The sequence below is a fragment of the Pseudarthrobacter sp. MOO13 genome, from assembly GCF_058267655.1.
The window spans coordinates 2906893-3021199 of sequence record NZ_CM177848.1; the positions used below are offsets into that span (position 1 = coordinate 2906893).

101 protein-coding genes, 1 pseudogene and 1 riboswitch (2 of these 103 running past the window's edge) are annotated in these 114307 nt (G+C 66.1%); of the genes and pseudogenes, 52 read left to right on the top strand and 50 right to left on the bottom strand.

All coding sequences use genetic code 11. From position 1 onward, the window contains the following. The 9 genes from AC4EEO_RS13295 to AC4EEO_RS13335 all read right to left on the bottom strand — a co-directional run. On the bottom strand, positions 1 to 474 hold the start of the coding sequence (locus tag AC4EEO_RS13295; protein WP_109863480.1) for an ABC transporter permease. Its footprint begins 1035 nt before the window's first position; the window shows 474 of its 1509 coding nt (coding positions 1-474); it begins with the start codon at positions 472 to 474; its stop codon lies beyond the left edge, outside the window. Then, positions 471 to 1865 (bottom strand): ABC transporter permease, encoded by a 1395-nt coding sequence (locus AC4EEO_RS13300; RefSeq protein ID WP_491329562.1) that lies wholly within the window; start codon positions 1863 to 1865, stop codon positions 471 to 473. The genes AC4EEO_RS13295 and AC4EEO_RS13300 overlap by 4 nt, the downstream gene beginning before the upstream one ends. Beyond that, positions 1858 to 3453, bottom strand: coding sequence for an ABC transporter ATP-binding protein (locus tag AC4EEO_RS13305; RefSeq protein WP_491329561.1), 1596 nt, complete (start codon positions 3451 to 3453; stop codon positions 1858 to 1860). The genes AC4EEO_RS13300 and AC4EEO_RS13305 overlap by 8 nt, the downstream gene beginning before the upstream one ends. Positions 3454 to 3678: 225 nt before the next feature. Beyond that, positions 3679 to 4791 (bottom strand): BMP family lipoprotein, encoded by a 1113-nt coding sequence (locus AC4EEO_RS13310; protein WP_109863483.1) that lies wholly within the window; start codon positions 4789 to 4791, stop codon positions 3679 to 3681. A 264-nt stretch (positions 4792 to 5055) separates the two neighbouring features. Then, positions 5056 to 6072, bottom strand: coding sequence for an NADP-dependent oxidoreductase (locus tag AC4EEO_RS13315; RefSeq protein ID WP_491329560.1), 1017 nt, complete (start codon positions 6070 to 6072; stop codon positions 5056 to 5058). Next, positions 6069 to 6500, bottom strand: coding sequence for an organic hydroperoxide resistance protein (locus AC4EEO_RS13320; protein WP_109863485.1), 432 nt, complete (start codon positions 6498 to 6500; stop codon positions 6069 to 6071). The genes AC4EEO_RS13315 and AC4EEO_RS13320 overlap by 4 nt, the downstream gene beginning before the upstream one ends. A gap of 47 nt (positions 6501 to 6547) precedes the next feature. Continuing rightward, on the bottom strand, positions 6548 to 6982 hold the full coding sequence (locus AC4EEO_RS13325) for a MarR family winged helix-turn-helix transcriptional regulator (protein WP_018761923.1): 435 nt from the start codon (positions 6980 to 6982) through the stop codon (positions 6548 to 6550). A 152-nt stretch (positions 6983 to 7134) separates the two neighbouring features. Further along, positions 7135 to 8352: an amidohydrolase gene (locus AC4EEO_RS13330; RefSeq protein WP_109863486.1), complete on the bottom strand. Its 1218-nt coding sequence runs from the start codon at positions 8350 to 8352 to the stop codon at positions 7135 to 7137. A gap of 100 nt (positions 8353 to 8452) precedes the next feature. Next, positions 8453 to 9586, bottom strand: a complete 1134-nt coding sequence (locus AC4EEO_RS13335; protein ID WP_026264626.1) for a mannose-1-phosphate guanylyltransferase — start codon at positions 9584 to 9586, stop codon at positions 8453 to 8455. A gap of 282 nt (positions 9587 to 9868) precedes the next feature. Here AC4EEO_RS13335 and sdhC point away from each other — a divergent pair, with 282 nt between their 5' ends. The 5 genes from sdhC to AC4EEO_RS13360 all read left to right on the top strand — a co-directional run bounded on the left by sdhC (position 9869) and on the right by AC4EEO_RS13360 (position 14332). Continuing rightward, positions 9869 to 10249: a succinate dehydrogenase, cytochrome b556 subunit gene (gene sdhC, locus AC4EEO_RS13340; RefSeq protein ID WP_081624141.1), complete on the top strand. Its 381-nt coding sequence runs from the start codon at positions 9869 to 9871 to the stop codon at positions 10247 to 10249. Between the two features lie 3 nt (positions 10250 to 10252). Beyond that, positions 10253 to 10714, top strand: a complete 462-nt coding sequence (locus tag AC4EEO_RS13345; protein ID WP_018761927.1) for a succinate dehydrogenase hydrophobic membrane anchor subunit — start codon at positions 10253 to 10255, stop codon at positions 10712 to 10714. A 108-nt stretch (positions 10715 to 10822) separates the two neighbouring features. Next, the gene (gene sdhA, locus AC4EEO_RS13350; protein WP_018761928.1) at positions 10823 to 12622 is read left to right on the top strand and encodes a succinate dehydrogenase flavoprotein subunit; all 1800 of its coding nucleotides are present in this window, start codon (positions 10823 to 10825) and stop codon (positions 12620 to 12622) included. A 1-nt stretch (position 12623) separates the two neighbouring features. Next, the gene (locus AC4EEO_RS13355; RefSeq protein ID WP_018761929.1) at positions 12624 to 13406 is read left to right on the top strand and encodes a succinate dehydrogenase iron-sulfur subunit; all 783 of its coding nucleotides are present in this window, start codon (positions 12624 to 12626) and stop codon (positions 13404 to 13406) included. A 161-nt stretch (positions 13407 to 13567) separates the two neighbouring features. Further along, complete coding sequence (locus AC4EEO_RS13360) at positions 13568 to 14332, top strand: alpha/beta hydrolase family protein (RefSeq protein WP_018761930.1); 765 nt, start codon at positions 13568 to 13570, stop codon at positions 14330 to 14332. Between the two features lie 37 nt (positions 14333 to 14369). Here AC4EEO_RS13360 and AC4EEO_RS13365 read toward each other — a convergent pair whose 3' ends face one another. Next, positions 14370 to 15671 (bottom strand): ABC transporter substrate-binding protein, encoded by a 1302-nt coding sequence (locus AC4EEO_RS13365; protein WP_491329559.1) that lies wholly within the window; start codon positions 15669 to 15671, stop codon positions 14370 to 14372. A gap of 318 nt (positions 15672 to 15989) precedes the next feature. Here AC4EEO_RS13365 and AC4EEO_RS13370 point away from each other — a divergent pair, with 318 nt between their 5' ends. After that, a complete protein-coding gene (locus tag AC4EEO_RS13370; protein ID WP_491339012.1) occupies positions 15990 to 18257 on the top strand; it encodes a hypothetical protein in 2268 nt (755 codons plus the stop codon). Between the two features lie 17 nt (positions 18258 to 18274). On the opposite strand, the gene AC4EEO_RS13375 is transcribed toward AC4EEO_RS13370, so the two are convergent. From AC4EEO_RS13375 to glyA, 10 genes and pseudogenes are all read right to left on the bottom strand, one after another. Further along, complete coding sequence (locus AC4EEO_RS13375) at positions 18275 to 19198, bottom strand: YihY/virulence factor BrkB family protein (RefSeq protein ID WP_196803324.1); 924 nt, start codon at positions 19196 to 19198, stop codon at positions 18275 to 18277. Positions 19199 to 19304: 106 nt separating this feature from the next. Continuing rightward, positions 19305 to 20010, bottom strand: a pseudogene (locus AC4EEO_RS13380) (2'-5' RNA ligase family protein). 4 nt (positions 20011 to 20014) lie between these two features. Next, positions 20015 to 21058 (bottom strand): tryptophan--tRNA ligase, encoded by a 1044-nt coding sequence (gene trpS / locus AC4EEO_RS13385; protein WP_018761936.1) that lies wholly within the window; start codon positions 21056 to 21058, stop codon positions 20015 to 20017. Between the two features lie 16 nt (positions 21059 to 21074). After that, positions 21075 to 21908: an exodeoxyribonuclease III gene (locus tag AC4EEO_RS13390; protein ID WP_026264634.1), complete on the bottom strand. Its 834-nt coding sequence runs from the start codon at positions 21906 to 21908 to the stop codon at positions 21075 to 21077. Between the two features lie 10 nt (positions 21909 to 21918). Then, positions 21919 to 22482 carry a hypothetical protein gene (locus tag AC4EEO_RS13395; RefSeq protein WP_133832110.1) on the bottom strand — a complete coding sequence of 188 codons (564 nt, stop codon included), beginning with the start codon at positions 22480 to 22482 and terminating at the stop codon, positions 21919 to 21921. Positions 22483 to 22547: 65 nt separating this feature from the next. Next, positions 22548 to 23384, bottom strand: a complete 837-nt coding sequence (locus AC4EEO_RS13400; protein ID WP_109863490.1) for an ABC transporter permease — start codon at positions 23382 to 23384, stop codon at positions 22548 to 22550. Next, positions 23381 to 24229, bottom strand: coding sequence for an ABC transporter permease (locus AC4EEO_RS13405; protein WP_491339013.1), 849 nt, complete (start codon positions 24227 to 24229; stop codon positions 23381 to 23383). Before AC4EEO_RS13405 ends, AC4EEO_RS13400 begins: the two co-directional genes overlap by 4 nt. Continuing rightward, a complete protein-coding gene (locus tag AC4EEO_RS13410) occupies positions 24222 to 25163 on the bottom strand; it encodes an ABC transporter ATP-binding protein (RefSeq protein ID WP_208294415.1) in 942 nt (313 codons plus the stop codon). Before AC4EEO_RS13410 ends, AC4EEO_RS13405 begins: the two co-directional genes overlap by 8 nt. A gap of 160 nt (positions 25164 to 25323) precedes the next feature. Beyond that, entirely contained in the window at positions 25324 to 26226 is a 903-nt protein-coding gene (locus tag AC4EEO_RS13415) for a bifunctional methylenetetrahydrofolate dehydrogenase/methenyltetrahydrofolate cyclohydrolase (RefSeq protein ID WP_491339014.1), read from the bottom strand. 3 nt (positions 26227 to 26229) lie between these two features. Continuing rightward, the gene (gene glyA, locus AC4EEO_RS13420) at positions 26230 to 27528 is read right to left on the bottom strand and encodes a serine hydroxymethyltransferase (protein ID WP_491339015.1); all 1299 of its coding nucleotides are present in this window, start codon (positions 27526 to 27528) and stop codon (positions 26230 to 26232) included. A gap of 148 nt (positions 27529 to 27676) precedes the next feature. Continuing rightward, a riboswitch (ZMP/ZTP riboswitch) is annotated at positions 27677 to 27762 on the bottom strand. Between the two features lie 43 nt (positions 27763 to 27805). Here glyA and purU point away from each other — a divergent pair. After that, positions 27806 to 28666 (top strand): formyltetrahydrofolate deformylase, encoded by an 861-nt coding sequence (gene purU, locus AC4EEO_RS13425; protein ID WP_491339016.1) that lies wholly within the window; start codon positions 27806 to 27808, stop codon positions 28664 to 28666. Between the two features lie 108 nt (positions 28667 to 28774). After that, positions 28775 to 29293, top strand: a complete 519-nt coding sequence (locus AC4EEO_RS13430) for a gamma carbonic anhydrase family protein (protein WP_018761945.1) — start codon at positions 28775 to 28777, stop codon at positions 29291 to 29293. Between the two features lie 20 nt (positions 29294 to 29313). Here the strand turns inward: AC4EEO_RS13430 and AC4EEO_RS13435 are convergent, their stop codons facing one another. After that, positions 29314 to 31047, bottom strand: coding sequence for a flavin monoamine oxidase family protein (locus AC4EEO_RS13435; RefSeq protein ID WP_491339017.1), 1734 nt, complete (start codon positions 31045 to 31047; stop codon positions 29314 to 29316). Further along, positions 31044 to 32570, bottom strand: coding sequence for an amino acid permease (locus tag AC4EEO_RS13440; protein WP_491339018.1), 1527 nt, complete (start codon positions 32568 to 32570; stop codon positions 31044 to 31046). Before AC4EEO_RS13440 ends, AC4EEO_RS13435 begins: the two co-directional genes overlap by 4 nt. Positions 32571 to 32742: 172 nt before the next feature. Between AC4EEO_RS13440 and AC4EEO_RS13445 the strand changes: the two genes are divergently transcribed. Further along, entirely contained in the window at positions 32743 to 34356 is a 1614-nt protein-coding gene (locus AC4EEO_RS13445) for a PucR family transcriptional regulator (protein ID WP_109863496.1), read from the top strand. Here AC4EEO_RS13445 and AC4EEO_RS13450 read toward each other — a convergent pair. Beyond that, on the bottom strand, positions 34353 to 35261 hold the full coding sequence (locus AC4EEO_RS13450) for a nitrilase-related carbon-nitrogen hydrolase (protein ID WP_491339019.1): 909 nt from the start codon (positions 35259 to 35261) through the stop codon (positions 34353 to 34355). The two genes, AC4EEO_RS13445 and AC4EEO_RS13450, sit on opposite strands and share 4 nt — an antisense overlap. Before the next feature lie 237 nt (positions 35262 to 35498). On the opposite strand from AC4EEO_RS13450, the gene AC4EEO_RS13455 reads away from it, so the two are divergent. The 4 genes from AC4EEO_RS13455 (at position 35499) to AC4EEO_RS13470 (ending at position 40853) form a co-directional block, all read left to right on the top strand. Beyond that, positions 35499 to 36689, top strand: coding sequence for an ROK family transcriptional regulator (locus tag AC4EEO_RS13455; RefSeq protein ID WP_018761950.1), 1191 nt, complete (start codon positions 35499 to 35501; stop codon positions 36687 to 36689). 131 nt (positions 36690 to 36820) lie between these two features. Beyond that, complete coding sequence (mmsA, locus tag AC4EEO_RS13460) at positions 36821 to 38380, top strand: multiple monosaccharide ABC transporter ATP-binding protein (RefSeq protein WP_018761951.1); 1560 nt, start codon at positions 36821 to 36823, stop codon at positions 38378 to 38380. Between the two features lie 45 nt (positions 38381 to 38425). After that, positions 38426 to 39709 carry a multiple monosaccharide ABC transporter permease gene (gene mmsB, locus AC4EEO_RS13465; protein WP_018761952.1) on the top strand — a complete coding sequence of 428 codons (1284 nt, stop codon included), beginning with the start codon at positions 38426 to 38428 and terminating at the stop codon, positions 39707 to 39709. A gap of 49 nt (positions 39710 to 39758) precedes the next feature. Then, positions 39759 to 40853 carry a substrate-binding domain-containing protein gene (locus AC4EEO_RS13470; protein WP_043424015.1) on the top strand — a complete coding sequence of 365 codons (1095 nt, stop codon included), beginning with the start codon at positions 39759 to 39761 and terminating at the stop codon, positions 40851 to 40853. Positions 40854 to 40931: 78 nt separating this feature from the next. Here AC4EEO_RS13470 and AC4EEO_RS13475 read toward each other — a convergent pair whose 3' ends face one another. Further along, on the bottom strand, positions 40932 to 42317 hold the full coding sequence (locus tag AC4EEO_RS13475) for a pectate lyase family protein (RefSeq protein ID WP_018761954.1): 1386 nt from the start codon (positions 42315 to 42317) through the stop codon (positions 40932 to 40934). A gap of 352 nt (positions 42318 to 42669) precedes the next feature. Here AC4EEO_RS13475 and AC4EEO_RS13480 point away from each other — a divergent pair, with 352 nt between their 5' ends. From AC4EEO_RS13480 to AC4EEO_RS13510, 7 genes are all read left to right on the top strand, one after another. After that, a complete protein-coding gene (locus AC4EEO_RS13480) occupies positions 42670 to 44106 on the top strand; it encodes an ABC transporter permease (protein WP_491339020.1) in 1437 nt (478 codons plus the stop codon). A gap of 2 nt (positions 44107 to 44108) precedes the next feature. Continuing rightward, the gene (locus AC4EEO_RS13485) at positions 44109 to 44816 is read left to right on the top strand and encodes an ABC transporter ATP-binding protein (RefSeq protein WP_018761956.1); all 708 of its coding nucleotides are present in this window, start codon (positions 44109 to 44111) and stop codon (positions 44814 to 44816) included. 119 nt (positions 44817 to 44935) lie between these two features. Next, a complete protein-coding gene (locus tag AC4EEO_RS13490) occupies positions 44936 to 46006 on the top strand; it encodes a Gfo/Idh/MocA family protein (protein WP_018761957.1) in 1071 nt (356 codons plus the stop codon). 270 nt (positions 46007 to 46276) lie between these two features. After that, entirely contained in the window at positions 46277 to 47083 is an 807-nt protein-coding gene (locus AC4EEO_RS13495) for a hypothetical protein (protein ID WP_491339021.1), read from the top strand. Between the two features lie 91 nt (positions 47084 to 47174). Further along, positions 47175 to 47987, top strand: a complete 813-nt coding sequence (locus tag AC4EEO_RS13500) for a hypothetical protein (RefSeq protein WP_491339022.1) — start codon at positions 47175 to 47177, stop codon at positions 47985 to 47987. A 272-nt stretch (positions 47988 to 48259) separates the two neighbouring features. Beyond that, positions 48260 to 49456 (top strand): serine/threonine-protein kinase, encoded by a 1197-nt coding sequence (locus tag AC4EEO_RS13505; protein WP_285320127.1) that lies wholly within the window; start codon positions 48260 to 48262, stop codon positions 49454 to 49456. After that, positions 49453 to 49947 (top strand): hypothetical protein, encoded by a 495-nt coding sequence (locus AC4EEO_RS13510; protein WP_491339023.1) that lies wholly within the window; start codon positions 49453 to 49455, stop codon positions 49945 to 49947. The genes AC4EEO_RS13505 and AC4EEO_RS13510 overlap by 4 nt, the downstream gene beginning before the upstream one ends. An 88-nt stretch (positions 49948 to 50035) precedes the next feature. On the opposite strand, the gene AC4EEO_RS13515 is transcribed toward AC4EEO_RS13510, so the two are convergent. Further along, a complete protein-coding gene (locus tag AC4EEO_RS13515) occupies positions 50036 to 52255 on the bottom strand; it encodes an NADP-dependent isocitrate dehydrogenase (RefSeq protein WP_491339024.1) in 2220 nt (739 codons plus the stop codon). 325 nt (positions 52256 to 52580) lie between these two features. Between AC4EEO_RS13515 and AC4EEO_RS13520 the strand changes: the two genes are divergently transcribed. Both AC4EEO_RS13520 and AC4EEO_RS13525 read left to right on the top strand, forming a co-directional pair. Continuing rightward, the gene (locus AC4EEO_RS13520; protein WP_018761962.1) at positions 52581 to 53543 is read left to right on the top strand and encodes a trypsin-like serine peptidase; all 963 of its coding nucleotides are present in this window, start codon (positions 52581 to 52583) and stop codon (positions 53541 to 53543) included. Further along, a complete protein-coding gene (locus AC4EEO_RS13525; RefSeq protein ID WP_018761963.1) occupies positions 53527 to 53700 on the top strand; it encodes a hypothetical protein in 174 nt (57 codons plus the stop codon). The genes AC4EEO_RS13520 and AC4EEO_RS13525 overlap by 17 nt, the downstream gene beginning before the upstream one ends. Positions 53701 to 53809: 109 nt before the next feature. Here the strand turns inward: AC4EEO_RS13525 and purH are convergent, their stop codons facing one another. Then, the gene (gene purH / locus AC4EEO_RS13530) at positions 53810 to 55495 is read right to left on the bottom strand and encodes a bifunctional phosphoribosylaminoimidazolecarboxamide formyltransferase/IMP cyclohydrolase (protein ID WP_018761964.1); all 1686 of its coding nucleotides are present in this window, start codon (positions 55493 to 55495) and stop codon (positions 53810 to 53812) included. A gap of 143 nt (positions 55496 to 55638) precedes the next feature. Between purH and AC4EEO_RS13535 the strand changes: the two genes are divergently transcribed. Then, positions 55639 to 56991 (top strand): MFS transporter, encoded by a 1353-nt coding sequence (locus tag AC4EEO_RS13535; RefSeq protein WP_491339025.1) that lies wholly within the window; start codon positions 55639 to 55641, stop codon positions 56989 to 56991. A 9-nt stretch (positions 56992 to 57000) separates the two neighbouring features. On the opposite strand, the gene purN is transcribed toward AC4EEO_RS13535, so the two are convergent. Next, complete coding sequence (gene purN, locus AC4EEO_RS13540) at positions 57001 to 57576, bottom strand: phosphoribosylglycinamide formyltransferase (RefSeq protein WP_133832093.1); 576 nt, start codon at positions 57574 to 57576, stop codon at positions 57001 to 57003. Between the two features lie 39 nt (positions 57577 to 57615). On the opposite strand from purN, the gene AC4EEO_RS13545 reads away from it, so the two are divergent. Then, positions 57616 to 58047: a hypothetical protein gene (locus AC4EEO_RS13545; RefSeq protein WP_133832092.1), complete on the top strand. Its 432-nt coding sequence runs from the start codon at positions 57616 to 57618 to the stop codon at positions 58045 to 58047. 16 nt (positions 58048 to 58063) lie between these two features. Here AC4EEO_RS13545 and AC4EEO_RS13550 read toward each other — a convergent pair whose 3' ends face one another. Both AC4EEO_RS13550 and AC4EEO_RS13555 read right to left on the bottom strand, forming a co-directional pair. After that, entirely contained in the window at positions 58064 to 59380 is a 1317-nt protein-coding gene (locus tag AC4EEO_RS13550; protein ID WP_491340426.1) for a cell division protein PerM, read from the bottom strand. 380 nt (positions 59381 to 59760) lie between these two features. Further along, entirely contained in the window at positions 59761 to 60228 is a 468-nt protein-coding gene (locus tag AC4EEO_RS13555; RefSeq protein WP_018761969.1) for a PRC-barrel domain-containing protein, read from the bottom strand. 255 nt (positions 60229 to 60483) lie between these two features. Here AC4EEO_RS13555 and AC4EEO_RS13560 point away from each other — a divergent pair, with 255 nt between their 5' ends. Together AC4EEO_RS13560 and AC4EEO_RS13565 are read left to right on the top strand one after the other, a co-directional pair. Further along, on the top strand, positions 60484 to 61638 hold the full coding sequence (locus AC4EEO_RS13560; protein ID WP_285320131.1) for a glycosyltransferase family 4 protein: 1155 nt from the start codon (positions 60484 to 60486) through the stop codon (positions 61636 to 61638). Next, positions 61635 to 63002: a UDP-glucose dehydrogenase family protein gene (locus tag AC4EEO_RS13565; protein ID WP_491339026.1), complete on the top strand. Its 1368-nt coding sequence runs from the start codon at positions 61635 to 61637 to the stop codon at positions 63000 to 63002. Before AC4EEO_RS13560 ends, AC4EEO_RS13565 begins: the two co-directional genes overlap by 4 nt. Positions 63003 to 63005: 3 nt before the next feature. On the opposite strand, the gene AC4EEO_RS13570 is transcribed toward AC4EEO_RS13565, so the two are convergent. Continuing rightward, a complete protein-coding gene (locus tag AC4EEO_RS13570; protein WP_491339027.1) occupies positions 63006 to 63869 on the bottom strand; it encodes an HAD hydrolase family protein in 864 nt (287 codons plus the stop codon). 203 nt (positions 63870 to 64072) lie between these two features. Here AC4EEO_RS13570 and AC4EEO_RS13575 point away from each other — a divergent pair, with 203 nt between their 5' ends. Both AC4EEO_RS13575 and AC4EEO_RS13580 read left to right on the top strand, forming a co-directional pair. Continuing rightward, entirely contained in the window at positions 64073 to 64342 is a 270-nt protein-coding gene (locus AC4EEO_RS13575) for a GlsB/YeaQ/YmgE family stress response membrane protein (protein ID WP_133832087.1), read from the top strand. 228 nt (positions 64343 to 64570) lie between these two features. Next, positions 64571 to 66685 (top strand): putative bifunctional diguanylate cyclase/phosphodiesterase, encoded by a 2115-nt coding sequence (locus tag AC4EEO_RS13580; RefSeq protein ID WP_491339028.1) that lies wholly within the window; start codon positions 64571 to 64573, stop codon positions 66683 to 66685. 11 nt (positions 66686 to 66696) lie between these two features. On the opposite strand, the gene AC4EEO_RS13585 is transcribed toward AC4EEO_RS13580, so the two are convergent. Then, the gene (locus AC4EEO_RS13585; protein ID WP_491339029.1) at positions 66697 to 67137 is read right to left on the bottom strand and encodes a hypothetical protein; all 441 of its coding nucleotides are present in this window, start codon (positions 67135 to 67137) and stop codon (positions 66697 to 66699) included. Positions 67138 to 67357: 220 nt separating this feature from the next. Between AC4EEO_RS13585 and AC4EEO_RS13590 the strand changes: the two genes are divergently transcribed. Then, positions 67358 to 67909: a dihydrofolate reductase family protein gene (locus AC4EEO_RS13590; RefSeq protein ID WP_491339030.1), complete on the top strand. Its 552-nt coding sequence runs from the start codon at positions 67358 to 67360 to the stop codon at positions 67907 to 67909. A 1-nt stretch (position 67910) separates the two neighbouring features. Here AC4EEO_RS13590 and AC4EEO_RS13595 read toward each other — a convergent pair whose 3' ends face one another. Beyond that, positions 67911 to 68261, bottom strand: coding sequence for a DUF3846 domain-containing protein (locus AC4EEO_RS13595; protein ID WP_109863508.1), 351 nt, complete (start codon positions 68259 to 68261; stop codon positions 67911 to 67913). Positions 68262 to 68345: 84 nt separating this feature from the next. Next, on the bottom strand, positions 68346 to 69287 hold the full coding sequence (mmuM, locus tag AC4EEO_RS13600; RefSeq protein ID WP_491339031.1) for a homocysteine S-methyltransferase: 942 nt from the start codon (positions 69285 to 69287) through the stop codon (positions 68346 to 68348). 116 nt (positions 69288 to 69403) lie between these two features. Here mmuM and AC4EEO_RS13605 point away from each other — a divergent pair, with 116 nt between their 5' ends. Genes AC4EEO_RS13605 through AC4EEO_RS13615 form a run of 3 tightly spaced genes read left to right on the top strand, consistent with a single transcriptional unit; the run spans position 69404 to position 71403 of the window. Next, on the top strand, positions 69404 to 69850 hold the full coding sequence (locus AC4EEO_RS13605) for a hypothetical protein (protein ID WP_243835483.1): 447 nt from the start codon (positions 69404 to 69406) through the stop codon (positions 69848 to 69850). Further along, the gene (locus AC4EEO_RS13610) at positions 69847 to 70596 is read left to right on the top strand and encodes a cyclase family protein (protein WP_133832081.1); all 750 of its coding nucleotides are present in this window, start codon (positions 69847 to 69849) and stop codon (positions 70594 to 70596) included. The genes AC4EEO_RS13605 and AC4EEO_RS13610 overlap by 4 nt, the downstream gene beginning before the upstream one ends. A 30-nt stretch (positions 70597 to 70626) precedes the next feature. Then, positions 70627 to 71403 carry an IclR family transcriptional regulator gene (locus tag AC4EEO_RS13615; protein WP_491339032.1) on the top strand — a complete coding sequence of 259 codons (777 nt, stop codon included), beginning with the start codon at positions 70627 to 70629 and terminating at the stop codon, positions 71401 to 71403. 15 nt (positions 71404 to 71418) lie between these two features. On the opposite strand, the gene AC4EEO_RS13620 is transcribed toward AC4EEO_RS13615, so the two are convergent. Both AC4EEO_RS13620 and AC4EEO_RS13625 read right to left on the bottom strand, forming a co-directional pair. Then, entirely contained in the window at positions 71419 to 72192 is a 774-nt protein-coding gene (locus AC4EEO_RS13620; protein WP_491339033.1) for an IclR family transcriptional regulator, read from the bottom strand. Positions 72193 to 72339: 147 nt separating this feature from the next. After that, positions 72340 to 73779, bottom strand: coding sequence for an amino acid permease (locus tag AC4EEO_RS13625; RefSeq protein WP_133832080.1), 1440 nt, complete (start codon positions 73777 to 73779; stop codon positions 72340 to 72342). A gap of 293 nt (positions 73780 to 74072) precedes the next feature. Here AC4EEO_RS13625 and AC4EEO_RS13630 point away from each other — a divergent pair, with 293 nt between their 5' ends. From AC4EEO_RS13630 to AC4EEO_RS13640, 3 genes are read left to right on the top strand one after another with little or no spacing between them, the layout of a single operon-like run. Next, the gene (locus AC4EEO_RS13630; protein WP_491339034.1) at positions 74073 to 75125 is read left to right on the top strand and encodes a homoserine dehydrogenase; all 1053 of its coding nucleotides are present in this window, start codon (positions 74073 to 74075) and stop codon (positions 75123 to 75125) included. Continuing rightward, positions 75118 to 76533, top strand: coding sequence for an aldehyde dehydrogenase family protein (locus tag AC4EEO_RS13635; RefSeq protein WP_491329531.1), 1416 nt, complete (start codon positions 75118 to 75120; stop codon positions 76531 to 76533). The genes AC4EEO_RS13630 and AC4EEO_RS13635 overlap by 8 nt, the downstream gene beginning before the upstream one ends. A 55-nt stretch (positions 76534 to 76588) precedes the next feature. After that, positions 76589 to 78001 carry an aspartate ammonia-lyase gene (locus AC4EEO_RS13640; protein ID WP_491339035.1) on the top strand — a complete coding sequence of 471 codons (1413 nt, stop codon included), beginning with the start codon at positions 76589 to 76591 and terminating at the stop codon, positions 77999 to 78001. Here the strand turns inward: AC4EEO_RS13640 and AC4EEO_RS13645 are convergent. Further along, a complete protein-coding gene (locus AC4EEO_RS13645) occupies positions 77998 to 78459 on the bottom strand; it encodes an Lrp/AsnC family transcriptional regulator (RefSeq protein WP_018761987.1) in 462 nt (153 codons plus the stop codon). The genes AC4EEO_RS13640 and AC4EEO_RS13645 overlap by 4 nt on opposite strands. Positions 78460 to 78580: 121 nt before the next feature. Between AC4EEO_RS13645 and AC4EEO_RS13650 the strand changes: the two genes are divergently transcribed. Both AC4EEO_RS13650 and rlmC read left to right on the top strand, forming a co-directional pair. Next, a complete protein-coding gene (locus AC4EEO_RS13650; RefSeq protein ID WP_491339036.1) occupies positions 78581 to 79267 on the top strand; it encodes an HAD hydrolase-like protein in 687 nt (228 codons plus the stop codon). An 85-nt stretch (positions 79268 to 79352) separates the two neighbouring features. Further along, the gene (gene rlmC, locus AC4EEO_RS13655; RefSeq protein WP_491339037.1) at positions 79353 to 80480 is read left to right on the top strand and encodes a 23S rRNA (uracil(747)-C(5))-methyltransferase RlmC; all 1128 of its coding nucleotides are present in this window, start codon (positions 79353 to 79355) and stop codon (positions 80478 to 80480) included. Positions 80481 to 80492: 12 nt separating this feature from the next. Here rlmC and AC4EEO_RS13660 read toward each other — a convergent pair whose 3' ends face one another. Continuing rightward, positions 80493 to 81116, bottom strand: coding sequence for an FMN-binding negative transcriptional regulator (locus AC4EEO_RS13660; RefSeq protein ID WP_491339038.1), 624 nt, complete (start codon positions 81114 to 81116; stop codon positions 80493 to 80495). A 16-nt stretch (positions 81117 to 81132) separates the two neighbouring features. Next, complete coding sequence (locus AC4EEO_RS13665) at positions 81133 to 82062, bottom strand: DMT family transporter (RefSeq protein WP_491339039.1); 930 nt, start codon at positions 82060 to 82062, stop codon at positions 81133 to 81135. Between AC4EEO_RS13665 and AC4EEO_RS13670 the strand changes: the two genes are divergently transcribed. The 3 genes from AC4EEO_RS13670 (at position 82061) to AC4EEO_RS13680 (ending at position 86409) form a co-directional block, all read left to right on the top strand. Then, positions 82061 to 83473 carry an aminotransferase-like domain-containing protein gene (locus AC4EEO_RS13670; RefSeq protein ID WP_491339040.1) on the top strand — a complete coding sequence of 471 codons (1413 nt, stop codon included), beginning with the start codon at positions 82061 to 82063 and terminating at the stop codon, positions 83471 to 83473. The two genes, AC4EEO_RS13665 and AC4EEO_RS13670, sit on opposite strands and share 2 nt — an antisense overlap. Before the next feature lie 139 nt (positions 83474 to 83612). Beyond that, positions 83613 to 84629, top strand: a complete 1017-nt coding sequence (locus AC4EEO_RS13675; protein WP_491339041.1) for a DUF6454 family protein — start codon at positions 83613 to 83615, stop codon at positions 84627 to 84629. 61 nt (positions 84630 to 84690) lie between these two features. Continuing rightward, a complete protein-coding gene (locus AC4EEO_RS13680; RefSeq protein WP_491339042.1) occupies positions 84691 to 86409 on the top strand; it encodes a phospholipase C in 1719 nt (572 codons plus the stop codon). Between the two features lie 414 nt (positions 86410 to 86823). On the opposite strand, the gene AC4EEO_RS13685 is transcribed toward AC4EEO_RS13680, so the two are convergent. After that, entirely contained in the window at positions 86824 to 87648 is an 825-nt protein-coding gene (locus tag AC4EEO_RS13685; RefSeq protein ID WP_109863520.1) for an SDR family NAD(P)-dependent oxidoreductase, read from the bottom strand. A gap of 190 nt (positions 87649 to 87838) precedes the next feature. Beyond that, positions 87839 to 88792 carry a plastocyanin/azurin family copper-binding protein gene (locus AC4EEO_RS13690; RefSeq protein ID WP_491339043.1) on the bottom strand — a complete coding sequence of 318 codons (954 nt, stop codon included), beginning with the start codon at positions 88790 to 88792 and terminating at the stop codon, positions 87839 to 87841. 387 nt (positions 88793 to 89179) lie between these two features. On the opposite strand from AC4EEO_RS13690, the gene AC4EEO_RS13695 reads away from it, so the two are divergent. Then, positions 89180 to 90445, top strand: a complete 1266-nt coding sequence (locus tag AC4EEO_RS13695) for an MFS transporter (RefSeq protein WP_491340427.1) — start codon at positions 89180 to 89182, stop codon at positions 90443 to 90445. A 133-nt stretch (positions 90446 to 90578) separates the two neighbouring features. Next, positions 90579 to 91013: a YdeI/OmpD-associated family protein gene (locus tag AC4EEO_RS13700; protein WP_491339044.1), complete on the top strand. Its 435-nt coding sequence runs from the start codon at positions 90579 to 90581 to the stop codon at positions 91011 to 91013. A 141-nt stretch (positions 91014 to 91154) separates the two neighbouring features. On the opposite strand, the gene AC4EEO_RS13705 is transcribed toward AC4EEO_RS13700, so the two are convergent. Beyond that, positions 91155 to 91358 carry a cold-shock protein gene (locus AC4EEO_RS13705; protein ID WP_009372930.1) on the bottom strand — a complete coding sequence of 68 codons (204 nt, stop codon included), beginning with the start codon at positions 91356 to 91358 and terminating at the stop codon, positions 91155 to 91157. Positions 91359 to 91700: 342 nt separating this feature from the next. Between AC4EEO_RS13705 and AC4EEO_RS13710 the strand changes: the two genes are divergently transcribed. Genes AC4EEO_RS13710 through AC4EEO_RS13720 form a run of 3 tightly spaced genes read left to right on the top strand, consistent with a single transcriptional unit; the run spans position 91701 to position 94159 of the window. Next, positions 91701 to 92102, top strand: a complete 402-nt coding sequence (locus AC4EEO_RS13710; RefSeq protein WP_491339045.1) for a TfoX/Sxy family protein — start codon at positions 91701 to 91703, stop codon at positions 92100 to 92102. Positions 92103 to 92104: 2 nt separating this feature from the next. After that, positions 92105 to 93370, top strand: coding sequence for a flavin-containing monooxygenase (locus AC4EEO_RS13715; RefSeq protein ID WP_491339046.1), 1266 nt, complete (start codon positions 92105 to 92107; stop codon positions 93368 to 93370). 24 nt (positions 93371 to 93394) lie between these two features. Next, on the top strand, positions 93395 to 94159 hold the full coding sequence (locus AC4EEO_RS13720; protein WP_491339047.1) for an alpha/beta fold hydrolase: 765 nt from the start codon (positions 93395 to 93397) through the stop codon (positions 94157 to 94159). Between the two features lie 3 nt (positions 94160 to 94162). Here the strand turns inward: AC4EEO_RS13720 and AC4EEO_RS13725 are convergent, their stop codons facing one another. Then, positions 94163 to 94867, bottom strand: coding sequence for a hypothetical protein (locus tag AC4EEO_RS13725; RefSeq protein ID WP_491339048.1), 705 nt, complete (start codon positions 94865 to 94867; stop codon positions 94163 to 94165). 253 nt (positions 94868 to 95120) lie between these two features. On the opposite strand from AC4EEO_RS13725, the gene AC4EEO_RS13730 reads away from it, so the two are divergent. Further along, positions 95121 to 95804, top strand: coding sequence for a response regulator (locus tag AC4EEO_RS13730; protein WP_491339049.1), 684 nt, complete (start codon positions 95121 to 95123; stop codon positions 95802 to 95804). Positions 95805 to 95839: 35 nt separating this feature from the next. Here the strand turns inward: AC4EEO_RS13730 and AC4EEO_RS13735 are convergent, their stop codons facing one another. From AC4EEO_RS13735 to AC4EEO_RS13745, 3 genes are all read right to left on the bottom strand, one after another. Beyond that, a complete protein-coding gene (locus tag AC4EEO_RS13735; RefSeq protein ID WP_491339050.1) occupies positions 95840 to 97516 on the bottom strand; it encodes a GAF domain-containing sensor histidine kinase in 1677 nt (558 codons plus the stop codon). 95 nt (positions 97517 to 97611) lie between these two features. Next, positions 97612 to 100356 carry a magnesium-translocating P-type ATPase gene (mgtA, locus tag AC4EEO_RS13740; protein WP_491339051.1) on the bottom strand — a complete coding sequence of 915 codons (2745 nt, stop codon included), beginning with the start codon at positions 100354 to 100356 and terminating at the stop codon, positions 97612 to 97614. 109 nt (positions 100357 to 100465) lie between these two features. Next, entirely contained in the window at positions 100466 to 101173 is a 708-nt protein-coding gene (locus AC4EEO_RS13745; RefSeq protein ID WP_240617810.1) for a hypothetical protein, read from the bottom strand. A 202-nt stretch (positions 101174 to 101375) separates the two neighbouring features. Here AC4EEO_RS13745 and AC4EEO_RS13750 point away from each other — a divergent pair, with 202 nt between their 5' ends. Together AC4EEO_RS13750 and AC4EEO_RS13755 are read left to right on the top strand one after the other, a co-directional pair. Beyond that, entirely contained in the window at positions 101376 to 102965 is a 1590-nt protein-coding gene (locus AC4EEO_RS13750) for an alkaline phosphatase D family protein (protein WP_491339052.1), read from the top strand. A gap of 121 nt (positions 102966 to 103086) precedes the next feature. Continuing rightward, a complete protein-coding gene (locus AC4EEO_RS13755) occupies positions 103087 to 103818 on the top strand; it encodes a hemerythrin domain-containing protein (protein WP_491339053.1) in 732 nt (243 codons plus the stop codon). A 93-nt stretch (positions 103819 to 103911) separates the two neighbouring features. On the opposite strand, the gene AC4EEO_RS13760 is transcribed toward AC4EEO_RS13755, so the two are convergent. The 3 genes from AC4EEO_RS13760 to AC4EEO_RS13770 all read right to left on the bottom strand — a co-directional run bounded on the left by AC4EEO_RS13760 (position 103912) and on the right by AC4EEO_RS13770 (position 107320). Further along, positions 103912 to 104754 (bottom strand): esterase/lipase family protein, encoded by an 843-nt coding sequence (locus tag AC4EEO_RS13760; RefSeq protein WP_491339054.1) that lies wholly within the window; start codon positions 104752 to 104754, stop codon positions 103912 to 103914. 418 nt (positions 104755 to 105172) lie between these two features. Next, entirely contained in the window at positions 105173 to 106210 is a 1038-nt protein-coding gene (locus tag AC4EEO_RS13765; protein WP_285320155.1) for an AAA family ATPase, read from the bottom strand. A 96-nt stretch (positions 106211 to 106306) separates the two neighbouring features. Then, complete coding sequence (locus tag AC4EEO_RS13770) at positions 106307 to 107320, bottom strand: metallophosphoesterase family protein (protein ID WP_491339055.1); 1014 nt, start codon at positions 107318 to 107320, stop codon at positions 106307 to 106309. Between the two features lie 446 nt (positions 107321 to 107766). Here AC4EEO_RS13770 and AC4EEO_RS13775 point away from each other — a divergent pair, with 446 nt between their 5' ends. Beyond that, complete coding sequence (locus tag AC4EEO_RS13775) at positions 107767 to 108273, top strand: hypothetical protein (protein ID WP_133832058.1); 507 nt, start codon at positions 107767 to 107769, stop codon at positions 108271 to 108273. A gap of 78 nt (positions 108274 to 108351) precedes the next feature. Here the strand turns inward: AC4EEO_RS13775 and AC4EEO_RS13780 are convergent, their stop codons facing one another. Together AC4EEO_RS13780 and AC4EEO_RS13785 are read right to left on the bottom strand one after the other, a co-directional pair. Continuing rightward, complete coding sequence (locus AC4EEO_RS13780; RefSeq protein WP_133832057.1) at positions 108352 to 108663, bottom strand: putative quinol monooxygenase; 312 nt, start codon at positions 108661 to 108663, stop codon at positions 108352 to 108354. A 12-nt stretch (positions 108664 to 108675) separates the two neighbouring features. Continuing rightward, complete coding sequence (locus tag AC4EEO_RS13785) at positions 108676 to 109710, bottom strand: LacI family DNA-binding transcriptional regulator (protein WP_491339056.1); 1035 nt, start codon at positions 109708 to 109710, stop codon at positions 108676 to 108678. Positions 109711 to 109947: 237 nt separating this feature from the next. On the opposite strand from AC4EEO_RS13785, the gene AC4EEO_RS13790 reads away from it, so the two are divergent. The 3 genes from AC4EEO_RS13790 to AC4EEO_RS13800 form a co-directional block, all read left to right on the top strand. Then, positions 109948 to 111300: an NAD(P)H-dependent oxidoreductase gene (locus AC4EEO_RS13790; protein WP_491339057.1), complete on the top strand. Its 1353-nt coding sequence runs from the start codon at positions 109948 to 109950 to the stop codon at positions 111298 to 111300. A gap of 46 nt (positions 111301 to 111346) precedes the next feature. Continuing rightward, a complete protein-coding gene (locus AC4EEO_RS13795; RefSeq protein WP_133832054.1) occupies positions 111347 to 112381 on the top strand; it encodes a DctP family TRAP transporter solute-binding subunit in 1035 nt (344 codons plus the stop codon). Between the two features lie 78 nt (positions 112382 to 112459). After that, on the top strand, positions 112460 to 114307 hold the 5' portion of the coding sequence (locus AC4EEO_RS13800; RefSeq protein WP_491339058.1) for a TRAP transporter large permease. 72 nt of this gene lie beyond the right edge of the window; only the first 1848 of its 1920 coding nucleotides appear in the window; the start codon lies at positions 112460 to 112462; its stop codon lies beyond the right edge, outside the window.

Sequence of the window (114307 nt, forward strand, 5' to 3'; positions counted from 1 at the left end):
GATGGCGTACCCGGCCAGGCCGAGCAGCAAGAGGGCGCAAATCCAGCCGAAGACCATCGAGGGCACGGTGATCTTCTCCACCTGGGCAACGCCGAGGGCGGCGAGGCCCAGGACGACGACGGCAGCGATGGTGGTGGCGGGAATCCAGCGGTCCACTCCCCCGCCCTCGCGGCGCTGGCTGATCCAGCGGTAGCCGAGGTAACCGGCGGCAGCCAGCGCCACGACAAGGGTGATCCAGGCTGCGGTGGACGAGGCGTTTGGGTCGCGGGCTTCGGCGATCCGGAACCCGGCGGATTTTGTGTTGGCGAGGAATCCAAACAGCACGGTGCCCAGGATGGCGAGCAGGCCCAGGCCGACGCCGGCCTTCCAGCTCACCAGTTCCGTTGTCCCTGCCCGGCCTGCGGCACGGTTGGCTCCGGTGGTTTTCCCGGTTCCAGGTTGTTTGCTCGCGGGAGATTGTGTGGTGGCGCTCATGCTGCCGCTCCGCTCTTGACGCCGCCGGTATGCGAACCTGCGGTCCCACTTGTGGTGGTCTTCTTCTTACGGGGGTTGAGTCCGAATATCGCACGGACCAGCGGCGGTGCTGCGATGAACAACACGATCAGGGACTGGATGACGAGCACAATGTCGATGGGGGTTTGCGTCTGTGCCTGCATTGCCACGCCGCCGGCGCGGAAAGCGCCGAACAGCAGGCCCGCAAAGAAGGTTCCCCACGGCGTGGAGCGTCCCAGCAGAGCGACGGTGATGGCGTCAAAGCCGATGGAAGCGGCCACACCGCCGGAAAGGTACTTTTCCGTGCCGGACACCTGCGCCACCCCGGCCAGGCCGGCCAGCGCACCCGCGATCGCCATCACCAGGATGGTGCTGCGGGCAACGTTGATGCCGGCGGTACGGGCCGCGCTCGGGTTTGCCCCAACGGCGCGGAACTCAAAACCGATCGTGGAGCGGTTCAGCAGCCACCAGACGAAGGCGGTGGCCGCTATCGCAACCAGGAACCCGGCGTGCAGGCGGAACTGGGGTCCGAGCAGTTCGGGGAACAACGCGGTGGAGTCAAGGAACGGGGAGATCGGGTTGGTGGAACCCTTGCGCTGGAAAGCGGGGGTGGTGAGCAGGAAGAGCAGCAGGAAGTTGGCGATGTAGTTGAGCATGATGGTCACGATCACCTCGTGGGCGCCGGTCCGCGCCTTCAGCAGGCCCACGACGCCACCCCAGACCGCGCCGCCAACCAGGCCGGCGAGGATGACGACCAGCAGGTGCAGGCCGATGGGCAGGTGCCAGGCGAAGCCAACGTAGGCGCCGAAGAGCGCACCGAAGATGATCTGCCCCTGGGCGCCAATGTTGAACAGGCCGGCGCGGAACGCCAACGCGACGCCGAGCCCGGCACAAATAAGCGGAGTTGCGACCGTGAGGGTCTCGGTGATCGGGTACAGCTGGGCGGCCAGGTCGGCGCCGGCCCAGTTGAAGATGGACCCCTGCACCAGTGCGGTATAGGGACGGATGACCTCGGTCAGGAGGTCTCCGGGCTGGGCAAAAAAGTAACCGGCCGTGACGGCGACCTTGGGGTTGGTCACCGCCATCAGGATGCCGCCGAGCACGATGGCCAGCAGCACGGAGAGGAAGGAGACCATGGCGTTGCCGGTGAAGATCTGGTGCAGGACGGATCCGTCACCGTCCCGGTGGTCCCGGCCGCGCAGCTGGGTGGCCGCCGGAACGGCGGACGGCGGCATCTGGCCGCCGGCGGTGTCCAGCGCGACGTCGGAGGCGACGGCCTCGGAGGTGGTGCCGCCTGGCACCAGGGTCGGGGCGGGCTCCGGGGCGCTGTCATTGCCTGTGGCCAGCGGGTCCGGGGTTGTCTTCTCAGACATGGGTTTCTCCTTCGTGGCCGGCAGGCTCAGATACCGTCGGTGCGGCCGTTACGCCGGAAGCATGGGCGGAGGCGTTGGCTTCGGCTTCCGCGGCCGGGACACCGGCCATCATCAGGCCCAGGACGTCGCGGGACGTGGTGGCGGGGACGATTCCCACCAGCCGGCCGCGGTAGAGCACCGCGATCCGGTCTGCCAGCTGCAGTACTTCGTCAAGTTCCGTGGACACGATCATGACGGGCGTTCCGTGGTCGCGTTCGGCGATGACGCGCTTGTGGACGAATTCGATCGAGCCGACGTCAAGCCCACGCGTGGGCTGCGAGGCAATAAACAGGCGGAGCGGGCGGGAGAGCTCACGGGCCAGGACGACCTTCTGCTGGTTGCCGCCGGAGAGGGTGCCCACCGCGGCGGATACGGAGGGCGTGCGGACATCGAATTCCTCGACCTTCTTGGCAGCGTTCTCCGCGATGACGCCCGGTTTCATCCCCACGCCTCGGGCGAAGGGTGCCTTGTCGTAGAGGTCCAGGATCATGTTCTCGGCGATGGTGAACGTGCCTACCAGGCCGTCAAGGGTGCGGTCCTCGGGGACGAAGCCCACACCCGCACCGAGCACATGCTTTACGCTCTTGCCCAACAATTCCTCGCCGTCGAGCGTGATGGACCCGGCCACGTGCGGCTGCACGCCAAGGATCGCCTCGGTCAGCTCCGTCTGGCCGTTGCCTTGCACTCCGGCGATGGCGAGCACCTCGCCCTTGGCGATGTCGAATGACAGGTCATCGACCACATGCTGGCCATTGTGGTCGGTGACGGTCAGGTTGCGGACCTTGAAGGTCACCTCACCCGTCTTGGCCGGCGCCTTGTCAAGCGTCAGGCTCACGGTGCGGCCCACCATGGCGGACGCCAGTTCGGTGGGGGAAGCTGTGGGGTCCGCCTGCCCCACCACCTTGCCGCGCCGGATGACTGTGATGGTGTCCGAGATGGCTTTGACTTCGCGCAGTTTGTGGGAGATGAAGACGATCGATTTCCCGTCGCGCTTCAGCTGCCGGATGATGTCCAGGAGTTCGTCGGTCTCCTGCGGCGTCAACACGGCGGTGGGTTCGTCGAGGATGAGCACCTCGGCATCTCGGACCAGTGCCTTGATGATCTCGACCCGCTGCTGGACGCCAACGGGCAGGTCCTCCACCATGGCGTCGGGGTCGACGTCGAATCCGTACTGGTCCGAGATGCGGCGGATCTTCTCGCGCGTAGCTTCCAGGTTGAGCAGGCCGGCGGCCTTGGTGGTCTCATTGCCCAGCGCGACATTCTCGGCCACGCTGAAGACCGGGATGAGCATGAAGTGCTGGTGGACCATTCCGATGCCGGCCGCCATGGCCTCGCCGGGGTCTTTGAAGACGACAGGCTTGCCATCGACCAGGATTTCGCCTTCGGTCGGATCGTACAGGCCGTAGAGCACGTTCATCAGGGTGGATTTCCCTGCGCCGTTCTCGCCCAGGAGGCAGTGCACCTGCCCCGGTTCGACGACCAAATCGATGTGGTCATTGGCTACCAGGGACCCGAATCGCTTCGTGATCCCCTTCAGTTCGAGTTTCAAAACCCCAACCAATCTGTGTGTGTATGGATCTGCTCCGCCGCGCTGTCGGCGGCAAGGCAGCGGGTAGTCCCAGCCTAGTGTTACGGGTGGTTTCTGGGCAGGGCGGGCAGGCAGGAAAAGTAACGCCTGCGTGGCGCTGGCAAGCGTGCGTTGCCAGCAAAACAGAACGCGCTGCCCTCCGGCCGGGGTAACGGCGGAAGGGCAGCGCGCCCCGCTGTTCAGTGCTTACTTGGTGGGGCTGGACTTCGACTCGACCTTGACGGTGCCGGAGATGATGTCCTTCTTCAGCTGGTCCAGTTCGCCCTTGAGGTCCGCCGGCACGGCGGAATCGAGGTCGTGGAAGGGAGCCAGGGCAACACCGCCGTTTGCAAGGGTTCCGATGTACGGCGAGGCGTCGAATTTGCCGTCCTTGTCGTCCTTGATGACCGTCTCCACAGCGGTGGCCATGGTCTTCTGGACAGAAGAAAGGATCACGGACTTGTAGTCGGGGGCCGTCAGGTAGCCATCGGAGTCAACCCAGATGAGCTTGGCATCCTTGCCCTTGGACTTGGCGTCGAGGATCGCGCTGCCCGCGCCGCTGCCGACGGGTCCGGCCACGGGAAGGACGATATCTGCGCCCTGGTCGAGGAAGCCCTGGGTGAGGACCTTGCCCTTGTCCACCTGCTTGAAGTCGCCGACGAAGGTGCCGTCCTGCTTGTCCTTGTCCCAGCCGATGAGCTGGACGCTCTTGCCCTTCTTTTCGTTGTAGTACTTCACGCCGTCGGCAAAACCGTCCATGAAGATGGTGACGGTGGGGATGTTGATGCCGCCGAAGGTTGCCACCTTGCCGGTCTTGGACGTGCCTGCTGCCAGGTAGCCGGCCAGGAACGCGGCCTGGGCCGTGTCATAGACGATCGGCTTGACGTTCTTGGGGAAGGTGGGGTCGTTGTAGTCGATGATCGCGAAGTGGCTGTTCGGGTTGGCCGTCGCGATGGACTTGGTGGCATCGCCGAGCAGGAACCCGACGGTCACGGTGAGCTTGCAGCCCTGCTGGACCATGGAGCGGAGGTTGGGGTCGTAGTCGGTGTCAGCCTTGGACTGGACGTGCTTCTCCTTGATGCCAAGGTCCTTGACGGCGGCCTGCAGTCCCTCGTAGCCGGACTGGTTGAACGACTTGTCGTCGAATCCACCGGAGTCGGACACCATGCAGGCGGTGTAGTCCGAGGCGGTGGCTGAACCCGAGGGGCCGGACGCGGACGGGGCGGCCCCGCAGCCGGTCAGCAGCAAGGCGGACGCACCGAGGGTGGCCACACCGGCCATTGAACCGCGCTTGAAGCCGGCACGCAGTGATTTCTTCAATTTTCCTCCAGGGATGATGCGAGTGGCACTACGGGCTGAGATTCAATGAGTGTCCGTTTCGGCGCTGAAATTCTGTTTTCACTGAAGGCACGCAGCACTGCGCCGGAGCGCACTGATGGCACTTACTTTAGTGGCCTGCGCCACGTCCCCATAGCACGTCGGAAGCTGACCCCGAAGATTGTTTACAAGTTGTTACCAAGCAGTAGGGGCGCCTCCAAAGGAGGCGCCCCTACTGCTGATTGTTCTTTAGTTGTAAGCGCCGGGCTACAGCCGGACAAGCATCTTTCCGGTGTTCGCACCGTCCAGGAGATCCATGAACGCCTGCGGCGCGTTCTCCAGTCCGTCCACGATCGTCTCGTCGTAGCGCACGGTGCCGTCGGCCAGCCAGCCGGACATCTTCTCGGCAAACTCCGCCGCGTGCTGCCGCTGACCGCCTACCAGGAAGCCGCGGAGCGTCAGTTGCTTGCCGATGGCCTGCATCAGGTTGTGGGGCGCCGGAGTCGGTTCGGTGGAGTTGTACTGCGCGATGGCACCGCACATTGCCACCCGGCCGCCGACGTTGAGGACTGCCAGGGCCGCCTCGAGGTGTTCGCCGCCGACATTGTCGAAGTAGACGTCGATGCCGGCTGGGCCTGCGGCCTTCTGCAGCTGTTCCAGCACGGGGCCATCGTGGTAGTCGAAGGCCGCGTCGAAACCGAGCTCCAGCAGCCGGGCCACCTTGGCCGGCGAACCGGCGGAGCCGATCACGCGGGCGGCGCCCATGGCCTTGGCGATCTGGCCAACCAGGGAGCCCACCGCACCGGCGGCACCGGAGACGAACACGGCGTCCCCCGGCTTGAATTCGGCGACCTTCAAGAGGCCGGAGTAGGCGGTCAGCCCGGTCATGCCCAGGGCGCCGAGGAAGGCGGATGCCGGGGCCAGGTCAGTTCGGGCCGGGGTGGCTGCAGCGCCGTCAACCACGGCGTACTCCCGCCAGCCGAGGGAATGCACGACGACGTCGCCCTCCTTGTGTGCCGACGAACGGGACGCGACCACCTCGCCTACCGCGCCGCCGTCGAGCGCCTTGCCCACGGCAAACGGCGCGGAGTAGGACTTCACGTCATTCATCCGGCCCCGCATGTAGGGGTCGACCGACATGAAGAGGTTCCGGACCAGGATCTGGCCGTCCTCGAGGGCGGGCAGCGGGGACTCGGCGAGCTCGAAGTTATCGCTGGCAGGACGGCCCACAGGGCGCGAGGCCAGGCGGATTTCACGGGTGCTGGTGGCAAGTGCGGTGCTCATGCTGCGTACTCCAAAATCTTGATGTCGACGGTGATGTTGCCCCGGGTGGCGTTCGAGTAGGGGCACACTTCATGCGCCTTGGCCACCAGTTCCTCGGCGGTGGAAAGGTCCAGCGCCGGGAGGGCGATTTCCAGTTCGGCGGCAAGCCCGAAGCCCGTTCCGCCGTCCAGCTGTCCCAGGTGGACTTTCGCCGCAACGGCCGAATCGGTGAGGTCGGCGCCTGCCTTGCGGCCCACCAGGCGCAGTGCGGAGTGGAAGCAGGCGGCGTACCCGGCGGCGAAAAGCTGTTCAGGGTTGGTCCCGCGGCCGCTGCCGCCCAACTCCACGGGGCTGGCCAGGTCCACGGCCAGCTTGCCGTCATTGCTGCGTGCAGTGCCGTCACGGCCTTCGCCGGAGGCAAGCGCCTCGGCGGTGTAGAGAGTCTTCACGAAAAATGTCCGTCCTGTAGGTGGGATGGTGCAGGGTGGCGCGCCGCTTAGAGCGACTGGTGCAGTGCGGCCGTGAGCTTGCCCAGGGTGGCGCGCAGTTGTTCGAGCTCTCCGTGCGAGAGCCCTGCGGCGTCAGCCAGCCGCTGCGGGATGGCCCGGGCCGGGACGCTGAGTTCCCGGCCTGCCGTCGTGAGGTGAATGGCAACGCGCCGTTCGTCCTCGCCTGACCGGCGGCGTTCCACGAGCCCCAGTGCTTCCAGCCGCTTGAGAAGGGGCGACAGGGTCCCCGAGTCCAGCCCGAGCTCCCCGCCAAGTTCCTTGACCCCGCGGGGCTCGTCCTCCCACAGCACCAGCATCACCAAGTACTGCGGGTAAGTGAGCCCCAGTTCATCCAGCACTGGCCGGTACACGGCGGTGGCGGCCCGGGAAGCCGAATACAAGGCAAAACACACTTGGCGGTCCAGGCGGGGAGCTTCGGTCATGAGAAAACAATAGCCCACAATTAGATTGTGCACAACTCAACTGGACTCACGAGACCATCCCGTTGACCGTCGTCGTGATCCACCAGCGTTACCGGCGCCGGCGCAAACAAGCCGCCAAGGCACGGACGCGGCGTGGACGGTGTGCGGGGCGGCTACAGCGCGGGCGGCTGCTCGATGTCCCTGATGGTCCTCAACGCTGCCGCGGTGAGCACGCGGATCCCCAGGCCCAGCGATCGCTCGTCCAGGATGTAATCGCCGCGGTGGAGGTCGTAGTCCTCCCCGCCCGGCGTCTTGGTGCCCAGGCGCATCATGGCTCCCGGAAGTTCCGCAAGGAACCAGGCAAAGTCCTCGCCACCCATGGATTGCGGGGTCAGCACCACGGCGCTTTCGCCGATCTCTGCGCGCGCAGCCGCCTCGATAATTGCCGTTTCGTGTTCCGAGTTCACCACGGGCGGCACTCCCCTGGTGTGCTCCAGGTGGACGTCCACCCCATACGGCGCGGCCACCTGGTGGACCACCTCGTCGAGGAGTTCGCCGGCGGCGTGCCAGGCGTCACGGTCCAGGCAGCGCATGGTTCCGGCCATGTAGCCCGAGCCGGGAATGGCATTGGGCGCCGATCCGGCGGTGATCTGGCCCCACACCACGGACACGCCACTGCGGACGTCCACCCGGCGGGACAGGACGGCCGGAACGTTGACGGCGATCTGGGCAAGCGCGAAGACGAGGTCCTCGGTGAGGTGCGGTCGGGACGTGTGGCCGCCGCGGCCGGACAGTTCAATCCGGATGGTGTCCGAGGCCGAGGTGATGGCGCCAATCCGGGTTCCGACCTTGCCCACTTCGATGCGGGGGTCGCAGTGCAGCGCGAGGATCCTGGGAACTCCCTCCAGCACGCCCTGCTCAATGCACGCGTGCGCCCCGCCGGGCATGGTTTCCTCAGCGGGCTGGAAGATGATCCGCACCGTCGCGCCCAGGGGCGATTCCTGGTGCATGCGCTGCAACACCAGGGCAATACCCAGCATGGTGGTGGTGTGCACGTCGTGGCCGCAGGCGTGGGTGACGCCGTGGTTCTTGGACGCGAAAGCCAGGCCGGTTTCCTCGATGATGGGGAGGGCGTCGATGTCACCCCGCAGCGCGGTGGCGATGGGGCCTTCGCCGACGTCCACGGTCAGGCCGGTGCCTTCGAGCCGGCGGGGGCTCAGCCCAGCGGCCTCCAGCCGCTCCGCAAGCTTGTCGGTGGTGCGGAACTCCTTGAAGGAAAGCTCCGGGTGCGCATGGAGGTCCCGCCGGAATTCGATCAGTTCCGGCAGGAGCGGTTCAAGCCACGGCGCCACCAAGGCGGTGGGCTCGGCTTCAGTAGTGTAATTGCGCACTGTTTTACTCTAGCGATCACGGCCCCGATAAGGGCCATTCACTGACGCCCCGTTACAACGTGAACCTGCCGGCGCCGTGACGCGCCGGCAGGTAGGGCGATCAAAGGACGTCCGTGTCCCCGCTGGCCTTGAGGGCGTCGACCGCTGCCTTGACCCGCTGGGAGTTGGCCATGGTGGTGACCAGCAGCGCGTCCGGCGTGTCCACGATGACCACATCCTGGATACCGATCAGGGCGATGACGCGCTTGGTGTCCGTGACCACCACACCGCTTGAGTTCTCCGTGAATACCCGCGCTCCTTCGCCCAGGACGGTGACGTCGTCCACTTCCTTGGCGCTGTTGAGCCGCCCGACGGAGGCAAAGTCGCCAACGTCGTCCCAGCGGAAGGTCCCGGGCACGACGGCGACGTCCCCGGCTTCGGCGGCGGGCTCGGCCACTGCGTAGTCGATGGCGATCTTGGGCAGGGTGGGCCAGATCCGGGCAGTGACCTCGTCGCGTTCGGGGGTGTCCCAGGCCTGCGCGATTTCCTGCAGGCCCTTGAACAGCTCCGGCTGGTTGGCCTCGAGGTGCTTGAGCATCAGTGCCACGGGGGCTACGAACATGCCGGCGTTCCACACGTAGTCACCGCTGTCGACGTACTGCTGGGCCACCACTTCGTCGGGCTTTTCGACGAATTCCACCACATCGTGGGCGCTCGGAGCTCCGTCGATGTGCAATTCCTTGCCGGAGCGGATGTACCCGAACCCGGTGGACGGGTGCGTGGGCTTGATGCCGATGGTCACGATCTTGCCGGCCGCGGCGGTATGGATTGCCTCCCGGACGGCGTCCTGGAAGAGGTGGTCCGGGCTGATCACCTGGTCGGCGGCGAAGGACCCCATGATGGTGTCCGGGTCCCGCGCGTGCAGGATGGCTGCGGCGAGGCCGATCGCCGCTGCGGAGTCCTTGGGCTCCGATTCCAGGACAAGGTCCGCGTCCTGGACCTCGGGAAGCTGGCGGCACACGGCGTCGCGGTGCGCTTTTCCGGTGACCACCAGCACCCGGCTGCCCGCGAGCGGGTGGAGCCGGTCGTAGGTGGCACGCAGCAGGGTGCTGCCCGATCCTGTGAGATCGTGAAGGAACTTGGGAGCTGCTGCTCGTGACAGGGGCCAGAGGCGGGTCCCCACTCCGCCTGCCGGAATCACCGCAATGAAGCGGTCAAGGGGTGAGGCCGGGCTTGTCACTTTGTCTGTACTCATCACCGCTACTTTAGCTGACGGCCCACGGCCGGCGGCGGCGGCCCGCCACGGGCTGTCCACCGGCGCGCTCCGTCATCGCATGGCCCAAATCACCGCATCCGTGTGGCGTTCGTCTCATTCTCGCCGAAAAACCGCTCCAGCACTGGTCTCCAAGAATCTCCTAAATTGAATAAGCTGTAAGCGAAGCCTAGATTTAGGCCTGAGCTACGAGTGCTCTCGCAGCAGGCGTTCCCCCCGCATGGATCTCATGCCAGCGCCGCTGTGTTGCAGGGAGGTTTATCAGTGCCGACAAAACCAGCTGGCACCTTGTACCGCGGCCGTGAAGGCATGTGGTCCTGGGTAGGACACCGCATAACCGGTGTAGTGATCTTTTTCTTCTTGTTGGTCCACGTCCTGGACACCTCCTTGGTGCGTGTGTCGCCGGAGGCCTACACCGCTGTGATCGGCGCCTACAAGAACCCGCTGATGGCGCTGGGCGAGACCGGGCTTGTGGCCGCGATCGTGTTCCACGCCTTCAATGGCTTGCGGATCATCGCGGTCGACTTCTGGAAGAAGGGCGCCAAGTACCAGCGGCAGATGCTGTGGGCAGTCCTGGCCCTCTGGATCGTGACCATGCTTGCGTTCTCCATCCGCCACCTGTCCCTCGCCCTCGGAGGTCACTAAGCCATGACTGCAACCATCGAGAGCCCCCGCAGCGGCCGGGTAGCTCCCCAGTACCGCCGCAGCGGCGGTTCGCGCGGCAACTTCGAGATGATCGCCTGGCTGTTCATGCGCCTCTCCGGCGTGGTGCTGGTGGTCCTCATCTTCGGGCACCTGTTCGTGAACCTCATGGTCGGCGAAGGCATCCATGCCATTGACTTCGGTTTCGTCGCCGGCAAGTGGGCGGACCCGTTCTGGCAGTTCTGGGACCTGGCCATGCTGTGGCTGGCAATGCTGCACGGCACCAATGGCGTGCGGACCATCATTAACGACTACGCCGAAAAGACGGGGACGCGGCGCTGGTTGAAGACCGTCCTCTACGCAGCCGCCGTGGTCATCATCCTGCTGGGCACCCTGGTGATCTTCACCTTCAACCCCTGCCCCGTTGTGGACGGCGTGGCCCTTCCGGGCGGATTTTGCCCTGCCTAGTCCAGGCACAACCCCGGGCCCGCGGGCTTACCCGCGGGCCCTGTTTTGCGGAGCAGGCGAAGCCGCCCCGTTGTTTGATAGCGAATTTTGAGAGAAAGAGCGTCTGGTATGCAGGTCCATAAGTACGACGTCGTCATCGTCGGTGCCGGTGGCGCTGGCATGCGCGCCGCGATCGAGTCCGGTCAGCGCGCGCGCACAGCAGTACTGACCAAGCTCTACCCCACCCGCTCGCACACGGGTGCGGCGCAGGGTGGCATGTGTGCAGCCCTTGCCAATGTCGAGGAAGACAACTGGGAATGGCACACGTTCGACACCGTCAAGGGCGGCGACTACCTGGTTGACCAGGACGCTGCAGAGGTCATGGCGAAGGAAGCCATCGACGCCGTGCTGGACCTCGAGAAGATGGGCCTGCCGTTTAACCGCACGCCCGAGGGACGCATTGACCAGCGGCGCTTCGGCGGCCACACCCGCGACCACGGCAAGGCTCCCGTGCGCCGCGCCTGCTACGCCGCAGACCGCACCGGCCACATGATCCTGCAGACCCTGTACCAAAACTGTGTCAAGCACAACGTTGAGTTCTACAACGAGTACTACGTCCTGGACCTGCTGACGGTCGAAGAGGATGCTGTCCGCGAGGACGGCACGCCCTACAAGCAGAAGCGTGTGGCCGGCGTCGTGTCCTACGACCTCGCCTCCGGTGAACTGCACGTCTTCCAGGCCAAGTCCGTGGTCTTCGCCTCCGGCGGCGCCGGCAAGGTCTTCAAGACCACCTCGAACGCACACACCCTCACGGGTGACGGCATGGGCATCGCCTTCCGCCGCGGCATCCCGCTGGAGGACATGGAATTCTTCCAGTTCCACCCCACCGGCCTTGCCGGCCTCGGAATCCTGCTCTCCGAAGCAGCCCGTGGTGAAGGTGCCATCCTGCGCAACTCCGAGGGTGAGCGCTTCATGGAGCGCTACGCTCCCACCATCAAGGACCTGGCGCCCCGCGACATCGTGGCCCGCTCCATGGCCAACGAAGTCCGTGAAGGCCGTGGCTGCGGTCCGAACAAGGATTACGTGCTCCTGGACCTGACCCACCTGGAACCGGCGCACATTGACGCCAAGCTCCCGGACATCACCGAGTTCGCCCGGACCTACCTGGGCGTGGAACCGTACACCGAGCCCGTACCGGTGTTCCCCACGGCCCACTACGCCATGGGCGGTATTCCGACGAACATTCAAACCGAGGTACTGCAGGACAACGACACCGTGGTGCCGGGCCTCTACGCCGCCGGTGAAGTGGCATGCGTGTCCGTCCACGGTTCCAACCGCCTGGGCACCAACTCCCTGCTGGACATCAACGTTTTCGGCAAGCGGGCCGGCGTGGCCGCCGCCGAGTACGCGAAGACTGCCGACTTCGTGGAACTGCCGGAGAACCCGTTGGCTTACACCACCGAGCTTCTGGACATTGCCCGCAACGGCACCGGTGACGAAAAGGTTGCCCAGATCCGCAAGGAACTGCAGGACACCATGGACGCCAACATGCAGGTGTTCCGTACCGCCGATACCCTGAACCAGGTGCTGCGCGACATCGCCTCCTTCGAGGAGCGGTACAAGCGCATCAACGTCCAGGACAAGGGCAAGCGGTTCAACCTGGACCTGCTCGAGGCCGTTGAGCTCGGCTTCCTGCTGGAACTGGCCAAGGTGATGACCGTGGCTGCCCTGCACCGTGAGGAATCCCGCGGCGGCCACTTCCGCGAGGACTTCCCCGAGCGTGACGACGAGAAATTCATGAAGCACTCCATGGCGTACAAGGATGACCATGCGCCGGCCGACGGATCGGCGGAATCAATCGCCGGCATCCGCCTCGCCACCAAGCCGGTTGTCTTTACCCGCTACGAGCCGATGGTGAGGAAGTACTAAGATGACCGCTGAAATCGCTGAGCCAGCCTCAAAGGTTGAACTGCCTGCCGGCGTTGGCGGGGGCGGGGAAATCCCCACGTTCGATGTCCACCTGCGGGTCCGCCGGTACAACCCGGAGGTTTCCGAGGAAGCCACCTGGGACGACTTTCACCTCACCATGTACGGCACGGACCGTGTCCTGGACGCCCTGCACAAGGTGAAGTGGGAGACGGACGGTACCCTCTCCTTCCGGCGCTCCTGTGCCCACGGCGTGTGCGGTTCCGATGCCATGCGCATTAATGGCCGCAACCGCCTCGCGTGCAAGACCCTCCTGAAGGACCTGGATACGTCCAAGCCCATCACGGTGGAGCCCATCAAGGGCCTGCCGGTGGAGAAGGACTTGATCGTGGACATGGAGCCGTTCTTCCAGTCATACCGCGAAGTCATGCCCTTCCTGATCAACAAGGGCCACGAGCCCACCCGGGAGCGCCTGCAGTCCGCCGAGGACCGTGAACGCTTCGACGACACCACCAAGTGCATCCTGTGTGCTGCGTGCACGTCCTCCTGCCCGGTGTTCTGGACGGACGGGCAGTACTTCGGGCCCGCCGCGATCGTCAACGCCCACCGTTTCATCTTCGATTCCCGTGATGACGCCGGCGACATGCGCCTGGAGATCCTGAACGACAAGGAAGGCGTGTGGCGCTGCCGCACCACCTTCAACTGCTCAGAGGCTTGCCCCCGCGGCATCCAGGTGACCCAGGCCATCGCAGAGGTCAAGCAGGCCATCCTCGCCCGCAAGATCTAGCAGGTCCAACAACAGCAAGAACGGCCGACGGCGTCACTCACCACATGTGGTGGGGGCGCCGTCGTTGTTTCTCCCCACCCGTCCCCTGACCGTGCACGCCTGGCCCGGGAACCCGGCGGGCGTGGGCGCACAGCCATTCCTACCAAGCGAAAGGGAACAGCATGTCCCGCTCCGAAAAAGTATCCTTCGCAGGCTCAACCGGTGAGACGCTGTCCGGAATAATCGACGTCCCGGAAGGCGCGGTCAAGGGCTGGGGAGTCTTTTCGCATGGGTTCACGCTCGGCAAGGACAGCCCGTCCGCGTCCCGGATGTGCAAGGCACTGGCGGACAGCGGCATTGGCATGCTGCGGTTCGACAACCTTGGCCTGGGCGGCTCGGCCGGCGAATGGTCCGCCGGCTCGTTCAGCCACAAGGTGGCCGACACGGTGAAGGCCGCGGAGTTCATGCGTGCGGAGGGGAAGGAAATCTCCTTGTTGGTGGGCCATTCCTTTGGTGGTGCCGCCGTGCTGGCGGCCGCACGGGAGATCCCCGAGCTCGACGCCGTGGCGACGGTGGGCGCGCCCTTCTCCCCCAAGCATGTGGCACATGTCTTTGACGCCGCCCTGGACCGGATCCTCAGCGAGGGGAGCGCCGAGGTGGACCTGGGCGGGAAGCGGGTGGAGATCCGCCGGCACTTCGTGGAAGACCTGGAGAACGCCGACTTGACTGACTGCATCCGGCAGCTGCACAAACCGCTGATGGTGCTGCACTCCCCCACCGACAACACCGTGGGGATCGAGAACGCCAGCACGATTTTCCAGACCGCCCGGCACCCGCGCAATTTCGTCTCCCTCGAGGGTAGCGATCATCTGCTGACGGGCAAGGGCCAGGCCGCCCGCGCGGCCCGGATCATCGCGGCGTGGGCCGACCAGTACCTCGACGCATGAATCACGCCCCGTTCCAGGGAGCGCCCGGGCACCGGGACTATTTGCCGATGGCAGCCTTGCTCTCGCTGATCCACTGCTCGGCGGCCTTGTCCGGCGCCAGCCTCTTGAACAGGACATCGGTGTTGATCCGGGCCGTGATTTCGGAGACGGCCGTCGAGCCGGTGGGTCCGATGTACGTCGGGGCAAAGTCCATCTTGCCGATCTGGTTGATGTAGTCGGCCTCCACCTTCCCCTGCGGCGTGAGCATGTCCTTGATGGCGTTGCGCATGTCGGCGTTACTGGGAACGCCCCGGTCGCTCTGGATGATTTTGGCCGCCGACTGGTCGTTGACCAGGAAGCTCACGAGCTTTGCCGCCGCGTCAGCGTGCTTGCTGCGGGCCGAGATGGTGTAGAACTGCGAGGACTGGAGCCAGATGCCGGGCGTGGGTTTTTCACCCGGGAGCTTGAGCAGCTTGAGGTCGGCGCCGGATGCCTTGCTGAGGGCGGACAACGAGTTGCTCCAGGTCAGCATCATGGCCGCTTTGCCCATGCCCAGAAGGGTTTGCTCGGTGCTGACGTTGAGCTTCTCGACGGTCTCGGAGGCGCTTGGGGCCGCCCCGGTTTCGCTCAACTTCAGTGAGTAGTCGAAGTAGTCCTGGACCGTTTCCTTGCCGAGCCCCAACTGGCCGTCCTGGGTGTAGAGCGATTCACCCCGCTGGCGGGCGAAGGCGTCCAGGGAGTCGTGGGTGAGCACGGTGGCGGTTCCGTAGGTCCCCTTGGGGCTGTGGGCCGTGACATCCGCCGCGATCTTCGCGAAGTCGTCCCAGCTCCAGGAAGTATCGTCCGGCAGCGGGACTCCCGCCGCCGAGAACACCGCCGGATTGGCGACGATCGCCAGGGCATTGGCACCGGTGGACACCCCGTATTGCTTGCCCTTGACCTGACCGTTTTCCAGTGCGCCCTGGTCCATCTTTGACAGATCCAGCGGGCCCTTGACTGTGGCCAAATCCAGCAGGGCACCCCGGTTGGCATACTCCGCCGGATAGGCGCCACCCATGGTGATGACGTCGGGAGCATCATTGGCGGCCACCTGGGTGGCAAGCTTGTCGAAGTATCCGCCGATGTCGCCGTACTCCGGCTTGACCTTGATGTTCGGGTTGGCCTTCTCGAATTCGGCGATGGCCTTGTTGGTCAGGTCGGCGCGGCCTGCGTTGCCCCACCAGGAGAAACGGATTTCGACAGGGCCGTCCTCAGGCTTGTTGGATGGGGTACTGGAGCATGCCGCGGTGAGGCCAAGGAGTGCCGCGGCCGTGAGGATGGCAGTTGATTTACGAAGGGTTCGGATAACTTTTCGCGTCATTGGGCAAGCTTCTTCCGAGATGAGAAAGCGATTTCGTGAAACGTATCAAAGGCCTGCTTCCGACGTCAAGGGCTCATTCCCACCCGAATGTGCACCATGGCTTCGCCTGCCAATGCCGTGAGTTTCTGACGCGCATAACGCGTACCAAGGGTTGACAGTGGCCCCGGCGCGCCGCAAGGATAAAGGCGGGAAAACGTTTTCTAACTCTTCGCCTTTCCCGCACCACGCCTTTCCCGCAGGGTAAGTTACCCGGTCAGGCGGCTTGTCGTAACGGTGCTTTACCCCCGCATTCCCGCATTCCCCAGGAGGCCGTTCAGCGTGCACAGCCAAGGCACCACCGACCGCGCGGTGACGCCCAAAGCCTCGCCGGGCAGCGCCGCGCCCATCGACAGGAGGGCCTTGGTCACGAGGCACAACGTCAGCCAGCGAACAGTGGACCCGCGAAGTCCGGTGTCGGTGGGCAACGGCGAGTTTGCCTTCACAATGGACCTGACCGGCGTCCAGACCTTCCCGGCCGACTATCCGGTGGGTGCCCGCGACGACGCCCTCCCGCCCGGGACACTCCTCGGTACGCAGTCCCAGTGGGGCTGGCATTCCCGTCCCGCCGAGGAACCCTACGGACTGGCCGGCTCCACCGTTTCCTACGAGTCCCCCCGCGGGCCTGTGCCCTACGTGGACATGGTGGGCGACATCGTCAACGACCGCGAGACCGGCACCTCGGCCGCCGAAACATGGCTGCGGGCCAATCCGCACCGGCTGGACCTGGCACGCATCGGCTTCATGCTGGCGCCAGGCTCAACCGAACAGGCCATCAGCCGAACAGACCTGGCAGGCACCGTGCAGACCCTCGACCTGTGGACTGGCACCGTCCACAGCCGCTTCACCCTTGGTGGCCGGCCGGTCGACGTCCTCACCGCATGCCATCCGCGTCGCGATGAACTGGGCCTCCACGTGGAATCACCCGCCCTCCACGAGGGGCTGGTGCTCTGCATTGATTTCCCTTACGGATCCGAGGCCTGGCACAACGCCGCCGACTGGAGCCGGCCCGAGGCCCATACCACCACCCTCGGGAAGCCTGTCGCGTCAGAGGTCCATCCCGGCTCGACAACGTGGACCGTTCACCGTGAACTGGACAACGCCCGGTACCGGATGGTGGTCAGCGGCAGCGGACTCGTCGTGGAGCAAACGGGCAGGCACCGGATCCGGATCAGCACATTGCCCGGCGGCCCCGGCGTACTCGACGTCGCGCTGGCCTTTGCACCGGCCGGCGACGGCGACTGTATCCCGCGACCCGGGGATGACGCCCTCCTGCCGGCGGACCTGCCGCGCGGAGACGCAAGGGCCAGTGCCGCCGTCGGGCCCCTCCCCGGCAGCAACAGCCCCGGCAACGGCATTGCCGCTGCCTCCGCGGCCCATTGGGAGGGGTTTTGGACCACGGGCGCGGCCGTGGAACTGGGTGCGACCGGAGACGCCCGCGCCAAGGAACTTGAGCGCCGCATTGTCCTCTCCCAGTACCTGACGGCGGTCAACTGCGCCGGGTCCCTCCCGCCCCAGGAAACCGGGCTCGTCTGCAATTCGTGGCGCGGACGGTTCCATCTGGAGATGCATTGGTGGCACGCTGCGCACTTCGCCCTCTGGGGCCGTTCGGAACTCCTGCTGCCGTCCCTGCGGTGGTACGCCACGGTCCTCGAAACATCGCGGCAGACGGCGAGGGCCCAAGGGTTCGACGGCGTCCGCTGGCCCAAGCAAGTGGGCCCGGACGGGCGGGAGAGCCCCAGTCCGATCGGCACCTTCCTTCTCTGGCAGCAGCCGCACCCCATCTACCTGGCAGAACTTGTCTATCGCGCCAATCCCTGCAAGGAGATCCTGGATGAGTTCGCGGAGATCGTGTTCGAGTCGGCCTCGTTCATGGCCAGCTTCGCGCACCCCACGGCGCGCGGATTCGAATTGGGGCCGCCCATCGTACCGGCCCAGGAAAGCTACGGCCCGATCCGGGCCTCCGTCACGAATCCCACCTTTGAACTGGCGTACTGGCAGTGGGGCCTCCGGACCGCCGCCTCATGGCGGGAACGGATGGGCCTGGAACCTGTGGCGGCGTGGCAGGACGTTGCGGGAGGACTCGTTCCGCCGCGGGTCATCGACGGCGCCTACGCAGCGATAGACGTGGAGCCGTTCACCATCAGGACCGACCACCCGTCAATGCTGTGCGCTTTGGGGGTCCTGCCGCGGACGGACCTCATTGACGAAGACATCATGCGGGCCACGCTGGCCGATGTCCTGGCCGGCTGGGATTGGGAAAGTACCTGGGGTTGGGATTACCCGGTCATGGCCATGACCGCTGCCCGCCTGGGCGATCCGGAGACCGCTGTGGACGTCCTTTTGCAGGATGCGGGCAAGAATACGGTCCTGCCCAACGGGCACAACCGCCAAACCGATTCCTTGCCGTTGTACCTGCCCGGCAACGGCGGCCTCCTGGCCGCCACAGCATTGATGGCTGCCGGATGGGACAACGGCCCTGACCATCGCTCCCCCGGTTTCCCGCCGGGCTGGACGGTGCGGTGGGAAGGGCTGCTGCCCTTTCCCTAGGTGCCCGTTCGCCCGGGTCAGGTTTGGGGTGTCGCCCGGCGGGCACCAAGGATCGTCTTGCGGGGCTTGCCGCCGGACGCGAGGTCGGCCTCGCGCACCGCTGACCACCCTGCGGAGACGAGGTAGGCCTGGCTGACCAGGTTGAACCAGATGAGCAGGCCGATGATGATGGCAAACGGCGCCAGGATGGGGTTCCGGCTGGCTCCGCCCAGCAGTTCCGTGCTGAAGATCTGCAGCACGGTGGTGCCCACGGCAGCAAGGATGGTCCCCTCGAGCAGGGCCTGGCGGGAAAGCTTCAACCCGGCAGCCAGCCGGAACATGATCAGCGCGGTGACCCAGTTCAGGACCAGTGGCACCACAATCTTGACGGACGTGGTCAGCGGGCCGGCCAAGGCGTCACTGAGATGCAGGAAATCGGCAACCCAACCTGCGGCGGTGCCGAACACCAGCGATGCGCCAGCGCTGATCACCAGCGCCACGCCCAGCAGGAGCAGGGTCCCGGCGTCGCGCAGCTTGAGCAGGATGGGATTGACCACCAGCGGAGGCAACTCAACAATCCCGCGGAGTCCGTCCCGGAGGCCGTTGATCCAGCCGAGCGAAGTAACCACGGTGACCACGGCGCTGATCACGGCCGTCCAGCCCAGTCCGCTGGGATCCAGCAAGTCCTTGGGGTCCACCAGGCCATCGCCGCCATTGACCTTCAACAGACCCGGGGCGCTCCTGGCCACGCTGCTGATGATGGTGTCCAGCAAGGCCGGCTGGCCGCGGAGTACCAGGCCGGCCACGGAAAAGCCGGTGGCCAGCAGGCCCGTGATGGAGAAGAACATGTTGAAGCCGATGCCCGCGCTCATCAGCGGTCCGTAATGGAGTCCGTAATGCCTGAATGCCCGCATGGGCCGCACGACGTTCAGCCGGGCAGTGAACAACTGTATCCACGCCATCAGGGCAGGAACCTTGCCGCCGGAGCGGCGCGCCTTATGCCAGTCGCTGCGCTTCTGGATGACGTCCAGCTTCAGCCGGGCGATTTCAGTAGGCAGGGGCTGCTGGTCAGCCGGCGTCCGTTGCGGTGTTCGCGGCAGCGTCCGTGAAGGGGGTGCCGGCGTCGTTGTTAGTTTCGGTCCCAAAATCCAGCTCTTCCCTTAGCTGCCAGATGCCGTCGGCATCATGCTCATAGAGTCCCATGCTAACCACGGGGAAGGTTGCCTTATAGTTCTTTAGTGCCGTTTCGGCCTCGTCCAGGCTTTCCGGGGCGACGTCGTGGGCAATCGTGACGTGCGGATGGTAGGCGAACGGCAGCTCGCGGTGCAGGGGACCCTGCTGCAGCCTGCGGTGCAGATCCACGCAGTGTTCGAACCCGTCCTCCACTTTGATGAAGACAACAGGCGAGACGGGACGGAACGTTCCCGTCCCGGCGATGGTGACCGTGAAAGGCCTTTGGCAGCGGGCAACCTCGCGGACGTGCTGTCGGGTTGCCCTCCCAATCCTGCGTGGGCGTGGTGGTGATCAGGGTGATGTGCGCCGGTATCACTCCGGCCATCGGGTCACCAAATGACGCGCGCCAGCGCTGCAGCTCCGCGGCAATCTCGTCCGGGAAACCCAGGATGACGCCCACGCTGACGTCTTCGGTCCCGGCCGCGCCGCCTTCCGCCACGGCATCCTGGCCGGGCTGGTCCTCGTAACGGTTACGCCGGGTCCGCTCCGCCTCGCCGGCAGAGCACGCGCTTCCCCTGGCGGTAGCGTTTTTCGAAGACATGGCGCTAGCGGACTCCAGCGAGGGTGAGGGACGGCAGGAAGCCCATGCGCTCGTACACCCGTGCGAGGGTGACCGAAGCGATCTCCCGGGCCCGGTCGGCGCCCAGGGCCAGCAGCCGGTCGAGCTCGGCGGGATCAGCCATGAGCTCGTTCGTGCGGTTGCGGATCGGTGTGATGAAATCCACCACCACCTCGGCGAGGTCCACCTTGAGGTGGCCGTACATCTTCCCCTGGTACTCGGCTTCCAGCTCGGTGACCGTTTTGCCGGTGAGGGCGGAGTAGATGGTCAACAGATTGGACACACCGGGCTTTTCCTCGGCGTCAAAGCGGATCTCCGTTCCGGCGTCGGTGACAGCGGACTTGATGCGCTTGGCTGCGATCTTGGGATCTTCCAGCAGCTGGATGGCACCGTTGGGCGACTCACCCGTCTTGGACATCTTGGCGCTGGGGTTTTGGAGATCGTAGATCTTGGCGCTTTCCTTGACGATCGTTGCCTCGGGCACGGTGAAGGTCTGGCCGAACCGGGTGTTGAAACGCTGGGCCAGGTTGCGGGTCAGCTCAAGGTGCTGGCGCTGGTCCTCGCCAACGGGCACGAGGTCGCTCTGGTACAGCAGGATGTCGGCCGCCATCAGCGTGGGGTAGGCGAACAGGCCCAGCGTGGCGGAATCCGCTCCGGACTTCTGGGTCTTGTCCTTGAACTGGGTCATCCGCGACGCCTCGCCGAAGCCCGTGATGCAGTTCAGGGCCCAGGCAAGCTGCGCGTGCTCGGGCACATGTGACTGGACGAAGAAGATGCTCTTGTCCGGGTCGATACCGGCGGCGATGTACTGGGCCGCGACGATGCGGGTCCGTTTGGCAAGTTCCCCGGGCTCAAAGTCCACCGTAATGGCGTGCAGGTCCGGGACGAAGAATACGGCGTCGTACTCCGCCTGCATATCCACCCAGTTGCGCACGGCTCCGATGTAGTTGCCCAGGTGGAGGGAATCGGCGGTCGGCTTGGCGCCGGAGAGTATGCGCTTCTTGGCTGGCTGGGAAGTCTGGCTGGTCATGGAAGAACTTTCGGGCTCAGAGCTGGTAGTCCACTACCAGCGGGGCGTGGTCGGAGAAGCGGGTGTCCCACGAGGCGGCACGGTCGACGACGGCGGACAGGGCACCGGACGCCAGCCCTGCGGTGGCCAGGTGGTAGTCGATGCGCCAGCCGGTGTCATTGTCGAAGGCCTTTCCGCGCTGCGACCACCAGGTGTAGGGGCCGTCCATCTCGCCGGACAGGTTCCGGTGGACGTCGTGCCAGCCGATTTCCTCGCCCAGGAAGCGGTCGAAGTATGCGCGTTCCGCCGGCAGGAAACCGGCCTTCTTCACGTTGCCCTTGGCGTTCCGGATATCGAACGGTGTGTGGGCGACGTTCAGGTCTCCCACCACCAGCGCATGGTCGCTGTGCTTGGCCAGCTCCGGCAGCCGGGTGATCATGGCGTCCAGGAAACGGAATTTGTCGTCCTGCTTTGGCGTCCCCACCTCGCCCGAGTGCACGTAGGCGCTGGCTACGGTGAGCTGGACGGGGTTGCCGGCGGCATCCGGGTACCGGAAGTCGGCCTCCACCCAGCGCCCGGCCGTGGCAAAGTAGTCGTCGCCGATGCCGTTCCTGGTGGCGAGGGGTTCCTGCCGGGACGCGATGGCGACGCCGGCACGGCCTTTCGCTTCCGCTTCGGCGTGCAGGATATGCCAGTCATCCCCGAGCAGCTGCCGGACGATCGCGTCAGGGGCGCGTACCTCCTGCAGGCAGAGAATGTCCACGTCCCGCGGCTCAAGCCACGCCGCCATCCCGTTCTTGTAGGCAGCCCGAAGGCCGTTTACGTTGACGGATGCGATGCGAAGGTGGTCCTTGTTCAATGCCGAGCTCACCCGCTCCACTCTAGTCGATGATGGTTCCGGCGACCGGCTCTCCGCTGCCGCCGGAGGACTTGATCATGTCCCGGGCGTTGGTGGCTGTGATCTCGATGGTCTCCAGGGCACGGTTGATGGTGTCCTGGTTGGCGGACGCACCCTTGGCGCGCTCCTCTTCCACCACGCGGACCTGCACCTGGACGATCTTGAAGGAGTGGTCAAGCTTGAGGTCACGAACTTCCTCAGCTTCGGAGCGTTCGTAGATCACGCGGGTTCCGCCATGGTCGGCGGAAGCGGGCGCGGGAGCGCGGCCGGCGGCGGCGTTGAAGGCGCTCTGCGCCTCGGTGAGCTTTGCCCCCGCCTTCCTGGCGGCCCGTTGGATGCTGAAGACCACGAACGCAGCCAGGGCCAGCCAGAAGCCGGCAATGATGGCAACAACCCAACCCACGACGTCGTTCTGGTTTGCCGCAAAGAGGACGGCAACGATGAACGCCGTTACCAGGACCATCAGGCCCGGCCCGCTGATGCGGAACATCGAAAAGCCGCCCCTGGCGGGTTTGGAGGATGACGGTGAGCTGCCCAAAGTTCGCATGCAGCCATTGTCTCAAATGGCGGGCAGTGCTCCGGCCGTCTTCCACCCCGGGCGAACAGGGGCTGCTACCTGAGGAAGAGGCTCCGCAGGCGGAGGGTGGTCAGGAGCATTCCGACGGCGGTCATGGCCAGGTAGTAGCCCACGTGCAACGGTGTGGCGGCCGTGAAGCTTCCCACGCTGATCTGCCGCAGCAGTTCCACCCCGTGCCACAGCGGCATGGCCTGGATGAACCACTGGATGGGCTCGGGGTAGACGCTCAGCGGGTAGAACGTGGCGCTGAACAGGAACATGGGCAGCAGGATGAAGTTGATCCAGTCCATTTGTTGGAATGTCTTGAGGAAGCTGGTGATCCCCATGCCGAGGCTGGCGAAGCCGAAGGCAATCAGCACCGAAGCCGGAATCATGAGCAGCGCCCAGGCCGTGGTAATCAGCCCCATGGCTCCCATGACGGCGGTGAAGCCGGTGGCGTAGAGCATGCCCCGCAGCAGGGCCAGGAAGATCTCCCCCACCGCAACGTCCAGGGGCCCCAACGACGTGTAGAGCATGCCCTGGTAGAGCTTGGCGAAGTTCATTTTGAAGAAGACGTTCCAGGTGGAGTCGTACACGGCGCCGTTCATCGCCGACACGGCAAGCAGGGCAGGGGCGATGTACGCCGCGTAGCTGATGGAAGTCCCGTCGGGTCCGCGGACGTCTCCCACGATGGCACCCAGGCCCACCCCCATGGACACGAGGAACAGCACTGGTTCGAAGAATCCGGACACCATCACCAGCCAGTTGGTGCTGCGCGTCGCCATCAGTCCCCGGGAGATGACGGCCTTTGCATTGCGCGAGTACAGCGGCCCGAACGTCCGGTTGCGCGCCGCCTCGGTCACGCTGGCGGCGCGGCCTGAGACGGCGCTCATTGGCCCATCCTCAGGGCAAAGCGGCGCCGGGTCAGGAGCCAACCCAACGCGGCCAGTCCGCCGAGGACGGCGATGTGCAGGATGGTCAGCAGTGGCGCTTCGTGGTAGCCGAAGCTGAGTACCCGGCCAAGTTCGGTACCGTGCCAGATGGGCGAGATCCATCCGACCCAGCGCACTGCCGGCGGGAGGTTCTCGAGCGGGAAAAATGTCCCGGAGAAAAGGAACAGCGGCATTACGATGAACCGCATCACCAGCGCAAACTGGCCCTTGTCTTCCGTGATCGACGGGGAGTAGGCCATCAGCGGAAGCCCAAAGGCAAGGCCCGTCAGGGTGGCCACCAGGATCCCGGCCCAGCCCCAGCCGGACGGTGAGGCGCCGAACAGCGCCACGGCGGCGAAGTAGATGGCAGACTGCAGCAGCAGGCGCAGTGTTACGGCCATGATCTGTCCTGCCGCGATCTGCTGTGGAGTCAGCGGTGACGCGTGCGGCCCGAAGTAGATTCGGCGCCACTTGAAACCGTCCATGACGGGGAACGTGAACTCGTTCGCGGCCGTCATCACGGCAGCGGAGACCAGCAGCGCCGGGGCGATGAAGGCCAGGTAGGACACGCCGCCGAACGCCGCATTGCCGGAGTCCACCAGGGTGGCCAGGCCCACGCCCATGGCAAACAGGTACGCCACGGGCTGGCCCACGCTGTACATCACAATGGACCAGGAGTACCCCTTCATGACCCGGAGCACCTGCTCCGCATAGTAGAAGGCGCCCCAGCGCCGGGCCTTGGCAGCCGAGATGTCGGGCCGGTGCGCCCTAAGGGCGGACTGCGGAGCGGCCAGTGGTTCAGTCAACGAGGCTCCGCCCGGTGAGCCGGAGGAAGACGTCCTCCAGCGAGGACCTGCGCACCAGCGACGTCAGCGGCCTCAGGCCGCGGGCCGAGACCTGCTCAAGGGCAGACTCGCCGTCGTGCGCGTACATCAGCACCCGGTCCGGCAGGACTTCGAGGCGGTCACCGATGCCTTCAAGCCGGGACGCGATGGCTGCGTTGCGTTCCGAGCCAAAACGCAACTCCACCACTTCCTTGGTGGAGTGCTCACGGATCAACTGCGCCGGTGACCCTTCAGCCATGATCCGGCCTTTGTCCACGACGATCAGCCGGTCGCAGAGCTGTTCGGCCTCATCCATGTAGTGGGTGGTCAGGATCAGGGTGACGCCTTGTTCCTTGAGCCGGAAGAGCCGGTCCCAGAGGATGTGCCGCGCCTGCGGGTCCAGGCCTGTGGTGGGTTCGTCCAGCAGCAGGATCCTGGGCTCGTTGATGAGGGACCGGGCAATCGTCAGGCGCCGCTTCATGCCGCCGGAGAGCGCGTCCACCTTGGACTTGGCTTTGTCCGTCAGCTGCGCGAACTCCAGCAGTTCGTCGGCTTTTGGCTTCAGGTAGCTCATGGGCAGGCCAAAGTAGCGGCCGTAGACCAGGAGGTTGTCGCGGACGCGCAGTTCTTCGTCGAGGTTGTCCTGCTGCGGCACCACGCCCAGGTGCGCGCGCACTTCCGGCCCGTGCGTGTCCGGGTCCAGTCCCATGATGCTGAGGTTGCCCGAGGTGCGCCGGGTGACCCCGCCGATCATCTTCATGGTGGTGGACTTGCCTGCCCCGTTCGGACCCAGCAGCCCGAAGGACTCCCCCGCCGGAACGCTGAAGGTGATGCCGTCCACGGCCGCCACATCGCCGTACGTCTTGGTCAGGTTCTCTGCGGAGATGACCACTCCGGATGGCCGATGCGCGGTCATGGTGCCGGAGGGCAGGATGGCTTCGTTGTGCACCTGTGCAGACTAGTTGAGGTGCGGCGCATGTGGAAGTGCGCTTGCAGTTTCGTTATAACGGCCGACGGCGGCACGGCGCCTTTCCTGCGAAAGGTGCCGTGCCGCCGTCGTGCGCCCGGTGGCGGGACTACTGCGCGATGCCGGCTGCGCGTTCTGCCGCTTCCACCACGTTGGTCATCAGCAGCGCCACGGTCATGGGTCCGACGCCGCCAGGGTTCGGCGAGATCCAGCCGGCCACCTCCGCAGCGGCGGGATCGATGTCGCCGTAGACGCGGCTCTTGCCCGTCTCAGGATCGGTCTCGCGGGTAACTCCGACATCCAGCAACGCGGCGCCGGGCTTGACGTCCGCCGCCTTGACGATGTACTTGACGCCGGCAGCACCCACGATCACGTCCGCCTGCCGGAGCAGTTCGGAGAGGTTCGTGGTGCCGGTGTGGGTCAGGGTCACCGTGGCGTTGACGTCCCGGCGGGTCAGCAGCAGGCCGATGGACCGGCCGATCGTGACGCCGCGGCCCACCACCACAACATGCTTGCCTGCCAGGCTGTATCCGTTGCGCTCAAGGAGCTCGATGACGCCGCGGGGGGTGCAGGGCAGCGGTGTGGTGATCTTGTGGTTGACGTTCAGCACCAGCCGGCCAAGGTTGGTCGGGTGCAGCCCGTCGGCGTCCTTGGCGGGATCGATGCGTTCCAGGATCGCGTCGGTATCCAGGTGCTTGGGCAGCGGCAGCTGCACAATGTACCCGTGGCAGGCAGGGTCCGCATTGAGTTCGTCAATGAGGGCCTCCACCTGCTCCTGGGTGGCGTCCGCGGGAAGTTCGCGCTGGATGGAGTTCATCCCGATCTGCGCAGATTGCTTGTGCTTCATGGACACATACAACTGCGAGGCCGGATCCGCACCGACCAGTACGGTGGCGATCCCCGGAATGACGCCCTTGGCCTTGAGTGCGGCCACGCGGTCAGTCAGCTCGGCCTTGATGGCAGCGGCGGTGGCCTTGCCGTCAAGGATCTGCGCGGTGGTGGTTTCAGTCATTGGTCACCACTGCTCGTGCTGCGGATACAGCGGGAAATCGGCGGCCAGCTTGTCAACGCGGGACTGCAGGGCCTCGACGTCGGCGCCGTTGCCGGCCTTGAGCGCGGTGGCGATGATCTCGGCGACCTCGGTGAACTCGGCAGCGCCGAACCCGCGGGTGGCCAGGGCCGGGGTACCGATGCGCAGGCCGGAGGTGACCATCGGCGGGCGGGGGTCGAAGGGCACGGCGTTGCGGTTGACGGTGATGCCCACGGAGTGCAGGAGGTCCTCGGCCTGCTGGCCGTCCAGCTGGGAGTTGCGCAGGTCAACCAGTACCAGGTGGACGTCGGTGCCGCCGGTGAGGACGGAGACGCCTGCCTCGGCGACATCGGCCTGGTTCAGCCGGTCGGCGATGATCCTGGCGCCCTCGAGGACACGCTCCTGGCGCTCCTTGAATTCCTGGGTGCCGGCGATCTTGAAGGCAACGGCCTTGGCGGCGATGACATGCATGAGCGGGCCGCCCTGCTGGCCCGGGAAGACGTTGGAGTTCAGCTTCTTGGCCCACTGTTCCTTCGCCAGGATCACACCCGAGCGGGGACCGGCGAGGGTCTTGTGCACGGTGGAGGTGACGACGTCGGAGTGCGGCACCGGGCTGGGGTGCAGTCCGGCGGCAACCAGGCCCGCGAAGTGTGCCATGTCGGTCCAGAGCAGCGCGCCCACCTCATCGGCGATGGAGCGGAACGCGGCGAAGTCCAGGTGGCGGGGGTAGGCGGACCAGCCGGCGATGATGACCTGCGGCTTTTCGGCGATGGCCTGCTCACGCAGCTTGTCCATGTCGATGCGGAAGTTGTCTTCCTCGACCTGGTACGCGGCAACCTGGTACAGCTTGCCGGAGAAGTTCAGCTTCATGCCGTGGGTCAGGTGGCCGCCGTGCGCCAGGGACAGGCCGAGGATCTTGTCGCCCGGGGTGATCATGGCGGAGAGCGCAGCGGCGTTGGCCTGGGCACCGGAGTGCGGCTGGACGTTGGCGTACTCCGCACCGAACAAGGCCTTGACCCTGTCGATGGCCAGTTGCTCGGCGACGTCGACATACTCGCAGCCGCCGTAGTAGCGGCGGCCCGGGTAGCCTTCGGCGTACTTGTTGGTGAGGACGGAGCCCTGGGCTTCCATCACGGCGCGGGGCGCGAAGTTCTCGGAGGCAATCATTTCCAGGGTGCCGCGCTGGCGGCCAAGCTCCTGGTCCAGGACTGCGGCGATTTCGGGGTCGAGCTCTGCCAGCGGCTGGTTGCTGACGGCTGTGGTTGAGGTGGCTGTAGTAGTCACGAAGAACTCCTGGCTAGGGATACGGGCACTGCTTAGGTCAGGCTACCGGCTGGCGCGCCCCCGTACCGCGTTGATGACACCGCGTGGAAGCACGGGGCATGGTGCTGCTGCACTGACGCAGGAGCAGCCCCACAACCGGCAAAACATGACCCTCGGCCCAGGCGTACGATCCGTGGTCTTCGTGATTGCCGCTCCCTGGTGGTTAGCCACCCAACGCCAGTTGCGACCACTCCAGCCTATCAAAAGCACCGTCCGCAGCGCGGGTAGGCTATTACGCGTGAATGAACAGCTGCTGAACCAAGCGTATGTGGTAACCCTGTCCTGCCCGGACCGTCCCGGAATCGTCCACGCGGTGGCCGGCGCCCTTCTGGTGGCAGGATGCAACATTACGGATTCACAGCAGTACGGCAGCCCTTCGACCGGAAACTTCTTCATGCGCGTTGAGGTGACCACTGCAGCGCCCAAGTTCGAGCTGCGTGCCGCGCTGGAACCGGTGGCGGAGGCCTTTTCCATGCAGTGGAACCTCAATACTGTCGGCGACAAGGTGCGCACCCTGGTGATGGCCAGCACCTCGGCGCACTGCCTCAACGACCTGTTGTTCCAGCAGCGCTCGGGCACGCTGCCCATCGAGATTCCGGCCATCGTGTCCAACCACCAGGACCTGGCAGGGCTGGCCGAGTTCTACGGCATCCCGTTCCACTACATCCCGGTGACCAAGGACACCAAGGTGCAGGCGGAGGACAAGCTGCGCGCCATCATCGCGGAGCACGACATCGAACTGACGGTCCTGGCCCGCTATATGCAGATCCTCTCCGATGAACTCTGCACCGAACTGACCGGCAAGGCCATCAACATCCACCACTCGTTCCTGCCGTCCTTCAAGGGCGCCAAGCCATACCACCAGGCACATGCCCGCGGCGTGAAGCTGATCGGTGCCACGGCGCATTACGTGACGGCCGCCCTGGATGAGGGGCCCATCATCGAGCAGGAAGTTATCCGAGTGGACCACGCCCGCACCCCTGAGCAGTTCGTGCAAATGGGCCGCGACGTGGAGGGGCGCACGCTGGTCCAGGCCGTGCAGTGGCACGCCGAGCACCGGGTGCTCCTGGACGGCAACCGGACAGTGGTCTTCAACTGACGCGGTCTTCAACTGGCTTCAACCAGCTGGCAGAGGATGCCGTTTTGGGGCCGCAAAACGGCATCTGCCGCGAGTCAGTTGGGCGCAGGCGTGGCTTAGGGTGAAGCCATGGCTCCTCTGTACCCTTTCGCCGGCAACTCCCCGGCTGTCCATGAAACAGCGTTCGTAGCGCCCTCAGCCTCCATCATTGGCCGGGCGACCCTGGACCAGGATTCCAGTGCCTTCTACGGCGTCTCCGTGCGCGCAGACACCGCGGCCATCAGCGTGGGTGCCGGCAGCAACCTGCAGGACAACGTGGTGCTGCACGCCGACCCCGGCTTCCCCTGCACGGTGGGCCGGGGTGTCAGTGTGGGGCACGCCGCCGTCGTGCATGGCTGCACGGTGGAGGACGACTGCCTGATCGGCATGGGCGCCACCGTCCTCAACGGCGCCGTGATCGGTGCCGGCTCGCTGGTGGCGGCCGGCGCCGTCGTCCTGGAAGGAACCGTGGTTCCGCCGCGGTCCCTGGTTGCCGGGGTGCCCGCCAAGGTGCGCCGCGAACTCACGGAGGAAGAGTTCGACGGCGTCCGCGCCAATGCGGCGCACTACGTGGAGCTCGCAGCGAAACACCGCGAGCTCCACCAGTAGGTTTCGACGCCGAGCCGGCGCTAGTCCAGGCTGATTGGCCCCATTGCGTCCAGCAGGTCACCCGGGCCGGGGTTGCCGGGCGCGGATGTCCCGCCCAGGTGGTTCACCACGCCCCATACGGCGTTCAGCCCGGTGGTGACGGCGCCTTCGGCCCAGCCGGCTGTGAAAGAGACGTCGTCGCCGGCCAGGAAGATGCCGCGCTGGGATTCGGGCAGCGCGTCCTGCTTGAAGTGCGTGAACAGCCGCTGCTGGTATCGGTAGTGCCCCGGCAGGTTGGCTTTGAAGGCGCCCATGAAGTTGGGGTCGGCTTCCCAGGACACGGTAATGGGCTGCCCCACGATGTGCCCGGCGATATCCACGCCGGGGTAGATCTGTTCCAGTGAGTGCAGCATCAGCTCCACGCGTTCGTCCGCGTCCAGGGCAAGCCATTTCAGGGCGTCGTCGTTCCAGGTGTAGGACAGCAGGATGACGGCGGGCTGGTCCGGGCCGTTGTCCAGCAGGTACGTGGCGCGGTTCAGCCGGTCCGTCAAGGTCATGGACAGGACCTCGTGCCCGGTGTCCGGGTCGGTGTCCTTCCAGAACGGCCGGTCCACCATGACAAACGTCTTGGACGACTGCATGTAATGCGAGCGCTCCATGGCGGTCCACAGCTCAGCCGGGAACAATGCTTCCTCGGTGTGGATGCGGGTGGACAGCAACCACGACTGGCACGTGCTCACCACCGCCGGGTAGCTGGCCTCACGGCCCCAGCGTTCACGGATCCGCAGGTTTCCGTCCGGATCGCGGCTGATCTTCCCCACAGCGCCGCGGGGCGAGCCGGAGTGGAGCGAAGCAAGGGAGGTGCCGGCGGGCCAGTGGACCAGGTCCGACGGCGCGTGCTGCCAGAGTGCCTCGGGGAGCCGCTGCGCTCCTCCGCGGATGAACCGGTGCTGGTCGTCCGCGTCGGTGTAGACCACGCGGAGGATCTCCAGGATGGAGTTGGGGAAGTCGGTGTCCCAGCCGCCCGTGCCGAATCCCACTTGGCCGAAAGCCTCGCGGTGGGCGAACCCTGCCTCCTTGAACGAATCGCTCGCGGCGATGAACCCGTAGAAGGTCTGCTCATCCATGAGCGGGAGCAGTTCGTTCCACAGTTCCTTGATCCGGGCCGTGTCGCGGGAGCGGATGGCGTCCTGCATTTCGGTGAACTTGGCGCCGTCGTTGACGGCCGCTTTCCAGGCGTCCGCAACCTCACGGAAAAAGGGCGGGAGGTCTCCCGGCTTTTCCGCGTAGTGCTTCTTGCCTGCCAGCTCGATCACGGTGCTGGAGGTGGCCTCGGCCAGGGGGTTGGGAAACTCACTGGTTTCCAGGCCCAGCAGGTCAACGTAGTGGTAGAAAGCCTTGCCCGAGACCGGGAACCGCATACCGCCGAGGTCCGCCACCACGCCGGGAGCTGCCGGGAAGGCTGCCGTGCGGAGGCGGCCGCCGATCTGGTCTGCCTCGTAGACCACCGGGCGCAGGCCGAGTTTCATCAGCTCGTAGGCGGTCACCAGGCCGGAGAGCCCGGCTCCGATGACGGCCACTTCAGTGCCGTAGAGCTCCGGCGGGACGGAGCCCATGCCGTCCGGGTGGGCCAGGTAGTGGTCGTAGCTGAAGGGGAAATCGGGGTTCAGCATGGTGATGGGCGCCCGGCCGTCGGGGCCCTGCCCGGTTGCTGTGTCCGGCCCGGTGGAGGTGCTGGAGGGATCAGGGGCCGGCAGTTCGGTGGCGGTGGTCATGAGTGTTCTGCTTTCACAGGTTCCTGGCGCGGGGCCTTGGCGGTCAGTTCACGGTAGTCGAGCTCGCTCAGGGCCGCTACCTTCGAGTTTCGGCGTCCGTAGCCGAAGTAAATGGCAATCCCTACGAGCATCCAGGCGCCGAAGACCAGCCAGGTATCGGCACCAAGGTTCGCCATGAGGTAGGCGCACATGAGCGTTCCCAGCACGGGCGTGACCGGATACAGGGGCACCCGGAAACTGCGCTCCAGGTCCGGGCGGTTGCGCCGCAGGTAGATGACGGCGACGTTGACCAGGGCGAAGGCGAACAGCGTTCCGATGCTGGTGGCGTCCGCCAGCGCGCCGAGCGGCACGAGCCCTGCGGTCAGGGCGACGGCGGTTCCCACGATGAGCGTTCCGGCGGCAGGAGTGCCGGTCCGGGCGGAGACGCGACCGAAGACCCTGGGCACCAGGCCGTCCCGGGACATCGAGAGCAGGATGCGCGTCTGGCCGTACAGCACGGTGAGGACGATGCTGGCGATGGCCAGGACGGCGCCGATGGAGAAGACCAGCGCAATCCACGGCTGGTGGGTGGTCTCCTCCAGGATCTGGACGAGGGCGGCCTCGGTACCGTCGAACCAGCCCCAGGGCCGGGCCCCGATGGCGGCAACCGCCACGAGGACATAGACGCTGGTGACGATCACCATCGAGAGCAGGATGGCCCGGGGAAGGTCGCGCTTGGGGTTCCGGGCCTCTTCGCCGGCGGTGGAAGCCGCGTCAAAGCCGATGTAGGAGAAGAACACCCGCGAGGCAGCTGCGGAAACACCGGCGGCGCCCATGGGCAGGAGCGGTTCGAAATTGCCCGCATTGAACGCGGTAAAGGCAACGGCGCAGAAGAAGAGCAGGATGCCGATCTTGATGATCACCACTGCCGTATTGATCCAGGCGCTTTCCCGGGCGCCGCGGACCAGCAGGACCAGGGCCAGGACCACGATGGCCATCGCCGGGATGTTCACCAGTCCGCCGTCGCCGGGAGGCTGGGACATCGCATCCGGCAGCACCTGCCCAAACGCCGCCAGCGCTTCATTGACGTACTGGCCGGCACCTACGGCTACGGCGGCCACGGAAACGGCGTACTCAAGGACAAGGCACCACCCGCAGATCCACGCCATGCCCTCGCCCATGGTGGCGTAGGAGTAGGAATAGCTGGAGCCCGCTACCGGAACCAGGCCGGCCATTTCGGCATACGACACCGCCGAGAGGAGCGCGGCCAGGCCGGCAATGACGAACGAGATCCAGATGGCCGGCCCGGCCAGCGGCACCGACTCGCCAAGGATCACCAGGATCCCGGTCCCGAGCGTGGCGCCAACACTGATCATGGTGAGGTGGAGGACGCCGAAGCTGCGGACCAGTGCAGTGCCGCCCTCGCCGCTCCCGGCTTCGCTGACCATCTGGCCGATTGGTTTGCGGCGCAGGAGCTGGTCTGCCAGCCGCGGCCGGGAGGCACCCGGCGCAATGGGTTTTTCGGTGGTCACAGGCACAGTCACCGTTGACGTCCCTTCAGAGTAGTTTTCGGTTTCCCCTCCCCAAGGTTGGCATGTGAGCCAACTCTCAAGGCGGTGCAATATGACCTATAGTTGCCAACCATGAGACTATCTGCACACCGCCACCACGGGTCAACCGCGGCCCGGGCGGGCCGCTCCGCCGGGTCGGTCCGCCATGCCCACTGAGCCCGCACCAGCCGGCCGGCTGAGCTTCGTCACGCTCCAGCAGTTCCTCGACCAACTGCCGCCGGTGTTGAAGACGCTCCACGACGGCGGCAGCGGCGACCGGCTGCTGCGCTGGGTGGAACCCAGTGAGCTGGAGGATCCGACGCCCTACCTGCCCGAGGGTGAGTTCCTGCTGACCGCCGGCCTTCCCTTCCTGGGCAACGGCGGGGCGCCCGCCAGCGCGGACGCGTATGTCCGGCGGTTGGTAGACGCCAAGGTAGCGGCCTTGGGATTCGGAATCAGGCCCTACTTCGACGCCGTCCCGGACGTGGTCATCGATGCGTGCCGGCACCACAACCTCACCTTGTTCGAAGTACCGGAATCGCTCCCGTTCGCGGCCATCGGCCTCCAATTCTCCCAGCTGCTGGAGTCCGATACTGCGCGGGTCTTCCGGCAACTGGCGGAAACCAACCGGCAGTTGATGCGCGCAGTCCTCTCCCCCAGGCCGGAACACGAACTGCTGGCGGCGCTGGTGCAGCGCGTGCCCGTCTGGGCAGTGATGGTGGGAGCGGACGGCCGGGTCCGGGCCCGCGGCACCAGCGGCGGCGGCAGCCCCGCCGTCGAGCTTTCCCTGCTGGAACCCATGCTCAAACGCTTGTTCTCCGGCAGCGGCCCCCGGGTGGAGATGGACGGGTTTGACCTGCCGGGCTCGGCCTTGGTGGTTGGCCATCCGCTGCGCAGCACCAAGGACGCGAACCTGGGGGCACTGGTCCTGGGTTCAGACGCACCGTTGACGCCGGCACAGAACAACGTGGTCCAGTCCGCCGTCGGACTCCTCGAACTGTTGGTCCGGCAGCGAACCAGCGGTTCGCTGGCACCCAGCCAGCTGGCTACGGCTGTGCTTCTGCACCCCGAAAGCCTCACCAGCGGGAGCGCCAGGCACCTGAACGCACTCAGGGACCTGATGGCGCAGAGCCTGTCCTCCACCCGGTCCGCGGCCATGCGCGTGGTGCAGGGCATCAAGATGGACGCACCGGAGTGGCCCGCCGGGGACAGCCCGGTCCGGGAGCTCCTCCAGTGGCGGCGCCTGTTCGATACCAAGCTGGTGGAAATCACCGATTACGGATTCGCTGCAGTGACCCGGTTGAAGGTGGACGACTCCCTGCTCGCCGAGGTCGAAAAGCTCGGGTGGCGCCTGGTGGTCGGCGAACCCACCGAACTCACCGGCCTTGCCGCCGCATATCAGGATGCGGGTTCCCTGCGGAGCCGCGTGCAGAGGAGCGGGCAAAGCGTCCGCGCCGACGAGGTTCAATGGTCGGTGGCCGGGCTGCTGGGCCGCGAAGCAGGGACCATGCTGGCGGAACGGCTCCTTCATCCGGTGCTGTCCCTGGAACCGGACCGGCGCGATCCGCTGCTGGCGGTGCTTCGCGGCTGGCTTACCGAGAACGGCAGCTGGGACGGCTCCGCCAAGCTGCTGGGACTTCACCGCAATAGCGTGCGGCGCCAGGTCGGGGTCCTTGCAGACCTCCTCGGGATGGACTTGAACCAGGCGCAGGTGCGGGCAGAGCTGTGGATTGCACTGCAGTACGCGGACGCATTGACCGGCCCGACGGCGGGCAGCTAGGCCCGGTGATCCGCGGACTGGGCCGGGCCGGACGCAAGCCCGGCCTCCCACGCGCGGTACAGCTCCGGCCGGCGCTCCCTCAGGTAGGGCACGTCGTTCCTGGCGGCGCGGACAGCCTCCGTGCCCACGGTGGCGAACAGCAGTTCCGGAGCAGTGCCCGCCGCAGCCAGCACGCCGCCATCCGGCCCCGCCACCACGCTTCCCCCGCCGAACGTATAGGAATCCTCGGCGCCACAGTGGTTGGCATAGGCCACGTTGAGCTGGCTTTCCAGCGCACGTGCGCGGACAAGGACCTGGGGCACCGCCTCATAGCCCGCGGACAAGGCGGTGGGCACCAGCAGCAGTTCCGCGCCGCGCGCGGCTGCGGCCCTCGCGGCTTCCGGGAATTCGATGTCGTAACAGATCAGCAATGAGGTGCGGATGCCGAGGAAGTCGACGACGGCGGGCGGCTCGCTGGCCGCGACGAATGCCTTGCGTTCCTCGTCGCCGAAGAGGTGCACCTTGGCGTACCGAAGAAGTTCCGCGCCGGTGGCGTCCACCAGGGACGCGGAAATGTGCCAGCCGGGACCGCCCGCGCGGTCCATGTACCGGGAGCCGTTGCCCTTTTGGGCGGCGGCAGCGCCGTCACCTGCGCCACCGGCGGCTTCGGCCGGGAGGCTGTAAACGAGGCCAATCCCGTTGCGGCGGGCAATCCCCGCGAGGCTTTCGCGGAGTGCGGGAAGGGTTGCCGGGTCCAGTTCGCTGCGCAGCCGCAGTGGGGCGTAGCCCACCGGAAACAGCTCCGGCGTCAGGAGCAGGCCGGCGCCGGCGCGGGCGGCCCGGTTGGCAGCCTCGTCAATGGTCCGGAGATTCGCCTCAACGTCCAGGACCGCGGCGTTTGCCTGCAGGACGGACAGCAGCATCATTACCACCTTCTGTATGCCTGTCCGTGGTGACTGGACAGGCCGGACTGTTGACTGCCTCCAGCCTAGCCAGCGCTGCAGGGAAGGAGACGGGTCGTTTGGACCCGTCCGCCCCCTGCCGCGGGACGGAATGCCCACGGCCGGCTCGCAAAAGAGGTCAGACGCGTTTACCGGACACCCGTCCGACGTTATGCGTTAACTTCTTGACTACAAGAGGAACGATAGGGCAATCTTCTTAGCATGTCCGCAACCACGCGCTCAACGAGGAGCAAGCCCAAGAATCCCGGCTCGCAGTCAGCCCTGCGGCAGCTGAACCAGCAGCGGATCATTGAGGCCCTTATGGGGGGTCCGTCCACGCAGGCGGAGCTCGCCCGGCAGACGGGGCTTTCTACTGCCACCGTCTCGAACATCGTCAAAATCATGCTGGACTCCGGCTTGGCCTCCACCGAACCGATTACCAGTTCCGGCCGCCGGGCATTGAACGTGCGGCTCAACAGCAATGGCGCCGTTGCGGTCGGCATCGACTTCGGCCGCCGGCACCTGCGGGTGGTCTTGGCCTCCCTCAGCTACCACGTCATTGCAGAAGAGTCGGTGATGCTTCCGCTGGGCCACCAGGCGGACGACGGCATCCAGGCGGCGGTGGTGCTGCTGGAGAAACTGCTCCGGGAAAGCGGGGTGGAACGGAGCTACATGGTGGGCGCCGGCGTCGGAATTCCAGGCCCGATCGACCGGCGGACCGGCACCGTCGCGCAGGGGGCAATCCTTCCCGAATGGGTGGGCATCAACATCCTCCAGCATCTTGAGGAAACCTTGAGAATCCCCGTGTTTGTGGACAATGACGCGAATCTGGGCGCATGGTCAGAAGTGACCTGGGGGCAGCATTCGGGGGTCAGCAACCTGCTGTTCCTGAAGATCGGTTCCGGTATCGGCGCCGGCCTGATCCTCAACGGAGCGCCGTACTACGGCAACGTGGGAATCACCGGCGAAATCGGCCATGCCACCATCCACGAGCAAGGGCTGGTGTGCCGGTGCGGGAACCGCGGATGCCTGGAAACCATCGCGTCCACCACCACCATGATCGAGCTCCTGAGCCGCGGCGAGGACCGGCCGTTGACGCCCGCCGACATCGTCAGGAAAGCCTTAAACCGGGACTCGGCAACCCTCCGCGTGGTGGACGACGCAGGCCTGGCGGTGGGGCGTGCCCTGGGCAACGTGGCCAATCTGATCAACCCCGAAGTCATCGTGGTGGGCGGGCCGCTGGCAGGCCTGGGCGACATCCTGCTGGACCCTATCCGCAGGGGGCTGATCCGGCACGCCGTGCCGGTGATCGGCGAAACAACCACCTTGGCCATGTCCTCGCTGGGCGACCGCGCCGAGGCCCTGGGGGCGGCGGCTTTGGTGTTCCAGCATGCAGGTATCCGACGCTCGTAGACCATTTCGTTATCCGGCAATTGCGTTAAAGACTTGACGACAACAGCTGTGATCCAGTTTACTTTTGGTTCAGACGGCCCTGCGCTTTGCCGGCCGGACAAAGAAGTCATTGCATTGGAGGGTTAGGGCTCATGACGTCCCAGACCACGCATACGGATCCGATCATCCTTGAGATGCGGTCCATCACCAAGGAATTCCCCGGCGTTAAAGCCTTGTCGAACGTGAGCCTCCGGGTCAGGGCCGGCGAAATCCACGCCATCTGCGGCGAAAACGGCGCCGGCAAGTCCACCCTCATGAAGGTCCTCTCGGGCGTCTACCCCTACGGCAGCTACGACGGTGACATCGTGTACCAGGGCCAGGTCCAGCAGTTCAAGGACATCAGGGCCAGCGAGCATGCCGGAATCGTCATCATCCACCAGGAACTGGCGCTGATCCCCGAGCTGTCCATCATGGAGAACATCTTCCTGGGCAACGAACCCACCAAGCGGGGCGTCATCGACTGGGCCGAGGCCCGGCTGCGGTCGCTGGACCTGCTGGCGCGGGTAGGCCTCCGGGATGACCCGGACACCCCCATCAAGGAAATCGGCGTCGGCAAGCAGCAACTGGTGGAAATCGCCAAGGCGCTGAACAAGTCCGTGAAGATCCTGATCCTGGACGAGCCCACTGCAGCCCTTAATGAATCCGACTCCCAGCATCTGCTGGATTTGATGCTGGGCCTGAAGGCGAAGGGCATCACGTCGATCATCATTTCGCACAAGCTCAACGAGATTGAGCAGGTGGCCGATTCGATCACCATCATCCGCGACGGCAAGTCAATCGAGACGCTGGACGTCAAGAAGGACGGCGTGGACGAGGACCGGATCATCAAGGGCATGGTGGGCCGGACACTGGAATCCCGGTTCCCGGACCACACACCCAAGATCGGCGAGGTGTTCTTCGAGGTCAAGGACTGGACTGTTGGCCACCCGGCCATCCAGGACCGCCTGGTCTGCAAGGGCTCGAACTTCTTTGTCCGCCGTGGCGAAATCGTCGGCTTCGCCGGGCTCATGGGTGCCGGGCGCACCGAACTGGCCCGCTCGGTCTTCGGCCGGTCCTACGGCCGCTTCATCGACGGCCACATCTACAAGGATGGCAAGGAAGTCGTCCTCAAGAACGTCCGGCAGGCCATCGACGCCGGACTGGGCTACGTCACCGAGGACCGCAAGTCGCTGGGCCTGAACCTCCTGGATGACATCAAGACGACCACCGTGGCGGCTAACCTGCGCAAGATCAGCCACAACTTCGTGGTGGACGCCAACCAGGAATTCACGGTTGCGGAGCAGTACCGCAAGTCGCTGCGGACCAAGACGCCCTCCGTCGAGGAAGGTGTCGCCAAGCTCTCCGGCGGCAACCAGCAGAAGGTGGTCCTCGCCAAGTGGATGTTCACGGACCCCGACCTGCTGATCCTCGACGAGCCGACGCGCGGCATCGACGTCGGCGCCAAGTATGAGATCTACGGCATCATCCAGCAGCTCGCCAACCAGGGCAAGGGCGTCATTGTTATTTCCTCGGAGCTGCCCGAGCTCCTGGGCCTGTCCGACCGCATCTACACCATCTTCGAAGGCGCCATCACCGGTGTCCTGACCAAAGACGAGGCCAGCCAGGAAAGCCTGATGAAACTGATGACCTCCGCTACCCGAAAAGCCGCCTGACCTTCTGGCAATCCCCAGAACCTTCCGGACACAAGGACTGACACCATGAACGCCCTCAAAAAGCTGTTTGGCGGCAACACCCGCCAATTCGGCATGATCTTCGCCCTGGTTGCGCTGATCATTTTCTTCCAGATCTTCACCGACGGCCGCACCCTCACTCCCGGCAACGTCATCAACCTCTTCAACGGCAACTCCTACATCCTGATCCTGGCGATCGGCATGGTCCTGGTGATTATCGCCGGCCACATCGATCTTTCCGTCGGTTCGGTCGCGGCGTTTGTCGGGGTCAGCGTCGCCCTGGCCATCCGCGACTGGGGAATCCCCTGGTATGCGGGCGTGCTCCTGGGCTTGCTGCTCGGAGCCCTGATCGGAGCCTGGCAAGGCCTGTGGACAGCGTATGTGGGCATTCCGGCCTTCATCGTCACCCTGGCAGGCATGCTCCTGTTCCGCGGCTTCAACCAGTTCGTAGGCAAGTCCAACACCATTCCCGTCCCGGAAGACTTCCAGTACCTCGGCTCCGGCTACCTCCCCGAGGTAGGACCGGACACCGGGTTCAACAACCTGACACTCCTGATGGGCATCGCCGTTGCGGTCTTCGTCGTCGTAGGTGAACTCCGGGCCCGGGCACGGGCCAAGGCGCTGGGCGCCGGCGTCCCCGAAATGTGGGTGACCGTGGTGAAGCTGGTGCTGATCTGCGCCGCCATCCTCTACGCCACGTACCTGTTCGCCACGGGCCGGCCCGGCACGTCCTTCCCCATCCCCGGCCTGATCCTGGCCGTCCTGGTCCTGATCTACGGCTTCATCTCCTCGCGCACCGTCGTTGGCCGCCACGTCTACGCTGTCGGTGGCAACCGCCACGCAGCCGAACTGTCCGGCGTCCAGTCCAAGAAGGTCAACTTCCTGGTCATGATGAACATGTCCATCCTGGCCGGGCTGGCCGGCATGATCTTCGTGGGCCGCTCCACCGCGTCCGGCCCCTTTGACGGCGTCGGCTGGGAACTGGACGCCATCGCCGCTGTCTTCATCGGCGGCGCGGCAGTGACAGGCGGCGTGGGCACCGTGGTCGGCTCCATCATCGGTGGCCTGGTCATGGCCGTGCTCAACAACGGCCTGCAGCTCCTGGGCGTCGGCGCCGACCTCACCCAGATCATCAAGGGCCTGGTCCTCCTGATCGCCGTCGCCTTCGACGTCTACAACAAGTCCCAGGGCAAGCGGTCCATCATCGGCATGCTGACCCGGAACATGAACCGCAACACCGCCGGCCCCAGCGGCCCCATCCAGCCTGACGAAACAACCTCCACCAAGGAAGCGATCGCCAGGGAAGCCTGAAGTTTGCAGCCTGAATACTGTTCCATCACACAAAGAAAGAGAACCAACAATGCGAATGTTTGGTAAAGCAGGGAAGGCCGCAGCGGTTGCTGCCATCGCAGCACTGGCGCTGACGGGCTGTGGACGCTCGGAACCCTCCGGTGGTTCCAGCAGCGGTGCCGCGGGATTCGACCAGAACTCCTCCATCGGCGTCGCGCTTCCGCAGAAGACCAGTGAGAACTGGGTCCTGGCCGAGAAGCTGTTTAACGACGGCCTGAACGGCGCAGGGTTCAAGGCTGACGTCCAGTTCGCCAACGGCGGCGTTTCCGAGCAGCAGAACCAGATCAGCGCCATGGTCACCAAGGGTGCCAAGGTCATCATCGTGGGCGCCATCGACGGCTCCCAGCTGGGTACCCAGCTCAAGCAGGCAAAGGACGCAGGCGCCACCATCATCGCCTACGACCGCCTCCTGCTGAACACCGCCAACGTGGACTACTACGTGGCGTATGACAACTTCAAGGTCGGCGTTCTCCAGGGCCAGGCCCTGCTGGACGGCCTCAAGGCCAAGAAGCCGTCCGGTCCCTACAACATCGAACTGTTCGCGGGTTCACCGGACGATGCCAACGCCAAGGTGTTCTTCGACGGCGCCATGAGCGTCCTGAAGCCCAAGATCGACGACGGCACCCTCAAGGTTGTCTCCGGACAGGCCAGCTTCGAGCAGGCCGTAACCCAGGGCTGGAAGGCTGAGAACGCCCAGCGCCGCATGGACACCCTGCTCAGCGGCAGCTACAGCAGCGCCAACGTTGACGGCGTCCTGTCCCCCAACGACACCCTGGCCCGCGCGATCCTGACCTCCGTCAAGGCCGCAGGCAAGCCGATCCCGGTGGTCACCGGCCAGGACTCCGAGGTTGAGTCGGTCAAGTCCATCCTCGCCGGCGAGCAGTACTCCACCATCAACAAGGACACCCGCAAGCTCGTTGAGCACGCAATCACCATGGTCAAGGACCTGCAGGCCGGCAAGAAGCCTGAGGTCAACGACGACAAGTCCTACAACAACGGCAACAAGGTTGTACCCGCCTACCTGCTGGAGCCGGTCATCGTGACCTCCGCCAACGTGAAGACGGCCTACACGGACGACCCCGTACTCGGCCCGATCACCAAGTAGCACCCGTGCAACAGCCGGCGTAAAACCGGCTACAGGAAAGCCCGGTCCCTTCGTGGGGCCGGGCTTTCCTGCGTCTGCCTAGCGCTGGACCCGGAGCACTCCCGGACCGGTGAACTGCAGCGCGTGGTTCTTCACGGCCGCAGGGGTGGTAAACGCCTTGTAGGCGTAGGCGTCGGCGGGGTTCCAGCCCACATCCGTGGTGAAGTCCCAACCGGTCCAGTCCGGGGCAATAGTTCCGGTCTCTTCTGCTTCGGCAAGGGCTTGCGCACGATGTTGGTCGAAGGAGGCACGGGCTATGGCATTCAGGTCTGCTTCGGCCCCGTTGAACCAGGACCCGGTATCGCTGAAGCGGTTGCCGTTGTAGCTGCTGACCATGACGCTCTGGTCAGCCCCGGGACCGGTGTATTCGAACGCATTTCGCTCTGAAAAGATTCGTGATTCATATCCGGCGCCGAGGAAGTAGCTGTGGCCGCCCTGCCCTTCGCTGATCATGGGGTACTCGGGATCATCCGTGCTGCCAACGAAGTAGTTGTTCACCACATGGACCTCGCCGAAGCGTACGCGCGGTCCGCGCTGCTGGATGTTCTCGAAGAGGTTTCCGATATATGTGACACGAAGCTTCCCGCCGTCCTTGTCCACGTGCTCATCACCCGATCCCAGGAGCATGGTCTTGTCGTGGTCGGACAGGCTGCTGTTCGAAACGGTGACGAAATCGGTGCCGTCCTTAAGGTCCAGCAGTCCATCGTGCCGGTTGGCAGGCTTGTTCCGGAAGCCCATCGGCGCCTCGCTGTCGGGGAACCTGCCGTCGGACAGGTGGACGTGATCTATCCACACGTGGTTGGACGTCACTGAAGAGACAGCATCAAAGCGCGCGTTCCAGGCTCCGTCGCCGTCGTCGGGAGACCATGTGGTGAAGAAATCCACGGGCGCTTCAATGCTGAGGTTTCGAATGACCACGTTCGAGGCGCTAAGGATCACGATGTTGGCACCCACGAAGCCAGCGCCGCCATCCACCCCAACGAGGGTGGTGTTGCTGGGGATGCTGACCTCGATCTGCCGCTTCATGTTGTTGCTGCCCGTCTGGCGCAGTTGGCGCTGCTTTTTGCAGTAATCGAAGGCCTGGTCGCTCCACTCCTTGCCCTCCGGCCCGAAGCAGGACATGTACTTGGTGATGTCGTATCCGGGCGCGTAATCCTGTTCCCCGAGGATGCGGCCGTCCGGTGCCTGGTTGCCGTCGATGGTGCCGCTGACATAAACCACCTTCGGCGCCGTGGGCTCACCATGGTTGGCCAGCGCAGCCTTCAGCCCGGCAAGTGTGCTCACCTCATAGGTGTTTGCGGCAGGTGCGCCGGCGCCGCCATTGGTACCGCTTCCGACGGCGGCCCAGCCAGTGGGTGCCGCATCATCAGCACGGATGATGCCGCCGCCAGCTGGCGCCGGGGTGGCCGGGGCGGGAGCTGCCACAGCAATTCCGACGGCCAGCGCGCAGAGGACGGAAGTGGAGAACGCAGCGACACGCGGCAGACACCGCTGCGCTAAGGGGAAGGGTCGAAGCATTTTCAGGGACGTCATTGGCCTGGTTTCCGGCATGCCAAATAGAACCACATGCCTTGGTACGTCGTGCATCGGATGGGTTACGACTCGAGTCAGAAAACGCTTTCTGAGGAGATTCTTAATATTTAGTACTTCTGTGACAAAGCTGTCAATAGCACTTCACAGCACAAACACAGCTTTGGCCGGATTCCTGCACAGCATGCCCGGGGAAGGTTGATTCGAAGCCGGCTCTCCGCGCCGGCACCTGAGTCCTAGGAGTAACGTGAGCGTCCTTGCCCGAAGCGTAGGCAATGCCTTCAGAAACAAGGTCCGCACCGCAGCTGTTGTCGCGGTGCTGGCCGTCGCCATTGGACTGGCTCTGGCCATGCTGGTGGCCAACCAAGCGGTCGGAGCGAAAGTGCAGGAGCTCAACGCCTCCGTGGGCACGGTGCTGACCGTAAACCCCGCCGGTGGGCAAGGCTTCGAAGGCGGCGGAGAGCCGCTCACCGCCGACCAGGCAGCTGCCGCCGCTGCCGTGCCCAACGTCAGTGCCGTCGTCGGGACCTCATCGCTCCGCCTCCGCAATGCCGCTGAAGCCGCAGCGCAGGCAGCCGCTGGCCAGACAGGCCAGGCGGGTCCCGGGGGCGGGCAGGGCGGCCCCGGCGGCCAGTCGGCAACCACCTTGACCACCAGCCTGACCGCTGCGGTGGACGCCGGAACGCTGGGCAACCGTAACCAGCAGGCCAACGGAACCACCGGTTCCACCGGGGGCACCCAGGCCGTCAGGTCCCTGCCCATCACTGCCACGGGGATCGGCGCAGAGGTGGACACCACGGGCAAAGCCTTGAACATCACGCAGGGCTCCGGACTCGGAAACTACTCAGCCGCTTCGACCAGCGCGCTGCTCGGCACCACACTGGCTGAGAAGAACAACCTCACGATCGGTTCCACCTTCACCATCAATGACCAGGCCTACACAGTGGCGGGACTGTTCGATGCAGGCACCGCGTTCGGCAACAACGCCGTATACGTGACACTGCCTACTGCCCAGACCTTGGCCGGGACGCAAAATGAGCTGTCCAGCATGATTGTCACGGTCAACTCGATGGACAATGTGGCCTCCACCAAGACAGCGCTGCAATCGGCTCTCGGCACCGACAAGGCTGACGTCACCCAAGGCCAGAACCTGCAGACGGCGGTCAGCTCCCTGGACAGCGTCAAGAACATTTCCTTGATCGCGTTCATCGCCGCCCTTGGCACGGCAGGCCTGATCATCCTGCTCATTATGGTCATGCTGGTCCGCGAGCGCCGCCGCGAGATCGGCGTACTGAAGGCTATCGGGGCACCCAACCGCACCATCGGACTGCAGTTCGTGCTGGAAGCACTGGTCCTCGCCGCACTGAGCAGCGCGGTGGGAGCCGGTATCGCATCATTCGCCAGCGGCGGCATTGCCTCTGCCCTGATCAGCAGCAACACCACCACGACGGCGGCCACAACCACCGGCCGCGGATTCCCGGGCGGGGCCGGTGGCTTCCCCGGTGGCCAGGGCGGTCCCCTGGGTGGCGCCTCCCAGCTGTTGAACTCCGTGACCGCGAGCGCATCGCCGGGAGTCATCGCCGGTGGCATTGCGGCCGTCTTCGGCGTCGCCATCGTCGGCGCCCTGGTTCCCGCGCTGCTCACGGCGCGTATCCGTCCCGTCGAAGTCCTGCGAGGAGAATAGCCATGATTGAAGTCAAGAACCTGATCCGTACTTTCAACTCCGGTGACCGCACCATCAAGCCGGTCAACGATGTCAGCTTCGCCTTGGAGCAAGGAACCCTTGCCTCGATTGTTGGCAAGAGCGGCAGTGGCAAGAGCACCCTCTTGTCCCTCCTGGGCGCGCTTGACAAGCCCACCAGCGGTGACGTGCTGGTCAACGGGGTCAGCCTCGCCAGGATGCCCGACGCAAAGCTGACCGAGTACCGTCGGCGCGATATCGGTTTCGTTTTCCAGCAGTTCAACCTGATCCCCAACTTATCGGCAGTGGACAACGTCATGCTGCCCATGGAGTTCGCCGGCATGCGCAAGGCAGCCCGGCTGCAGCGGGCAAAGGAGTTGCTGGAGCAGGTCCAGCTGGACCCTTCCAAGCATGAGCGGCGCATCAACCGGCTCTCCGGTGGCGAGCAGCAGCGCGTGGCCATTGCCCGGGCACTGGCCAACGAACCCAAGCTCATCCTGGCCGACGAGCCCACCGGGAACCTGGACGAGCAAACCGGCGACCACATCATCGAGCTCCTCAGTTCGCTGAGCCGGGACCACAACACCACCATCCTGGTGGTCACGCACGACCGCGCCTTGGCCAACAAGACCGACCGCCGTTTCCGGCTCCAGCAGGGCAAGTTGACGGAGGAACCCGTCCGCGGCCGGGCCGCCGTCGCCGCTTCTGCCTGAGGCGTCCGGGGCTCGAGGCGGGGCACCGCGCCCCGCCTTGGGCCCGTTGTGCTGGTGCCGTCCTCCCCCGTGGCGGCGCACTCCCCCACCCCGCAGCGCGCTGTGACAGGATGGCAGTTATGACTGCTCCCATCGCCACGCCATGGCTGACCGGCCAGCCTGACCAGGACCCCCGCTCCGCCACCGGAACGCCCCTGCGCTGGGGAATCATCGCAACAGGCAGCATTGCCCGCGCCGTCTCACAAGATCTTGCGTTGCTTCAGGACGCCAGGCTGTACGCGGTCAGTTCCCGGGCCCAGGACTCTGCGGACGCGTTTGCTGTCGCCTACGACTTTGAGAAAGCCTACGGGGACGACGACGGCGTGCCCGGCTACCAACGGCTCCTCGCCGATGACGCCGTGGACATCGTCTACGTCGCAACGCCGCATGCGCAGCACCACGAGATTGTCCTCGCCGCCCTCAACGCCGGCAAGCACGTGCTGTGCGAAAAAGCCTTCACCATCAACGCCCGGGAAGCGGCCGAACTCATCGACGTCGCCCGCAAACACAAGCTCTTCCTGATGGAGGCGGTCTGGAGCCGGTTCCTGCCGTCAATGCAGCGGGCTTTCGAAATTGCCGCATCGGGTGAACTGGGCGACATCCACTGGATCAGCGCCGACCTCGGCTTTCCTGCACCGTACTCCCCCACCGCCCGGCTCTGGGCGCGCGAAGACGGCGGGGGTGCGCTGCTGGATCTGTCGGTTTATCCGCTTCTCTGGGCCTTGGGGACCCTCGGTTTTCCGCAGACCGTGAGCGCCACCGGATTCGTGAACGACGACGGCGTGGACGCCCAGAACGCGATGACCCTCGGCTACAGCCACGCGGCCCAGGTCCAGCTCACCTCATCGCTGCTGGCGCATGGGCCCCGTACCGCCACCGTTGCCGGAAGCCTGGGGTTCCTGCAGAGCGTTGGGTCGATCAACAGTCCGCGCGAACTCATCATCGCCAACGGGTGGGAGAACCGCCGGACGGAAACGTTCGACGTCGTCGGGAAGGGCTACACCTACGAGCTGCGCGAAGTGATGAGGTGCGTTCAACAGGGGCTCACGGAGAGCCCGGTGATGCCGCTGGAGGATTCACTGAACACCATGCGGCTGTTCGACGGCGTTCGCGCGCAGCTGGGCGTCACCTACCCGAACGACAACCGCTAGGGCTTGGGGCGGAGTTCCCAGATTGTTTGCGCCAACCCCTAGACTTCCCGGAATGCCCGGTCCTACCCTGTAGGCAGCATCGATTGCGCCGGTCACTGGGGGGTGGTACGCATGGCTCGAAGGAGTTCGCCATGGTGTGCCCTGCGCCCTGCGCTCCTCGCCGGAGCGGCCGCAGTCTTGTGGCTGACGCTGTCGTCAGCCACAGCGTCGGCGGATTCCGGTCCTGGCTCCCCGCCCCTGCTCGGCAACGTGACCGGCTCCGTTTCAGCAATGACCCACGATCTTGCGAATCCGGCGTCCCCAGTGGCCCCTCCGGCCGGACCTGCTGCAGCACCCGGACTGGTGCAGACGGTGGCACCGCCGGTATCCGAGGCTGGGTACACCACCATTTCCACGGTTCCCGTGGTGGACCAGCTTGGTCCGGCGGGAAGCGTTTCCGCTGGCTCCGCTGCAGTTGGTGGCATGGCCGACCAGATAGCGGCCGGGGTGGCGGAGGTTGTTGCGGCCCCTGCAGCCGAGGCCGTCCCGGCACTTGAACCCGCACTCCAACCGGTTGCTGATCTTCTGACCCGTGCCACCGCAACACCGCTTCCGCTTCCCGTTCCGACCGTCGACGCCGTGCTGGCAGATCTGCCTTCCGTGGTTGCTCCTGTTCCCGCAGCTGGGCCCGAGGCCTTGGAAGCGCTTCCGGATGTACCGGGAATGCTCCCGGAAGCGGATCAGGGAGCAGGGGCGTTGCCCACGGCGCCGGCCGGCAGCAGCAGCGCTGGCTTTGTGACGGTACGCAGCGCAGCCTTGGCGAACACGTCTGCCCCGCAGGCTGGCATGTCTGTCCCTGCTGGGCCCGCTTCAGGACAGCCCCTTCCCGTCGATCCGGCACCGCTGCCTGCCCAGGTTCCTGCCGCACCGGCATCCGGCACGGGCAGCGGTGCATCATCCGGCGGTGCAGCCGGTGCCGCAGCATGGCTGAGCCCTGCCTACTTTGGCTTTGAACGTCCCGGCGCTGTTCCCGCCGGTGAGACCTTCGAGCACGCCCCTGCGCCGGTGTCATTCGACCCCGGTTCTTCCCCTGACTAGTTGAGGCCGCCTGCCCTCTAACGGGCAGCACGTGGCTTTACGGGCAGCTGATCAGCGCCCGAACAACATCAACCATTCAGGAGTCACCATCATGAACTGCACCCTTCGCAGGGGGCTGCTTTGCACCCTCTTTGCCGGCGGCCTTCTGGCCTTTGGCTGCGCTGCCGCCAACGCGGCGGACACAACCAGCGGGACGGATCTTTCCGCGTCCGCCCTGATCTCGGCGGCGCCCGCTGACTCGACGTCGTTGGGCCTGCCGGGTGGCCCAACGCCGTCCAGCTCAACGGGCGTCGCCGCTGCAGTGGATGTCAACCTCGGTCTCGGCACCAACGGCACCGGGACCACAGACGGCACAACCGCCGACCTCGGCGCAACCGTAAACCTCGGCACCGCCACCACCCCCGCAACCGGCACCACCGACCTCGCAGCCGCAGCCGACGTCAACCTCGGCCTCGGCACCAACGGCACCGGGACCACGGACGGCACAACCGCCGACCTCGGCGCAACCGTAAACCTCGGCACCGCCACCACCCCCGAAACCGGCACCACCGACCTCGCAGCCGCAGCCGACGTCAACGTCGGCCTCGGCACCAACGGCACCGGGACTACAGACGGCACCGCCGGAGACGCCGGAACAGCTGATCCGGGAACAAGCACCCCCGGCGCAAGCAATGCTGCCTCCGGCGACGTCCCGGCGTCCGCAGGCTCCAGGGCCGTCAGCGGAGCCATCGCACCTGTCACTGTCCCGCTCAGCAACCCCGCGCAGGGACGTTCCGCCCCCGCCACCACGGGAACCGCGAACACCGGCCTCGCCAAGACCGGCTGGGATGGATCCTTGGCGCCTCTGGCACTGCTGCTCCTGGTGGCAGGACTTCTGGTGCTCCGGAAACGCAAGGTCTCCTAGGGGTTCGTTTTTCAATAGGCAGCGCCCGCGCGGAGGCGCCTGAAAGGGCTGCCTCGCGCGGGCCGGCGAGAGGAGGACATCCACCCGGAACAAACCTGAGCACAACACAAAACATGTCATCAGCACACATGTCCTTGTAGCCAATGGTCCGGCGGAAATGCTTCAACACACCGCCGGACCGTTGGCATGCACACCGCCAAATCTGTGGTTTAACCGCGCCCCTCGTATAATTTGGGGTACGACAGTGCCGCAGCGCACCGGGAGGAACGGTCATGGTGGCGGAATCGCCTAGCTCCATCAAGAATGAAGTGGTCGGCGGACGTTACCGTTTGAGCGAAGTAATCGGCCGCGGCGGAATGTCATCGGTGTACTGCGCCCGCGACGAAAACCTCGGCCGCGACGTCGCCTTGAAACTCTTCGCTCCGCAGGCCCCGGACGCGGACGAGCTCAAGCGCCAGGAAGCCGAGATCCAGCTCCTTGCCACGCTCAACCATCCCGGCCTGGTCACACTCTTCGACGCCGGGATTGATGACCGGATCCCGGACGAACCCCGGCCCTTCCTGACCATGGAGCTCGTCGACGGACAAGACCTCCGCAGCCGCATCCGGCACAGCCGGGTGCCCCTGGAAGAATTGTCCGTCATCGGTGCCGGCATCGCCGATGCCCTGGCCTACGTCCACGGCCTGGGCATCATCCACCGCGACATTAAACCCGGCAACATCCTGCTGGTCCAGATCCGTCCCGGCGAGCCGCTGCGCCCGAAACTCACGGACTTCGGCATCGCCAGGATCGTGGATTCCACCAGGCTCACTGCCACCGGGACCATGGTGGGCACCGCCGCCTACCTCAGCCCCGAGCAGGCACTCGGCAAGCCCCTGTCCCCCGCGACCGACATTTACTCGCTGGGGCTGGTGTTGCTCGAGTGCATTAAGGGCACCGTGGAGTATCCCGGCAGTGCGGTGGAATCGGCTGTGGCGCGGCTGCACCGCGCCCCTGAAATTCCCGACGACGTGCCCTCCGAATGGGCTGAGCTCATCCGCTCCATGACGTCCATCGAGCCGCTTGAACGGCCAACGGCTGCCGACATCGAGACCTCGTTGCGCCAGGCCCTCGTCTCGCCCGCCTCCACCCCCGGGGAACTGGCTGCGGAGACCACCCGGGTGCTGCCCGCCATGCCCTTCCACCCGCCGTCCATCACTGCCGAAGAATCGATGGATGAGCTGCGGGAAGCGGCTGCCCCTGGGAGCGCGCGGCGCCCTGTAAAGAAGAGCGCCTCTTCGCTGCGCCGGTTCCTGTGGAGCAAGCGAATCTGGCTGGCCGTGGTCCTCGGCGTACTGGTGGTTGCCGCTGCTGCGGCAGCGGTGATGATCAGCGTCTCCGCCCGGCCCGCCGACGTCGTCCCTTATCCCACGGTCACAGGCACCTTGGGTGACCATCTGAAGGAACTCCAAAAGAGCGTGGCCCCGTGACGTTGCACCCGACCACAATGGCGAGGTTTGCCCTGGCCGGCACCGCGGCGCTGCTTGTGTCCGGTTTCCTGGGCGCGTGTGCCTCGCCCGGTTCCGGCCTGCAGCGGGAGGCCGCCACACAGTTCCAGGCGCGGGTACTTGAGGTTACCCAGGCGGCCTCGCAGGACGATCCTGTCTCGGCCCTGAAGGCGCTGGACGGGCTTGAATCCGACCTCTCGGCGGCAACGGCGAAGGGCCAGGTCTCCGAGGAGCGGAGCCGCAGCATCACCACGGTCGCCAGCGCCGTCAGGGCAGACCTCAACGAGGCCGTTGCCGCCCAGCAGGCTGCCGCCAAGGCCGCCGAGGACGCGCGGACAGCAGCACAGCAAGCGGCGCAGAGCGCGTCCGCCACGGCGGATGCGCCCGTGCCCCAGCCTGCCCCCGCCCAAGGTAGTTCCGGCAGCGGCGGCGCAAAGAACAGCGGCGGCGACAAGGGCAAGGGCAAGAACTGACCTGCACCCATCCGCCGACATGCAAAGGGGCGGTGCCCCGGAATCATCCGGAGCACCGCCCCTTTCATTGCTGCCGAAGCCGCGGCGGCTAGGCCAGGCTGGCGATGACCTTGTTGAGGGTGGCGGAAGGACGCATCACGGCGGAGGCCTTGGCGTCATCCGGGCGGTAGTATCCTCCGATGTCTACTGGCGAGCCCTGGACTTCAGCCAGCTCGCCAACGATCGTTTCCTCGTTGGAAGAAAGCTCGTTGGCGACCGAGCTGAACGCGGCGGCAAGGTCGGCGTCGGACGTCTGCTTGGCCAGCTCCTCAGCCCAGTAACGGGCCAGGAAGTAGTGGCTGCCGCGGTTGTCCAACTCGCCGGCGCGGCGGCTGGGCGACTTGTTCTCGAGCAGGAACGTGCCGGTGGCGCGGTCCAGGGTGTCTGCGAGGACCTGGGCGCGGGCGTTGCCGGTGGTGGTGGCCAGGTGCTCGAAGCTGACGGCAAGGGCCAGGAACTCACCCAGGCTGTCCCAGCGAAGGTGGTTTTCCTTGAGCAGCTGCTGGACGTGCTTGGGGGCGGAACCGCCGGCGCCGGTCTCGAAGAGGCCGCCACCGTTCATCAGCGGCACAACCGAGAGCATCTTGGCGCTGGTGCCCAGTTCCAGGATGGGGAACAGGTCCGTGAGGTAGTCGCGGAGCACGTTGCCGGTGACGGAGATGGTGTCCTCGCCCTTGCGGATCCGCTCCAAGGTGAAGGCGATGGCCTTGACCGGGGACATGATCTGGATGTCCAGGCCCTCGGTGTCGTGGTCCTTCAGGTATTCGTTGACCTTGGCGATGAGGTTGGCGTCGTGGGCACGCTCCTCATCCAGCCAGAACACGGCGGGGGTCTGCGAGGCGCGGGCGCGGGTGACAGCCAGCTTGACCCAGTCGCGGATGGGGGCGTCCTTGGTCTGGCAGGCGCGCCAGATGTCACCGGGGACGACGTCGTGTTCGATCAGGACGTTGCCGTTGCCGTCAACGATCTGCACCGTACCGGCTTCCTGGATTTCGAACGTCTTGTCATGGCTGCCGTACTCTTCGGCGGCCTGGGCCATCAGGCCAACGTTCGGGACGGTGCCCATGGTGGTGGGGTCGTAGGCGCCGTTGGCGCGGCAGTCCTCGATGACCACCTGGTAGATGCCGGCGTAGGAGCTGTCCGGCAGGACGGCCAGGGTGTCGGCTTCCTTGCCGTCCGGGCCCCACATGTGGCCGGAGGTGCGGATCATGGCCGGCATGGAGGCGTCGACAATGATGTCGGAGGGCACGTTGAGGCTGGTGATGCCCTTGTCGGAGTCCACCATGGCCAGCGCGGGGCCATCTTCCAGGCCCTTCTTGATCAGGTTCTGGACGCCGTCGCGGACATCCGCCGGCAGGTCCTCGAGGCTGCTCAGGATGGCGGCGAGGCCGTTGTTGGGGCTGATGCCGGCGGCGGAAAGCTGCTTGCCGTAGGTCTCGAAAAGTTCGGAGAAGTAGGCCTTCACCACGTGGCCGAAGATGATGGGGTCCGAGACCTTCATCATGGTGGCCTTCAGGTGCGCGGAGAACAGCACGCCCTCTTCCTTGGCACGGGCCACCTGGGCCTTGAGGAACTCGTCAAGGGCGGCGGCGCGCATCACGGTGCCGTCGATGACCTCGCCGGCCAGGACGGGGAAGGCCTTCTTCAGGACCTTGACCGAGCCGTCCTCACGGACCAGCTGGATGGCGATGGTGCCGTCGGCCTCGATGACCACGGACTTCTCGTTGGAGCGGAAGTCGTCCTGGCCCATGGTGGCCACGTTGGTCTTGGAGTCTGCGGTCCAGGCGCCCATGGAGTGCGGGTTCTGCCGGGCGTAGTTCTTGACGGACAGCGGTGCACGGCGGTCCGAGTTGCCTTCGCGCAGGACGGGGTTCACGGCGGAGCCCTTGATCTTGTCATAGCGGGAGCGGATGGCGGTCTCTTCGTCCGAGGTGGGGTTGTCCGGGTAATCCGGCAGTGCATAGCCCTGGCCCTGCAGCTCGGCGATGGCCGCCTTCAGCTGCGGGATGGAGGCGCTGATGTTGGGCAGCTTGATGATGTTGGCTTCCGGCGTCTTCGCCAGCTCACCAAGTTCAGCAAGGGCGTCACCGATCTGCTGTTCCGGGGTGAGGTAGTCACCGAACACGGCAATGATGCGGCCGGCGAGCGAGATGTCGCGGGTCTCCACCTCCACACCTGCAGTCGAAGCGAAGGCCTCGATGATGGGCAGGAACGAATAGGTAGCCAGCATCGGCGCTTCGTCGGTGTGGGTGTAGATAATCTTGGACATGCGCGGGCGTCTCCCTGAAGGTCGGCTTGGTTGTGAAATCTTTGTCTATTTCACCAAGTACAACTTACCCGAGGACGCCGGTTTGAACCTTAACGGGCCTCCCGGATTACCCCGGTGAGAGCAGCATTACAGCGATGGAGAACGCCCGACGACGGCACGCTTCCGGGTGCACCGCCGCCGTTGCCAGAGGTGGGGCGGTACCGGGCGGCCGCCCGGCTCGTGCCGCCTGATGATTGGTCACGAGTGTGTACAAACGCCGCGCGCGGCGATAAGTTCGCTAAGTCACTCCCGATCCCGGGCCCAACCCCGTTCAGACAGGACAACAATGACACGTACCAGGTCCCTGGCATCCGGCTTCCTGACCTTCTCCGCAGCCGCGGTGCTGGCACTTACGTCCGCCGGCGGGGCTTCCGCCACCCCCGCACCGTCCGACGGTACGTCGAATCCCTCGGTTGCCAGCATCTCAGTCGACGCCGGCGGAGCAGCTGACTACTGGACCCCCGAACGGATGCAAAGCGCCCTTCCAGGTGACACCCTTGCAGGGAAGGCGCTCGAGCGCGGCAACCGCTCCAGCCTCGCCGTGGTGGAGAAGGGCAAGCCCTCCACCACCAAGGGAACCAAGGGAAAGCCCACCATCGCCAAGAGTGAAAACCCCGTCGCCCACATCGGCAAGGTCTTCTTCACCATGGGCACAACCAACTACGTGTGCTCGGGCAACGCCGTCTCCTCCGCGAACGGCAGCACTGTGGCAACGGCCGGACACTGCGTTAACGAAAGTGGCGCCTACGCCACCAACTTCGTCTTCGTGCCCGCCTACGACAACGGCGCAGCCCCCTACGGCAAGTGGACCGCCAAGGCCCTCTACGCCCCCACCCAGTGGGTTTCAACCGGGGACATGACCTATGACACCGGCTTCGCGGTCATGAACCCCTTGAACGGCCAGAAGCTGACAGACGTCGTTGGCGGCTCGGGCACTGCCTTTAACCAGGCCCGCGGCCTGACCTACACGGCCTACGGCTACCCGCAGGCCTCACCGTTCGACGGCACGTCCCTGTGGAGCTGCACCGGCACGGCCAGCAACGATCCCAACAACCCGCAGTTCGGCACCCAGGGCATTCCGTGCGACATGACCGGCGGTTCCTCGGGCGGTCCGTGGTTCATCGGCATCGGGTCCGACGGGCTGCAGAACTCGATCAACAGTTACGGCTACAACGGCTCCGCCGTCATGTACGGCCCTTACTGGGGCTCGGTTATCGAGGCCACGTACACCAATGCAGCGAAATCCTAAAGAACCCGCACCGGACCAGGACCCCGTCAGCCATGTCGACCTTGAACAGTCCAGCGAGGAAGTCCTCGAATACTGGACCGAGGAGCGGATGGCTGAAGCCCGGCCCCGGGAGGTAAAACTTCCGGAACCCGGCCCCGGCCCGGCGGCCCGGCACTAACCGCACAACAGACGACGGCGCCCGTCCCCTTCTCAGGGGACGGGCGCCGTCGTCGGTTCAATCCGCCATCGATTGCTCCGTACCCGTGGGGAGCAATCGATGCAGCCGATCAGTGGAAGAAGTGCCGGGCTCCGGTGAAGTACATGGTGATGCCGGCCGCGTTGGCTGCCGCGATGACTTCCTCGTCGCGGACCGAGCCACCGGGCTGGACTACGGCGCGGACACCGGCGTCGATCAGGATCTGCAGGCCATCGGCGAACGGGAAGAACGCGTCCGAAGCCGCCACGGCACCGCGGGCGCGCTCAGGTGCGCCGCTCGCGTCCGCATTCGAGGCGCCGCCGGCGCCGTCGACGTCGGAGGCAACCTCCACGCCCAGCGTGTTGGCCCGCTCAACGGCCAGGCGACAGGAATCGAGCCGGTTCACCTGGCCCATGCCGATGCCCACGGCTGCGCCGTTGTCGGCAATCAGGATGGCGTTCGACTTCGCGGCCCGGCACGCGGTCCAGGCGAAGGCGAGGTCTGCGAGGGTCTTCTCATCCGCGGCCTCACCGGCGGCGAGGGTCCAGTTGGCGGGGTTGTCGCCGTCGGCGTCCACCTTGTCGCTGACCTGGACCAGCATGCCACCGGATACCTGGCGGAACTCCGTCGGATACCGGCCGTAGCCTTCGGGGAGGGCAAGCAGGCGGATGTTCTTCTTTTTGGACAGGATCTCCACGGCCTCGGGTTCAAAGCCGGGGGCGATGACGACCTCGGTGAAGATGTCCTTGACGGTGTTGGCCATGCCGGCGGTGACGGTGCGGTTGGCCGCGATGACGCCGCCGAATGCGGAGACGGGGTCGCAGGCGTGGGCCTTGGCGTGTGCGTCGGCGATGGGGTCGGCGGCGTCCGCGGAGCCGACGGCAACACCGCAGGGGTTGGCGTGCTTAATGATGGCGACGGCGGGTTCGCTGAAGTCGTAGGCGGCGCGCAGGGCGGCGTCGGCATCCACGAAGTTGTTGTAACTCATGGCTTTGCCGTGCAGCTGGTCCGCCTGGGCGATGCCCACCGGCGCAGCCTTGTCCACGTAGAGTGCCGCCTGCTGGTGCGGGTTCTCGCCGTAGCGCAGGACCTCCGAGCGTTCCAGGGAGAGGCCCGCGTAGGCAGGCCAGTCGATGACGCCGTCGCCGTCTTCATCCAGGAACTGGCTGGCGGTCCAGGTGGCCACTGCGTTGTCGTACGCGGCGGTGTGGGCGAACGCCTTGGCAGCGAGGCGGCGGCGGGTCTTCAGGTCGAAGCCGCCGGCGGCAGCGGCCTCAACCACCTGACCGTAGAAGGTCGGGTCCACCACAATGGCGACGGCGGCATGGTTCTTCGCGGCAGAGCGGACCATGGCGGGGCCCCCGATGTCGATCTGCTCAACGACATCGTCCTGCGCGGCACCGGACTTCACCGTCTCCACGAACGGGTAGAGGTTCACCACCACCAGGTCGAAAGCCTCAATGTCCATGCTTTCGAGCGTCTCCATGTGGGCGGGGACGCGGCGGTCGGCCAGGATGCCGCCGTGGACGCGGGGGTGCAGCGTCTTGACGCGTCCATCCAGCATTTCCGGGGAACCGGTGACTTCCTCAACCTCTTGCACGGGGATGCCGGCGGCGGCGATCTTCTTGGCCGTGGAACCGGTGGAGACGAGCTTCACGCCGGCCGCGTGCAGGCCCGTAGCGAGTTCCTCCAGACCGGTTTTGTCGTACACCGAGATGAGGGCCCGGCGGATGGGTACACGGTCAATGGATACGCGCTCATGCTGCGTGAAGCTCACAAATGTCTCCGTCTTATCTCGCGGAACAGGGCCGCGGTTGGTGGGGATACGGCCAGTTTATCGCGAAGGCAGCGGTTACCCCCTGTGTGCTCCGGAGTGTGAACGTCCGCGGGCCCGGATAGAGTCTTCACCAGGAGGCGGCGATGAATACTTACACCACTGTGCCCAGCGGCGAACAGGTGGTCCAGGAACTGCCCTGGCGATGGAAAGTCCAGGGCAGGATATTCCTGATCGGGGGCCTCGGCTTCATGTTCGACGCCTGGGATGTGACCCTTAACGGCATCCTCATCCCGCTGCTGTCCACGCACTGGGCCCTGACACCGGGCGAGGCCGCATGGGTGGGTACGGCCAACCTGATCGGGATGGCCCTCGGGGCGTTCGCCTGGGGAACCATTGCGGACACCGTGGGCCGCAAAAAGGCGTTCACGGCCACGCTGCTCCTGTTTTCCATCTTCACCGTACTTGGCGCTTTCTCACCCGACTTCATGTGGTTCTGCATCTTCAGGTTCCTGGCTGGTTTCGGACTGGGCGGCTGCATTCCGGTGGACTACGCCCTGGTGGGTGAGTTCACGCCGCGGAAGCAGCGCGGCAAGGTCCTGACGGCCATGGACGGCTGGTGGCCCATTGGCGCGGCCCTGGCCGGGTTCGTCTCGGCCGGCCTGGTGGCCCTGAACGGTGACTGGCGACTGACCATGCTGGTGATGGTGCTCCCGGCCCTGCTGGTGTTCTGGGTCCGGCGGAGCGTCCCCGAGTCCCCCTTGTTCCTGATCCGAAAGGGCCGGCGGGAAGAAGCGGCCAGGATTATTGACGGGCTGGTGGTGGCCACAGGCGCCGAAGCCCGGGCCTACAGCCTGCCCGATGCCAAGGATGCCCCGAGGCTTTCGGCCGGCAGCGCCTGGACCCAGCTGCGCTCTGTCTGGCAGTTCAACTGGAAAATCACCACCGCCGCCTGGGCCCTGTTCTTCAGCATCCTGCTGGTCTATTACCTGTCCCTGACCTGGATGCCCAGGATCCTGATCGGCGCCGGATTCGCCGAGTACAAGGCGTTCGTCACCACGGCGTCCATGGCCGCCGTCGGCTTCCTCGGCGTGGTGGCGGCAGCGCTGCTCGTGGAACGTGTGGGGCGCAAGTGGATCCTGGCCATCACCGGACCGCTGTCCGCCCTGACCCTGGTGATCGTGGCGTTCGTGGTGGACATTCCCACGGCCGCGGTGTTCTGGCTGCTGGTCTTCGGGTTCGTGGTGCAGGTGGCCATCCCGGTGCTCTATGCGTACGTCTCCGAGCTCTACCCCACGGAACTGCGGGGCAGCGGCTTTGGCTGGGCATCAACGTTTTCCCGCCTGGGCGCCGGCTTTGGGCCGCTGATCTTCGCCAACTACTTTTGGCCGGAACTGGGCCTCGCCACGTCCTTTGCGCTGGCGGGTGCCCTGGTGCTGCTGTCGGTGCTGTGGATGGCTTTCTTCTCCCCGGAAACCCGGAAGCGCCGCCTCCAATAGGGTGGACCGCTACGCGTACGAGGGGTCTGCGGCGAGGGCGGCCAGGGTGGACACCAGCAGCCGGCGCTCCACGACCTTGATGCGCTCGTGCAGCGTCTCCTCAGTGTCCGAGTCCTCGATGGTCACAGCCTCCTGGGCAATGATGGGCCCGGTGTCAACGCCGGCGTCAGCCCAGTGCACGGTGCAGCCGGTCACCTTCACGCCGTAGGCCATGGCATCCCGTACGCCGTGGGCCCCGGGAAAGGCCGGCAGCAGGGCGGGGTGGGTGTTCAGGTACCTGCCCTTGAATGCGTCAATGAACTCGGGGCTGACGATCCGCATGAAGCCGGAGGACACCACCACGTCCGGCTTGAAGGCGGCCACGGCCTCGGTCAGCGCGGCGTTCCAGTCCGCGCGGTCCCGGTACGACCTGAAGTCCACCACAAACGTGGGGATGCCTGCCGCGGCGGAACGTTCGACGCCGAAGGTCCCCTCCCTGTCGGCCCCCACCGCGGCGATTTCCACGCCGAGTTCCCCCGCCTTGACGGCGTCGATGACTGCTTGGAGATTGGACCCGGTGCCAGAGACGAGGACGACGATACGCATTGGTCCAGCTTAGGTGCACGCTCGCGTACGCTGGAAAACATGAACAGCCAACCGGGCCGGGGCGTCCAGCAAGAGGCCAAACCCCCGCTCAGCGAGGCAGCAAAGGCCTCCCGCACCAAGACCTTTGCCCTGTTCCGGATGTTCCTGGTTTCGGTCCTCGGCGCTCTGTTCGTCTACCAGTTGGACGTCAACTACCTGTGGTTGGCAACTGTCCTCACGGCAGCCGGCCTGGCCCTGGGGATCTCCCTGCTGGTCAGGGCCATCCGGTTGAAGGAATCCAAACTGGTCCTGGTTGGCACCATCTCGGGCCTGGTGATGGCCGTGGTCATGGTGCCGCTGCTCGTGACCGCCATGGTCTTCTTCAACCAGGTGCGCGACTACCAAGGATGCATGGGACGGGCGCTGACGGACCGGGCGACTAATGCGTGCGTGACGCAGTTCCAAAATGTCTTACCCACCAAAGTGGGTTAGCGCGCCGGCGAAGCGCCTAGCTGACGAGTTCGGCGTCCCGTTCCGCGGCCCCGCTTTCCTCACGTTCCAGCCACGGCCCGGCCGCGTAGCCAATGACGACGCCGATGCCGACCTCGGCCGCCACCCACAGGCCGGTCCAGAGCGGGTCGGGTCCGATATCCGTTAGTCGGCCGATTCCCGCGGACCCCCTCGCCACCCAGGAAAGGCACATCGTCAACACCCCGGCGGCCAGCCCGGTGAGTGCCCCGAGCACCAGGGTGGAAACGGTGGCGGTGAACCAGCGTGCATGGATCTTGATGGCGAGCCATTCGTCGAAGTGGTTCTCCCCTTCCCGGAGGAACCACCACCCGGCCACGACGCCGGCCAGCACCGGTACGAGCAACGCCACGAAAGCGTAGTCCATGGGGCCGGACGGGATGGCCGCCAGGACCGGAACGGATGGCATGGGCCCCACCGCGGTGCCCAGCGGCCCCGCCTGGGACCCCACGCCCATGGCGAAACCGGCGCCTGAGGTCCAGGCGAGGGCGAAAACCACCAGGTTCGGCAGGAATCCGAGCTGCGCGATGGTGAGGGCGGCGCCTCCTACCGGACCGGCGTCGAGCGCCTCATAGACAGAAACCACGAGGTTCCAGTGGATGAACAGGTCCACGGCCAGCAGCACTGCGGCCAAGGTAAGGGCCGACACCACGGCCACGAAGCCGGCCTTCGCGGCAGAGCCAAAGTATGAGCCCGCCCAGCGGGAGTGCTGGCTGGTGCGCGAAATCCAGTCCACCGCGTCGACGCCGATGAGCCGGCTCCAGGAGCCTGCTTCCCTGCGGGCGCCGATCACCATGCCGAGTCCGTAGGGAATGAGCGGCACCAGCATGGCATACCAGAGATTGATGACGACGTCGGTGCTGCGGCACACGAAACCGGTGGCTGCACCGAAGGCGGCGTAAACCAGCCATGAGCCCAGCAGGGCCTGCCATAGCTGGTCGGTGTAGGAGGCCCGGGCCAGGCGGCGGCCGGCGCGCCAGGCCAGCAGGAAGGGGATCAGGGTCAGGCCGAGGGGAATCAGGTTCAGGATGTCCGAGCCGGCATGAGCTGCCGGGGCCGGCCCCGCTCCCGTGAGTTCCAGTGGCACGCCATGGACCAGGAGCCAGGACTGGCCGGCCAAGCGGGCCAATACCTCGAAGTGCCCGTTCTGGAAACCCGCAGTGGCCCAGACGGCGACAATGGGGGCTATCACCACCAGCGCGGAAATGACGGCCGCCTGTGCTGTTTCAAGGGCGCCCTGCAGCCACAACGGCATGGGGAGGCCACGGTTTCCGGTCTGATCAGCACGCAGTTTCATCGTCTTCCATGGTGTCACGCCGGGTGCCTCCTGCCCGCGAACGACAGGCTCCGCGGCGGCACTGGGTGAACAATCAAGTGGGGATGCGACCGGCGCTTTTCCAAGGGCCTCGCCGTAAAATTGGTATCTAAACCAACACCCGCCCACCCGGGCGCAGTGCGATGTGTTTCGGCGCCGGACATTTGCCGCGCCGGCCAATGACCCGGATCCGTAAACCGGGAAACAGGAGCCGCGAATGAGAGATGAACCGTAAGTTCTGACGATATTCGTCCTACTGGCTGGTGCACCCATGGCATACAGCGTGGTTGCACCAGCGCTTAACGGTGCGGCGCCGGGAACCCCCAAGGTTCCCGGCGCCGTTCACTGCCAAAGGGGCCAGGTCAGTGGCCGTACTTCCGAAGCCGGGGTGCGGTGTCCCGTTCGGAGCTGATTCCGGCGGTGGGGGTGCCGGCGTTCAGGTCGGCGTCGCCCTGCAGGTCCACGTCTCCGGCGTCGGAGTCCATGCCGGTCCGGGCTTCCGAATACGTCCGTGCGCCGCGGTCGTAGTACGTGTACAGCCGGTCCTCTTCTTCAGGGGTGAGGTGGCCGTCAGCGTCCACCCGGGGAGCGTCCTTCACGTGCTCCTTGGTGAACGGGACCACCAGGTCCTCTCCCTCGCTGCGGGCCCCTTCGACCGGGACGAAGGTCTCGGACGTGCCAAAGAGGCCGGTCTTGACGGTGACCCAAGTGGGCTCGCCCGTGTCGTCGTCAGCGTACAGCTGGCCGATCGAGCCGATCTTCGCCCCATCGGTACCCACGACGTTGCCGCCCTTGGCAAGCAGGCTTTCGAGGTTTTCCCTGTTGAGCATGACGTCTCCTTGGTTGTGTCTTTGTACCGGGTTTGCCAGCCCGGAGCCCGGGCACCGGGTCACCCCGGTGTCCGGCCCCTGCCCCGGCTGCTTGAGGCTAGTGCTGGCTACCCGTTTAACGTAAGCATGCTTAGCATCAAATGCCAAGCTTACTTAGTAGTTTTCCTGGTTGAGGGGGCAGCTGTTCACCCAACCTTTCCCTGCGGGTCATGCCCCCTCCCCCGCCATTTCAAGGCGGCCACCCACGGTTGAAGGGTGAGGATCGCAATCGTTGCCGAATCATTTTTGCCGCTGATGAATGGCGTCACCCATTCAATCCTGCGGGTCCTGGACCACCTCCAGGACCGGGGCGACGACGTCCTGGTCATCGCCCCGTCCGCCCATGACGGACAGGCGCCGGGACGGGTCAAGGGCGCTGCGGTCCACCGGCTTCCCGCGGTTCCGCTGGCGGGATACACGAACGTGCGGGTGGCACTGGGAGGTGTGTACCGGGTCAAGCGAATCCTTGCCGAGTACGCCCCTGACGTGGTGCACCTTGCCTCGCCGTTCGTGCTGGGCTGGCGGGCCGCCCAGGCTGCCCATCAGCTCGGCATTCCGTCGGTGGCCATCTACCAGACCGAGGTTCCCAGTTACGCCGCCCGGTACGGAGTGCCGTTCCTGGAGAACTGGGCCTGGAACCGGGTCGAGAACATCCACCTGCTGGCCACCCGCACCCTGGTGCCGTCAACGTTCGCGCTGAACCAGTTGCGCGGGCGGGGGATCCCCCGGGTGCGGATGTGGCGCCGCGGGGTGGACACCGCGCGGTTCTCGCCGGGAAAGCGCGACGACGGGTGGCGGGCTTCGGTTGCCCCCGGCGGCGAGCGGATCATCGGCTACGTCGGCCGGCTCGCGGTGGAAAAGCAGGTGGAAGACCTTGCCGCGCTGGCCGGGCTCTCCAACTCGAAGCTGGTGGTGGTGGGCGACGGGCCGCAGCGGGCCGCATTGGAAGCCGCGCTTCCCGGTGCAGCCTTCACGGGATTCCTGGGCGGTGATGAGTTGGCACGCGCCGTGGCGTCGTTCGACTTGTTCGTCCATCCGGGCGAGTTCGAAACCTTCTGCCAAACCATCCAGGAGGCCATGGCATCGGGCGTGCCGGTGGTGGCCACGGGCCGGGGCGGCCCCCTGGATCTGGTCGAGAATTCACGGACGGGTTGGCTGTACGAGCCGGGCGACTTGTCCGCCATGCGTGCCCGTGTGCAGGACCTGATGGGCGACGATGCCAAGCGCCGCGCGTTCGCCGCCGCCGCACACGCCTCCGTACAGGACCGAACCTGGCCCGCCCTCTGCACCGAACTGGTGCAGCACTACGCCGACGTCATCGCGGACGTCCAGATGGCAACGGCGGTCAACAGCAAGGGAGCAACCCTGTGAAAATCTCCGTGATCGGCTGCGGTTACCTCGGAGCAGTCCACGCTGCAACGCTGGCTTCCATGGGCCATACCGTGGTGGGCATCGACGTCGATCCCCGCAAGGTGGCGCAACTGTCCAGCGGCGCGGCACCGTTCCACGAGCCCGGACTCGATGAGCTCCTCCGGGACGGCCTCGCCACCGGCCGGCTGCGCTTCTCCACCGACCCCGCCGGGGCCAAGGCAGCGCAGGTGCACTTCCTGTGCGTGGGGACGCCGCAGGAGAAGACGTCCGACGCCGCCGACCTCACCTTCCTCGTCTCCGCTTCGGAAGCCTTGCTGCCGCACCTGGCCGCGGGCGCCGTCGTCGTTGGCAAATCAACCGTGCCCGTGGGCACCGTGGACATGCTCCGCGGTGTGCTGGCGCCGCGGCCTGACGTACTGGTGGGTTGGAATCCCGAGTTCCTGCGGCAGGGAACCGCCGTCAAGGATTCCCTGGTGCCGGACCGGCTGGTGTACGGCGTGGAAGGGGGCCGGGCCGCCGCCTTCAACCGCGACACCGGCGCGCCGCTGGGCGTGACGGCGGCACTGGACGCCGTCTACGAACCGCTGCTTCGCGCCGGAATTCCCCGGCTGGTCTGCAACTTTGCCACGGCGGAACTCATCAAGTCGGCCGCGAACGCATACCTTGCCACCAAGGTCAGCTTCATCAATGCTGTCGCCGAGTTGTGCGACGCCGCGGGAGCCGATGTCAGCGAACTCGGCGAAGCGATGGGGCTGGATCCGAGGATTGGCAGCCGCTACCTGCACGCGGGCCTGGGCTTCGGCGGAGGCTGCCTTCCCAAGGACATCCGCAGTTTCCGGACCCAGGCCGCGGCGCTCGGCGTCCCTGCCGTGGAGGACTGGATGGGCGTGGTCGACTCGGTGAACCTGGACCAACGGGCGCGCACGGTGGGCCTGGCAGCGGCTATGTGCGGAGGCTCGCTGGCAGGGCGTTCCATCACTGTGCTCGGAGCCTCCTTCAAGCCGGACACGGATGACATCCGCGACTCCCCCGCCCTGGACGTGGCGGACCGGCTGGCCGCCGCCGGCGCGCACGTTACCGTGACGGACCCCAAGGCGGTGAACCACGCGTGGCGCCGCTACCCCGGGCTCCGGTTCGAGGTGTCCACCAGGCGGGCACTCCAGGACGCAGAGCTGGTGCTGCTCCTCACTGAATGGGACGAGTACCGGCAGCTTTGCCCTGCCGCCACCGGCAGGCTGGTCCGACGCCGGGCGGTCCTGGACGCGCGGAACGTGCTGGACGCCGCGGCATGGCAGGCAGACGGCTGGACCGTGCGGGGGCTTGGAACGTCCGCCGCGGTCATGGCCGCAGCTGCGGCCGGCTGAGGTTCAGCCCAGGAGCCCCAGATCGGCGAACGCCAACGCGACACCTGCCCCTGCCGGTCCGGCGGTGGTCCTGTCGGCCACGGCGAGGACTGCCGGGTGGCCGCCTTCGACGGCAATGCCCACCCCGGCGTATTCGAGCATTTCAATATCGTTGGCACTGTCACCGATGGCAACAATGTCCGCCCGGTGGAGGCCAAGCCGGGCCTCCACCACCTGGATGCCCACCGCTTTGTGCGTGCCCGCCATGAAGATCTCCCCCGCACGGTCTCCCAGCGCCGAGAGCGAACTGGGGATCAGCCCGACGCCGGGACCGAGCTTATCCATCAGCCGCCTCAGCGGGACCGTCGAATCGAAGACCGAGATCTTGGCATAGGAGGTGCTGCGGAGGTCATCGCTGTACTGCATCGGCCCCAGGATGTCCTCCAACGGGTCAACGTCGGTGCTGAGGACTCCATCGTGCCGGGGGCGGCCGGCGAAGACGGGCCCCAGGACCTCCCTCAGCCGCCGGTCCACGCCGGTGCGGCCGTGCAGAGCCTCGGGTGCTTCCAGGATGTAGGCGGACCCGTGGGCATCGAGGGTTTCCACGATGAGCGCCGCCAGGTCCGGCTCAAAGCGCTGGTCCCGAAGGACCTCACCGTTGACTTCTACCCTGGCACCGGCCCCGGTGATGGTCCCGTCGAAGCCGGCGTCCAGGATGTGGCCCGGCACCATGGACAGCGGGCGCCCGGTGCAGACGAACACCAGATGGCCCAGCCCGCGGGCGGTCCGGACCGCGTCCACATGGGCATCCGGGGCCAGGCCGTGGTCCGCATACGTACCGTCGATGTCGAGGAACACGGCACGCGGCCTGGCGGTCTGGCTTGGCATGCCTGGGCTCCTTCGTCAGTTGCGGGACATCCAAATCCTATCCCCGGCCCCTGGTTCACCAGGGTGGACTACGTTGGCCAGTTCCGCCTTAAGTGACAGCCATCCTGTGATATTCAAAGCCTTGCCTAACAAATAAGCCTGCTGATTGAATAAGGGAACCGGAAATGGGGGCCCGGCACAACTTACTGACAAGGAGTGACAACATGGGCATTCTCGGATTTCTCATTTTGGGCCTGATCGCCGGCGCTATTGCCAAGGCCATCCTTCCGGGCCGCCAAGGCGGCGGCTGGGTGGTAACCCTGGTTCTCGGAGTTGTGGGGGCCATCCTGGGCGGCTGGATCGGATCGCTGATTTTCGGCGGCGGACTGGCCGAATTCTTCGACCTGCGGACATGGCTGCTGGCGATCCTCGGCTCGATCATCGTGCTGCTGGTCTACGGAGCAATCACCAACCGCAGCGGCCGCAGGGCATAGCCACACCACAGTCTTTACCATCAGTAAAAGGCGCCGGACTCCGCGCAGGAGACCGGCGCCTTTTCACGTTCCCGAAGAACGCATCCGCAAAAAGGAAACCCGCCCAACAGCTTTGCCGGTGAGCCGCCCAATTTGGGGATCTGCCCTTTATGATGGCCAAGGGGTGGTGTTATGACCGGTATTTCGGGCCGTGGCAATGATGTGGCATTACAAATTTTTGGCGCGGCCATGAATGCCAGTCCGGACGCCCTCCTGGCACTGGACGCCGACGGCATGGTTCTCTGCGCCAACGCCGCTGCGGCCAGGCTCTTTGGGTTGCCCCAGGACGCGTTTGCCGGCCTGGACCACCGGCCCCTGATCGCCGAAGGATTCCGCGGTGAGGTGGCGAACCTGTTCCGGCAGCTCCTGGCCCACCCTGACCAACCGCAGCCGCCGCGTGAGATCGCGGGCCTCCGCAGCGATGGATCCGAGTTCCCCCTGGAGGTTGCCGCTGCGGTCCTCCCCGCCGGGCCGCGGTCCGATCCCGCCCTCATTCCTGCCGGGGACACCGGCCCTGCCGGAGCACGCCTCCTGCTCTCCGCCCGGGGCACAGCACACCGCCAAGCCACCAACGAAAGCCTTCGCGAAGCCATGTCACTGCTCACGGCCACCCTGGAATCCACGGCGGACGGAATCCTGGTGATGGGCGTTGATGGCAGTGTGGCCGGATTCAACGAGCAGTTCCTCACCATGTGGGGCATCCCGCCCGCCTTGTTGGAAGCGGACAGCGAGGAGCCTGCGGTCCGGGTGGTGATGGCCCAGGTGGCCGACCCTGTTTCCTTCACGGCCCGGCTGAACGAGGTCCAGAAGGACCCGTCTGCCGAAAGCCACGACGTCGTCGAGTTGCTCGACGGGCGGACCTTTGAACGGTACTCACGCCCGCAACGGGTGGGTGAGAAGATCGTAGGCCGGGTGTGGAGTTTCCGGGATGCGACGCCCCGGCGGAAGGCACAGGAGCAGGTGCACCAGGCGTTGAAGGACCTCGCGGAACAGGCCGAGAAGCTACGGGCCATGGCTTTCCAGGACCCGCTGACCGGGCTCGCCAACCGGGCGGTGTTCAACGAGGCCTTGGCCAACTCGCTGGCGGAGCCACGGCTGAAGACGGTCGACGTCCTGCTCCTTGACCTGGACGACTTCAAGGAGGTCAATGACATCCTTGGCCACCAGGCCGGCGACGACATGCTGGTGGAGGTGGCGCGCCGGCTCCGCGGCTGTACACCTACGGCGGACGTGGTGGCACGCCTTGGCGGCGACGAATTCGTGGTGCTCCTGACGGCCTGCCCCGACCCCGACGAGATCGCGGCGTGCATTGTGCGCTGCCTGCATGTGCCGGTGACCATCGGTGGCACCGTCCTGCGTCCGAGCCTGAGCCTGGGGCTTGCCTCCCTGGGGCAGGACAGCGTGGGTCCCTCCGAACTGCTCAGGCACGCGGACATCGCCATGTACGCGGCCAAGGCTGCGGGCAAGAACCGTTTCCTGCGCTTCCACCCGGACATGATGCAGGCGCTGGTGCAGCGGACGCACATGGAAAGCGGCCTGCAATTGGCGGTTCCGCGCGGCGAGATCACAGTCGATTTCCAACCGATCGTTTCGCACCGCATGGGGCAGGTAGTCCAGCTGGAGGCGCTGGCCCGGTGGGACCGCGGCGGTGAACGGGTGCCGCCGTCGATCTTCATTCCGCTCGCCGAACGCACCGGCCTGATCAACGAGATCGGAGCAGAGGTGATGGCCAGCGGCATGGTGCAGCTGGCGCGCTGGCTGAGCGAGGATCCGTCCCGGTCACTCGCCGTGAACGTCTCCGGCGTCCAACTGCAGGAGCGGGACTTTGCCGAGACGGTCCTCAAGCTCGCGGAAGCCAGCGGGGTGGCCCCCTACCAGCTTGTCCTGGAAGTCACCGAAAGTGTCTTCTTCGACGCGGACGGCGACCTGATCGACCAGCTGGGAACCCTGCGCGCCGCGGGCGCCCGGGTGGCGCTGGACGACTTCGGCACCGGGTATTCCTCGCTTGGCCGGTTGCAGGACCTGCCCGTGGACACGGTCAAGATCGACAAAACCTTCGTCTCAATGGTGCGGACCGGAAACGAGCGGCTGCCGATCCTCAGCTCCATGATCAACATGGCCCACAGCCTGGGCCTGACCGTCACCGCGGAAGGGATCGAGACGGCGGCGCAAGCAGACTATCTGACCGCCCTGGACTGCGACTCCCTTCAGGGCTACCTGTTCTCATTGCCGGAGCCGGGCGACCGGCTGATACCGGCCCTGCATCACGCCGAAGAGGCGCTCAATGCTTTGAAAGGACGTTAGGGCGGGAAGGCCTAGGCCGCTTCCCGGCCGGATTGCCGCGGCTTCTTCGCGGGCAGAGGAGGGCGTGAGGCTTGCGCCGCAGCGGGAGAAGGCGTCACGCCATCTGCCTCCGCTGGGCCCGCAGGCACGGCGGAGGGCGCAGTAGTGGATTCCGACGGTGCCTCACCGCTGAAGATCTCCGCCTCGAATTCCGTGCGGGCTTCAGGAGCGGCGGCGCGGTTGCGGCGCCAGCGGCGGACCAGGTCGATGCCGGCCACCAGTCCGGCGACGGGGCTGAGGACGGCAGCGGAGTAGACGAACAGCAGCCAGGTCAGGGTGGTCAGCGGCGGCTGGTTGTTGTTCAGCAGCGACAGCCCGCCGAGCAATCCCACCACCCAGAAGAGCAGCACGGCCGCCAGCACGGATCCGGCAGGAAAATACTGGTTGGTCACGATTTTCTTCAGGGTTTCCATGCACTTCCTCCTGCCTGGCCCGGGGACGGCAAAGGCCGTTCAAGACAAGTATGGGGCCCGGCCCGTGCGAAACTGCGCAAGACGCCACGGCGAGTGACCAAACTAACCCGGCCGCCCGGCGTCGTACGGATTTCCGGGCCGAAGAAGCCCTGCAGAACCCTTCCGCCCGGCGCCTCCGGACACATAGCGTAGGGCTGACCACTCGATCAATGGAGGACCCATGCGCAAAGTCACTGCCGGCCTGTTCCACTCAGTTGACGGGGTGGTGTCAGAACCATTCAAGTTCCAGTTCGACAGCTTCGATGAGGAACTCGGCCACGGGCTGACCCGGATGATGAACTCCGTGGACACGGTGGTGCTGGGCCGTGTCAGCTACCAGGAGTGGGCGGGCTACTGGCCCAACGCCTCCGCCGACCAGGACTTTGCCGCCTTCATCAACCCCGTGGAGAAGTACGTGGCGTCGCGGACACTGGCGGGGCCGCTGGAGTGGGAGAACTCCCGGCTGATGGATGCACCGCTCAAGGACTTCGTGGCGGCCCTGAAGGAGCGCGAAGGCGGTGAGATCGCCGTGTGCGGCAGCATCTCCGTGGTGCGGCAGCTGCTGTTTGCCGGGCTGCTGGATTCGCTTCAACTGATGACCCACCCGGTCATTGCGGGCACCGGCCGCCGCCTGTTTGAGGACGGCGACCCGTTGACCCGCCTGGAGCTGCAGGAGCAGTCCCGGACCAGCAAGGGGAACGTGCTCAGCACGTACGGAGTCCGCGCCGGCTAGGTCATGCCGCCAGCCGTGCCCCGAACAGCTCCTCCGCGAGCCGGGGCAGGTGTTCCGGCACGTCCGCTTCGGTTCCGTGTTCGCCGCGGCCGAGGAAGACGGCGGTGCCGCGGATCCCGTCCAGGTCCAGGCCGCATTCGTGCATGAGCTGGCCTGCACGGAAATTCACCGGCAGCAGCATGGCCACGCTTTCGGCGTTCAGGTACACGTGCCAGTCGCCGCGGATCACGGATTCAAGAGGCCCGTCCACCAGGGATTCCAGGGCCTGCGGCTCCGCTCCCACCTGCTCCATGCGGATGGGCTCGGCGTTGTTGGCCGGTACAACGAGTGCTTGGTACGTTCTGCTGTCCATGATTGGTCTCTCCACAGGGTTTAACATGCGGGGAGGGTGTGGTGTTCCCGGCCGGGCGCGGGCGAGTGGACCGTGCCCGGCCGACTACAAAGCGGCGACGGCGGCGATGTCACCCGGAGTGGTCCGGCAACAACCCCCGATGATCCGGGCACCCCCTTCGCGCCAGGCAGGGACTCCGCCGGCGAGGTCCTGTGGTGCCCCGTCCGGCGTCCCGCCGATTCCGGGCGCACCCCACGTCTTGGTGTCCGCGTGGTACGTTTCGCCGGAATTCGGGTAAGCCAGCAGGGGCTTGTCCGTGTACTGCCGCAAGGCTGCGAGTGCCGGAGCCACCAGGTGCAGGGGCACGCAATTGACCCCGACTGCGGCAACGTGAGGGTGCATATCGAGAAGCCTGGCCACGTCCGCCAGGGGTGTGCCGTCGCTGATACTGGCGCCGTCGCGCAGCGTAAAGGAAAACCAGGACTCGACGCCGGCTTCCGCAGTGAGCGCCAGCAAGGCCTCCGCCTCGGCGAAGGAGGGCAGCGTTTCACAGGCCAGGACGTCGACGCCGGACTGAACCAGGGCGTTGATGCGGGGTCCGTGGAACGCACGGAATTCCGCAGGGCTGAGGACGTAATCTCCGCGGTACTCAGACCCATCTGCGAGGTAGGCGCCGTACGGACCCACCGATCCAGCGATGAGCAGCGGACGGGCGTCAGGGTGGTCCGCCAGGTGCTCCCGCCGGGCCTCCTCCGCGAGCCGGACCGACAAACCAACAAGGTCCAGGGCCTCCTGCCGGCCGATCCCCCGGGCAGCAAATCCTTGCGGCGTGGCCTGGTAGCTGGCGGTGGTTGCGATGTTCGCCCCGGCGGCGAAGTAGTCCCGGTGCACGTCCCTGATGAGTTCGGGTTGCTCCAGGAGGACCTTGGCGGACCACAGCGGATCGTTCAGGTCGCAGCCGCGCGCTTCAAGTTCGGTGGCGAGGGCGCCATCGGAGACTAGGGTCCTGCCTTCAAGCGAGGTGGCAAGGGAAAGACGGTGGGGCATCGCAACTCCGGTCGATTTGTGCGGTTTTACTCATTATAGACAAGTTTACATGCTTGTAATGAATATCACTCTGTGTCACCATGACTGCATTGATGACCACCCCAGAGGAGAATTTCGTGAGTGTGCACCTGAACAGCGTCCGTAAGCTGCGGGTCCATTGGCCCATCAGCGCCGAAACCTTCAGCCGCATCGCAGCCGGAAACGCTGACGCGGTCCAGCAGGATCCAGGGCTGGCAAAACTCCTGAAGGCCGTTGAACAGTTTCCCGACCTTGGTGATTTCGGAAACTACAAGCACGTCTTCGAATCCGGAATCGGGTTCGAGGGATTCTCCTGCGGCGAGGGGGCGACGCCCACCCTCGGCCGGGTAGGCGAGCAAACGCTTTCGCCCACGTTCGTCTTCACCACCTATTTTGATTCCGCCTTGGACGATTCCGTCCTGGAGCGTGCCATGCAGGAACTTGTGGCCATCCACCCGTGGGAACTGCCCGTCATCGAGGTGACCGGCCCACTCAGCGTTGCCGGAGGACTGCACCGCAAAACTCCTTCAAAGGCGGCATCATGACCCTCACCACCACCGCCGCTTGGCCGGCACTGCAGTCCGCGCTGGCAGGCAGGACGTTTACGGACCTCACCCACGCCTTCCACCCGGGCCAGCCCCGTTTCGCCGCTTTTCCGGACGAAAGCCGGGAAGCGCTTTTCGATCTTGAAAAAGGCGACGGATTCACGGCCCACCGGTATTCGATCGTGGGGCAATGGGGAACGCATGTGGACCCCCCGTCCCACTTCATCCGCGGGGGCCGCACCCTCGACCGGATTCCGGTCCAGGACATGATCCTGCCCCTTGTGGTGCTGGACATCACCCGGCGCGTTGAGGAAGATCCTGACGCCACCCCTGCCTTGGAGGATGTGCGGGCGTGGGAGGACCGGAACGGAACCATACCCGCAGAATCCTTCGTCGCCCTGAGGACCGGCTGGAGCCGGCGGTGGCCGGACGGGGAGGCCATGGCCAACAGGGATGCAGACGGCGTGAGCCATACACCGGGCTGGTCCCGGGAGGTGCTTTCCTTCCTGATCGAGGAACGTTCGGTCTCGGCTGTCGGGCACGAGCAGACGGATACGGACCCGGGGTTGGCAACGTCCCGGGGAGACTTCGCCCTGGAAACCTATATCCTCGCCCAGGACCGCTGGCAGATAGAGCTGTTGGCGGACCTGGCCGGGCTCCCGGAGTCCGGGGCCGTGGTGGTGGCCAGCTGGGCAAAGCCACGCGAAGGCAGCGGCTTTCCCGCCCGCGTCTTCGCCATCTCCTGACCGCCACAAAGGGTCATCTAGACTCGGACCATGGTGAGGACAACAAGCATGGGGCGGGGAATCATGGCAGTCCTGGCCGCCGGGGAGCGCCACGCGCGCGGCCTCCCCGGCGGCACGGTGGCCGAGATCGCCGCAGACCTCGGCAAGGACCGCAGCCAGGTCTCCAGGAGCCTGCGGACAGCGGAGCAGGAGGGGATCCTGCAGCGGACGCCACAGCGCACTTTTGCCTTGGACTGGAGTGTCTTGACGGACGCCCATCTGCTGACCCGCCGTCGGCTGCATTCGGACGGGGCGGCCGCGCTGGACCACCTTGCGGGCCAGACCGACGAGGGGTGTTTCCTGGGGGTTCTCAGCGGCAACAGCACTGTGACTGTGGGGGAAAGCATCCCCGCCAGCAGCAGAATGGTGGGGTCCTGGCTGGGCCGGCCCTACCCTGCCTACTGCAGTGACGCCGGGCAGGCGCTCTTTTGGGAAACCTCCGATGACGCAGTCCGTACGATCTTCGCGGGCGTAACTTTCCAACAGCACGGCCCCAACACTCCGGCCAACGTTGAGGAATTCCTGGAGCGCCTAAGGATGGCACGCCTGCGCGGTTATTCAGTCGTCGACGAGGAAGCCGAACCGGGTCTCTACTCCCTGGCCGTGCCCGTGAGGGATTTCAGGGGTGGAGTCGTGGCCGCGCTCCAGGTGGTTGGGCTGAAAAGCCGCATCGAACCCAGGCAAGCCGAACATGCAAAGGCGCTCCGAAGCGAAGGTGAATGGCTTGAAGCCATGCTCGGAGGGCATTCGCCGAACGACCATCCGTAGGCCCTGCGGACGGCATTACCGGGGCACGGGGAGACGGCCGGATCCGAGCCTGTCTGCGGCCCCGGCGAGGATATCCGCCACTTCCCCGGCCCGGCCGGCAACATCGGCACGGCCACCCAGCACACTGAGCGACGCCAGGATGCCGCCCTCCGGATCGCGGATGGGTACGGCCACTTCAGTGATGCCGTGCTCGAACTCTTCGGCCGCTACGACGTAACCCTTGGGCTTGTCCCTGGCCATCAGCTCCCAGGCCTCCGCGCTGGAATGCGGGGCTCCGGGGCCTCCGACCCCTACGAAGTTCACGTCGGCAAGCAACGCCTCAAAACCTCGCCGCCTATGGTCCCACAGCAGGGCCCGCCCCGCTCCCGTGCACCAGACGGGGGTGACCATGCCGGGCTGGACGAAGCTGCCGGCCTGCGAATCGTTGCTGGACGCCAGCAGCAGGATGGCCCGGTAACCGTCACGGACGGATACCCGGGCACGCAGCCCCGTGGAGGCCACCAGGGTCTCGAGTTCCGCTCCCGCGTCCCGTACCCAACCGGTGTTAAGTGTGGCGGCAAGGCTGAAGAAGCCGCTTCCCACCCGGAACGGGCCCCGCTCGCGCCGCTCCAGCAGGCCAAGGTCGCAGAGCTCCTGAGTCAGGCGGGAGACGCGGCTCTGGTCCATATCCAGTTCGGCGGCCAGTTGCGAGACGCCTAAGAGCTGCTTGCCGGCCTTTTCCCGGTCAACCACCAGGCGCACGATCCGCAGCCCCTGCGCCAGGGATGACGCCTCAGGGGAGTTATCCACGCTTACTGCTCCTTCCGACCGGCAACCACCCTATCCTCACACGGGCTGGCTTTCACGGCCCCAAAGCGCACCGGGCCCCGCCCAACAGGCGGGGCCCGGTGCTGGTGGTTCAGCTGTCCTCATCAGGCCCCAATACGACCTTTTGCGCTAGTCTGCCCTGTCAGCCCGGGACTTCCGTCCGTACCTGAAGTGGAAATAGCCGTAACAGACGGCCACGAAAGGAACACCAAAGTACAGGGCCGCGACTTGGGCCGGGTCCAAAGCGATGCCGACGAGGGAAAGTACGCAGAGGGAAAACGCCAGGACCGGTACCACCGGGAAGAGCGGGGCACGGTATGGCAACGTGGAAACGTCGCCGCCGTTCCGGACGAAAGACCGTCGATGGAAGAAATGCGAGGCTGTGATGGACATCCACACCCCCACCACGGCGAAGCCCGCAACCGAGACGAGCGCCAGGTAAACCGACTCCGGGGCGACCACGCTGCTGATGAGTGAGGCCAGGCCGCCGAGCATGCTCACCGAGAGTGCGATCATGGGAATGCCGCGCCCCGTCAACCGCTTCAGTGCCTGCGGTGCGTGGCCTTCGTCGGCGAGGGAATAGAGCATCCTGGCGCATGAGAACAAGCCGCTGTTGCCGGCAGACAACAGCGCCGTAATGATGACGAAGTTCATCAGGTCTGCGGCGAACGGGACACCGGTCGCCGTGAACACGGTAACGAAGGGGCTCTCGTCGAGCCCAACTTCCTGGTACGGAATGGTGGCCGCAATGACAGCGATGGCACCCACGAAGAACACCAGGAGGCGGATAACCGTACTCCGCATCGCCTTGGGGATGCTGGTGGCGGGGTCCTTCGTCTCGCCCGCCGCCACACCAATCAGCTCGGAGCCGGAGAAGGCGTAAAAGACTGCGAGCGCGGTCACGAGGACGCCGGTAAACCCGTTCGGAAACAGCCCGCCGTCGGTGTTGAAATTCTCGAACAGGAAAGGATGGGCGCCGGATGCGCTCAGCGGATGGAAGCCCAGAAGGGCCGCCCCGCCAAGGACGATGAGCGCAATGATGGCGCCTACCTTGATGATGGCAAACCAGAATTCCGACTCACCGAAGAACTTGGACGACACCGCGTTGAGTCCGAACAGCGTAGCGGCGAACACGAGGCACCAAACCCACACGTCAACGCCGGGGAACCACCGCTGCATCAGCAAGCCCGAGGCGGTGAACTCGGATCCGATGGCAACGGCCCAGCACAACCAGTAGAGCCAGGCTGTGGCGAATCCGGTGGCGGGACCGATGGACCGCGCAGCATAGATATGGAAAGCGCCGGACACCGGGTACGCAATGGCGAGCTCACCCAGGCAGGCCATCACCAAATAGACCACGAAGGCGCCCACGAGGTAGGCAAGCACGGCGCCCAGGGGGCCGGCCTGGGAAATGGTGTATCCCGAGCTGAGGAACAGGCCGGAACCGATCACGCCGCCCATGGCGATCATGACCAGGTGCCGGGGTCCCATGGAGCGGCGCAGGCCCGACTCTGTGGCCGGCGGTGCACCCGGCTCCGGCTTGAGGGTTAGGGGGGTCGAAGATTCCAAGAGATGCCTCCAGTGGGGAACGGTAGGAAGGAAGGAAGGACGGCCGCGGTCGGATGGCCCGTCCGAGAGGAGCTGTTAGCGCGTCGACAGTGACGAAAGTAACACGAAAAGGAAGTTTTAGTCATCAAAATCATATGAAATTGCGAATGTTGCACGCATCCGCAGTTACGCCGGATGTCGATGTGGTTCTCCAATGGTCGATATGGCCGCCCGATAGTGCGTTTGGACATGTCCCGACGGACAGCGGCCCGGGCCACGATGGGAACACCAAACCACCACATCAAAGGAGCACCATGACCACCTACGACATCGCATTGATCGGGTTCGGCGGCGTCAACCGAACGCTGGCCGAACTGATCGCAAACCGGGGCGATGACCTCAACCGTGAATTGGGCTTCGGCCTGCGGGTTGTCGCCATCACGGACCTTCGGCTCGGTTCCCTGGTCCGGGACGGCGGAATCGACATGGACATGGCCCTGCGGATAAACCCGGCGGAGGAGACCTTCGCAGCGCACGGAGGATCCGCGGACCCGGACAACGAGCGCGTCATCAGGACGTGTTCCGCCGACATCATTTGCGAGGCGACCTTCACCAACCCCGCAACCGGGGAGCCGGCCGCTTCGCATGTGCGGTGGGCCCTCGAATCGGGGAAGAGTGTCTGCACCACCAACAAGGGCCCTGTCGCCCTGCACGGTGCCGAACTCACCGGACTTGCACAGCGGAACGGGTTGCATTTCGAATTCGAAGGCGCGGTCATGAGCGGGACCCCCGTCATCCGCTTCGCCAAACAACTGTTTCCCGGTCTGGCCCTTAACGGGTTCGAGGGCATCCTCAACGGCACCAGCAACTATGTCCTGGGCCGGATGGAAGAAGGCCTCGGGTTCGAGGAGTCGGTCCGGGAAGCCCAGGAGCGCGGGTATGCCGAGGCGGATCCCACGGCCGACATCGACGGCTATGACGTCCAGCTCAAGGTCCTGATCCTGGCCAACGAACTGCTCGGCGCGGACCTTCGGCTGGCGGATGTTGAGCGCCAAGGTATCTCGTCCCTGACCCCGGAGGACCTCAGCAGCGCAAGGAACGAGGGCCGCCGCTGGAAGCTCGTGGGCTCAGCACGGAGGAACCCGGACGGAACCGTCAGCGCCTCGGTATCCCCCGCGGCCCTCCCCCTGGACCACGGCCTCGCGGGAGTGTCCGGCGCAAATAACGCGGTCTCGTTCAATACCAACCTCCTCGGTCCAGTGACCGTTTCAGGGCCAGGAGCCGGACGGGTGGAGACTGCGTTCGCCCTCCTGTCGGACATCATCGCCATGCACGGTGCACGGAACCAGGTGGCTGCAGATGCGTGAATCGGTGATTGCACCCCTTGGCGCTGAATCAGCCGTCTTCCGCGACGTTGTGAGCCCCTACGATGGCCGGGTGGTGGGGACAGTCGCCATGGCCCAACCGGAATCCGTGGACGCGATCGTCGCGTCGGCCCGGGCCGGAGCGAGGCAGGCGCGGGCGATGTCCCGCCATGCCCGGGGAAGAATCCTGGACAGCGCCGCCTCGAAGATCGAGGAACGGCGCACGCAATTTGCCCGCACCATCACAGCCGAGAGCGGAAAAACCATCCGCCAGGCACGCAAGGAGGTGTTGCGCGCAGTCAACACCCTGCGCCTCTCCGCGGCTGAGGCCCGCCGCAACGCCGGCGAGACCATACCTTTCGATTCCTACGAGGGCTCGGAGGACCGCACGGGTTGGTTCTCCCGCGAACCCCTGGGGATCATCGCGGCCATAACGCCCTACAACGATCCCTTGAACCTGGTAGTGCACAAAGTAGGGCCCGCCATCGCGGGAGGAAACGCCGTCATCCTCAAGCCATCCGCCCTGACGCCTTTGTGCGCGGAACTGCTGGCGGAGGTCCTTTCCGAAGCCGGCCTGCCGCCCGGGGTGCTTACGGTGGTCCACGGGGACAGGGGCGTTGCGGAGGCGATCGTGGCAAACCGCGGGATCCGCATGGTGTCCTTCACCGGCGGTTTTTCCACCGGCGAAGCCATCGCCAGGACCGCAGGCTTGAAGAAGCTCTCCATGGATCTTGGTGGGAATGCCCCGGTGATCATCATGGATGACGCGGACATCGACGCTGCCGTGGAGGCCTGCGTCTCGGGCGCTTTTTGGGCGGCAGGCCAGAACTGCGTGGGTGTGCAGCGCATCCTTGTCGCCGAATCCCGCTACCAGGATTTCCGCCGCGACTTCCTGCATGCGACGGCGCACCTTGTATCCGGTGACCCGGACGACGAAGCAACCGACATGGGGCCGATGATCACTGGCGCAGCCGTGGACCAGCTCACGGCAAAGATAGGAACGGCCGTCGCCGCCGGGGCTGCCGTCCTCGCGGGAAACACCAGGATTGGCAACGTCTTCCAGCCCACGGTCCTGGAGAAAGTCAGCCCGTCCAGCCGGCTGTGGATGGAGGAGGTTTTCGGGCCGGTGGCCATGCTCCAGCCGTTTTCAACCCTTGACGAGGCGCTGGAGATGGCCAACGCCGTGGACTTCAGCCTCCACGCCGGAATCTTCACGCGGTCGCTGGAAACAGCGCTGCAGGCGGCGTCCCGCCTCGAGGCGGGCGGCGTCATGGTCAACGACTCGTCCGACTACCGCTTCGACGGCATGCCGTTCGGGGGATCCAAGTACGGCAGCATGGGCCGCGAAGGCGTGCGTTTCGCCTACGAGGAGATGACCCAGCCCAAGGTTGTCTGCATCAAGCGCCCATGACGGAGCGGACCTGCCGTTCCCAACAACCACAAGATTCTTCCCGGCGAAAGAAACCATGGAATATCGCATCGAGACGGACACACTAGGGCCCATCGCCGTTCCGGCGTCCGCCTATTGGGGAGCCCACACCGCGCGGGCCCTGCAAAACTTCGCCATCAGCGGCATCCCCGTATCCGCCCATCCGCACCTTGTTCGGGCACTGGCGATGGTCAAGAGCGCTGCTGCCCGCGCCAACGGAGAACTCGGCGTGCTCTCGCAGGACAAGGTCCGTGCAATCCGGCAGGCGTGCCAGGAGATCCTGGCCGGAAAGCATCACGGGCAGTTCTGCGTGGACGTCATCCAAGGTGGGGCCGGCACCAGCACCAATATGAATGCGAACGAGGTCATCGCCAACCTGGCGCTGGAGAAGTTGGGCCACGGCCGCGGTGACTACGGGCACCTGCATCCGATTGACCACGTCAACAAGTGCCAGTCAACCAATGACACCTATCCCACGGCCCTCCGGCTGGCGCTGGCCGCCGGTGCGCTGGAACTGGCCGAGGAACTGGAACAGCTTGCGTCCGCGGCCATGGCCAAGGGAACCCAGTTCAGCGGCGTGGTGAAGATTGGGCGCACCCAACTGCAGGACGCCGTCCCCATGACGCTGGGGCAGGAGTTCCGAGCCTTCGGCACCACTGTCCGGGAAGACTGCGCCCGCATCCTGGAAGCCGTTGACCTGATGCTCGAATGCAACCTCGGCGGGACGGCTGTGGGGACCGGCATCACGGCCGAAGACGGATTCCAGCGGCGGGCTTTGGCCGCCCTCGCGGAGATCTCCGGCCTTCCGGTCCGTGCCGCCGACGATCTGTTCCAGGCCACATGGGACGTGGGCGCCTTCATGCACTTATCCGGAATGCTGAAACGCGCCGCGATACGACTCTCAAAGATCTGCAGCGATCTGCGGTTGCTGGCGAGCGGGCCGCAAAACGGGCTCGGCGAAATATCCCTGCCGGCGCGCCAGGCCGGTTCTTCCATCATGCCCGGCAAGGTGAATCCGGTCATTCCGGAGGCCGTCAACCAGATCGCCTTTGCCGTGGCCGGAGCGGACACCACGGTGACAATGGCCGCGGACAACGGGCAGTTGCAACTCAACGCCTTCGAGCCCGTGATGGCCCATGTCCTGCTGCAGTCCATTGGCTGGCTGGGAGCGGGTGCTGCGAGCCTCCGCACCCTCTGCATCGATGGAATCGAAGCCAACAGCCAGTTGCTTCGGACTCGCACCGAGGCATCTGCCGGCGTCGCGACAGCCTTGGTACCGAGCATCGGATACGCGGCCGCTGCGGCGGTGGCAAAGGAGGCCCTCCGGAGCGGGGAAGCCGTGGTGGACATCGTGGCCGGGAAGCAACTGATGGACCTTGTGTCGGCCAGGTCCGTGGTGGATGCGGCCATGGCGGGAGGTGGCACCCGGATGCCCGGTTCCGTTGGCTAGGCCGGCAGCACTCCTGCGCCGCGCCGGACATAATTGGACAGGGTCATTGCCGTTACCGTGTCCGTTACGCCGGGTGTGGCCGCAATCTGCTCCCAGATCTCCTGGATCCGTTCAAGCGAACGCGCTTCAACGCGCACCAGGAGGTCAAAGTCGCCACTGACCACGTCGCACAGCACCACCTCCGGGATCGACTGCAGCACCGCAATAACGTCGGCCCCGCGAACCCTGTCCTTCCGGTAGACCATCAGGAAGGCCGAAACTGTGCCCTGTCCCGGAGCGCCGGCCACCACGGTATAGCCCTGGATGTAGCCCTGCCGTTCCATTCGGTCGATCCGTTGCCGGACGGCATTGCGGGAGAGCATGACTTTCGCTGCAAGTTCCGCATGACTGATGCGGGCGTTGCGCGTCAGTTCCGCCAGGATGCTCTGATCGATCCGGTCAAGACTAGCCCGATCCATGTCCACCCTTCACCGTATGTACTCCCAACATGCAGACACGAGTCGGCCGGCTCCAGAATGAAAGCACAAAGAGATGATACTTCGGCACCAGAGCCTCCAACGCACGGCAGCTTTTGGTTGCGTGCTGTTCGACATGGACGGGACGCTGCTCGATTCGGCACCGGGTGTCACGGCCAGTGCCGCCCTCGCCTTGGCTGCCGTGGGGGCGCCGGTTCCAGCGCCTGCAGGGCTGCTCCGCCTGGTGGGGCCGCCCATGCTCGAATCCCTTAGGGAGATACTGGGCCACGATGAAGTCCTCGCCCGCCGGGCCCTCACCCATTACCGGCAGGCCTATGCGGACGTCGGCGCGCACCAGTCGGTTCCGTACCCGGGCGTCCGGGAAATGCTGGAACAACTGCGCCTTGCCGGCATACCGATGGCGGTGGCGACGTCCAAAGCCGAAGACCAGGCCGTCCGGATGGCACGCCGTTTTGGGCTGGACCACTACTTCACCACCATTTGTGGTGCGTCGGACCTGGACGCGAGGTGGAGCAAGGCGGATGTTATTGCCGAAGCGCTGGTCAGGCTGGAGGCTGCAAAGGTGGACCTCCGCGCCCCGCTCATGGTGGGCGACCGCAGCTACGACGTTGCCGGAGCCACAGTCCATGGCATTCCCGCAGTGTTCGCCAGCTGGGGTTACGGCTGCTCGGGAGAAGAAGAAGGAGCCAGCCTCGTGGCTGCCTCCCCGGCCGCAGTGCTCGCTGCGGTCATAGGCCCCGACGGAAGCACCGGACAGATGGCACGGCGCACACCGCGTCACCACCCTTAAAGGTACGACGGCGGCGCTGAGCCAAGTGCCGTCGTCGTCCGTGCACTTCGAGGCTGCGAAAGGCAGCGGGTAAACTTGTCCGGTCATGGACTGCTCCTATTTCGATGCCGGCGCCTGCCGTTCCTGCACCCACATGGGCATGCCTTACGGCGAGCAGCTGGCCGGCAAGCAACGCCACTGCCAGGGCCTCCTGTCGGGCCACACCGGACTGGAATGGCTGCCGCCGGTGGCCAGCCGGGAGTCCGGCTTCCGCAACAAGGCCAAGATGGTGATCGGCGGGACGGCCCAGAACCCCACCATCGGAATCCTCGACGCCGACGGCCACGGCGTGGACCTGCGCCGGTGCGGCGTCTGCTCCCCGGGCCTGTTGGCCTGCTTCCCGGTCCTGGCGAACTTCATCCGCCGGATCCGCCTGACGCCCTACGATGTGCCGCGCCGGACCGGCGAACTCAAGCACGTCATTATCACCGAATCCCCCGATGGCGAGATCATGCTCCGCCTGGTCCTGCGCTCCGAACAGGTGCTGCCGCGTATCCGCGAACACCTGCCGGAACTGCTGGCGGCGCTTCCCCAGGTGAAAGTGGTGTCGGTCAACCTGCATCCGGAGCACAAGGCCGTCCTGGAAGGTGACCGGGAGATCCTGTTGACCAGCCAGGAAACCTTGGCCATGCGCGTCAACGACGTCACCCTGCACTTGCGCCCGCAGAGCTTCTTCCAGACCAACAGCGAGATGGCGGCGGCGTTGTACCGGCAGGGCCGCGAGTGGGTCACCGAGCTCGCGCCCGCATCCGTCTGGGACCTGTACTGCGGGGTGGGCGGTTTCGCCCTGCACTGCGCCGCCCCGGCCCGCACCGTCACCGGCATTGAAACCAGCGGCGAGGCAATCGTGTCCGCCCGGCTCAGCAGCGGGGAGGCGGGCCTGGAGGGAATGGAGTTCCAGGCCGGCGACGCCACCGCCTTCGCCTTGGCTTCTGATGAGTCGCCGGACCTGGTGATTGTGAACCCGCCCCGCCGCGGCATCGGCACGGAACTGTGCGGCTGGCTGGAAGCCTCGGACGTGCAGCACGTGGTGTACTCCAGCTGCAATGCACAGTCACTGGCCCGCGACCTGGCGAACCTTCCGTCCTTCACGGCGCGCCGGGCCCGCGTCCTGGACATGTTCCCGCAGACCACGCACTACGAGGTGATGGTGCTCCTGGAACGGGCAGCATAGGGCCCTCAGGCGTCAGTTTCGGCGGGCGCGTTCGACGGCGGCCGCCCCGGCTTCGCGCCCCTCGGCCCGAAGACCCGCTGCCACTCCTTCAGCGTCGGCGTCGGACCGGTTTTGGCTCATCTTTTCCTTCGCCTCGATCCGGCTGACCAGCAATTCCACGCCGACCACCGCCCGCAGCTGGCCGGCGACGAACTTCTCCGGGGCGTCGTCCACGGCCCAGGGATGCTCCCGGCCGTCCTCGTGCAGGCCGGTCAGGTGCCGGACGTGCCGTGCCAGCCAGCCGGCGTCGTCATGGATCACTAATTCGCCGTAGACATGCAGCGTGGCGTAGTTCCAGGTGGGCACCACCCGGCCGCGCTCGGCCTTGGCGGCGTACCACGACGGCGAGATGTAGTCGTCGGGGCCCTGGATGATGGCCAGCGCTTCGCCGGTGGGCAGGGCGGTCCACTGCGGGTTGTTCCGCGCCATGTGCGCCTGCAGGGAACCGTGCGCCCCCACGCCGGGGTTGAAGGCGAAGGGCAGCAGCGTGGCCAGTAGGCCCTGGTCCGTCATGGTGATGAGGTTGGCTGCGCCGGGCTCTGCCAGCAGGCTGTGGACGGTTTCGGAGGCGGCAGCGAAGTGCGCGGGAATGTACATGGTGCTCCTTTTCGGGCTAGCGGGCGGGACGGTTGAGGCGGACGCGGACGGCCGCGGCGGCGCAGAGGATGACGGCAAGGGCGCCCAGGAGGGTGGTCCAGGTGAGCGCCTCCCCCAGCAGCAGCGCCGCCCAGCCAATGCTGAGGACCGGCTGCAGCAGCTGGATCTGGCTGACCTGCGCCATGGGCCCGATGGCCAGCCCGCGGTACCAGGCGACGAATCCCAGGAACATGCTGACCACTGCCAGGTAGCCGAAGGCCGCCCACTGGACGGGCGTGGCCGACGGCGGCTGGCTGAGGACGGAGGCAACCGCCAGGACCAGCATGGCCGGGGCGGCGAGGACCAGTGCCCAGGCGATGGTTTGCCACGATCCGAGTTCGCGGGCCAGCAGGCCCCCTTCGGCGTATCCGACGGCGGCGCAGGCCACCGCACCCAGCAGCAGCAGGTCTGCCCACTGCAGGTGCCCCACTCCCCCGGACTGCAGGAAGGCGAAGGCGATCGCCGCCAGCGAGCCAAGCGCCATGACCACCCAGAAGGCGGCGGCCGGCCGCTCGCCGGTGCGAAGCACGGCTGCCGTCGCCGTCGCCGCCGGCAGGAGGGCGATGACCACGGCACCGTGCCCTGCGGGAACCGCGGTGAGGGCGTAGGACGTCAGTAGCGGGAAGCCGGCGACGACGCCCCCGGCCACGAGGGCAAGGCGCAGCCAGGTGCCGCGCCGGGGCAGCCGCTGCCGGGTCACGGCAAGCGCTGCGGCGGCGAGGAGTGCGGCGACGACGGCACGGCCTGAGCCGATGAACAGTGGCGGGATCCCGGCAACGGCCACACGGGTGAAGGGCACGGTGAAGGAAAACGCTGCCACGCCGAGGAGTCCCCACCACACTCCGGCCGACAGTCCCAGCGGTATCGCTGGGCGCTCAAGGACAGTAGCGCTACTATGTTCTTTCATGAATAACGATAGCAGTTCGCGCATCACGGCGGCACTCCGTCAGTGGATCAGCAATGCGGCTCCCGGTGCGCGGCTGCCGTCCACCCGCCAGTTGGTGGCCGAACACCAGGCAAGCCCCGTGACGGTGCAGAAAGCCCTGCAGGCCCTGGCCGCCCAGGAACTGATTGAAAGCCGGCCCGGCGTGGGAACCTTCGTCCGCGCGGTCAGGACGGCCCGGCCGTCCGACTATGCCTGGCAGACCGCAGCGCTGCGGTCCCCGTCCTCGCCGCTGCCGTCGTCGTCGAGCACAATGCGCAACGTTCCCGGCGATGCCATCTGGCTGCATTCGGGGTACCCGGACCGGGAGCTGCTGCCCGAACGGCTGGTGCGGGCAGCCCTGGCCCGTGCTGCCCGCGGGGATGCCGCGTTGTCGCGCCCGCCCGCCGCGGGCATGCCGGAGCTGCAGCAATGGTTCGCCCGCGAGCTGGGGCAGGCAACACCGGTAGGGGTCACCCCGCCTACGCCCAATGACGTCATCGTGCTGCCGGGCAGCCAGAGCGGCCTCAGCTCCATCTTCCGCGCCCTCGTGGGCGCCGGTCAGCCGCTGCTTATCGAATCGCCGTCCTACTGGGGCGCCATCCTGGCCGCCGCGCAGACCGGGGTGCGCCTGGTGCCGGTTCCCACCGGGCCGGACGGACCCGACCCCGCGGACGTGGACCGCGCCTTCGCCGAGACCGGGGCACGGGCCTTCTATGTGCAGCCCAACTACGCCAACCCCACCGGCACGCAGTGGGCGGCGGGACGCGGCGGCGAAATCCTGGACGCGGCCCGCCGGCACGGCGCGTTCCTGGTGGAGGACGACTGGGCGCACGACTTCGGCATCACCTCCGATCCCGTGCCACTGGCCACCCGGGATGATTCCGGGCATGTGGTGTACATCCGGTCGCTGACCAAAAGCGTCTCCACTGCCATCCGCATCGCGGCAGTTATTGCCCGGGGTCCGGTGCGGGAACGCATCCTCGGCCAGCGTGCGGCGGAATCCATGTACGTCAGCGGGTTCCTCCAGGCCGCAGCCCTGGATGTGGTCACGCAGCCCGGCTGGCACACACACCTGCGCAGCCTCCGCCAGCAGCTCCAGTCGCGCCGGGACCTGCTGGCCACCAGCATCGGCGAACACGTCCCGCAAGCACACATCGACAACCTGCCCCGCGGCGGATTGAACCTGTGGGTGCGCCTGCCCGATGGCACGGACCTCCCGCGGCTGGCGCGCGACTGCGAAGATGCCGGCGTCATCATCGCCGCCGGCACCGAGTGGTTCCCCGCGGAGCCCGCCGGGGCCTTCATCAGGCTGAACTTTTCCGGCCCCAACCCAGGCGCGTATCCGGACGGTGCACGAGTCATCGGCGAGGCGCTGGCCCGGCAGGACCGCTAAGGCATTCCGTGGCCTCCTGACGGCAACGCGCCAACCGGACAGTCCGGCGCCAACGGCAGTTCACCGGGGCGCCATGCCCGGTTCATTACCCATTAGTAACTTGAGAGCTCCTGTTGAGACCCCAACCTTAAAAGGCCCCATGAGCTCCACTCCCACGCGGCGCGCCCTCACCGTTGCCGCGTCCCTGATCGTTGCAGCCTGTGCGGCCGCCGGTACAGCGGCCGCACAAGCGGACACCCCGGACAACGGCAGCCCCGCTTCCGGGACCCGCCACGAAACAAACACCGATCTGGCGGACGCCTTCGACTCCGTCAGCCGGACCACAGCCTGGCAGCAAACGTCCAAGCTGAAACTGAACTTCCCCACGTACCACACCGAGGGAATTGCCTACAGCCAGGACCACATCTTCCTCTCCGCCGTCCAGATCCTCGAACCCACGGTCAAGTACCCCGCCCCGCAGGACGGCTACGACCGCACACCGGGCAAGGGCATCGGCCACCTGTTTGTCATGGACAAGGCGGGCAACCTGCAGAAGGACATCATCCTGGGCGAAGGCGACACGTACCACCCGGGCGGCATCGATTTCGATGGCACCAACGTCTGGGTGCCGGTAGCTCAATACCGGCCGGACAGCAGCGCCATCATCTACAGGGTTGATGCGGAAACCCTGGACGTCCACAAGCAGTTCGAGGTCAAGGACCACTTCGGCGGCATCGTGCTGGACAAACAGACCGGCCACCTGGTCGGGAACACCTGGGGCTCCCGGCGGTTCGCGGAGTGGGACCTGCAGGGCAAGGAAGTGTCCACCTGGGAAAACCCGAACTACTTCATCGATTACCAGGACTGCCAGTACGTCCCCAACGCCAAGATGCTCTGCGCAGGAGTCACCAACCTCCCGCAAACCCCGCCGGCCGGCGGGACCGCAGCCACCTACGAACTGGGCGGCATGGCGATGATCGACCTGAAGTCCCATGAGGTGACCCGCGAGGTCCCGTTCCAGCAGTGGTCCACCGCCGGGCACGTGGCCACCCGCAACCCGTTCAAGATGACCGCCAACGGCGGGCACCTGACCATGACGGTGGCCCCGGACAACGGCGATGAGGGCAACGGCACCGAAATCCTCACCTACGAAGCCGACGCCGCCCCCGCAAAGTAGCACTCTCCCGCACCCGCCGCAGGCCGCGGCGGTGCACCCACCAGGAATGATTGGATACCCCATGCCTTATCCGGCACCCAGATTCACCAGGAAGAGCGTCACCGCCGCCACCGGTGCGGCCGCCCTGGCGGCCACCGCCCTGACGGCCGGACTGGTCGGCTTCGGCGCCGCCCCGGCGAGCGCCGGCACCCACGACGACACGGCGACGCCGATCAAGCACGTCGTGGTGCTCTTCCAGGAGAACGTTTCGTTCGACCACTACTTCGCCACCTACCCCAACGCGGCCAACACCCCCGGCGAAACCCAGCAGGGCTCCGGTGCCCCGGCGGCCAAATTCACCGCGTCCACGGACACGCCCAAGGACATCAACACCCTGGCCAATGCAGGACTGCTGGCACCGAAGAACCCCAATTCGGTCCAGCCCTCGCGGCTGTCCCCGATGCAGGCCGTCACGTGCGACCAGGACCACGGCTACAAAGCCGAACAGAACGCCTACAACGGCGGCGCGATGGACAAGTTCGTCCAGTTCACCAGCCGTGACGTGTGCGGGACCAACCAGTACGGACGCCCCGGCCTGACCATGGACTACTACGACGGGAACACCGTCACCGGGATATGGAACTACGCCCAGAACTACGCGATGAGCGACAACCACTTCAGCACCGTCTTCGGCCCCTCGACTCCGGGCGCACTCAACCTGATCTCGGGCCAAACCCACGGCGTCAAGGAATACAACGCCGCCAGGGCACCCGTGGCCACGCCGGCCGCCGGCAGCAGCGCCGTCCGCCAGCCGGACGCCAACGGCGTGGGCACCGTGATCAACGACCCCGACCCTGTCTACGACGACTGCTCCAACAGCAGCCACGCCAAGGCCAACAACCTGGCCGGCATGACCGGCCGGAACATCGGCGACCTGCTCAACGCCCAGGGAACATCCTGGGGCTGGTTCCAGGGCGGCTTCGCCCCCACCACCGCGGCCACCGGCAGCGCTCCCGCATCCTGTCTCGCCGCGCACACCAACGCCGCCGGCGCCTCCGTGGTGGACTACTCCCCGCACCACCAGCCGTTCCAGTACTACGCCTCCACCGCCAACCCGCACCACCTTCCGCCCGCTTCGGACGCGGAGATCGGGCACAACGGCCAGGCCAACCACCAGTACGACCTCGCCGACTTCAGCAAGGTGGTGGACAGCGACAACATGCCTGCCGTGTCCTTCCTGAAGGCCTCCGAGTTCCAGGACGGCCACGCCGCGTACTCGGATCCGGTGGACGAACAGAACTTCATCACCAAGACCGTCAACCAGATCCAGCAGTCCAAGAACTGGGACAACACCGCCGTCGTGCTCGCGTATGACGACTCCGACGGCTGGTACGACCACGTCGCGGCCCAGCCGAAGAACGCGTCCACCGGGTCCGACGACGCCGCATGGTGCTTGAATGCCGCAGCGAACGGTGTGCCGGTGGCAGGGGGCTACGCCGACCGGTGCGGCCCCGGCCCCCGCCAGCCGCTGGTGGTCATCTCCCCGTACGCGAAGAAGAACTTCGTGGACCACACCGAGACGGACCAGGCCTCCATCCTGCGGTTCATCGAGGACAACTGGCACACCGGCCAGATCGGTGACTCCTCGGCCGACGCGACGGCAGGATCCGTGGACGCGATGTTCAACTTCCACCACGAGCGCAACGACAAGGTGCTGCTGGACGAACAGTCCGGCGCCGTCGCCTCCATCAGCCACAACGGCAACGTCCAAGGCGGCGGAGCGGACAACTCCGGCCACTGACCGTCCCGCGAGGCCTAAAGGTCCGCGCCGCCGGCGATGCGTCACTTATCAGCCAAGGTCAGGACATGGCACCCGTCTTCGTGGGGCCATGACCTGCCAGGGCGCTGATAAGTGGCGCATTTCTGCGTCAGCCGACATCTCCGGTTCCGCAGTGGGCCGGTCACAGAATCCGCCACTGCAACCCCCAGGGCAACACCCAGGGCAACACCCATTGCCGGTACGGCGTACATTTCTGTCCCCGGGCTCGAAGCCACCCAGTCCAAGCGCTTAACCGAGAAGCCTGCCGCCGCGGCGGCGGCAACGGACCTGCGTACGTCCGGGGCCCGGTGCAGGTTATCGGCCGCGACATCTATGGACTGGACGCGGACCACGACGGCGTGGGATGCGAGTAGGCCCCACGGCCCGAGCCGCGGGTCAGGCGGCGGCTTTGACCAGCTCTTCGCTCTTCTCCCACAGCCCCCGTGCCAGGTCGGCGTCATACGCCTGGCGGTTGGCTTTGGCCAGGGCCCGCTTGGCGTAGTAGGCCCCGGAGATCCAGTCGGTGCCGGCCGTCCCGTTGATGAGCCACAGCATGGTGTCGGCACCCTGGTCCGGGCTGAGCATGAAGCGGTTGGCCACGCTCTTGTACAAGTGCCGGAACGGGCTGCTGGAACCCGCCGCGAAGTTGGTGCGGACCACGCCCGGGTGGAAGGCCGCCGTCGTGATTCCCTGGTCGTGGAAGCGGCGGTGCAGCTCGGACGTGAAGAGGATGTTGGCCAGCTTGCCGGTGCCGTAGGCACGGAAGGTGCGGTACCCGTGCTCGGCGTTGAGGTCGAACAAATCCACCTTGCCGGAGAAGTTCGCGGCGCTGGCGGTGTTGATGATCTTCGCGTGGCTGGCGGTCAGCGTGTCCATGAGGGAGGTGGTGAGCAGGAACGGCGCCAGGTGGTTGACCTGGAACGTCAGCTCGTGGCCGTCCACGGTGAGCGTGCGCTTGCCCATCATGCCGCCGGCGTTGTTCGCCAGGACGTCGATGTGCGGATAGGTGGAGCGCAGGGTGTCGGCCAGCGCGCGGACCTGGGCCAGGTCGGCGAAGTCGGCGAGGTGGTGGTCCGCGCCGATCTCAGCAGCCAGGGCGCGGGTCTTCTCCGCAGACCGGCCGACGACGACCACCCGCTCCCCTGCCTTGGCCAGCGTCCTGGCGGCTGCCGCGCCGATGCCGTCGCTGGCGCCGGTGATCACGATGGTGCGAGGAGTCAAGGGGTGTCCTTCGGTCGGCGGGCGGCGCACCGGGAGGGCACACCAAGGGAAACAACGACGGCGGGACGCCAGGTGTTCCCCGGACTGCAGGTGGCGGGACTTCCCACACGGCCTGAAACGCGGCTGGCCCGGCCGAAGCCTCCGCTTCGGCCGGGCCAGCGCATCCGTCAGTTGATGTCGTTCAATGGTGTCAGTCGACCACCCGCACCTGGCCCACCATGCCCATGAAGTCATGGAGTGCGCAGATGTACTTGAACGTGCCTGCCGTCTTGAAGGTCACCGAGAACTCCCCGCCCGGCGGAATGATGCCGGAGTTGAGGTCGCCACCGGTGAAGTTGGACGGCGTACCCGACGGCGCAAAGACATTCGCCGGTTCGGTGCCGAAGGTGACCGTGTGGGGTGCTCCCATGCCGGTGTTGGCGAACACCACTGTTTCGCCGACATGCACCGTCACGCTGGGCCGGACGAAGCGCATGACCATTGCAACGCCGTCGTCACCGCCTGCCAGGACCCTGTGGTTGCTGGCTTGCTGGGCCAGCGAGGCGTCAAGCTGGTGCCCGTCCCGGAGGATGGCCCTCGCCTGGGCCCATGATGCCTTGTTGTAGTCCGCCTGGCTGTAAGGATAATCCGTGCCCTGCTCCCGGACGTGGACCGTCCCCTTCATCATCTCGCCGTGGACCAGGCAGTAGTAGGTGAAGTCGCCCTCCCGCGGGAAGGTCAGGCTGTAGCTCGTCGTGACAGGGAACCCCGGCACCTCCACGTTCGAAAGGAGGCCCGAGTTGTAGTACGAGTGCCCGTCGTAGCTGTCCCCTCCACGCTTGAGCAGTTCATCCTCGTTGAACGGATTGAACGGCTGCAGCGACTGGCCGGCAGCCAGGAATGTCACCGTGTGGATCTCGGCGGCGTTCGCCGCCCAGTTGATGGTGTCATGCTCATTGATGAAGATCTCCGAAGGGAGGAAGGACATTCCCTGGATTTCCTGGTCGCGGGACTCGGAGCCCACCTGGACCTGCCAGGTCCGATGACCCCAGCCGTCGGCCGATGCCGGACCGGCAGCGGCCAGTGAGGCCAGCAGCGCAACGGCGAAGGCGACAATAAATGCGAGTTTGTTGAATCTTGTGGTGTTTCCCCGGTTTTGCTTCATGGCAACGCTCTCTTGAACGGTATTCGGCCGAAAGGCCGATGCAGCGGTGGCCGGTTCAACTCAACCCACGGGCCAAACAGGCCACTGATTTCGGAGTAAAGGGTGCCGGACGCCCGGGCTGGGGAGCCCGGGCCCCGGTTCCGGCGTAAAAACACGCCGGACATGCACCACCCCAACTGGTGTCGCAGAGGTTGAATATTGGTTGTCCACGCGCCGCCGCCATGGCTTGCCACGCGGCAGCGGCTCGCACCTTTTAGATTGCTCCTTCAGCCGAACTTTGTCGAGAAGGGAAACCTGCGGCGGATGGGGGTTCCAGCAGGGACTCCCACCGCTGCCGCGTGAGCTGGTTGTGTTGTAGGCGTGGCAGTCCCCAAGGAAGACAACGAGTTGCAGACCGAAACATCCGCAGGCCAGGCAGCGGAAGCTGACGCCGGGCCGGAGGCTGCACGCGTCCCGGGGCGCCCCGCCAGGATCCCCCGCGCGGGGCTTCTTGTCCTGTCCGCGGCAGGCTTCACCGCGGTCACCACCGAGCTGCTGCCCTCGGGCCTCTTGCCGGAAATCAGCCGTGACCTTGGCGTCCAGGAATCAGCCGTGGGCGCACTGACGGCGGTTTACGCTGCCGTCATCGTGTTCACGGCGCTCCCCCTCTCGCGGCTGCTCGCCGGTCGCATCCCCCGGAAGACGCTGCTGATCGCCACGATCCTGGCGTTTGGCCTGAGCAACGTGCTGCTCGCGGCCAGCCCCACTCTGCCGCTGGCCATTGCTGCCAGGCTGCTTGGCGGAGTGGCCCACGGGCTCCTCTGGTCCAGCATGGCGCCCTACGTGGCAAGAATCGTGCCGGCGCATTCCGTAGGCAAGGCCATGGCCATAGTGTTCAGCGGCAACAGCATCGCCCTGGCGATCGGTGCGCCGCTGGGCACCATGATGGGCGCCGTGCTGTCCTGGCGCAGCTCATTCCTGGCCCTGGCCGGAGTCGCGACCCTCCTCGCATTGCTCGCCACGTACCTGTTGCCGGTGGCCACGGATTCCGGTCGGGAAGCACGGCCGTCGCTGCGTGCGGCCCTTGCCGTGCGCGGGGTGGTGGCCGTTGCCGTCGCGTGGCCGCTCCTGGTCCTGGCGCACTTCACGCTGTTCACCTACATCGCGCCGTTCCTGCTGGCCTCCGGGCTGCCGGCCGGCGCGGTCAGCATTTCACTGTCCGTCATCGGAGTGGCCAGCCTGGTGGGAATCTGGATCGCGGGCATCACTGCCGATTCCGTGCCACGGCGGTCCCTTCTCATCACGGTGGCCGGACTGCTGGCGGTCTTCGGCCTGCTTCCGCTGCTGGGCGCCACCTGGCCCGGGGCTATGGTCCTGCTGTCACTGTGGGGAATAGCGTTTGGCGCCATCGGCATCTACAACCAGGCAGCAATCCTCCGCGCGGGAGGCGAGCACCGGGACGCCGCCAACGGCGTCACGGTGGTCACCATCCAACTGGGCATCGCCGTCGGCGCCTCCTACGGCGGCCTGGCCTTCACGACGCTCGGTGCCGGCCTGGTGCCGTACGCCGCCGCCATCCCGGTGGCTGCGGCCCTGGCCATCATTGCAGCGAGCCGCAAGGGCGGCTACCCGGCAGGTACACGGGAATCGTCGCGTCGCAGGCCGGCACCGTAAGCCGCGTGGCCGGGCGCCGGCCTCGGCGGCAACCAATTCTTGAAAGCCTGGATATTGATGGCCGAGGCGGGGTGGTCCATGCTGAACTTGTCCCCGCAGCATTCCCTGCCCGCAAGCCTGACAGGAGCCAGCCGTGAAGTTCACAACCATCCTCCATCTCGACGGCGCCACCGCCACCGGAATCCGCGTCCCCGACGACGTGGTGGCCGCCCTCGGCGGAGGCAAGCGTTTCCCCGTCCAGGTCACGATCAACGGTGTTGAATACCCGAGTACGGTGGCCACCATGAAGGGCGAACCCAAGGTCCCGGTGAGCTCGGAGATCCGCAAGCTGGCCGGTATCAAGGCCGGCGATGAGGTCACCGTGGAGCTCGTCCCGGACGACAAGCCGCGATCGGTGGATGTTCCTGAGGACCTGGCTGCCGCCCTCGCTGCGGATACAGCCGCGGCCGAACGCTTCCAGTCCCTCTCCTACAGCAACCAGCGGCGCCATGTGCTCGCGGTGACCGGCGCGCGCACCGAGGAAACGCGTTCCCGCAGGATTGCCGCGGTCCTCGCCGAACTCGGATAACCTACCGCTGCCCCGGACTGGACTGCCGGCCTGGGGACCAGAAGGCACAGGGAGTTCGCACAGCCGGGTTAACAAAAAGCAGGGCTTGCCGGTGACGGCAAGCCCTGCTTGGAAACCTAACGGTCCCGGAACCCTAAGAAATTAGAGAGCCTGGATGTTGGTGGCCTGGGGACCCTTGGGGCCCTGCTCGGTGTCGAAGGAAACCTTCTGGTTCTCTTCGAGGGAGCGGAAGCCGTTGGAGTTGATCGCGGAGTAGTGCGCGAAAACATCCTGCGAGGAGTCGTCCGGGGAGATGAAGCCGAAGCCCTTTTCAGCGTTAAACCATTTGACGGTACCAGTAGCCATTATTTTTGTCCTTCGTGAAGGTGGAGGGAAAATCCCGACTTTCGGGCCCTCCGGTGTGGGGTGTTCAAAAACCGCTACTTCAGAAGAACACGGACTTTCGACCGCGCGTACTGCCTGAACTACCAACTGCATAAACACAACAACAGGTTCAACACTACAGGAGATTCGGCCCACGCCTAATTAAGTAGGGGCCACCGCCGTGCGCCGTCATCCGGCACCGGACTGTCCCGGAGCGTTGGGCCGGCCGGAACGGAGGGCAGCCGCCCCTCGCCCACTGTTCCAAACAGGCATATCCTGCATCCATATCAGCTGACAACCACGCTGCCACCGGGAGGTCACGCCATGGAAATGCCCAAAGCGACGGAGGAAGAAAAGGAACGCTTCCGGCGCCTTGTGCCGGACCATCCGGGCGTGGTGGTGAAGCCGATGTTCGGCAACCTCGGAGCGTTCGTCAACGGCAACATGTTCGCGGGCTTGTTCGGTTCCACCATCGGGCTGAAACTGTCCCGGGAGGACAAAGAACTGTTGGAGTCCTCAGAGCGGACAGTGCCGTTCGGGCCCGCGGAGCGGCCCATGGGCGGCTACACCGGGCTGCCTGACGTCTGGAACGAAGAGGGCGACAGTGACGACACCCGGGCGCGTGCCTGGGCCGGGAAAGCCCTGGACTACGTGGCCACCCTGCCGCCCAAGGAACCCAAAACCCGGGCGCCCCGGACCAGCGGCCGCGGGACAGCGGCGCGGTAGCCGTGTCCGCCTCCGCGGTTCCCCGGCAGGACACCAACACCCTGGTGGTGGGTGCGGGCCAGGCGGGCCTGGCCACCAGCTGCTGGCTGGCGCAGCGCGGCGTGGAACACCGCATCCTGGAGCAGCGGCCCGCCCTCGGCGGCGCCTGGCAGGACCGGTGGGATTCCTTCTACCTGAACACGCCGAACTTCTCCGTCGCCCTGCCGGGGTCCCCCTATGCAGGGCCGGACCCGGACGGGTTCCTGACCAAGGACGCCACCATCGGGTTCTTCCGCGGCTACGCCAGGGACATCCAAGCCCCGGTGGAACTGGACACCGGGGTTACCCGGATCACCCCGACGGAAGGCGGCTTCGACGTCCTGACAGGCCAGGGCACCTGGACGGCCCGGAATGTGGTGCTCGCCAGCGGCGCGTTCCAGCGCCCGCGGATCCCTGCCGCCGCCGTCGGCATCGCCCCGGAGGTCCTGCAACTGCACAGCCATGACTACCGCAACCCGGACCAACTGCCGCCCGGGGCCGTCCTGGTGGTGGGGACGGGGCAGTCCGGCGGCCAGATCACGGAGGACCTGCTCGACGCCGGCCGGACCGTGCACCTGTCCGTGTCGTCCTGCCCGGAGGCACCGCGCCGTTACCGCGGCCAGGACATCTTCCACTGGATCCGGGAGGTGAACGTCCATGGCCCCGACTTCGGCATCAACGCGCTGCTGGTGGACCAGTTGCCCTCCCCCGCCGGGCGGTTCCTGTGCAACCCGCTGCTGTCCGGCACCGGGGGCGGGCACAGCGTCCGGCTGCGCGGACTGGGCCGGCGCGGGGTCCGGCTGCACGGCCGGTTTGAGGGGGTCGACGACGGTGTCCCCGTCTTCACTGACGACCTCGCCCAGCGCCTGGCTGCCGCGGAGGCGGGGTTCGGCCAGCGGTTCAAGAAGCTCTTTGACGCTTACATCGACGCCGCGGGGATCGACGCCCCCGAGGCCGAGCCGGCGGAACCGGACAGCTGGCAGCCGGACGGGCCGGGTTCCCGGCTGGACCTGCGGGAGGAAGGAATTACCTCCATCGTCTGGTCCACCGGGTATGGGCTGGACTTCAGCATGCTGGACCTTCCGCTCCTGGACGAGTGGAACTACCCGCGCCACAGCAAAGGCGTGACGGAGCACCCGGGCCTGTACGCCGTCGGGCTTCCCTGGCTTACCCGGCATATTTCCGCCACCTTGGTTGGCGTGGGCCCGGACGCCGAGTACGTGACTGAACACCTGGCAGCGCGGGGCTGACCGGCACCCCAAGGAGGTCAAGTTGTGAAACCGTTCCGCGTGATCCTGCTTCCCGGAAGCGTCCTCCCCACCGGCCCTGCCTATGACGGCCTGCTGGAGGCCCTCGGCCCGGACGCTGACGCGATCGCCAAGGACCTCGAACTCTATGCCGCCGACGCCCCGCCGCCGGGTTGGACCCTGGACACCGAAGCGGACGGCGTGCTGCGCGAGGCCGACTCCCGCGGTTGGGACACCTTCCACCTGGTGGGCTATTCCGGCGGCGGCGCGGCGGCCCTGGCGCTCACTGCTTCCCATCCCGGCCGGGTCCGCAGCCTGGCCCTGCTGGAGCCGGCTTGGGCTGGCAACTGGGATTGGAGCCCGGCGCACACCGAGTTGTGGAAACGCTATGGCGAACTAAGCGACCTGCCCCCGGACGAGTTCCTGCCCGCCTTTATGAAGCTCCAGGTAAAGCCCGATGCCGTCCTGCCGCCTCCGCCGCCGGGCCCGCCACCGCCGTGGATGGCCAAGCGGCCGGCCGGAATCAGCGCCTTCCTGCACGAGTTCGGCACCTACGACCTTGACCGCGGCAGCCTGGCCGCCTTCGCGAAACCGGTGTTGTTCGTGCTGGGCGGCATGAGCAGCCCGGACGAGCAGGGCGACAATGCGGAGAGGCTGTCCCGGGTCTTCCGCGATTACCGGCTGGAAGTGTTTCCGAGGCGCCATCACTTCGACCCGCCGCACCGCGCGGAGCCTGGGCGGGTCGCCGGGCTGCTCCGCGCCCACTGGGGCCGGGCCGAAAATGCCGGTTGAGCCTTACCCTGCCGTTCGGCCGGGACCGTGCGCCTTCTGCCCTCCGTCGCGGTGGGCGAGGTAGGCGTAAACCATCAAGGCGAGGCCCGCCAGGATCATGACCGCCGGGAACGCGAAGTCCAACGGGATGAGCACCGCCGCGGACTGGAGGATGAAGATTGCGCCCATGGCGGCGAGGATGCCGGCCGGGACCAGCGGCCACTTCATCCGCTCCGCCTGATTGCCGGCAGGGCCGCCTTCATAGACCGGAACCAGGGACAGCATCCCAAACGTGGCCGCCAGGCCGAGGAACAGCACGGCGGCGGTGGGGGTGCCCTGCATCGCCTGCGGCAGGGCCACGATGGCCGCCAGGGTGAACATGACTCCGGATGGAATGAGGGCCCACCAGTTGGCGCGCTCCCGCAGGTACACGGCCGCGAATCCACCGCCCATAAACAGGAACAGGAACGCCGCGCCCCACGCACCGTCCGTCAGTTGGGTCGCGACGATGACGGCCGCCAGCCCAAGGAAAACCGAGCCGGGGATGGCGGCCCACCAGTTTTCCCGGCGCCGGACGAACAGGGAGGCGAACAGGACCCCCACCGCCGCGAAAATCAGCGGTGCCACAAAGGCCCCGCTGTCCGTGACGCCAAGCCGGTCCAGCAACAACAACCCACCCAACGCGATGAGGACGATGCCTGCGATAATGCTTGCATTAGTCGATTTCACCGTGCGCCTCCCGGATCAGGCAGGCGGCGCGGCACCGCCCTGCTCATCTCAGGCTAGGGCGGCCGCATTGGCCGAAACAGGGCACAAAGCCCCCCGCTTGCCGCCCAGCTGATCGGTGAAGAAACCGGCTATGGACTTTGGACCCTGCCAGCCGGGGACCGTGCTGCGGGATGATAATTGAGGTTCCTTCCACCAGGGGCGGCTGAGTCAAACCGGCGGCCGGGAAGGGCCACGAGCCGACGAGAGCATACAGATGGAAACACCCGCAGCACCCCGGGATGTGTTCCGGTCCCCCGGGTCCGCCCGGATCTTCATCCTCAACGACCACGAACCGGTTCGACGGGGCCTTCGGGACCTGCTCGAAAACGATGGCTTTGCCGTGGCAGGAGAAAGTGGTTCGGCCGCGGAGGCATGCCGTCTTATCCCCAGCCTGAACCCGGACCTTGCTGTCTTGGACGACCGGCTGCCGGACGGTACCGGGATAGAGGTCTGCCGGGACCTCCGCGCCACAGCCCCGGCGGTGAAATCCCTGATCCTGACCGGCTGGGACGAACAGCATGCGGCGCGCGCCACGGTTCTGGCGGGCGCCTCCGGTTACCTCCTCAAACAGGTAAGGGACCACACGGAACTGCTGGACCGCATCCGCCGCGCTGCCGCCGGGGACACCTTGTTCACCTCCGAGATCAGGGACCGGGTGGCCGAAAGCCTGTATGCCGCGTCGTCTGCCTCGTGGTTGAAGAGCCTCACTGATATGGAACGGAAGATCCTCGCCTTCATGGCGCGGGGGTTGACGAACCGGCAGATCGGGCAGGAGATGCGGCTGCCTGAGGACGCCGTCATTGTCAGCGTTTCCTCTGTCCTGAAGAAACTGGGTTTCCGGCGCCGGGACCCGCTGATCCCGTTTCCCATCCCCCGGGCCTGGGACGTGGTGTCCTGACGGCCCGGACACGGACACCCTCACCCCGGCGCCCCTCACACCACTGTGGGGACCGTCCAGGTCACCCTCGTCCCCTCGCCGGGAGTGCTGTCGATGACGCAACTGCCGCCCAGGCGGGCTGCACGGATTTTCATGTTCTCCAGCCCGCTGACCCGTCCGGGATTCTCGAAGCCCCGCCCATGGTCGCGCACGGTCAGGACAACCTCGCTGTCCAGGGCGGCCAGCACCACATGGATATCCTCCGATCCCGAATGCCGCACCGCGTTGCTGACGCTTTCGGTCAGCACCGGAAGCAGCTGCTCGGCGATGTCGTCGCCCACCAGGTCAACGGGTCCGGAAAGTTGGACCCTCGGCAGGAACCCTGCTGCATTGGCAGCCTCCAGGACGGCGCGGAGGACGCGGCCGCTCAGGAGCTCCCGGTCGGGCTGCCGGGCCTGGAGCGAATAGATGGTGTCACGGAGCTGGTGGATGCAGTCGTCCAGCTCGGCGGTGATGCCCGCAATGCGGCGTTCGTGGGCATCCGGGTCAGAGGTGTAGCGGCGCAGGCTTTGGATGCTGAGTCCGGCAGCGAACAGCCGCTGGATGACGAGGTCATGCAGGTCCGCCGCAATCCGTTCCCGGTCGATGAACAGTGCGTGTTCTTCCCGCAGCTGGTTCGCTTTGAGGAGTTCAAGCGTCAGCCCTATCCGTGAGGCGAACACCGCGCTCTGTTCAACGTCCAGGTCCGTATAACCTGCTCCGCCGGCTGAACGTGCCAGGATCAGCACGCTGTCGCGCTCGCCATCCGTGTCGCTGCCCAGGGCGGCCACCAGGACCGGACCAAGTTTTTCCCCCGACGCCGGCTCAAACACCTGGCGGGGATCGGTCAGGGTCTTGGACTGCCGCGACGCAAGCACCTCGGCAACCACGGGTGATGCGGGCAGTTCCTGCCCGGCTGGTACCGACTGGACGCCCATGGAGGTCCGGCACCGCAGGGTCCCGTCATCGGCAACAGACGCAACCAGGGACAAGGCCGAGGCCGAGGCGTGCATTGCCGCCTCGGCAATCATTTCCAAATTCTCCGTATCGGACCGCGGGTTGGCCTTCAGCCGGTCGCTGACTTCCATCCCTGCCTCCAGCCAGCGCTGGCGGCTGCTGCTGTCCTCGTACAGGCGCGCGTTCTGGATCGCCACGCCCGCGGCTGAGGCGAGGGCAACGGCCAGGTCCTCGTCCTCTGCGGTGAAGTCCTGGCCGTCGATTTTCTCGGTCAGGTAGAGGTTTCCGAAGACGGTGTCCCGGACGCGCACCGGAACGCCAAGGAAGGTCTTCATGGGCGGGTGGTTGGCCGGGAAGCCGACAGCCATCGGGTGCTCGCCCAGGTCATGGAGCCGCAAGGGCTTGGGTTCGCGGATCAGCTGCCCAAGAACGCCGTGGCCGGTGGGGAGGTCACCAATGACGCGGATGCCGTCGTCGTCGATGCCGACGGTGATGAAGTGGCTGAGCTGCTGGTCGTCGCCGATGACGCCCAAGGCGCCGTAGCGCGCGCCGACGAGTTCGCAGGCGGATTGCACCACCCGGTCAAGGACCGCTTCGAGGCTGAGGTCTTCCGCGAGGGACACCACCGCACCGAGGAGGCCCTCCACATGCTCCTGTGTCCGCACCAGCTCGTCTGCCCGGTCCACGAACTCGCGGAGGAGTTCGCGGGTCCGCCGCCTGATAGGTTCACGCCACACGATAAGACACCTCGGTCGGTTGACCAGCATGATCCACGGCGGGCTTCATCGCCCTGAATCCGGGTAAGACAGTCCAAGACCCTCTCCCTGTCATGCTAACCCCCGGACCGCCGCACCGGACCCTGGCCAGGGGAAATTGGTTGGACCCGGTGCCGGCGCCCGCCGGGAGGCCGGATTCCTGCCGGGCCGGCCGTGATCCGGGGGACCTTGACGGGGATGCTGAAGCGGAAGGCGCGGCGGGCGATGTGGTGGGTGTCCGCCCGGCGCCGGACCGGGACAGTTGGCACCTGCTGGGCGGCGCGGGCGAAGAACCATGCCTTGGCGATCTCCACCAGCACCAGGTACAGGACGATCATGCCCAGCAGCGCAAGGAAGAACGGGACGGGCAGGGGGTCGAACCCGAGCACGCCCTGCAGCGGAGACAGTGGCAGGAGGATGCCCAGCGCCACCACGCCCAGGGACGCCGTGATCAGCCCGGCGGATGGCCGGCTCCGCACGAACGGCACGCGCCGGGTGCGGATGGCGAAGATGATCAGGGTCTGGGTGGCGATGGACTCGATGAACCAGCCGGCCCGGAACTCCCCCGGTACGGCATCGAACACGAACAGCATCAGGGCAAACGTGGCGAAGTCGAACAGCGAACTGATGGGCCCGAAGAGGAACATGAACCGGCGGATGAAGGCGATGTTCCAGTGCGAGGGGGCGCGGAGCTGTTCCTTGTCCACGCGGTCGCCCGGGATGGCCAGCTGGCCGCTGTCATACAGCAGGTTGTTGAGCAGGATCTGGCCGGGGAGCATGGGCAGGAAGCTCAGCACCACGGACGCGACGGCGGCGCTGAACATGTTGCCGAAGTTGCTGGAGGTGCCCATCAGGACATATTTGATGGTGTTCGCGAAGATCCGCCGGCCCTCCATCACCCCTTCGGCCAGGACGCCGAGGTCCTTGTCCAGGAGGACGACGTCGGCCGCGTCCTTGGCGACGTCCGTGGCACTGTCCACGGAGATGCCGATGTCCGCCTTGTGCAAAGCGAGGGCGTCGTTGACGCCGTCGCCCATGAATCCGACGGACCCGCCGCTTTGGCGCAGCAAGGCGATGATGCGGGCTTTTTGCTCGGGCGATACCCGGGCGAAGATGGTGGCCGTGCGGGCGGAGGCGGCGAGTTCGGCGTCGGACAGGGCGTCGATGTCCGCCCCGGTGAGGGTGCCGCCCGAGAGGACGTCCAGGTCGGCGCAGACCTTCTCGGCCACTTTGGCGTTGTCACCCGTGGCGATCTTGACCGAGATGCCCAGTTCCTCCAGCCGGTCCAGCGATTGCCGGGCGTTGGCCTTGGGCCGGTCCAGGAACACGAGGAAGCCTGCCAGGGTGAGGCCGCGTTCATCGGCCGCGGTCAGCGTGTCCTGCCCGTCGGCCTGGCGGGTGGCGACGGCGACGACCCTGGAGCCGGCGTCGAACTGTTCATCCAGCAGGGCCTGCACGGCCGGGGCGACCGGACCGCAAAGGGCGAGGACGTCCTCGGGGGCGCCCTTGGTGACCAGTTGCGGCGGCCCGCCGGCGTCCCGCACCAGCACGGTGGTGCGGCGGCGCTGGTGGTCGAAGCCGATCATGTCCAGCCGCTCGTAACGGGCGGGCTCGAATCCGGAGGCGCCCGGGCTGTCCCAGAGGGCGGCGTCCAGCGGGTTTTGCCCGGCGGAGGTGAGCTTCGCCTCGGTGTAGTCCGCCTCGGTGGCCAGCAGGCCCAGGGTGAGCAGGGCGTCGCCGGGCAGCTCCGCCGTGGCCGGGAGGACGGCCGTGAAGCTGATTCTCCCTTCGGTGAGGGTGCCGGTCTTGTCCGTGACCAGGATGTCCATGTCCCCCAGGTCCTCGATGCACACCAGCCGTTTGACCAGGACCTTCCGCTTCGCGAGCTGGCGGGTGCCGGTGGCCAGGGAAGTGCTGACGACGGCGGGGAGCAGCTGCGGCGTGATGCCCACCGCGATGGCCAGGGAGAACAGCAGCGATTCGATCAGCGGCCGCTGCAGCAGCAGGTTGGCGATGAAGATGAGCGTGGTGAGTCCGATGGCCACCTGGAGCAGCAGGAAGGAGAACCGTTTGAGGCCCAGCTGGAATTCAGTTTGCGGCTGCCGTTCGCCCAGGCCCAGGGCGATCCGGCCGAATTCGGCCCGGCCGCCGGTGGCCACCACCACGCCGGTGCAGTTGCCGGACTGGATGACGGTGCCCATGAACGCGCAGGAAGAGAGGTCCGCCAGCGCCGCGCCGGCCTGCACGGCGGCGGGGTCCTTGGCGGCGGGCAGGGACTCCCCCGTCAGGATGCTTTCGTCACAGAGGAGGTTGCCGGTGGCCAGGAGGCGGATGTCCGCCGGGATGATGGCACCCAGGGAGAGATGGACGACGTCGCCGGGCACCAGCGCGGTGACGTCCACTTCCGTGGTGGCTCCGTCGCGGAGCACCACGGCACGGTGGGTGACGCGGTCGTGCAGGGCCTCGGACGCGCGCTCGGCCCGGAACTCGTTGGTGAATCCGAGGCCAACGCTGACCAGGAGGATCACGCCGATGACGATCGAGTTGGTGGCGTCCCCCAGGAAGAGGGACAGCCCGGCGGTGATGAGCAGCAGGATCAGGATGGGGCTGGCGAACTGGCGGCCCAGCACGGCCCACCCGTTGGCCCGGTGGGTGCGGACGGCGTTGGGCCCGATCTCCGCCAGGCGCCGTTCCGCTTCCTCGCCGGTGAGCCCACCCGGACCGGATCCCAGCCGTGCGAGTGCCTGGTCCGTCGTCAGGCCCGCTGCCTCGGTAATGGGCAGCAGGAGGGATGTCCGCTCCTGCACGTTCAGCTCTGGCATCTGGGTCCGTTCGCACACTTAAGTAGTGGATGGATCCAAGAGTACGACGCCGGGCCGACAGTGGCGCTGCACGTGCTCCTATGCCTTCAAGCGGTCGGGGCTGACGGCGCTACTTAAGGCTGAGGACCTCATCAATGGGGCGGCCGTTGACGAACACCTGCGCGCTGGTGGCACCGGAGGCGGCCATGGCGGTGTACTCCAGTTGGGCCTTCGCCCGCGGGATGTCGCACACGCCGCCCAGCATGAACTGCCCGGTCAGCCAGATGGTGATGGTGCTGCCGTCCAGCTCACCGGCCACGTACGTCAGGTTCGACTGGTACAGCGCGTTGATCAGTCCGGACATGCCCACGTCCCGGCTCTTGTTCGCGAGCAGGGTCCCGACGCTGGGGCCCACCTGGTCCGTGAAGCGGACGGGCCCGGTGGTGGTGGCCACCAGGCTGTCGCCGCAGCCGATCTTGGGACCGGACACACCGTTGTCATCGACGGCCACGTAGTAGATGGTCAGCGGGCCCACCTGCTCCGGGAGGCCGGTTGGGCTGGGTTCCTGCGTAGCCGTCGGGCTGGCAGGGGCGGACGACGGCGGCGCGGCGGCGGTGGTGCCCGGCGCGGCTGCCGTCGTGGCGGGCGTTGTGGTGGCGGCTGTGGAGGTTGGCGCGGCGGAAGGGCTTGCCGTGGCACTCGGGGTTGGGGCCGTCGTCGTACTTGGTGCCGCGGAACTGGTGCTGGGGGACGGGGCCGGCGGGCCAAAGCACCCTGTCAGCATGATCGTGGCGGTAAGCCCCAAAACACTGAGAACCGAAAGCCCGGCCTTGGCCATGATGCCCCCTACTAACGCGGTTCCCGCAGGCGCAGGATCCACTGTTGACGGTACTCCCGGGGGTTACTCCAGAACAGGGACTTAAGTCCGGCGGCTCCTTCCGAGATCCGCCCGAACTAGCTGTCATTTCTTGTCATGCCGTTAACCAGCCATTCATACGCTCCTAAAATCCTGTACAAGGGCTGGAAATACGGTGGGAGCCATGGACAACATTTCCCGCAGATCCCTTATCTCCGCCGGCCTCGGGGCCGGCCTGGTCGCCGCATTGCCGGGTGCCGCCGTCGCCGTTTCCACCGCGGACGACGCCGGACTCCGCACCGATCCCTTCATGCTCGGCATCGCGTCGGGCGAGCCCTGGCCGGACGGCTTCGTCCTGTGGACCCGGCTGGCCGTCAACCCGGTAGCGGAGGACGGGCTGGGCGGCATGCCGTCCCGGCCGGTGGCCGTGCAATGGGAAGTTGCCGAGGACGCAGGCATGCGCAGCGTGGTGGCCCGCGGCGTGGAGCAGGCCAGGATCGAGACCGCACACTCGGTGCACGTGGAGTTGCGGGGCCTGAAGCCGGGCCGCGAATACTTCTACCGGTTCCGCACCGGCAAGCACGTCAGCCCGGTGGGACGGACCCTCACCAGCCCCGCCCTGCACGAGACCCCCGCGGCGCTGGCCATGGCGTTCGCCAGCTGCGCGCAGTACGAGCACGGCTACTTCACCGCGTACCGGCGCCTGGCGGAGGACCACCCGGACCTGGTGCTGCACCTGGGCGACTACCTGTACGAGTACAAAAAGGACAGCTACGTGATCGGCGGCGGCAACCCGCGCGACCACGAGGGCCCGGAGACGGTCTCGCTGGCAAGCTACCGCCAGCGGCACGCGCAGTACAAGGCCGACGGCGACCTCCAGGCTGCGCATGCCGCCGCGCCGTGGCTGGTGGTCTGGGATGACCACGAGGTGGACAACAACTGGGCGGACGACGTTCCGGAGAACAAGGACGCCGGCCAGCTCAATGACAGCGTGGAGCATTTCCGCCAGCGCCGCGCCGCCGCGTTCCAGGCGTACTACGAGAACATGCCGCTGCGCCCGTCCTCGCTGCCGGCCGGACCGGATATGAAGATCTACCGCAGGGTCCAGTGGGGCCAGCTCGCCAACTTCCACATGATGGACACCAGGCAGTACCGGGACGACCAGCTGGCAGGCGACGGCTGGCAGAAGAATGTGGCTGAACGGCTTACCGAGGACCGGACCATCACCGGTGCCGAGCAGGAGAAGTGGCTGCTGGACGGGTTCCGCAGCTCCACCCAGCGCTGGGACATCCTGGGCCAGCAGGTCTTCTTCGCGGAGCGCGACCGGAACAAGGCGCCGGACATCGACGACGTTTCCATGGACGGCTGGGACGGGTACGCCGCCTCCCGCCGCCGCATCACCCAGGGGTGGGTGGACGCGAACGTCCGCAACGCCGTGGTGCTGACGGGCGATGTGCACCGCAACTGGGCCAACGACGTCAAAGTTGACTACAAGGACCCCGCCTCCCCCGTGGTGGGTTCGGAACTGGTGTGCACCTCGATCACCTCCACCGGTGACGGCACCGGCTCCACCACGGATGCCACCATGGCCTGGAACCCGCACCTGAAGTTCTACAACGACAACCGCGGCTACGTGGCCACCCGCATCACCAGGGACGCGATCACCGCGGACTTCCGGGTGCTGGACCACGTGACCACGCCCGGCGCACCGGTGTCCACGAAAGCCTCCTTCGAAATCCGCGACGGCGTTCCCGGGTTGCAGGCGCGGGCCTGACGGGTCCCAAACTACGCCGTCGCCGCCCAGAGCCCGTTGCGGTGCGCATTGTGTGCGCCGGGGCGCGGGACTAGGATGCTCGCGGGGAGAGGTCCTTAGTCTCGCGAGACTGGAAAGGGCCATGCTCATGACCGACTTCTTCACCATGCAGCCCGGTGAGACCGCAGCTCCGCTGCCGCCCGGACCGGTGCTGTGCACCGGAACCGCTGCCATGCGCCGCATCCACCGCTTCTTCCTCTGGGCCTACGGCGAGGCACCGGGACTGGTGCGCTCCGCCGCCCCCGGCGACACTGCGCGGGCAGCCTACGTAGGCGAAGTGCTGGGCAACTTCGACAAGGTACTGCATATCCACCACGAAGGCGAAGACCTCCTGATGTACCCGCAACTGAAGGAGCGGGCACCGGCATGCGCACTTCATGTGGGGCAGATGCTCGAGCAGCACAGGCAGGTCACGCAGAGGCTGCAGGCCATAGAGCCGGTCCGGCTGCGCTGGATGCAGACGGCGGATGAGGAGTTCGGCGCGGAACTCGCGGCCCGCTATGAAGACCTGTCCGGAGTCCTCAATGTCCATCTGCGCCGCGAGGTCACGGAGATGATGCCTGTTGCGGACAGGGTGATGACAGAGAAGGAAGCTGCCGCGGTCGGCCAGCACGGGATCCAGGAACTCGACAAGAAATTCCTGGTGGGGTACCTCGGCATGGTGCTTGCGACGAATCCGCGGGAAGACCAGGTTGAACTGTTCAAGGAAATCCCCGCACCCGTCCGGCTTGCCTACAAGCTGGTTGGGCGGCGGATGTACCGGAAACAGTATGCCGCGCTGTTTCCGGGACGGCCCATTCCCCCAACGCTCTAGGCCTCTTGGCCGGGTACGACGGCGGGCGGCCGGCGTGGGTGCCGGCCGCCCGCCGTCGTTATTGCTGTCAGGGGTTAGGCGTTGCTTCAGGGGCTAGAGGCAGACGGGCTGGAACGCCGGGTCCGCCGGGCCGGACGGCTGGCCCAGGGCGTTGCCCACGAGCTGGTGGACCACGGGATCATTGGGCGTTTGATCGTGTTCGAAGACGTCCGCCGGGCACTTGTCCTGGATGGTGATGTTGGTGACCTGCCGCGCACTCCCATTCAGGAATTGGCTGTTGTACGGGATGACCACCTCGTCGTGGGTGGTGGAGATGACCGTGTAGGCGGGACCGGCCACGGTGTCGCCGATGGAGTTGAGTTCCTGCATGAACGGCGAGCCTGCCTGCTGGTCGGCGCAGGCGGCGCAGCCGGCGGCCGTGTAGTCGGGAGTGGGAACCAGGTCCGGCGGCGGCAGGATCACACCTTTGGTGCCGTGGTTGGACGGGGCGATGCCGACGAGCTGGTGGACGTACTTGGCGCCGCCGAGGAAGCCCATGTAGTACCGGGGCATCATGCCGCCCTGGCTGTGGCCCACCAAGTCCACCTGCTTGGCGCCGGTGGCCGAGCGGACAGAGTCCACGAACGGGGCGAGCTCCTTCGCGGATTCGGTGACGGGAGCCGTGGCGTACACACCGTTGGTGGCGCCGTAGTTGAGGGCGAAGACACAGTAGCCCTGGCTCTTGAGGTACGGCGCCATGGTGGACCAGTTTTTCTCCATGCTCTCGAACGTGCCGGGAACAAGGACGACCGGATATGGGTGTTGCGCAGATGGCTTGCAGGTCCAGTCGTTGGCGCCCGGGGGAGAGACATCAACGGCCTGGGCAGGGACTGCCATCAGGGAGGAGGCAAGGACGGCGGCTGCCGCAACGGACAGGGCCCGGGTTAGGAGTGACATGGAAACCTCTTTGTTTGTCAGTCTGCGGGGCGCCGGGCCTCATGGTTTGGGGGATCCATGAGGCCCGGCCGAGGTTTTCCATGCTTGCAGCGATGCCTTCCCTGCGTAGCGGATCTGCACGGACGTGCGGCCAAAATCCCTTCCCTGCAGCGCGGCCATGTACACCTGATGTGACCCACGGCACAGGTATTGTTACTGGTGAGTAGCTATTTTTGGCCTTATCGCGGCGTGGACGGGCTCCCAGCGGCGTTTGCACAAATGTGCAGTTTTGCGGCTCGCGCCGAGATCGCCGGAGCGGTGTCCGGGTCGCCGGAACGGTGCGAACTCGCCGGAACGTTCCGGCGGGCTCGCACCGCTCCGGCGATCTCGAGGGCTGGCGGATTCAGGGCTGGCGGGATCAGGCCGGGCGTAAACAGAGTCAGGCCAGCAGCCAGCGCTTCCAGCGTGGCTGCTCGGGTGGCGGCGTCGGTTCCGGTTCCGGCTCCTCGCCCAACGCCATCGCGGCTTGGACGAGGTCGTCAGCGGTGAGCGTCATGACGGCCTCCCGGTCGAGCGCGTCGAGGCTTTGGTCCTCGTCGAGGGAGAGCCGCAGCGCCTGCCTGTTGAGCGCTTGCTCGAACAGCGTGCGGGCGAACCGTGCGTTGCCGGAGTCTTCGCCGGCGTGGAGCCCGGTGAAGATGCGGCGCAACATCTGGTCCGCGTCCGGTTCCAGGATGTACTCGTGCTGGGCCAGCATCTGGCTGAAGATGGCCAGGAGTGCGTCCACGGAGTAGTCCGGGAACGTGATCTCGCGGGCGAACCGGGAGCGGAGTCCGGGGTTGGAGAGCAGGAAAGCCTCCATCAGCCGCGGGTACCCGGCCACGATCACCACCAGGCGGTGGCGGTGGTCCTCCATGCGTTTGAGCAGGACCTCGATGGCTTCCGGGCCGAAGTCCATCCGGCCGTCCTCCGGGGCCAGCGCATAGGCCTCGTCGATGAACAGGACGCCGTCCAGTGCGCGCCGGATCACCCGGTCCGTCTTGATCGCGGTCTGGCCGACGTATTGCCCCACCAGGCCCGAACGGTCCACCTCGACCAGGTGGCCCTTCTGCAGCAGGCCCACCGCCCGGTACATCTCGGCCAGGAGCCGCGCCACGGTGGTTTTGCCCGTACCCGGGTTTCCGAGGAACACCAGGTGCTGAGAGGTGGCCACTTCCGGCAGGCCGTGCGCCTTGCGGCGTGCCTGGACCTGGAGCAGCGCGACCAGGGCACGCACCTGTTCCTTGACGGTCTCCAGTCCCACCAACGCATCGAGCTCGGCTTGCAGCTCGGACAGCGGCCGCGCCGGCCCGGGCCTGGCACCCATAAGATCGCCGACGAGGTCGTCGACGCGTTCCGAACCGGGCAGCTTGAGTTGATCGGCGAGGTGGCCGATGGTTTCACGCAGGTCATCGAGCGGATTGCGGCTGAGAGCCATGCCTCCACTGTAGACCTCGATTCGCCACCGGGGCGGATGGGTCAGAGGTGCGCTGGAGGATGGGGAGCACGCGCGGGGTTCTGCCTGGCGGACAGATCAGGGTGCCGACCGCGAACCTGTGTCCGTGCTCTGCCCTGTGGTCGGGACGAAATTCCAGTCGAACGAACCGTCACCATGCAGCGTCAGCCGGAGAAACCCGTGGGTGTCGCTGAACCGCTTGGCGATGTAATTTGGGCTGCTGGTGAACGGGCGGAGGGTGCGGCCTCCCGTTGAAACCTGGAAGGCTGTCATGCCGTCATCGACGCACGTATCCGCATTATCCACGGGGCAGGACCGCTCGTAGTTGTGTTGTGAGGCGGACAGGGTCAGCCGGACCCGGTGCTTCCACATCACGTTGATCCAGGGCTTATGGTTTGCGGCCCGCTCATGTTCGTCCGTGTCCGACGTGAAGTAGGGCTCGTGGTAGACCACCGCAAGGTGTTTGCCTGCTGCCCTGGCGGCACCGAGGTCAGTGTCCAGCCATGTTGTCGCGGCGGAAGCCGCTGCCTTGTCGTACCGCCACAGCCCGGAAGGCAGGAATGCGAAGTGCCAGTTCCCAAAGTCCTTTGAATACGGTTTTTCGTTGGGAATGAAGCCCCTTTCCTCGTTGATGGCCGCTTTCGCGTCCGAGCCCGGGCACTGGCCGTTCATGAAATCATCAAGGTCTTCGTTGCGGCCCGGTTGCCAGTCGTGGTTGGGGGCGGACACCCAGTACAGCTTGGGCATCGTGCCGCCCCACAGCTGCGTCCAGTAGTCCACGTAGTCCCGGCAGTAGGCGGTGTCGTACTGGAAGTCGCCGAGCCCGAGGAACGCATCGATCTCATTGTCCTTAACCAGCCGGGAGATGGCCGCACCGTTCCGGCCAGACCTGCTGTCCGGGTCCGCGTTCCCCTCGGGGTTCATGTCCCCGACGGCGGCGATCCGGACGTCCGCCGCGGGGCTCGCGGTGCCGCCGGGCGGCCCAGGAGGTTCCGGGGCACCGGTGCAGCCCGCGGCGGCGGCCACCAGGAGGGCCGCGGCGATTGCGGCCACCCCTCGAACGCGCTTGAGGCGACGGAGCGCTGACTGCATCCGGTAACCCCCTGGAGAAGTCGAACCGATGGCCGGGCCGCGACGGACAAGCCGAACCCCACCGGAACTCTGATGGTCCTAAGGGCGGCCCCGGGTGTCAAGGCCTGGCGCTTCCAAGCGGCGGCGTGGGCCGCCAAGGTGCGCCGGATCTTCGGGCCACGCAAGTGCCGGCTTGACGCGATCAGCATCTCCGGCGCCGCGTTCGTGGAACGCGCCCAAACCCCTTTACCGGCAGCTGGGCTTCCGTCGAGCGCCGCAACAGGACCGGCACTTTCGGAGAGCGCTCTTCGGATTAGGGGCACATACGCGGGTAACCCCTAACTTCCATATGCGCGTATCAATCGCTCGTGATGGCGTTTGGCCGCCCTCTTAGACTCCAAGTCCTTGCAGTCAGGGACTTGTCCCGTTCCCGGGGAATCATTCAACCGCTACAACGGAGTACTTCAATGAGGAACTGGCTCACCCGCATCGCCATTCCGATCACAATCGCAGCAACCGCAACGCTCGCCGGAGTCGCCGGCCCTGCCGCCGCCGCACCATCCACACCAAACCCCACGGACCCCTTCTCGCTCCAGGACGTCTTCGGAAACGACTGTCCCGGCTTCAACGTGACCGCCCAGCTGACAGGCAAATCGAAGGAGATATCCCACGGAAACGAGGGAGTCATTTCGATCTCGCCGGGCATGACAATTACGTTGACCGCGAATGGAAAGACCGTGAAGTACCTGATCACGGGTACGACCCATGCGCAGACCTTGCCCGACGGGAGCAAAGAGGTCGTCTCGGTCGGGGAGAATCTCCTCATCGTTCCCGCAGTCGACGGACAGCATGCAGAAGGGCTCTTCTATACGACAGGAAATGTCAATTATGCCCTCACCCCAACCGGAGGAGAAGGAAGGCTGTTCTCGGGCCCGGGCCAGGTGGTAGATGTCTGCGCATTGCTCGCACCCTAGGATTGCTCTCCCGGCAGGCTGCTCCCAGAGAACCGGGAGCGGCCTGCCGCCTGAAAGCAGGAACCCAAAACGGAGCGGTCAGAGCTCTCCTTGGTGCGCCGTTCCGGCGGGCATCGGGGTCAGCCTGGTGACGTCCACCGGCTCCTGCAGGAGGCCCTCGAGAGAGGCGTTCAGCCGCGCGACGGCTTCTCCCGCGCCGTGTGCGTCCAGCAGTTCGGCCGAGTCCCATTTTTCGATCATGACGATCTGGCCGTTGGGGGCCTCATGGATGGCGTAGAGCTCGCAGCCCGGCTCCTTATGCACCTCGGCGATGGCAGGGGCAAGGGCTGAGGCAACGGCGTCGAAGGCTCCGTCCTTGGGCGTGAAGACGGCGGTGACGATGACGGTCATGGTGGGTATTCCTTATCTGGTTGGGGTGAGCCCGACTGGTGAGCAGCTGTTGCGCGGAACAAAGTCCGCTTTGACCTCGATGGTCCGCTGACCGTCGGGCAACTTGCCCTGCATCCGCCCCAGCACCAATTCCAGGGAGTGAAGCGCGAGCATGCCGATGGGTTGCCGGATGATGCTGAGCGGCGGGCTGGTCAGTTCGGTCCAGGGACTGTCGTCAAAGACGATGACCGAAAGGTCGTTGGGGATGCGGGTGCCTGTCTGGACCAGGCGCCGGACGGCGCTCTGGACCTGGGCGGTGTTGGCCACGATGATCCCGGTGGGACGGTCCGGCAGCGCCAGCAGGGACCCCACGGCGTCGCCCCCTCCGTCACCGCGGAACGGCACGTCCCGGATCAGCTGCGGGTCCACCGTGACGGAGCAGCTGTCGTGGGCGGCTTGGTACCCCTGGATCCTGGACCGTCCCGTGGACGTGCTGACAGGCCCGGTAATCAGACCGATCCGGGTGTGCCCCAGTCCGAGCATGTATTCGGTGGCATGGCGGGCCGAGTCCACGTTTTCGATGCTCACAACGTCAACGTCCGCCAGCTCCGGAATGGTGCGGTCGACGAAGACGACGTTGACGCCCAGGGACTGCAGGCGCGCCCACTTTTCCACGTTCGCTCCGGTGGGCGTGGCAATTACGCCGCCGACGGACCGGTCAAGGAGCGTGTCCAGGGAGTCCGCTTCAAGGTGCGGATCTTCCTGCGTGGTCATGACCACCACCTGGACTCCATGGCTGCGCGCCTCCCAGACAATCCTGTCCGCCAGCTGGGCGAAGAAAGGGTTGGCCAGGTCGGCCACCACCAGCCCCACGGTGGGGGCATGGCCCACGCTCAGTTCACGGGCGGCGGCACGCGGCCGGTAACCGAGATCCTCGATGACCCTGAGCACCATGTCCCGCTTGGCCGGTGCAACCGGGCCGGACTCAGGGTTAAGGACCCGGGACACCACGGAAACCGACACTCCCGCGGCGGACGCGACGTCGCGGATTGTTGGAGCCTTCTTCACTTCTCCTCCTCATTGAAGGTTCTACCCGATCGCCGGCATCGATAGTTGCGCCGTCATGAAAGGCGCCCAAAAAAGCGTTTTCGTTGTGACCGTTGACACAGCCTAGCACCCGCTGGTACAAAAGTGGAACCGGTTCCACTCCGGCCCTCGAATTCACATCCCGCGACAAAGAAGTTGCCCCACCCGTGCGGTGGAGGTGCTTCCCGGACGCGGAAACGCCAATCAGAGAGATCCCCCATGAACCTTCACAAGCTCCTCAGCGACCGCGAGCAGCAGGGCCGTCCCATTCGAGTGGGACTCATCGGCGCCGGCAGGTACGGCACCATGTACCTCGCTCAGGCGAACAACATCCCCGGGATCCATGTGGTGGCCATCGCCGACATCAACGTCAAGCGCGCCGAAGGAGCCTTCGAACTGGTCGGCTGGCCCAGGAACCAGATCGCACCGGACATCGCCACCGCCCTCCGCGACCGAAGCACAGCGATCATTGCGAACGCGGACGAGCTGTTCGACGTCGACATCGACGTCATCGTCGAAGCCACCGGCAACCCGATCGTGGGGGTGAAGCACGCGCTGCGGGCCATCGAGACGAAGAAGCACATCATCATGGTGACCGTTGAAGCCGATGCTCTGGCGGGGCCGGCACTGGCCCGCCGTGCGGAGGCCGCCGGCGTGGTGTACTCCATGGCCTACGGTGACCAGCCGGCCCTGATCATGGAACTCGTGGACTGGGCGAGGACCAGCGGCTTCGACGTTGTCTGCGCCGGCAAGGGCGCCAAGTACCTTGAGCACTATCACGAGATGAACCCGGACAACGTCTGGGAAAACTGGGAATTCTCGAAGGAACTCACCGACTCCGGCCAGCTGAACCCGTACATGCACACCTCGTTCCGGGACGGCACCAAGGCATCCATCGAGATGGCCGCCGTCGCCAACGGCGCCGGGCTGGTCCCCTCCGATAACGGGCTGAGCTTCACCCCGGGCGACGTCGAGCAGATCGCCACGGTCTGCCGGCCAAGCGATGTGGGCGGGGCCCTCGCCCACGAAGGCAGCGTCGACGTCATGTCCAGCGTCAACCGCGACGGCACCTGGATCCCCCACAACACGCAGGAAGGCGTCTTCGTGGTGGTGAAGGCGACGAACGGATATGTTTCCGGCTGCTTCACCGAGTACCCCTGGCACCCGGACCCCACCGGGCAGTACGCGGCACTGTACCGTCCGTACCACTATGTCGGCCTGGAACTCAACGTCTCCATCGCCAACGCCGCCCTCCGCGGCATTGCCACCGGCTCGCCTGTGGGATTCTTCGGCGACGTGGTGGCAACGGCCAAGAAGGACCTCAAGGCCGGCGAGTTCCTCGACGGCGAAGGCGGCTACACCGTCTGGGGCAAGCTCGTTTCGGCCCGGCACTCCGTGGAAACCGGGGCGCTGCCGGTGGCCCTGGCCCACCACGTGGAACTGCGCAATGACATCGCCAAGGGCGCAACCGTGGGCTGGGACGACGTCATCATGGACGACTCCCTGGCCCAGGCCCTGGAACTGCGCCGGGAAACCGAAGCGCTCGTCACCGCATCTGCCCTCACCGCCTGACCGGCACCCCCCTGAACTGACTCCTTCCAACGAAGAAAGGCTTCACATGAATTCGAAATTCCGCGCCCTCACCGGAGCGCTGGCCTGCACCCTCGCCGCGTCCCTCCTGGCCGGTTGCGCCTCCGGCGCTGCCGGCGGGACCGGCGGCGCAGCCCCGGCGAAGATCCAGCTCTCCATCCCGGACCCCATCGACTCGTCCGTTGGCGTTTCGGCCCAGCACTTTGCGGACCAGGTCAAGAAGACGTCCAACGGGTCCGTCCAGGTCACCGTGGTTCCCAACGGAACAAGCTTCAGCGGCGACCAGAACGCGGCCGTGACCCGCCTGCAGGGTGGTTCCCTGGACGCCCTGATCCTGTCAACATCGGTCTATGCCTCCGTGGTGCCGGAGATGAACGGCATCAGCATCCCGTACCTCTTCAAGGACACCACCCAGGAGGCGGCCTTCCTTAACGGCAAGCCGGGCCAGGTCCTGAAGGACAAGCTGGCCCAGAAGGACACCGTGGCGCTCAGCTTCATGACCAGGACGGGCCGCGTGATCACCAACTCGGTGCGCCCCATCCAGCAGCCGGCTGACCTGAAGGGCATGAAGATCCGCGTTCCGGGCAACCCGCTCTGGACGGACTACTTCGGCTCCCTCGGTGCGAGTCCCACCACCATGGCCTTCTCCGAGGTGTTCACCGGCCTGCAGACCGGGACCATCAACGGGCAGGAAAACCCGATCGAGGTGCCGTGGACCAACAAGTTCTCCGAGGTGCAGAAGTACGTGTCCCTGACCAACCACATCAATGACGCGTGGGTCCTGGCCCTGTCATCGAAGAAGTGGGGCACGCTCTCGGACGACCAAAAGAAGGCCCTCACCGACGCTTCCACCGAAACGGCCACGTTCAAGACCGGCTACGACCAGGAGCAGTCCAAGAAGCAGCTGGACGACCTCAAGGCCAAAGGCATGCAGGCCAACGAGCTCAGCGCCTCCGCCATCGAGGAATTCAAGACCGCGTCCAAGGGCCTGTACCCGAAGTTCTCCGAGCTGATCGGCAAGGACTTCTTCGACCAGGCGATTGCCTTCACCGCCTCCAACTAACCGTAAGCGGGTGCCGGGGCATACTGCCCCGGCACCCATGCGCCACATCCGCTCTCAACGTCGACAGTCTGGAAGAACATGAAACGCACCCTCCCTCCCGAGGAACTTGAGGAGGTCCTCCCCTCTGACGCGGAGGAGATCCTGCACCACGGCCACGTCCCGCCGCGCTGGAGCGGTGCCGTGTGGTTCGACAAGGTCCTCGAAGGCACCGTCGGCGCGGCGATTATCGCCGAGCTCCTGGTCATCCTGCTGAACATCATGGTCCGGCTGGTCACCGGCGATTCCGTGCTCTGGACCCAGGAAGTGTCGGAGATCGCGCTCCTGACCATCGCCTTCATCGGCGGCGCGATCGCCTATCCCAAGGGTGCACACATGTCAGTCCAGGCGCTCATCATGCGGCTGCCGGCCACCTGGAAGCCATACCTTGCGGCCCTGGTCGACTGCCTGGTCTTCGTCATGAGCGCGGGATCGTTTGCCCTCTACGTCCCCACCCTGGTCCAGCAGATCGAAGAGAAGACCCCCATTCTCCAGCTGCCCGTGTTTTGGGTGTCCCTTCCCTTCTCGGCGGGGATGGTCCTCATCGCCTGGTTCGCCCTGGTCAAGATGAAGCGGCAGGAGCGACGCCCTGTGTTCGTGGCGGCCGGCATAACCGCGGCACTCAGTGCCTTGGTGGTCCTCAGCCAGCCGCTCTTCTACTACGCGTCTCCCAACCTTCTCCTCGGCGTCGTCCTTGCGGTGCTGTTCATCCTGCTCTTCCTGGGCCTTCCCATCGCCTTCGTCCTGGCCCTGGCCTCCGGCATCTACCTTTACCTCGGCGGCATCTCGGACGTCAGCGCCATCCCTATCGGCATGGCTTCCGGCGCCAAGGGCTTCGTGCTCCTCGCCATCCCGTTCTTCATTCTCGCCGGGACGGTGATGAACTCCGCCGGGCTGACGCTCCCCTTGGCCAAACTCGTCGACGCCCTCATCGGGCACCTGCGCGGCGGCCTGCTTCAGGTGGTGGTCGTGACGATGTACATTTTCTCCGGCATCTCGGGTTCCAAGGTGGCTGACGTTGCCGCCGTCGGCACCACCATGCGGAACATGCTCGAAGAGCGCAAGTACCCACGCGGCGAGGTGGTGGCGGTCCTGTCGGCCTCCGCCATCATGGGCGAAACGATCCCGCCGAGCATCGTCCTGCTCGTCCTTGGATCCATCACCACCATCTCCACCACCACCCTGTTCCTGGCCGGATTCCTGCCGGCGGCCTTCCTGGCCCTGGTGGTGATGGCGCTCGTGTTCGTCCGCGCCCGTAAACAGGGCGGCGTCGCCAGCACGAAGGCAACGTGGCGGACCCGCGGCTCTGCCACCTTCTTCGCGATTCCCACGCTGCTGCTTCCGGTGGGCATGGTGGCCGGGATCCTGAGCGGCTTCGCGACCCCCACCGAGGTGTCCTCCGTCGCCGTCGCGTACGCCTTCATCCTGGCCGCCGCCTACCGCCGCGGCAGCAAGCGGCTGCTGGGGGACACGTTGCGGGAAACCACCACGACGGCGGGCATGGTGCTGTTCATCATCGCCGCCGCCTCGCCCCTGGCGCAGACGCTCGCCCTTGCCGGCGTCTCCCAGCAGATCCACGACCTGATGTCCAGCCTCGGTGACTCGCCGGTCCTCTTCATGCTCTTCACGGTGGTGCTGCTGATCATCATGGGCCAGCTGCTCGAGGGTCTGCCGGCCGTCCTGATCTTCGCGCCCCTGCTGCTGCCGATCGCCACCAGCTTCGGCGTCAACCCGGTGCAGTACGCCATGGTCCTGATCATCTCGATGGGCATCGGGTCCTTCGCGCCACCGGCCGGCGTCGGATTCTATGTAGCCTGCGCCACCGGACACGAAACCGTCGAGAAGAGCCTCAAGCACTTCTGGCCCTACCTCATCGCGGTGTTCATCGGC

Bases quoted from the DNA above. Each gene is read 5' to 3' on its own strand.
- AC4EEO_RS13300 (WP_491329562.1), bottom strand. From the start codon at position 1,865: ATGTCTGAGAAGACAACCCCGGACCCGCTGGCCACAGGCAATGACAGC.
- AC4EEO_RS13315 (WP_491329560.1), bottom strand. From the start codon at position 6,072: ATGAGCACCGCACTTGCCACCAGCACCCGTGAAATCCGCCTGGCCTCG.
- AC4EEO_RS13325 (WP_018761923.1), bottom strand. From the start codon at position 6,982: ATGACCGAAGCTCCCCGCCTGGACCGCCAAGTGTGTTTTGCCTTGTAT.
- AC4EEO_RS13335 (WP_026264626.1), bottom strand. From the start codon at position 9,586: ATGAGTACAGACAAAGTGACAAGCCCGGCCTCACCCCTTGACCGCTTC.
- AC4EEO_RS13345 (WP_018761927.1), top strand. From the start codon at position 10,253: ATGACTGCAACCATCGAGAGCCCCCGCAGCGGCCGGGTAGCTCCCCAG.
- sdhA (WP_018761928.1), top strand. From the start codon at position 10,823: ATGCAGGTCCATAAGTACGACGTCGTCATCGTCGGTGCCGGTGGCGCT.
- AC4EEO_RS13355 (WP_018761929.1), top strand. From the start codon at position 12,624: ATGACCGCTGAAATCGCTGAGCCAGCCTCAAAGGTTGAACTGCCTGCC.
- AC4EEO_RS13360 (WP_018761930.1), top strand. From the start codon at position 13,568: ATGTCCCGCTCCGAAAAAGTATCCTTCGCAGGCTCAACCGGTGAGACG.
- AC4EEO_RS13365 (WP_491329559.1), bottom strand. From the start codon at position 15,671: ATGACGCGAAAAGTTATCCGAACCCTTCGTAAATCAACTGCCATCCTC.
- AC4EEO_RS13375 (WP_196803324.1), bottom strand. From the start codon at position 19,198: ATGGCGTGGATACAGTTGTTCACTGCCCGGCTGAACGTCGTGCGGCCC.
- trpS (WP_018761936.1), bottom strand. From the start codon at position 21,058: ATGACCAGCCAGACTTCCCAGCCAGCCAAGAAGCGCATACTCTCCGGC.
- AC4EEO_RS13395 (WP_133832110.1), bottom strand. From the start codon at position 22,482: ATGCGAACTTTGGGCAGCTCACCGTCATCCTCCAAACCCGCCAGGGGC.
- AC4EEO_RS13400 (WP_109863490.1), bottom strand. From the start codon at position 23,384: ATGAGCGCCGTCTCAGGCCGCGCCGCCAGCGTGACCGAGGCGGCGCGC.
- AC4EEO_RS13410 (WP_208294415.1), bottom strand. From the start codon at position 25,163: ATGACCGCGCATCGGCCATCCGGAGTGGTCATCTCCGCAGAGAACCTG.
- AC4EEO_RS13415 (WP_491339014.1), bottom strand. From the start codon at position 26,226: ATGACTGAAACCACCACCGCGCAGATCCTTGACGGCAAGGCCACCGCC.
- AC4EEO_RS13430 (WP_018761945.1), top strand. From the start codon at position 28,775: ATGGCTCCTCTGTACCCTTTCGCCGGCAACTCCCCGGCTGTCCATGAA.
- AC4EEO_RS13435 (WP_491339017.1), bottom strand. From the start codon at position 31,047: ATGACCACCGCCACCGAACTGCCGGCCCCTGATCCCTCCAGCACCTCC.
- AC4EEO_RS13445 (WP_109863496.1), top strand. From the start codon at position 32,743: ATGCCCACTGAGCCCGCACCAGCCGGCCGGCTGAGCTTCGTCACGCTC.
- AC4EEO_RS13450 (WP_491339019.1), bottom strand. From the start codon at position 35,261: ATGATGCTGCTGTCCGTCCTGCAGGCAAACGCCGCGGTCCTGGACGTT.
- AC4EEO_RS13455 (WP_018761950.1), top strand. From the start codon at position 35,499: ATGTCCGCAACCACGCGCTCAACGAGGAGCAAGCCCAAGAATCCCGGC.
- mmsA (WP_018761951.1), top strand. From the start codon at position 36,821: ATGACGTCCCAGACCACGCATACGGATCCGATCATCCTTGAGATGCGG.
- mmsB (WP_018761952.1), top strand. From the start codon at position 38,426: ATGAACGCCCTCAAAAAGCTGTTTGGCGGCAACACCCGCCAATTCGGC.
- AC4EEO_RS13470 (WP_043424015.1), top strand. From the start codon at position 39,759: ATGCGAATGTTTGGTAAAGCAGGGAAGGCCGCAGCGGTTGCTGCCATC.
- AC4EEO_RS13485 (WP_018761956.1), top strand. From the start codon at position 44,109: ATGATTGAAGTCAAGAACCTGATCCGTACTTTCAACTCCGGTGACCGC.
- AC4EEO_RS13490 (WP_018761957.1), top strand. From the start codon at position 44,936: ATGACTGCTCCCATCGCCACGCCATGGCTGACCGGCCAGCCTGACCAG.
- AC4EEO_RS13495 (WP_491339021.1), top strand. From the start codon at position 46,277: ATGACCCACGATCTTGCGAATCCGGCGTCCCCAGTGGCCCCTCCGGCC.
- AC4EEO_RS13500 (WP_491339022.1), top strand. From the start codon at position 47,175: ATGAACTGCACCCTTCGCAGGGGGCTGCTTTGCACCCTCTTTGCCGGC.
- AC4EEO_RS13505 (WP_285320127.1), top strand. From the start codon at position 48,260: ATGGTGGCGGAATCGCCTAGCTCCATCAAGAATGAAGTGGTCGGCGGA.
- AC4EEO_RS13515 (WP_491339024.1), bottom strand. From the start codon at position 52,255: ATGTCCAAGATTATCTACACCCACACCGACGAAGCGCCGATGCTGGCT.
- AC4EEO_RS13520 (WP_018761962.1), top strand. From the start codon at position 52,581: ATGACACGTACCAGGTCCCTGGCATCCGGCTTCCTGACCTTCTCCGCA.
- AC4EEO_RS13525 (WP_018761963.1), top strand. From the start codon at position 53,527: ATGCAGCGAAATCCTAAAGAACCCGCACCGGACCAGGACCCCGTCAGC.
- AC4EEO_RS13535 (WP_491339025.1), top strand. From the start codon at position 55,639: ATGAATACTTACACCACTGTGCCCAGCGGCGAACAGGTGGTCCAGGAA.
- purN (WP_133832093.1), bottom strand. From the start codon at position 57,576: ATGCGTATCGTCGTCCTCGTCTCTGGCACCGGGTCCAATCTCCAAGCA.
- AC4EEO_RS13545 (WP_133832092.1), top strand. From the start codon at position 57,616: ATGAACAGCCAACCGGGCCGGGGCGTCCAGCAAGAGGCCAAACCCCCG.
- AC4EEO_RS13550 (WP_491340426.1), bottom strand. From the start codon at position 59,380: ATGAAACTGCGTGCTGATCAGACCGGAAACCGTGGCCTCCCCATGCCG.
- AC4EEO_RS13555 (WP_018761969.1), bottom strand. From the start codon at position 60,228: ATGCTCAACAGGGAAAACCTCGAAAGCCTGCTTGCCAAGGGCGGCAAC.
- AC4EEO_RS13570 (WP_491339027.1), bottom strand. From the start codon at position 63,869: ATGCCAAGCCAGACCGCCAGGCCGCGTGCCGTGTTCCTCGACATCGAC.
- AC4EEO_RS13575 (WP_133832087.1), top strand. From the start codon at position 64,073: ATGGGCATTCTCGGATTTCTCATTTTGGGCCTGATCGCCGGCGCTATT.
- AC4EEO_RS13580 (WP_491339028.1), top strand. From the start codon at position 64,571: ATGAATGCCAGTCCGGACGCCCTCCTGGCACTGGACGCCGACGGCATG.
- AC4EEO_RS13585 (WP_491339029.1), bottom strand. From the start codon at position 67,137: ATGGAAACCCTGAAGAAAATCGTGACCAACCAGTATTTTCCTGCCGGA.
- AC4EEO_RS13590 (WP_491339030.1), top strand. From the start codon at position 67,358: ATGCGCAAAGTCACTGCCGGCCTGTTCCACTCAGTTGACGGGGTGGTG.
- AC4EEO_RS13595 (WP_109863508.1), bottom strand. From the start codon at position 68,261: ATGGACAGCAGAACGTACCAAGCACTCGTTGTACCGGCCAACAACGCC.
- mmuM (WP_491339031.1), bottom strand. From the start codon at position 69,287: ATGCCCCACCGTCTTTCCCTTGCCACCTCGCTTGAAGGCAGGACCCTA.
- AC4EEO_RS13610 (WP_133832081.1), top strand. From the start codon at position 69,847: ATGACCCTCACCACCACCGCCGCTTGGCCGGCACTGCAGTCCGCGCTG.
- AC4EEO_RS13615 (WP_491339032.1), top strand. From the start codon at position 70,627: ATGGTGAGGACAACAAGCATGGGGCGGGGAATCATGGCAGTCCTGGCC.
- AC4EEO_RS13630 (WP_491339034.1), top strand. From the start codon at position 74,073: ATGACCACCTACGACATCGCATTGATCGGGTTCGGCGGCGTCAACCGA.
- AC4EEO_RS13635 (WP_491329531.1), top strand. From the start codon at position 75,118: ATGCGTGAATCGGTGATTGCACCCCTTGGCGCTGAATCAGCCGTCTTC.
- AC4EEO_RS13640 (WP_491339035.1), top strand. From the start codon at position 76,589: ATGGAATATCGCATCGAGACGGACACACTAGGGCCCATCGCCGTTCCG.
- AC4EEO_RS13645 (WP_018761987.1), bottom strand. From the start codon at position 78,459: ATGGATCGGGCTAGTCTTGACCGGATCGATCAGAGCATCCTGGCGGAA.
- rlmC (WP_491339037.1), top strand. From the start codon at position 79,353: ATGGACTGCTCCTATTTCGATGCCGGCGCCTGCCGTTCCTGCACCCAC.
- AC4EEO_RS13660 (WP_491339038.1), bottom strand. From the start codon at position 81,116: ATGTACATTCCCGCGCACTTCGCTGCCGCCTCCGAAACCGTCCACAGC.
- AC4EEO_RS13670 (WP_491339040.1), top strand. From the start codon at position 82,061: ATGAATAACGATAGCAGTTCGCGCATCACGGCGGCACTCCGTCAGTGG.
- AC4EEO_RS13665 (WP_491339039.1), bottom strand. From the start codon at position 82,062: ATGAAAGAACATAGTAGCGCTACTGTCCTTGAGCGCCCAGCGATACCG.
- AC4EEO_RS13675 (WP_491339041.1), top strand. From the start codon at position 83,613: ATGAGCTCCACTCCCACGCGGCGCGCCCTCACCGTTGCCGCGTCCCTG.
- AC4EEO_RS13680 (WP_491339042.1), top strand. From the start codon at position 84,691: ATGCCTTATCCGGCACCCAGATTCACCAGGAAGAGCGTCACCGCCGCC.
- AC4EEO_RS13690 (WP_491339043.1), bottom strand. From the start codon at position 88,792: ATGAAGCAAAACCGGGGAAACACCACAAGATTCAACAAACTCGCATTT.
- AC4EEO_RS13705 (WP_009372930.1), bottom strand. From the start codon at position 91,358: ATGGCTACTGGTACCGTCAAATGGTTTAACGCTGAAAAGGGCTTCGGC.
- AC4EEO_RS13710 (WP_491339045.1), top strand. From the start codon at position 91,701: ATGGAAATGCCCAAAGCGACGGAGGAAGAAAAGGAACGCTTCCGGCGC.
- AC4EEO_RS13730 (WP_491339049.1), top strand. From the start codon at position 95,121: ATGGAAACACCCGCAGCACCCCGGGATGTGTTCCGGTCCCCCGGGTCC.
- mgtA (WP_491339051.1), bottom strand. From the start codon at position 100,356: ATGCCAGAGCTGAACGTGCAGGAGCGGACATCCCTCCTGCTGCCCATT.
- AC4EEO_RS13745 (WP_240617810.1), bottom strand. From the start codon at position 101,173: ATGGCCAAGGCCGGGCTTTCGGTTCTCAGTGTTTTGGGGCTTACCGCC.
- AC4EEO_RS13750 (WP_491339052.1), top strand. From the start codon at position 101,376: ATGGACAACATTTCCCGCAGATCCCTTATCTCCGCCGGCCTCGGGGCC.
- AC4EEO_RS13755 (WP_491339053.1), top strand. From the start codon at position 103,087: ATGCTCATGACCGACTTCTTCACCATGCAGCCCGGTGAGACCGCAGCT.
- AC4EEO_RS13760 (WP_491339054.1), bottom strand. From the start codon at position 104,754: ATGTCACTCCTAACCCGGGCCCTGTCCGTTGCGGCAGCCGCCGTCCTT.
- AC4EEO_RS13765 (WP_285320155.1), bottom strand. From the start codon at position 106,210: ATGGCTCTCAGCCGCAATCCGCTCGATGACCTGCGTGAAACCATCGGC.
- AC4EEO_RS13770 (WP_491339055.1), bottom strand. From the start codon at position 107,320: ATGCAGTCAGCGCTCCGTCGCCTCAAGCGCGTTCGAGGGGTGGCCGCA.
- AC4EEO_RS13775 (WP_133832058.1), top strand. From the start codon at position 107,767: ATGAGGAACTGGCTCACCCGCATCGCCATTCCGATCACAATCGCAGCA.
- AC4EEO_RS13780 (WP_133832057.1), bottom strand. From the start codon at position 108,663: ATGACCGTCATCGTCACCGCCGTCTTCACGCCCAAGGACGGAGCCTTC.
- AC4EEO_RS13790 (WP_491339057.1), top strand. From the start codon at position 109,948: ATGAACCTTCACAAGCTCCTCAGCGACCGCGAGCAGCAGGGCCGTCCC.
- AC4EEO_RS13795 (WP_133832054.1), top strand. From the start codon at position 111,347: ATGAATTCGAAATTCCGCGCCCTCACCGGAGCGCTGGCCTGCACCCTC.